Annotated in this window: 110 protein-coding genes (2 of these 110 cut by a window edge); 59 read left to right on the top strand and 51 right to left on the bottom strand. The window is 70.2% G+C overall.

Going from position 1 to position 110,494, the window contains the following annotated elements; translation table 11 throughout:
* From proC to ACO2Q3_RS14135, 3 genes are all read right to left on the bottom strand, one after another.
* Positions 1-95, bottom strand: partial view of a pyrroline-5-carboxylate reductase gene (gene proC / locus ACO2Q3_RS14145; RefSeq protein WP_423307529.1) — the beginning only. The gene continues 700 nt to the left of window position 1, outside the view; only the first 95 of its 795 coding nucleotides appear in the window; the start codon lies at positions 93-95; the stop codon falls past the left edge of the window.
* Between the two features lie 198 nt (positions 96-293).
* A complete protein-coding gene (locus ACO2Q3_RS14140) occupies positions 294-803 on the bottom strand; it encodes a YbjN domain-containing protein (protein WP_423307527.1) in 510 nt (169 codons plus the stop codon).
* Positions 804-993: 190 nt separating this feature from the next.
* Positions 994-1,221, bottom strand: a complete 228-nt coding sequence (locus tag ACO2Q3_RS14135; RefSeq protein WP_423307525.1) for an accessory factor UbiK family protein — start codon at positions 1,219-1,221, stop codon at positions 994-996.
* Between the two features lie 111 nt (positions 1,222-1,332).
* Here ACO2Q3_RS14135 and ACO2Q3_RS14130 point away from each other — a divergent pair, with 111 nt between their 5' ends.
* From ACO2Q3_RS14130 to ACO2Q3_RS14110, 5 genes are all read left to right on the top strand, one after another.
* Entirely contained in the window at positions 1,333-1,716 is a 384-nt protein-coding gene (locus ACO2Q3_RS14130) for a VOC family protein (RefSeq protein WP_423307523.1), read from the top strand.
* Positions 1,713-2,444 carry a type I pantothenate kinase gene (locus ACO2Q3_RS14125; RefSeq protein ID WP_423307521.1) on the top strand — a complete coding sequence of 244 codons (732 nt, stop codon included), beginning with the start codon at positions 1,713-1,715 and terminating at the stop codon, positions 2,442-2,444. The genes ACO2Q3_RS14130 and ACO2Q3_RS14125 overlap by 4 nt, the downstream gene beginning before the upstream one ends.
* Positions 2,445-2,537: 93 nt before the next feature.
* A complete protein-coding gene (locus tag ACO2Q3_RS14120) occupies positions 2,538-3,191 on the top strand; it encodes a superoxide dismutase (RefSeq protein WP_423307519.1) in 654 nt (217 codons plus the stop codon).
* 82 nt (positions 3,192-3,273) lie between these two features.
* Positions 3,274-4,341, top strand: a complete 1,068-nt coding sequence (locus ACO2Q3_RS14115; protein WP_423307517.1) for an alpha/beta hydrolase — start codon at positions 3,274-3,276, stop codon at positions 4,339-4,341.
* A gap of 57 nt (positions 4,342-4,398) precedes the next feature.
* Positions 4,399-5,364 carry an ROK family protein gene (locus ACO2Q3_RS14110; RefSeq protein WP_423307515.1) on the top strand — a complete coding sequence of 322 codons (966 nt, stop codon included), beginning with the start codon at positions 4,399-4,401 and terminating at the stop codon, positions 5,362-5,364.
* 206 nt (positions 5,365-5,570) lie between these two features.
* On the opposite strand, the gene ACO2Q3_RS14105 is transcribed toward ACO2Q3_RS14110, so the two are convergent.
* On the bottom strand, positions 5,571-6,914 hold the full coding sequence (locus ACO2Q3_RS14105) for an ATP-binding protein (protein ID WP_423307513.1): 1,344 nt from the start codon (positions 6,912-6,914) through the stop codon (positions 5,571-5,573).
* Positions 6,914-7,606, bottom strand: coding sequence for a response regulator (locus ACO2Q3_RS14100; protein ID WP_423308005.1), 693 nt, complete (start codon positions 7,604-7,606; stop codon positions 6,914-6,916). The genes ACO2Q3_RS14105 and ACO2Q3_RS14100 overlap by 1 nt, the downstream gene beginning before the upstream one ends.
* 69 nt (positions 7,607-7,675) lie before the next feature.
* Between ACO2Q3_RS14100 and nhaA the strand changes: the two genes are divergently transcribed.
* From nhaA to ACO2Q3_RS14085, 3 genes are read left to right on the top strand one after another with little or no spacing between them, the layout of a single operon-like run.
* Entirely contained in the window at positions 7,676-8,869 is a 1,194-nt protein-coding gene (nhaA, locus tag ACO2Q3_RS14095) for a Na+/H+ antiporter NhaA (protein WP_423307511.1), read from the top strand.
* Positions 8,870-8,880: 11 nt separating this feature from the next.
* A complete protein-coding gene (locus ACO2Q3_RS14090) occupies positions 8,881-9,423 on the top strand; it encodes a TetR family transcriptional regulator (RefSeq protein WP_423307509.1) in 543 nt (180 codons plus the stop codon).
* A gap of 19 nt (positions 9,424-9,442) precedes the next feature.
* Positions 9,443-10,372, top strand: coding sequence for a crotonase/enoyl-CoA hydratase family protein (locus ACO2Q3_RS14085; RefSeq protein WP_423307507.1), 930 nt, complete (start codon positions 9,443-9,445; stop codon positions 10,370-10,372).
* On the opposite strand, the gene ACO2Q3_RS14080 is transcribed toward ACO2Q3_RS14085, so the two are convergent.
* Complete coding sequence (locus ACO2Q3_RS14080) at positions 10,296-11,135, bottom strand: alpha/beta fold hydrolase (protein WP_423307505.1); 840 nt, start codon at positions 11,133-11,135, stop codon at positions 10,296-10,298. The two genes, ACO2Q3_RS14085 and ACO2Q3_RS14080, sit on opposite strands and share 77 nt — an antisense overlap.
* A gap of 95 nt (positions 11,136-11,230) precedes the next feature.
* On the opposite strand from ACO2Q3_RS14080, the gene ACO2Q3_RS14075 reads away from it, so the two are divergent.
* Entirely contained in the window at positions 11,231-12,133 is a 903-nt protein-coding gene (locus tag ACO2Q3_RS14075; RefSeq protein ID WP_423307503.1) for an alpha/beta fold hydrolase, read from the top strand.
* Between the two features lie 242 nt (positions 12,134-12,375).
* Here the strand turns inward: ACO2Q3_RS14075 and ACO2Q3_RS14070 are convergent, their stop codons facing one another.
* Positions 12,376-13,806: a DEAD/DEAH box helicase gene (locus tag ACO2Q3_RS14070; RefSeq protein WP_423307501.1), complete on the bottom strand. Its 1,431-nt coding sequence runs from the start codon at positions 13,804-13,806 to the stop codon at positions 12,376-12,378.
* Positions 13,807-14,119: 313 nt separating this feature from the next.
* On the opposite strand from ACO2Q3_RS14070, the gene ACO2Q3_RS14065 reads away from it, so the two are divergent.
* Positions 14,120-14,518: a (deoxy)nucleoside triphosphate pyrophosphohydrolase gene (locus ACO2Q3_RS14065; protein WP_423307499.1), complete on the top strand. Its 399-nt coding sequence runs from the start codon at positions 14,120-14,122 to the stop codon at positions 14,516-14,518.
* Positions 14,503-14,676, top strand: coding sequence for a Flp family type IVb pilin (locus tag ACO2Q3_RS14060; protein ID WP_423307497.1), 174 nt, complete (start codon positions 14,503-14,505; stop codon positions 14,674-14,676). Before ACO2Q3_RS14065 ends, ACO2Q3_RS14060 begins: the two co-directional genes overlap by 16 nt.
* Positions 14,677-14,697: 21 nt before the next feature.
* Here the strand turns inward: ACO2Q3_RS14060 and ACO2Q3_RS14055 are convergent, their stop codons facing one another.
* On the bottom strand, positions 14,698-15,603 hold the full coding sequence (locus ACO2Q3_RS14055) for a methyltransferase domain-containing protein (protein ID WP_423307495.1): 906 nt from the start codon (positions 15,601-15,603) through the stop codon (positions 14,698-14,700).
* A gap of 74 nt (positions 15,604-15,677) precedes the next feature.
* Here ACO2Q3_RS14055 and ACO2Q3_RS14050 point away from each other — a divergent pair, with 74 nt between their 5' ends.
* The 4 genes from ACO2Q3_RS14050 to ACO2Q3_RS14035 all read left to right on the top strand — a co-directional run bounded on the left by ACO2Q3_RS14050 (position 15,678) and on the right by ACO2Q3_RS14035 (position 18,066).
* Positions 15,678-16,463, top strand: coding sequence for a ComF family protein (locus ACO2Q3_RS14050; protein WP_423307493.1), 786 nt, complete (start codon positions 15,678-15,680; stop codon positions 16,461-16,463).
* 99 nt (positions 16,464-16,562) lie between these two features.
* Positions 16,563-16,817, top strand: a complete 255-nt coding sequence (grxC, locus tag ACO2Q3_RS14045; protein ID WP_423307491.1) for a glutaredoxin 3 — start codon at positions 16,563-16,565, stop codon at positions 16,815-16,817.
* Positions 16,817-17,632: a carbon-nitrogen hydrolase family protein gene (locus ACO2Q3_RS14040; protein ID WP_423307489.1), complete on the top strand. Its 816-nt coding sequence runs from the start codon at positions 16,817-16,819 to the stop codon at positions 17,630-17,632. The genes grxC and ACO2Q3_RS14040 overlap by 1 nt, the downstream gene beginning before the upstream one ends.
* A complete protein-coding gene (locus ACO2Q3_RS14035; RefSeq protein WP_423307487.1) occupies positions 17,629-18,066 on the top strand; it encodes a DUF1178 family protein in 438 nt (145 codons plus the stop codon). Before ACO2Q3_RS14040 ends, ACO2Q3_RS14035 begins: the two co-directional genes overlap by 4 nt.
* 11 nt (positions 18,067-18,077) lie before the next feature.
* Here ACO2Q3_RS14035 and ACO2Q3_RS14030 read toward each other — a convergent pair whose 3' ends face one another.
* Both ACO2Q3_RS14030 and ACO2Q3_RS14025 read right to left on the bottom strand, forming a co-directional pair.
* Positions 18,078-18,428, bottom strand: a complete 351-nt coding sequence (locus ACO2Q3_RS14030) for a hypothetical protein (RefSeq protein WP_423307485.1) — start codon at positions 18,426-18,428, stop codon at positions 18,078-18,080.
* Between the two features lie 7 nt (positions 18,429-18,435).
* Positions 18,436-21,771: a YadA-like family protein gene (locus ACO2Q3_RS14025; RefSeq protein WP_423307483.1), complete on the bottom strand. Its 3,336-nt coding sequence runs from the start codon at positions 21,769-21,771 to the stop codon at positions 18,436-18,438.
* A 200-nt stretch (positions 21,772-21,971) separates the two neighbouring features.
* On the opposite strand from ACO2Q3_RS14025, the gene ACO2Q3_RS14020 reads away from it, so the two are divergent.
* Positions 21,972-22,967 carry a helix-turn-helix domain-containing protein gene (locus tag ACO2Q3_RS14020; protein WP_423307481.1) on the top strand — a complete coding sequence of 332 codons (996 nt, stop codon included), beginning with the start codon at positions 21,972-21,974 and terminating at the stop codon, positions 22,965-22,967.
* Between the two features lie 13 nt (positions 22,968-22,980).
* Here ACO2Q3_RS14020 and ubiG read toward each other — a convergent pair whose 3' ends face one another.
* Genes ubiG through ACO2Q3_RS14005 form a run of 3 tightly spaced genes read right to left on the bottom strand, consistent with a single transcriptional unit; the run spans position 22,981 to position 24,701 of the window.
* Positions 22,981-23,745: a bifunctional 2-polyprenyl-6-hydroxyphenol methylase/3-demethylubiquinol 3-O-methyltransferase UbiG gene (ubiG, locus tag ACO2Q3_RS14015; protein WP_423307479.1), complete on the bottom strand. Its 765-nt coding sequence runs from the start codon at positions 23,743-23,745 to the stop codon at positions 22,981-22,983.
* Between the two features lie 31 nt (positions 23,746-23,776).
* A complete protein-coding gene (locus tag ACO2Q3_RS14010; protein ID WP_423307477.1) occupies positions 23,777-24,169 on the bottom strand; it encodes a type II toxin-antitoxin system VapC family toxin in 393 nt (130 codons plus the stop codon).
* Positions 24,159-24,701, bottom strand: coding sequence for an AbrB/MazE/SpoVT family DNA-binding domain-containing protein (locus tag ACO2Q3_RS14005; protein WP_423307475.1), 543 nt, complete (start codon positions 24,699-24,701; stop codon positions 24,159-24,161). Before ACO2Q3_RS14005 ends, ACO2Q3_RS14010 begins: the two co-directional genes overlap by 11 nt.
* A gap of 124 nt (positions 24,702-24,825) precedes the next feature.
* Here ACO2Q3_RS14005 and ACO2Q3_RS14000 point away from each other — a divergent pair, with 124 nt between their 5' ends.
* Entirely contained in the window at positions 24,826-26,073 is a 1,248-nt protein-coding gene (locus tag ACO2Q3_RS14000; protein WP_423307473.1) for an aspartate kinase, read from the top strand.
* Positions 26,070-26,513: a hypothetical protein gene (locus ACO2Q3_RS13995; RefSeq protein ID WP_423307471.1), complete on the top strand. Its 444-nt coding sequence runs from the start codon at positions 26,070-26,072 to the stop codon at positions 26,511-26,513. Before ACO2Q3_RS14000 ends, ACO2Q3_RS13995 begins: the two co-directional genes overlap by 4 nt.
* Before the next feature lie 9 nt (positions 26,514-26,522).
* Here the strand turns inward: ACO2Q3_RS13995 and ACO2Q3_RS13990 are convergent, their stop codons facing one another.
* Both ACO2Q3_RS13990 and ACO2Q3_RS13985 read right to left on the bottom strand, forming a co-directional pair.
* Positions 26,523-27,935: an MFS transporter gene (locus ACO2Q3_RS13990; protein ID WP_423307469.1), complete on the bottom strand. Its 1,413-nt coding sequence runs from the start codon at positions 27,933-27,935 to the stop codon at positions 26,523-26,525.
* Positions 27,936-28,018: 83 nt separating this feature from the next.
* Positions 28,019-30,367 (bottom strand): heavy metal translocating P-type ATPase, encoded by a 2,349-nt coding sequence (locus tag ACO2Q3_RS13985; protein WP_423307467.1) that lies wholly within the window; start codon positions 30,365-30,367, stop codon positions 28,019-28,021.
* Between the two features lie 64 nt (positions 30,368-30,431).
* Between ACO2Q3_RS13985 and ACO2Q3_RS13980 the strand changes: the two genes are divergently transcribed.
* Entirely contained in the window at positions 30,432-30,707 is a 276-nt protein-coding gene (locus tag ACO2Q3_RS13980) for a metal-sensitive transcriptional regulator (RefSeq protein ID WP_423307465.1), read from the top strand.
* Here ACO2Q3_RS13980 and ACO2Q3_RS13975 read toward each other — a convergent pair.
* The gene (locus ACO2Q3_RS13975; RefSeq protein ID WP_423307463.1) at positions 30,676-32,445 is read right to left on the bottom strand and encodes an alpha/beta hydrolase family protein; all 1,770 of its coding nucleotides are present in this window, start codon (positions 32,443-32,445) and stop codon (positions 30,676-30,678) included. The two genes, ACO2Q3_RS13980 and ACO2Q3_RS13975, sit on opposite strands and share 32 nt — an antisense overlap.
* Positions 32,446-32,672: 227 nt before the next feature.
* On the opposite strand from ACO2Q3_RS13975, the gene ptsP reads away from it, so the two are divergent.
* The 9 genes from ptsP (at position 32,673) to ACO2Q3_RS13930 (ending at position 42,889) form a co-directional block, all read left to right on the top strand.
* Complete coding sequence (gene ptsP / locus ACO2Q3_RS13970; RefSeq protein WP_423307461.1) at positions 32,673-34,937, top strand: phosphoenolpyruvate--protein phosphotransferase; 2,265 nt, start codon at positions 32,673-32,675, stop codon at positions 34,935-34,937.
* 114 nt (positions 34,938-35,051) lie between these two features.
* Positions 35,052-36,035, top strand: coding sequence for a helix-turn-helix domain-containing protein (locus ACO2Q3_RS13965; protein ID WP_423307459.1), 984 nt, complete (start codon positions 35,052-35,054; stop codon positions 36,033-36,035).
* A 72-nt stretch (positions 36,036-36,107) separates the two neighbouring features.
* Positions 36,108-37,247, top strand: a complete 1,140-nt coding sequence (gene ispG, locus ACO2Q3_RS13960; RefSeq protein WP_423307457.1) for a flavodoxin-dependent (E)-4-hydroxy-3-methylbut-2-enyl-diphosphate synthase — start codon at positions 36,108-36,110, stop codon at positions 37,245-37,247.
* Positions 37,248-37,416: 169 nt separating this feature from the next.
* Positions 37,417-37,710, top strand: a complete 294-nt coding sequence (locus tag ACO2Q3_RS13955; protein WP_423307455.1) for a hypothetical protein — start codon at positions 37,417-37,419, stop codon at positions 37,708-37,710.
* A 164-nt stretch (positions 37,711-37,874) separates the two neighbouring features.
* Positions 37,875-38,366, top strand: a complete 492-nt coding sequence (locus ACO2Q3_RS13950) for a hypothetical protein (protein WP_423307452.1) — start codon at positions 37,875-37,877, stop codon at positions 38,364-38,366.
* A gap of 100 nt (positions 38,367-38,466) precedes the next feature.
* Complete coding sequence (prmC, locus tag ACO2Q3_RS13945; protein ID WP_423307448.1) at positions 38,467-39,330, top strand: peptide chain release factor N(5)-glutamine methyltransferase; 864 nt, start codon at positions 38,467-38,469, stop codon at positions 39,328-39,330.
* Positions 39,331-39,602: 272 nt separating this feature from the next.
* The gene (locus tag ACO2Q3_RS13940) at positions 39,603-40,715 is read left to right on the top strand and encodes a DUF4167 domain-containing protein (RefSeq protein WP_423307446.1); all 1,113 of its coding nucleotides are present in this window, start codon (positions 39,603-39,605) and stop codon (positions 40,713-40,715) included.
* 23 nt (positions 40,716-40,738) lie between these two features.
* On the top strand, positions 40,739-41,761 hold the full coding sequence (locus ACO2Q3_RS13935) for a sulfotransferase family protein (protein WP_423307444.1): 1,023 nt from the start codon (positions 40,739-40,741) through the stop codon (positions 41,759-41,761).
* 57 nt (positions 41,762-41,818) lie between these two features.
* Positions 41,819-42,889, top strand: coding sequence for a hypothetical protein (locus ACO2Q3_RS13930; RefSeq protein WP_423307442.1), 1,071 nt, complete (start codon positions 41,819-41,821; stop codon positions 42,887-42,889).
* A 10-nt stretch (positions 42,890-42,899) separates the two neighbouring features.
* On the opposite strand, the gene ACO2Q3_RS13925 is transcribed toward ACO2Q3_RS13930, so the two are convergent.
* Positions 42,900-43,892 carry an alpha/beta fold hydrolase gene (locus ACO2Q3_RS13925; RefSeq protein WP_423307440.1) on the bottom strand — a complete coding sequence of 331 codons (993 nt, stop codon included), beginning with the start codon at positions 43,890-43,892 and terminating at the stop codon, positions 42,900-42,902.
* Between the two features lie 342 nt (positions 43,893-44,234).
* On the opposite strand from ACO2Q3_RS13925, the gene ACO2Q3_RS13920 reads away from it, so the two are divergent.
* From ACO2Q3_RS13920 to ACO2Q3_RS13890, 7 genes are all read left to right on the top strand, one after another.
* A complete protein-coding gene (locus ACO2Q3_RS13920; protein ID WP_423307438.1) occupies positions 44,235-45,254 on the top strand; it encodes a sensor histidine kinase in 1,020 nt (339 codons plus the stop codon).
* On the top strand, positions 45,247-45,594 hold the full coding sequence (locus ACO2Q3_RS13915; RefSeq protein WP_423307436.1) for a response regulator: 348 nt from the start codon (positions 45,247-45,249) through the stop codon (positions 45,592-45,594). The genes ACO2Q3_RS13920 and ACO2Q3_RS13915 overlap by 8 nt, the downstream gene beginning before the upstream one ends.
* Positions 45,595-45,727: 133 nt before the next feature.
* On the top strand, positions 45,728-48,316 hold the full coding sequence (gene clpB / locus ACO2Q3_RS13910) for an ATP-dependent chaperone ClpB (RefSeq protein WP_423307434.1): 2,589 nt from the start codon (positions 45,728-45,730) through the stop codon (positions 48,314-48,316).
* A 75-nt stretch (positions 48,317-48,391) separates the two neighbouring features.
* Positions 48,392-48,643, top strand: coding sequence for a type II toxin-antitoxin system ParD family antitoxin (locus tag ACO2Q3_RS13905; protein WP_423307432.1), 252 nt, complete (start codon positions 48,392-48,394; stop codon positions 48,641-48,643).
* Entirely contained in the window at positions 48,640-48,966 is a 327-nt protein-coding gene (locus tag ACO2Q3_RS13900) for a type II toxin-antitoxin system RelE/ParE family toxin (protein WP_423307430.1), read from the top strand. Before ACO2Q3_RS13905 ends, ACO2Q3_RS13900 begins: the two co-directional genes overlap by 4 nt.
* A gap of 99 nt (positions 48,967-49,065) precedes the next feature.
* Positions 49,066-49,527, top strand: a complete 462-nt coding sequence (locus tag ACO2Q3_RS13895) for a hypothetical protein (protein WP_423307428.1) — start codon at positions 49,066-49,068, stop codon at positions 49,525-49,527.
* 46 nt (positions 49,528-49,573) lie between these two features.
* Positions 49,574-50,158, top strand: coding sequence for a GNAT family N-acetyltransferase (locus ACO2Q3_RS13890; protein WP_423307426.1), 585 nt, complete (start codon positions 49,574-49,576; stop codon positions 50,156-50,158).
* A gap of 7 nt (positions 50,159-50,165) precedes the next feature.
* Here ACO2Q3_RS13890 and ACO2Q3_RS13885 read toward each other — a convergent pair whose 3' ends face one another.
* The 9 genes from ACO2Q3_RS13885 to ACO2Q3_RS13845 form a co-directional block, all read right to left on the bottom strand.
* Positions 50,166-50,696 carry a GNAT family N-acetyltransferase gene (locus tag ACO2Q3_RS13885; protein ID WP_423307424.1) on the bottom strand — a complete coding sequence of 177 codons (531 nt, stop codon included), beginning with the start codon at positions 50,694-50,696 and terminating at the stop codon, positions 50,166-50,168.
* A gap of 92 nt (positions 50,697-50,788) precedes the next feature.
* Positions 50,789-51,154: a hypothetical protein gene (locus ACO2Q3_RS13880; protein ID WP_423307422.1), complete on the bottom strand. Its 366-nt coding sequence runs from the start codon at positions 51,152-51,154 to the stop codon at positions 50,789-50,791.
* A 275-nt stretch (positions 51,155-51,429) separates the two neighbouring features.
* Positions 51,430-51,567 carry a hypothetical protein gene (locus ACO2Q3_RS13875; RefSeq protein ID WP_423307420.1) on the bottom strand — a complete coding sequence of 46 codons (138 nt, stop codon included), beginning with the start codon at positions 51,565-51,567 and terminating at the stop codon, positions 51,430-51,432.
* Between the two features lie 124 nt (positions 51,568-51,691).
* Positions 51,692-52,687 (bottom strand): NADPH:quinone reductase, encoded by a 996-nt coding sequence (locus tag ACO2Q3_RS13870; RefSeq protein ID WP_423307418.1) that lies wholly within the window; start codon positions 52,685-52,687, stop codon positions 51,692-51,694.
* Positions 52,688-52,786: 99 nt separating this feature from the next.
* A complete protein-coding gene (locus ACO2Q3_RS13865; protein WP_423307416.1) occupies positions 52,787-53,167 on the bottom strand; it encodes a hypothetical protein in 381 nt (126 codons plus the stop codon).
* Between the two features lie 157 nt (positions 53,168-53,324).
* Positions 53,325-54,320 (bottom strand): MDR family oxidoreductase, encoded by a 996-nt coding sequence (locus ACO2Q3_RS13860; protein WP_423307414.1) that lies wholly within the window; start codon positions 54,318-54,320, stop codon positions 53,325-53,327.
* Positions 54,321-54,377: 57 nt separating this feature from the next.
* On the bottom strand, positions 54,378-55,202 hold the full coding sequence (locus tag ACO2Q3_RS13855) for an enoyl-CoA hydratase-related protein (protein ID WP_423307412.1): 825 nt from the start codon (positions 55,200-55,202) through the stop codon (positions 54,378-54,380).
* Between the two features lie 387 nt (positions 55,203-55,589).
* On the bottom strand, positions 55,590-57,347 hold the full coding sequence (locus ACO2Q3_RS13850; RefSeq protein ID WP_423307410.1) for an ATP-binding protein: 1,758 nt from the start codon (positions 57,345-57,347) through the stop codon (positions 55,590-55,592).
* Between the two features lie 70 nt (positions 57,348-57,417).
* Positions 57,418-57,966, bottom strand: coding sequence for a hypothetical protein (locus ACO2Q3_RS13845; RefSeq protein WP_423307408.1), 549 nt, complete (start codon positions 57,964-57,966; stop codon positions 57,418-57,420).
* A gap of 175 nt (positions 57,967-58,141) precedes the next feature.
* Here ACO2Q3_RS13845 and ACO2Q3_RS13840 point away from each other — a divergent pair, with 175 nt between their 5' ends.
* Together ACO2Q3_RS13840 and ACO2Q3_RS13835 are read left to right on the top strand one after the other, a co-directional pair.
* A complete protein-coding gene (locus ACO2Q3_RS13840; protein WP_423307406.1) occupies positions 58,142-59,227 on the top strand; it encodes a Zn-dependent alcohol dehydrogenase in 1,086 nt (361 codons plus the stop codon).
* 186 nt (positions 59,228-59,413) lie between these two features.
* A complete protein-coding gene (locus ACO2Q3_RS13835; protein WP_423307404.1) occupies positions 59,414-59,590 on the top strand; it encodes a hypothetical protein in 177 nt (58 codons plus the stop codon).
* Here ACO2Q3_RS13835 and ACO2Q3_RS13830 read toward each other — a convergent pair.
* The 4 genes from ACO2Q3_RS13830 to arsC all read right to left on the bottom strand — a co-directional run bounded on the left by ACO2Q3_RS13830 (position 59,571) and on the right by arsC (position 64,729).
* Positions 59,571-61,181, bottom strand: a complete 1,611-nt coding sequence (locus ACO2Q3_RS13830; protein ID WP_423307402.1) for a carboxylesterase/lipase family protein — start codon at positions 61,179-61,181, stop codon at positions 59,571-59,573. The two genes, ACO2Q3_RS13835 and ACO2Q3_RS13830, sit on opposite strands and share 20 nt — an antisense overlap.
* Positions 61,182-61,214: 33 nt before the next feature.
* A complete protein-coding gene (locus ACO2Q3_RS13825) occupies positions 61,215-62,747 on the bottom strand; it encodes a carboxylesterase/lipase family protein (RefSeq protein ID WP_423307400.1) in 1,533 nt (510 codons plus the stop codon).
* 128 nt (positions 62,748-62,875) lie between these two features.
* Positions 62,876-64,297: a M23 family metallopeptidase gene (locus tag ACO2Q3_RS13820; protein ID WP_423307398.1), complete on the bottom strand. Its 1,422-nt coding sequence runs from the start codon at positions 64,295-64,297 to the stop codon at positions 62,876-62,878.
* A 54-nt stretch (positions 64,298-64,351) separates the two neighbouring features.
* The gene (arsC, locus tag ACO2Q3_RS13815; protein ID WP_423307396.1) at positions 64,352-64,729 is read right to left on the bottom strand and encodes an arsenate reductase (glutaredoxin); all 378 of its coding nucleotides are present in this window, start codon (positions 64,727-64,729) and stop codon (positions 64,352-64,354) included.
* Between the two features lie 135 nt (positions 64,730-64,864).
* On the opposite strand from arsC, the gene ACO2Q3_RS13810 reads away from it, so the two are divergent.
* The 10 genes from ACO2Q3_RS13810 (at position 64,865) to ACO2Q3_RS13765 (ending at position 77,955) form a co-directional block, all read left to right on the top strand.
* Entirely contained in the window at positions 64,865-66,211 is a 1,347-nt protein-coding gene (locus tag ACO2Q3_RS13810; RefSeq protein ID WP_423307394.1) for a tyrosine-type recombinase/integrase, read from the top strand.
* 117 nt (positions 66,212-66,328) lie between these two features.
* Positions 66,329-66,532 carry a helix-turn-helix transcriptional regulator gene (locus ACO2Q3_RS13805; protein ID WP_423307392.1) on the top strand — a complete coding sequence of 68 codons (204 nt, stop codon included), beginning with the start codon at positions 66,329-66,331 and terminating at the stop codon, positions 66,530-66,532.
* A gap of 193 nt (positions 66,533-66,725) precedes the next feature.
* Positions 66,726-67,001 (top strand): hypothetical protein, encoded by a 276-nt coding sequence (locus ACO2Q3_RS13800; RefSeq protein ID WP_423307390.1) that lies wholly within the window; start codon positions 66,726-66,728, stop codon positions 66,999-67,001.
* On the top strand, positions 67,001-67,432 hold the full coding sequence (locus tag ACO2Q3_RS13795; protein WP_423307388.1) for a hypothetical protein: 432 nt from the start codon (positions 67,001-67,003) through the stop codon (positions 67,430-67,432). Before ACO2Q3_RS13800 ends, ACO2Q3_RS13795 begins: the two co-directional genes overlap by 1 nt.
* Entirely contained in the window at positions 67,429-67,758 is a 330-nt protein-coding gene (locus ACO2Q3_RS13790; RefSeq protein ID WP_423307386.1) for a hypothetical protein, read from the top strand. The genes ACO2Q3_RS13795 and ACO2Q3_RS13790 overlap by 4 nt, the downstream gene beginning before the upstream one ends.
* Positions 67,755-70,661, top strand: a complete 2,907-nt coding sequence (locus tag ACO2Q3_RS13785) for a DUF3987 domain-containing protein (protein WP_423307384.1) — start codon at positions 67,755-67,757, stop codon at positions 70,659-70,661. Before ACO2Q3_RS13790 ends, ACO2Q3_RS13785 begins: the two co-directional genes overlap by 4 nt.
* Before the next feature lie 1,173 nt (positions 70,662-71,834).
* The gene (locus ACO2Q3_RS13780) at positions 71,835-72,038 is read left to right on the top strand and encodes a hypothetical protein (protein ID WP_423307382.1); all 204 of its coding nucleotides are present in this window, start codon (positions 71,835-71,837) and stop codon (positions 72,036-72,038) included.
* Between the two features lie 11 nt (positions 72,039-72,049).
* Positions 72,050-72,727 (top strand): hypothetical protein, encoded by a 678-nt coding sequence (locus ACO2Q3_RS13775; protein WP_423307380.1) that lies wholly within the window; start codon positions 72,050-72,052, stop codon positions 72,725-72,727.
* A complete protein-coding gene (locus ACO2Q3_RS13770) occupies positions 72,727-74,919 on the top strand; it encodes a hypothetical protein (protein WP_423307378.1) in 2,193 nt (730 codons plus the stop codon). The genes ACO2Q3_RS13775 and ACO2Q3_RS13770 overlap by 1 nt, the downstream gene beginning before the upstream one ends.
* Before the next feature lie 9 nt (positions 74,920-74,928).
* The gene (locus tag ACO2Q3_RS13765; protein ID WP_423307376.1) at positions 74,929-77,955 is read left to right on the top strand and encodes a hypothetical protein; all 3,027 of its coding nucleotides are present in this window, start codon (positions 74,929-74,931) and stop codon (positions 77,953-77,955) included.
* Here ACO2Q3_RS13765 and ACO2Q3_RS13760 read toward each other — a convergent pair.
* The 3 genes from ACO2Q3_RS13760 to ACO2Q3_RS13750 all read right to left on the bottom strand — a co-directional run bounded on the left by ACO2Q3_RS13760 (position 77,930) and on the right by ACO2Q3_RS13750 (position 78,866).
* On the bottom strand, positions 77,930-78,304 hold the full coding sequence (locus tag ACO2Q3_RS13760; protein WP_423307374.1) for a hypothetical protein: 375 nt from the start codon (positions 78,302-78,304) through the stop codon (positions 77,930-77,932). The two genes, ACO2Q3_RS13765 and ACO2Q3_RS13760, sit on opposite strands and share 26 nt — an antisense overlap.
* Positions 78,305-78,310: 6 nt before the next feature.
* On the bottom strand, positions 78,311-78,523 hold the full coding sequence (locus ACO2Q3_RS13755; protein ID WP_423307372.1) for a hypothetical protein: 213 nt from the start codon (positions 78,521-78,523) through the stop codon (positions 78,311-78,313).
* Positions 78,524-78,623: 100 nt separating this feature from the next.
* Positions 78,624-78,866 (bottom strand): helix-turn-helix domain-containing protein, encoded by a 243-nt coding sequence (locus ACO2Q3_RS13750; protein WP_423307370.1) that lies wholly within the window; start codon positions 78,864-78,866, stop codon positions 78,624-78,626.
* A 404-nt stretch (positions 78,867-79,270) separates the two neighbouring features.
* Here ACO2Q3_RS13750 and ACO2Q3_RS13745 point away from each other — a divergent pair, with 404 nt between their 5' ends.
* Complete coding sequence (locus ACO2Q3_RS13745) at positions 79,271-79,723, top strand: hypothetical protein (protein WP_423307368.1); 453 nt, start codon at positions 79,271-79,273, stop codon at positions 79,721-79,723.
* A 19-nt stretch (positions 79,724-79,742) separates the two neighbouring features.
* Here the strand turns inward: ACO2Q3_RS13745 and ACO2Q3_RS13740 are convergent, their stop codons facing one another.
* Positions 79,743-79,943, bottom strand: a complete 201-nt coding sequence (locus ACO2Q3_RS13740; RefSeq protein ID WP_423307366.1) for a hypothetical protein — start codon at positions 79,941-79,943, stop codon at positions 79,743-79,745.
* Between the two features lie 183 nt (positions 79,944-80,126).
* Between ACO2Q3_RS13740 and ACO2Q3_RS13735 the strand changes: the two genes are divergently transcribed.
* A complete protein-coding gene (locus ACO2Q3_RS13735; protein ID WP_423307364.1) occupies positions 80,127-80,714 on the top strand; it encodes a hypothetical protein in 588 nt (195 codons plus the stop codon).
* A gap of 70 nt (positions 80,715-80,784) precedes the next feature.
* On the opposite strand, the gene ACO2Q3_RS13730 is transcribed toward ACO2Q3_RS13735, so the two are convergent.
* A complete protein-coding gene (locus ACO2Q3_RS13730) occupies positions 80,785-81,576 on the bottom strand; it encodes a hypothetical protein (RefSeq protein WP_423307362.1) in 792 nt (263 codons plus the stop codon).
* Between the two features lie 150 nt (positions 81,577-81,726).
* Between ACO2Q3_RS13730 and ACO2Q3_RS13725 the strand changes: the two genes are divergently transcribed.
* The 3 genes from ACO2Q3_RS13725 (at position 81,727) to ACO2Q3_RS13715 (ending at position 84,261) form a co-directional block, all read left to right on the top strand.
* Positions 81,727-81,960: a DUF3761 domain-containing protein gene (locus ACO2Q3_RS13725; protein WP_423307360.1), complete on the top strand. Its 234-nt coding sequence runs from the start codon at positions 81,727-81,729 to the stop codon at positions 81,958-81,960.
* A gap of 7 nt (positions 81,961-81,967) precedes the next feature.
* Positions 81,968-82,336, top strand: coding sequence for a helix-turn-helix domain-containing protein (locus tag ACO2Q3_RS13720; RefSeq protein WP_423307358.1), 369 nt, complete (start codon positions 81,968-81,970; stop codon positions 82,334-82,336).
* Positions 82,337-82,566: 230 nt separating this feature from the next.
* A complete protein-coding gene (locus ACO2Q3_RS13715) occupies positions 82,567-84,261 on the top strand; it encodes a site-specific DNA-methyltransferase (protein ID WP_423307356.1) in 1,695 nt (564 codons plus the stop codon).
* A 120-nt stretch (positions 84,262-84,381) separates the two neighbouring features.
* Here the strand turns inward: ACO2Q3_RS13715 and ACO2Q3_RS13710 are convergent, their stop codons facing one another.
* Both ACO2Q3_RS13710 and ACO2Q3_RS13705 read right to left on the bottom strand, forming a co-directional pair.
* Positions 84,382-84,633, bottom strand: coding sequence for a hypothetical protein (locus ACO2Q3_RS13710; RefSeq protein ID WP_423307354.1), 252 nt, complete (start codon positions 84,631-84,633; stop codon positions 84,382-84,384).
* 85 nt (positions 84,634-84,718) lie between these two features.
* Positions 84,719-85,057: a hypothetical protein gene (locus ACO2Q3_RS13705; protein ID WP_423307352.1), complete on the bottom strand. Its 339-nt coding sequence runs from the start codon at positions 85,055-85,057 to the stop codon at positions 84,719-84,721.
* 377 nt (positions 85,058-85,434) lie between these two features.
* On the opposite strand from ACO2Q3_RS13705, the gene ACO2Q3_RS13700 reads away from it, so the two are divergent.
* The gene (locus ACO2Q3_RS13700; protein WP_423307350.1) at positions 85,435-91,008 is read left to right on the top strand and encodes a hypothetical protein; all 5,574 of its coding nucleotides are present in this window, start codon (positions 85,435-85,437) and stop codon (positions 91,006-91,008) included.
* A 63-nt stretch (positions 91,009-91,071) separates the two neighbouring features.
* Here ACO2Q3_RS13700 and ACO2Q3_RS13695 read toward each other — a convergent pair whose 3' ends face one another.
* The 3 genes from ACO2Q3_RS13695 to ctrA form a co-directional block, all read right to left on the bottom strand.
* The gene (locus tag ACO2Q3_RS13695; RefSeq protein ID WP_423307348.1) at positions 91,072-91,512 is read right to left on the bottom strand and encodes a hypothetical protein; all 441 of its coding nucleotides are present in this window, start codon (positions 91,510-91,512) and stop codon (positions 91,072-91,074) included.
* 125 nt (positions 91,513-91,637) lie between these two features.
* Positions 91,638-94,034, bottom strand: coding sequence for a M20/M25/M40 family metallo-hydrolase (locus ACO2Q3_RS13690; protein ID WP_423307346.1), 2,397 nt, complete (start codon positions 94,032-94,034; stop codon positions 91,638-91,640).
* A 145-nt stretch (positions 94,035-94,179) separates the two neighbouring features.
* On the bottom strand, positions 94,180-94,875 hold the full coding sequence (gene ctrA, locus ACO2Q3_RS13685; protein WP_423307344.1) for a response regulator transcription factor CtrA: 696 nt from the start codon (positions 94,873-94,875) through the stop codon (positions 94,180-94,182).
* Between the two features lie 475 nt (positions 94,876-95,350).
* On the opposite strand from ctrA, the gene ACO2Q3_RS13680 reads away from it, so the two are divergent.
* The gene (locus ACO2Q3_RS13680; RefSeq protein WP_423307342.1) at positions 95,351-96,016 is read left to right on the top strand and encodes a methyltransferase family protein; all 666 of its coding nucleotides are present in this window, start codon (positions 95,351-95,353) and stop codon (positions 96,014-96,016) included.
* A 177-nt stretch (positions 96,017-96,193) separates the two neighbouring features.
* Here ACO2Q3_RS13680 and cysK read toward each other — a convergent pair whose 3' ends face one another.
* Complete coding sequence (cysK, locus tag ACO2Q3_RS13675) at positions 96,194-97,237, bottom strand: cysteine synthase A (protein WP_423307340.1); 1,044 nt, start codon at positions 97,235-97,237, stop codon at positions 96,194-96,196.
* 160 nt (positions 97,238-97,397) lie between these two features.
* On the opposite strand from cysK, the gene ACO2Q3_RS13670 reads away from it, so the two are divergent.
* Both ACO2Q3_RS13670 and ACO2Q3_RS13665 read left to right on the top strand, forming a co-directional pair.
* A complete protein-coding gene (locus tag ACO2Q3_RS13670; protein WP_423307338.1) occupies positions 97,398-97,922 on the top strand; it encodes a GNAT family N-acetyltransferase in 525 nt (174 codons plus the stop codon).
* 69 nt (positions 97,923-97,991) lie between these two features.
* A complete protein-coding gene (locus ACO2Q3_RS13665; protein WP_423307336.1) occupies positions 97,992-98,798 on the top strand; it encodes an acyl-CoA thioesterase domain-containing protein in 807 nt (268 codons plus the stop codon).
* Between the two features lie 179 nt (positions 98,799-98,977).
* Here ACO2Q3_RS13665 and ACO2Q3_RS13660 read toward each other — a convergent pair whose 3' ends face one another.
* Positions 98,978-99,727, bottom strand: a complete 750-nt coding sequence (locus ACO2Q3_RS13660) for an SDR family NAD(P)-dependent oxidoreductase (protein WP_423307334.1) — start codon at positions 99,725-99,727, stop codon at positions 98,978-98,980.
* 201 nt (positions 99,728-99,928) lie between these two features.
* Here ACO2Q3_RS13660 and fliI point away from each other — a divergent pair, with 201 nt between their 5' ends.
* Genes fliI through ACO2Q3_RS13645 form a run of 3 tightly spaced genes read left to right on the top strand, consistent with a single transcriptional unit; the run spans position 99,929 to position 102,743 of the window.
* Positions 99,929-101,263 carry a flagellar protein export ATPase FliI gene (fliI, locus tag ACO2Q3_RS13655; RefSeq protein ID WP_423307332.1) on the top strand — a complete coding sequence of 445 codons (1,335 nt, stop codon included), beginning with the start codon at positions 99,929-99,931 and terminating at the stop codon, positions 101,261-101,263.
* Positions 101,260-101,676 (top strand): flagellar export protein FliJ, encoded by a 417-nt coding sequence (locus tag ACO2Q3_RS13650; RefSeq protein WP_423307330.1) that lies wholly within the window; start codon positions 101,260-101,262, stop codon positions 101,674-101,676. Before fliI ends, ACO2Q3_RS13650 begins: the two co-directional genes overlap by 4 nt.
* On the top strand, positions 101,676-102,743 hold the full coding sequence (locus ACO2Q3_RS13645; RefSeq protein ID WP_423307328.1) for an endo-1,4-beta-xylanase: 1,068 nt from the start codon (positions 101,676-101,678) through the stop codon (positions 102,741-102,743). Before ACO2Q3_RS13650 ends, ACO2Q3_RS13645 begins: the two co-directional genes overlap by 1 nt.
* Positions 102,744-102,959: 216 nt before the next feature.
* Here ACO2Q3_RS13645 and ACO2Q3_RS13640 read toward each other — a convergent pair whose 3' ends face one another.
* The 9 genes from ACO2Q3_RS13640 to fliF form a co-directional block, all read right to left on the bottom strand.
* Positions 102,960-103,310 (bottom strand): DUF4282 domain-containing protein, encoded by a 351-nt coding sequence (locus ACO2Q3_RS13640; RefSeq protein ID WP_423307326.1) that lies wholly within the window; start codon positions 103,308-103,310, stop codon positions 102,960-102,962.
* Between the two features lie 109 nt (positions 103,311-103,419).
* Complete coding sequence (locus ACO2Q3_RS13635) at positions 103,420-103,755, bottom strand: hypothetical protein (RefSeq protein ID WP_423307324.1); 336 nt, start codon at positions 103,753-103,755, stop codon at positions 103,420-103,422.
* Between the two features lie 81 nt (positions 103,756-103,836).
* Positions 103,837-104,382, bottom strand: coding sequence for a hypothetical protein (locus ACO2Q3_RS13630; RefSeq protein WP_423307323.1), 546 nt, complete (start codon positions 104,380-104,382; stop codon positions 103,837-103,839).
* 138 nt (positions 104,383-104,520) lie between these two features.
* Entirely contained in the window at positions 104,521-106,542 is a 2,022-nt protein-coding gene (flhA, locus tag ACO2Q3_RS13625; protein ID WP_423308003.1) for a flagellar biosynthesis protein FlhA, read from the bottom strand.
* 335 nt (positions 106,543-106,877) lie between these two features.
* The gene (locus ACO2Q3_RS13620) at positions 106,878-108,248 is read right to left on the bottom strand and encodes a sigma-54 interaction domain-containing protein (RefSeq protein ID WP_423307321.1); all 1,371 of its coding nucleotides are present in this window, start codon (positions 108,246-108,248) and stop codon (positions 106,878-106,880) included.
* A gap of 27 nt (positions 108,249-108,275) precedes the next feature.
* Positions 108,276-108,620, bottom strand: a complete 345-nt coding sequence (gene fliN / locus ACO2Q3_RS13615; RefSeq protein WP_423307319.1) for a flagellar motor switch protein FliN — start codon at positions 108,618-108,620, stop codon at positions 108,276-108,278.
* A 5-nt stretch (positions 108,621-108,625) separates the two neighbouring features.
* Positions 108,626-109,285, bottom strand: a complete 660-nt coding sequence (locus tag ACO2Q3_RS13610) for a flagellar assembly protein FliH (protein ID WP_423307317.1) — start codon at positions 109,283-109,285, stop codon at positions 108,626-108,628.
* Positions 109,285-110,310, bottom strand: a complete 1,026-nt coding sequence (gene fliG, locus ACO2Q3_RS13605; protein ID WP_423307315.1) for a flagellar motor switch protein FliG — start codon at positions 110,308-110,310, stop codon at positions 109,285-109,287. The genes ACO2Q3_RS13610 and fliG overlap by 1 nt, the downstream gene beginning before the upstream one ends.
* A 4-nt stretch (positions 110,311-110,314) precedes the next feature.
* Positions 110,315-110,494 carry the final stretch of a flagellar basal-body MS-ring/collar protein FliF gene (fliF, locus tag ACO2Q3_RS13600; RefSeq protein ID WP_423307313.1) on the bottom strand. It continues 1,404 nt past the right edge of the window, so only the last 180 of its 1,584 coding nucleotides appear in the window; its start codon lies beyond the right edge, outside the window; its stop codon occupies positions 110,315-110,317.

Genomic DNA, 110,494 nt, shown 5'->3' with positions numbered 1-110,494 from the left:
ATCAGGTCGGAGGGCGTGAACGCGCCCGCCTTGGTCCAGCCGGAGATCAGGGCGCCGCCCATGCGGCCAGCGCCGAGGAGAAGGATCGGTGTCATGCGCCCGGCGATACGCCGCCGGGGTCGCGGAGGGAAGGGGGCGAGACCCGCCCTCCCGGCCTGTCATCCCGGAAAGCCGCGCAAGCGGCTTATCCGGACCGCCGGAAGCGCGGAAATGTCGTTGCGGCTGACGTCGGCGTCTGCCGCGGTCCCGGATATCCGCCAAGCGGATTTCGGGATGACAGACGCAAGTTTGGCTCAGGCCCGGCCGACGGTCTCGAACATGCAGGCGGCCATGGCGTCCTCGGGGGACCGGCCGCCGGCGATCAGGAAGTCGAACGCCGGGTAGAAGCGGTCGGCCGCCTCCATCGCCGCGTCGATCATCGAGGCGGTCTGCGCCATCGTCGGGCGCTCGCCCTCGGGCAGGGCCAGGGAGTGGCGGAACACGACCTCGCCGTCGTCGGCCCAGATCTCGAAGTGCCCCAGCCAGACACGCTGGTTGATCAGGTTGATCAGTTCGAACGCCGCGGCCCGGCGCGCCTTGCCGGCGCGCAGATCCACCGAGCAGCACAGCTGCAGGCAGTCGGCGTCCGGCCGCCAGGCGAACCACAGCTCGTAGTCCTTCCAGTCGCCGGTGAGGGCGAAGGCCAGGTCACCGTCTTCGGTGCGGTCGAAGGTCAGGTTCTCCGCAGCCAGAACGCGCTCGACAACTTCGAGCGGATCCATGGCCACCAGCACGTCGTCTTCTTCCGGGCGGGGTATGTCCATGAGACTCTTCGCGTCCTTCAGCTTCGATGGCGGCCCATTGATCGGCCCTGGCCGCACGCCGGTGAATCGCTAACGGACGTTCACCCTAGTCTGCTTCGCCCCCTCCGTAAGGGGCTTCTTGTCTCGGGCGAGCAGCGCTCGCCCGGTCCGGGTCCGACGAGGGGGTCAGCGCCCCCCACGGACCCCGACTTCACCCGTCCTTAGAGGATTTCAGCGCGGCGATCTCTGCGCGCAGTGTCGCAACCTCCGCCTTCAGCACCTCGAATTCCTCGCGGCGGATCAGGTCGAGGTCGGCGGCCCAGCGGTCGGACTGGGCGCGGAAGGCGGTCTTGGCCTCTTCGCCCGCCGCCTGGGCGAGGCCCACGGCGGCCTGGGTGAGCTTGGCCATCTCGTCGAGAAAGGGGTTCTGGGATTGCATGTCCCCTTATATGGCAAACCAAGTGTGAATTGCGAAGAGGCGCAGCGCCTCGCCATGGGCCTGTGCGGGCGCTATGGGGCTGAAAGATACGAATCGGGAGCCGCGGCGGCGATGATCATCGACCTCAACCACGTCAACATCCTCACCGACCAGGTCGAGGAGACCGCCGCCTTCTTCGAGCGGGTGCTGGGTCTGAAGGCCGGCTACCGGCCAGACTTCGACTTCCACGGCGCCTGGCTCTATGCCGGCGAACGGCCGCTGATCCACCTGCAGACGCCCGGGTCGTCGAAGAACCGGGCCACGGACGCGCCGGTCGGCCAGGGGGCGCTGGACCACGCCTCGTTCGAGGTGGCCGACATCGCCGTCGCGCGTGAGCGGCTCAAGGCCAACGCCGTGACCTTCCGCGAGACGCGCTCGCCGGACGGCCGCAACGACCAGATCTTCTTCCGCGATCCCAACGGCGTGGTGATCGAACTGATCGCGAAGGTGGCGTGAGCGCCCTGGCTGTGGCGAGCGATCCGCGACTGACCGCGGTGGCCGGCCGGCTGCGCGACCGCCGGCCGGCGGCGGGTCCGCTGGTGGTGGGCCTGACCGGCAGCGTCGCCTCCGGCAAGAGCACCTTCGCCGCCTCGCTGCAGCAGGCCGTCGCGGCCTGGCCCGAGCGTCCGCGGGTGGAGCTGGTCTGCACCGACGGCTTCCTGCGGCCCAATGCGGAACTCGATGCCGCCGGACTGACCAACCGCAAGGGTTTCCCCGAGAGCTACGACGTCGAGGCGCTGCGGGGCGCGCTGGCGGCGGTGCGCGCCGGCCCGGCGGTGTTTCCGGCCTATTCGCACGTCACCTACGACATCGACCCCGCCCTGGCCCGCACCGTGGACAGCCCCGACGTACTGATCGTCGAAGGCCTGTCGCTGCAGATCGACCCGCCGCCCGTGGACGTGCTGATCTATCTGCAGGCCGAAGAGGCCCTGCTGGAGACCTGGTTCGCCGACCGCTTCATCGGCCTGTGGCGCGCGGCCGAGCACGACCCGGCCAGCTTCTACGCCCGCTTTCGAAACATGGACGAGGCGGGCGCGCGCGCCTTCGCGGGCATGGTGTGGGCAGGCATCAACCTGCCGAACCTGCGCGAGCATATTTCTCGCGCCAGGGCGCTGGCGCAGCTTGTGGTGACCAAGGGACCGGGCCATGTCATCGCCGCGGTCGAGGAACGGTTCGGCGCCTAGCGGCCGTCTCGAACGCATCGCGACCTTTTCGTCCAAGTCGGCAACCCAGGCCCCTCCTAGAGGGTTCCCCTGCCGACCCCTTAGGAGTGCCCCATGTTCAAGCTGCCCGACCTCCCCTACGCCTACGACGCCCTGCAGCCGACCCTGTCGGACAAGACCCTGCACTTCCACCACGACAAGCACCACGCGACCTACGTCAACACGCTCAACGATCTGCTGCAGAAGGCCGGCAAGAGCCCGTCCTCGCTGGAAGAGGTGATCATCGAGTCCGCGCGTGGCGGCGAGAAGAAGGTGTTCAACAACGCCGCCCAGATCTGGAACCACACCTTCTTCTGGACCTGCATGACCCCGCGCATGGCGGCGCCCACCGGCGATCTTTCGGACGCCATCACCCAGGCCTTCGGCGGCGTCGAGCAGCTGAAGACCGCGTTCGTCGCCGAGGGCGTCGGCCACTTCGGTTCCGGCTGGGTGTGGCTGCTGGCCGAAAAGGGCGGCGCGCTGTCGATCAAGTCGACGCACGACGCAGAGGACCTGGTCACCCAGGCCGACGTGACCCCGCTCTTGGTCTGCGACCTGTGGGAACACGCCTATTACCTGGACCATCAGAACAACCGGAAGGGCTTCCTGGAGGCCTGGTTCGACGCCCTGCCGAACTGGGAATTCGCCGCCGCCCAGCTGGCCGCCGCCAAGGGCCAGGGCGCGGCCTGGCGCCACCCCGCGCCGGTTCCGGCCGAACAGGTCGCCTAGATCGCTTCCGCGGGCGCCTTGCGCCCCGGATGACGGCTTGATCCTATCGCTCCCGGCGCGACCCCGCGCCGGGAGCTTTCGCATGGGCGACCCCCGCTTCGTCGGCCTCACCTCGCGCGGGGCGCCGCGCGCGGGCGCGGGCGGCCACCCCTGCCAGGGCCTCTACTGGACCGGCGATCAGCCGCGCCCGGCGGTGGCGGTGATCGCCAGCCACTACAACGTCGACTTCGCCGAGCATTACATCGCCCCCTATTTCGCCGAGCGCGGCTTCGGGTTCCTGGGCTGGAACACGCGCTACCGCGGGGCCGAGGACCTGTTCATGCTGGACCAGGCCCTGGCCGACATCGGCGCCGGCGTGCGCTGGCTGCGCGAGGTCGCCGGCGCGCGCACGGTCGTGCTGCTCGGCAATTCCGGCGGCGGCTCGCTGATGGCGGCCTACCAGGCGGCGAGTCTGGGCGACGACGCGCTGCCCGGCGGCGATCTCTACATCTCGCTGAACGCCCATCCCGGCCGGCCCGAGGTGCTGACCGCGTGGCTCGATCCGTCGGTCACCGACGAGACGGACCCCCTGGCCACGGACCCGGCCCTGGACGCCTTCGACCCGCGCAACGGGCCGCCCTACGCGCCGGACTTCATCGCCCGCTACCGCGCCGCCCAGGTGGCGCGCAATCACCGGATCAGCGCCTGGGCCCGCGCCGAGCTCGCCCGGCTGAACGCGGCGGGCGTTCCCGACCGCATCTTTCCCCTGTTCCGCACCTGGGCGGACCTGCGGTTCATGGACCCGGCCATCGATCCGTCCGAGCGGCCGTGCCCGGCCTGCTACGCCGGCCCGCCTGCCCGGGCCAACCGCCAGCCGGTGGGGCTGGGGCGCAGCAACACCCTGAAGACCTGGCTGTCGATGTGGAGCCTGGAGGCGTCCGCGTGCCGCGGCGCCGAGCAGCTGGCCAAGCTGCAGCTGCCGGCCCTGGTGGTGCAGAGCCTGGCCGACACGGGGGTGTTTCCGTCCGACGCCCAGGCGGTGTTCGAGGCCGTCGCAGCCGCGGACAAGACGCTGAAGCTGGTCCCCGGCGCGCACTATTTCGAGGATGCGCCCGACCGGCGGGCGGCGGTCGCCGACCTGATGGCCGGCTGGATCCGCGAGCGGCTCTAGCGCTCGGCGCCGCCGGGCGGCTAAGAGGCGCTGTTTCGGGGCGGTGCGGACGGTTTCGTGAGCATTCTGGTTTTCGATCTCGGCGGCACCCACCTGCGCGCCGGCGCCTGGGTCGACGGGCGGCTGCAGGCGATCGCGCGCCTGCGCAGCGACACCGTGCGCGGCGCGGGCGACTTCATGCCCCGCCTGGAGCGCGCGGTCTCCGACCTGGCTGCGCAGGTGATGCAGGGCGCGGCCCCCGAGGCGGTGTCCATGGCGGTGCCGGGTCCGGTGCACGACGGGATGGTCGAGCGGCTGCCGTCGCTGGTCGGGCCTTCCTACGAGGGCGGCGTCGACTTCGCGGCCCTGGCGCGTCGGCTCTGGCCGGGCGCCCCGGTGTCGGTGTGCAACGACCTCACCGCGGCGGGTCACCTCTATGTCAGTCGCGGCCACCCGGATTTCGGGGTGCTGACCCTGGGCTCCGGCGTCGGCGGCAAGCTGTTCATCGATGGCCGCCCGCTGCTGGGCCGGCTGGGCTTCGGCGGCGAGATCGGCCACTGGCGGGTGCCGGGCGCCCCGCCGACGGCCTGCGACTGCGGCGGCAAGGGGCACCTGTCGGGGCTGTCGTCGGGCCGCGGCGCCCTGCGCCTGGCGCAATGGCGCGCCGCGCACGACCCGGACGGCTTCCTGGCCAGCGCCCTGGCCGGTCCCTGCCGGGGGGATGCGAGGGCCCTGACGCCGGAGGACCTGGTCACGGCCTTCCACGCCGGCGACGCCTGGGCCGCCGCCAGCCTCGCCGAGTCCGCCGAGCACCTGGGCGCGGCCATCGCCGCCCTGGGACTGGCGGCCGGACTGGAGGTGTTCTTCCTCACCGGCGGCTTCGCCGTGGCCGCGGGCGAGCCCTTCCGCGCCCAGGTCGCCGCCGCGGCGGAGACCTACGCCTGGCGCACCGGCCAGGACTGGAACGAGGGCGTCCGCCTGGCGGCGGCGGACGAGGAGCCGGGGCTGCTGGGCGCCGGCTGGTTCGCCCGGGCGATGGCGTAGGCAGTCAGCCGTCTCGTCGTGGCCATGCGCCCCCTCCGTCGCTCAGCCCTTTCGGGCTGAGCGCCACCTCCCCCGCTGCGCCTTCGGCTCCGCATGGGAGGAGGAACCGCGCCTGACCTTCTCCTCCCCTGCGTAGCGCAGCGAAGCGGGGGAGGTGGCAGACCGCGAAGCGGGCTGACGGAGGGGGCGCAAGGCCGGCGACGGAACTACCCCGGCAGCCGCACCACCGCGCGAAGGCCGCCCAGCGGGGACTGGCCGAGGGTGACTTCGCCGCCGTGGCCGCGGGCGACGTCGCGGGCGATGGCCAGGCCCAGGCCGACGCCCTTGGCGTTCTGGTTGCGCGCCTCGTCCAGCCGGCCGAACGGGGTAAAGGCCTCCTCGAAGCGGTCCGGCGGGATGCCGGGGCCGTCGTCGTCCACCAGGATCTCGACCCCGCCGGACGGGGTGGCGTGGGCGGCGACCTCCACGTGCTCGCCATGCACGGCGGCGTTCATCACCAGGTTGACCAGGGCGCGCTTCAGGGCGTTGGGGCGGACGCTCGCGGTCAGGCCGGACTGGGCCGCCACCCGCACCTGGGCGCCGGCGCGGATCGCGCCCTCTGAGACCTCCAGGATCAACCGCTTCAGGTCGATGCTCTCGACGTGCTCGCCGCCCTCGCCGCGGGCGAAGGCGAGATACTCGTCGATCATGTGCTCCATCTCGGCCAGGTCGGCCTTCATCGCCGCGGTGCGCTTGGTGGGCGTGGCCAGGGCCAGCTCCAGCTTCAGCCGCGTGAGCGGCGTGCGCAGGTCGTGACTGACCGAGGCCAGCAGGGCGGTGCGCTGGTCGACATAGCGCTGGATGCGCAGCTTCATGGCGATGAACGCCTGGGCGGCGCGGCGCACCTCCCGCGCGCCGTGCGGGCGGAACGAGGAGTCGGCGCCCTTGCCGAACGCCTCCGCGGCGTCGGCGAGCCGCTCGATGGAGCGCACCTGGTTGCGGATGAACAGGATCGAGACGCTGGTCAGCAGCACCGTGGCCACGGTCAGCCACAGGATGAAGATATGCCCCTGGGTGGCGAACACCCGGTCCTTGGGCGCGATGATCCGCAGCGTTCCGCCCTTCACCTTCACCCGCACATCGACGTAGTGCGGGAAGCGCTCGGCGTCGAACCAGAAGGGGGCGTCCAGCCGCTCGGCCAGCGCCTTCTGCAACGATCGATCGACGGCGACGAACAGGCTCGGCCGCTTGCCTCCCGGCAGCTCGGCGCCGTCCTGGAAGGCGATCGACAGGTCGGCGCTCTGCTGGAAGCGTCCGGAGAGCCGGGCGAGGCCGGCCGGGGTCGGGTCGTCGTCGTAGGCGCGCACCGCCATGGCCACGTCGCCCGCCAGCCCCTCGGTCAGGCGGCTGTTCACCGTCTGCCAGTGGGCGTCGAAGAAGGCCCAGGTGACGCCGATCTGCATGATCGCCACCGGCAGCACGATGATCATCAGGCTGCGGGCGAACAGCGTCGCCGGCGCGCGCCGCTTGAGCATGCGCCAGAACCAGCGGGGCCAGGGCGTCAGGCGCATCAGTCCGGCGCCAGGCGGTAGCCGACGCCGCGCACCGTCTGCAGGTAGCGGGGGTTCTTGGGATCGGCCTCGATCTTGCGGCGCAGGCGGGTGACCTGGATGTCCACGGCCCGGCCGGTGGGATCGGCGCTTTCGCGCGCCAGCTCCAGCCGGTCGACGGCCGCGCCGTGCGCCCGCGCCAGCTGGCGCAGCAGCTGGGTCTCGGCCTCGGTCAGCCGCACCGGCGCATCGCCGCGATAGAGCTCGCCGCGGCCGGGATCGAAGGCGCAGACGCCCAGGCTCAGCGGCCGGCCCACCGGCGCGACCGCCCGGCGCAGGATCGCCTCGATGCGCAGCAGCAGCTCCTCCGGCTCAAAGGGCTTGGGCAGATAGTCGTCGGCCCCCTGACGCAGGCCCTCGATGCGGTCGTCCGGGTGGCCGCGAGCGGTCAGGATCAGCACCGGCGTCAGGCCGGAGGCGCCGGGCCGCCCGCGCAGCCAGCGGGTGAAGGCCAGGCCGTCCTCGCCGGGCATCATCACGTCCACCACCAGCAGGTCGAAATCCAGGGTCTCCAGGAACCGTCGAGCCATGGCGGCGTCCTGCGCCGCGGCCACGCGGAAGCCGGAGCGGGCCAGGTATTCCTTCAAGAGGTCGCGGATGCGGTCGTCGTCATCGACCACCAGGATGTGTCTGTCCGCCGCGTCGGCCGTCATCGCCATGTCCGACCTTATAGGCCGACTTTTGGGGCGGCGCGACGGCCGCGCGCGTGCTACCGGCAGGGCATGGCGCGCCGTCTGACCCTGGACTTCGTGAGGACCGCTTCGGGCTCCGGCCTGCTGCTGGCGGCGGCCGCGCTGCTGGCGGTGATCTGGGCCAATTCCCCGTTCGCGCCCCGCTATTTCGGCTTCATCCAAGCCGAGATCCCGGTGCGCGTCGGCAGCTTCGCCCTGACCAAGTCCGTGGGCCACTGGGTCAGCGACGCCCTGATGCCGGTGTTCTTCCTGGTGCTGGGCATGCAGGCCAAGTTCGAGGTGCTGCGCGGCGAGCTGTCCAGCCCGCGCCGCCTGGCCCTGCCGCTGGCGGCGGCGCTGGGCGGGCTGCTGGTTCCGGCGCTGACTTTCCTGGCGCTGAATCTCGGCGTGCCGCGCACGGCCGGCGGCTGGGCGACGCCGATGGCCACCGACATGGGCGTGGCCATGGCCGTGCTGAGCGTGGCCGCGCCGCGCCTGCCGCCGCCGCTGCGCATCTTCCTGCTGACCGTCTCCCTGGCCGACACCCTGGTGGCGGTGGTGGTCAACGGCGCCCTGTTCGCCGGCGACGTGCACTGGAAGGCCCTGGCCGGGGCAGGGCTGGCGCTCGGGCTGCTGGCGGTGATGGGCTGGTGGCGGCGCGCGCCGTTCCTGTTCTACGCGGCCGGCTTCGTGGTGGTGTGGGCCTTCACGATCGACAGCGGCGTCTCCACGGCCCTCGCCGGCGTCGCCTGCGGCCTGACCGTGCCGATCGGCGCCCGCCGCCCTGGCCAGGACAGCATGCTGACCTACTTCATGGACAGCATGCACCCCTACGTCGCCTACGCGGTGCTGCCGCTGTTCGCCTTCACCTCGGCCGGCTTCGCCTTCCGCGGCCATTCGCCCGACCAGCTGCTGGCCCCGGCCCCGCTGGGGGTGGGCCTCGGCCTGCTGCTCGGCAAGCCGCTGGGCGTGTTCGGCTTCTCGCTGCTGGCCGCGGTGCTGCGCATCGGCCGACGGCCGACCGGGGTGACCTGGCTGGAGCTGCTCGGCGTGGGCTTTCTCAGCGGCATCGGCTTCACCATGAGCCTGTTCGTCGGCTTCCTGGCGTTCGGCGACGACCCCCTGGCCCGCACCCAGGTGCGCCTGGCGGTGATCGCCGCCTCCGTGGTCGCGGCGGGTCTCGGCGGCGCCCTGCTGGCCATGGCCGAGCGGCGACGCGCCGATCTCGGCGACGACGCCTTCTGAGGATCAAGATGATGACCGACAACGACGACATCCTCGACCGGGCGGCGGACGCAGCCCTGGCGCTGGCGGCGGAGCGGCCGTGGCGCGAGGTCTCCCTGCGCGACATCGCCGAGCGGGCGGGAACGCCGCTGCCCGAGCTCTACGCCCGCGCCGCCAGCAAGTGGCGCCTGGCGCAGCGCATCTCCGACCGCTTCGACCGCGCGGCGCTGGAGACCGCGGCAACGCCTTCAGACGACCTGCACGACCGGCTGTTCGATGCGGCGATGGCGCGGATCGAGGCGATGGAGCCGCACCGCGCGGCGCTCACCGCCATGGTCCAGGCCGACACCCCGGTGATGCTGCTGCCGCATCTGCCGCGCACCGCCCGGGCGATCCTTGAGGCGGCGGGCATCGACGCGACCCCGCCGCGGCTGCTGGCCATGACCGCCGTCTGGGCGCGCGTGGTGCAGGTCTGGCGCGACGACGAGGGCGCGCTGAACCGGACCATGGCCGAGATCGACAAGCGCCTGAAGCAGATGCGCAGCCAGCTGTCGCGCATCCGGCAGGGATTCTAGGTTCCGAGGGGACGACGCCATGGACTACCGCTCGATCGCCTACGCCGTGGACGGCCGGGTGGCCACGATCACCCTCAACCGGCCTCACCGGATGAACGCCATCGACGGCGCCATGCCGCGCGAGATCGCCGCCGCCGTGAGCCAGGCCAACGCCGACGACGGCGTGCACGTGATCGTGCTGACCGGCGCCGGGGAGGGGTTCTGCGGAGGCTACGACCTGGTCGAGTACGCCCAGACGCCGGGCGCGCGCCCGGGCTCGCAGCTGGGCGGCCGCCAGGGCGGAGCCGGCCCGGCGGCCGAGGGCAATGCGCCCGCCGACCTGCCGTGGGACCCGATGGCGGATTTCTACGGCATGTACCGCAACACCCAGGACTTCATGAGCCTGTGGCGCTCGTACAAGCCGACCATCGCCAAGGTGAACGGCCCGGCGGTGGCCGGCGGCAGCGACATCGCCCTGTGCTGCGACCTGGTGGTGATGGCCGACGAGGCCCGCATCGGCTACCCGCCGGCCCGCGTCTGGGGCTGCCCGACCACCGCGATGTGGATCTACCGGCTGGGGGCCGAGAAGGCCAAGCGGATGCTGTTCACCGGCGACCTGATCTACGGCCCGGAGGCGGCGGAGATGGGCCTGGTGCTGGAGAGCGTGCCGCGCGCCCGGCTGGACGCCCGGGTCGCCGAACTGGCCGCCCGCATGGCGGGCGTGCCGCGCAACCAGCTGATGATGCAGAAGCTGATGATCAACCAGGCCTACGAGAACATGGGCCTGGCCTCCACCCAGATGACCGCCACCCTGTTCGACGGCGTCACCCGCCACTCGCCGGAGGGCGTCTGGTTCAAGCAGCGCGCCGAGGACGCCGGCTTCAAGCAGGCGATCAAGGAGCGTGACGGCGGCGACCCGATCGCCGAGGGCTGGAGCCGGCCGTTCTCGCGGGGCGGGGGGACTGTCTAGCACTCACAGCGGAAGCCCCCTCCGCCACCTCCTCCACCGCTGCGATCAGCCGCGCGATGTCCTGCGGCCGGGACAGGCGGTGGTCGCCGTCGCGGATCAGGGTGAAGATCACGTCGGGGCCCTTCAGGGCGTTGGCCAGTTCCAGGGCGTGGGGCCAGGGCACGTCGGGGTCGGCGCCGCCCTGCAGGATGCGCACCGGCGCTGTGATGGGAATCTCGGAGTCCAGGATCGACCAGCGGGCGCCGTCCTCCAGCAGGGCGCGGGTGATCGGATAGCCGTCGGGGTCGTAGGCCGAAGGTCGGGTCCAGCGGCCGTCGCGGGCGATCGCCTCGTGCGCCTCGGGCGGCAGGCCGGGGCCCAGCAGGCGGCTGGTGAAGTCGGCGGCCGGCGCGACCAGCACCAGCGCCTTCACGCGCTCGGGCCGGACCATGGCCGCCAGCAGGGCGATCCAGCCGCCCATCGACGAGCCGACCAGCACCAGCGGCCCTTCGGTCAGGCGGTCGATCACCGCCAGGGCGTCGCCGCGCCAGCGGGTGATGGTCCCGTCCTCGAAGCGGCCGCCGGAGGCGCCGTGGCCCAGGTAGTCGAAGCGCAGGTAGCCGCGCCCGCCCGCCGCGGCCCAGTCGGCCAGGGCCGAGGCCTTGGTGGCGGTCATCTCGGAGTGGAAGCCGCCCAGCCAGACCACCGCCGGGCCGGCGCCGTCCTGGCGCCGCCAGGCGATCTCGACCCCGTCGTGCTCCAGCCTGCCCGCGGATTCGCTCATCCGGCCTCCTGCGACGCTTGCCCGGCCGCGTTCCGCCGTCTCATAGTCGATCCGAAGGCCGCATGGAAAACAGGCCTGCGCCAAGGGAGACGGTGATGCCGCACGTCAAGGCCAACGGCCTGGAACTCTACTACGAAAGCCACGGGCCGGACGACGCCGAGCCGATCCTGCTGATCATGGGCCTGGGGGCGCAGATGACCACCTGGCCGCCGGAGCTGATCGCCCGGCTGACCGACCAGGGCTATCGTGTGATCGCCTTCGACAACCGCGACGTGGGCCTGTCCGAGAAGCTCGACGCCGCCGGCGCGCCCGACCTGGCGGCGATCGTCGCCTCGCTGCGCGAGGGGCATGCGCCGCGCGTGGCCTATACCCTGGACGACATGGCCGACGACGCCGCCGGACTGCTGTCGGCGCTGGGCGTCGAGCGGGCGCACATTGTCGGGGCGTCGATGGGCGGCATGATCGCCCAGCTGGTGGCGGCCAATCACCCCGACCGGACCCTGTCGCTGACCTCGATCATGTCCACCACCGGCAATCCCGACCTGCCCCGCGCCAAGCCCGAGGCGATCGCCTTCCTCAACAACCGCGGCCCCGACCCGCGCGAGGACCTGGAGGGCTTCCTCGACAACGCCGTGGCCTCGAACAAGGTGATGGGCTCGCCGGCGCATCCGGCCGATCCGGCCGTGGTGCGGGCCAACGCCAGGCGCACCTTCGAGCGCAGCTTCTATCCGGTGGGGTTCCAGCGCCACTATGCGGCGATCACCGCCTCGCCGGACCGGAGGGCGAAGCTCGCCCGCGTGACCGCCCCGACCGTGGTGATCCACGGCGAGGCCGATCCGCTGGTGCCGGTGGAAGGCGGCCATGACACCGCTGCGGCGACGCCGGGGGCGGAGCTGGTGCTGATCCCGGGCATGGGCCACGACCTGCCGGCCGGCGTGCACGAGACCGTGGTGGCGGGCATCCTGCGCGCCGTGGAGCGCTCGAAGGCCGAGGCGTGAAAGGGGACGGGCGCTCAATCGCCCTGTTCGTCATCCCCGGGCGTCAGTCCCGGGGATCCATGAACGCGTGAGTGGCAGTCGCGAGCGGCAGCGGAGCGTTGCCGGATGCCGCTGCCGCCCCGTTGTGGCGCGCCCTTCGAAGCGCGCCAATCGTTCTCATGTGATCATGGACCCTCGGGACTAACGCCCGAGGGTGACGATCCAGAGTACGATGGGAAGGCGGTCCCGCCGCTCCTGGGTGATCAGTCCAGCGGCGACCAGGTCGCCGCGCCGGCGCCGGCGGGCTTGCCGCCGCTGCGGCGGTTGCGGCCGCTGCCCTGGCCTTGTCCGCCCTGACCACCCTGGCCCTGGGCGCGTTGCGGGGCCTGGCCGCTCTGACCCTGACCCTGGCCCTGACCGCCGCCGCGACGGCGATTGCGGCGCTTGCGCAGGGCGGGCGGCAGGTCGCGGGCGTCGGCCACCGGGGCCTTGGCCTGGGCCGGACGCTCGGGCTTGCGCTCGCCTTCCAGCTTCCGCTCGACGGCGGCGACCTGGCCGAGGGCCCGGTCGTTGCGTCGGTCGAACGACGGAATGGTCTGGCGGGTGGTCTTCTGGATGTCCTTCAGCAGCCCGCGCTCGTCATCGGCCACCAGGCTGATGGCGATGCCGTCGCGGCCCTTGCGCGCCGTACGGCCGATGCGGTGCACATAGGCGTCCGGCACGTTGGGCAGCTCGAAGTTGACCACGTGGGTCACCGACTCGATGTCGATGCCGCGCGCGGCGATGTCGGTGGCCACCAGGGCCGACACCTGGCCGGCCTTGAACGCCGCCAGGGCGCGCTCGCGCTGGCCCTGGGTCTTGTCGCCGTGGATCGAGGCGGCGCCGACGCCGGCGCCCTCGAGGTACTTGGCCACCCGGTCGGCGCCGCGCTTGGTGCGGGTGAACACCAGGGTGCGCTTCATGTCGCCGTCGGCGAACAGCTCGGCCAGCAGCTGGCGCTTGCGGTCGGTCTCGACGAACAGCACGCGCTGGTCGATGCGCTCGACCGTCGTGGCCGCCGGGGTGACCGACACCTGGGCGGGGTTCTTCAGCAGTTCGCCGGCCAGCTTGCCGATCTCGGCCGGCATGGTGGCGGAGAAGAACAGGTTCTGGCGCTCCTTCGGCAGGCCGGCGACGATCTTGCGGATCGGCTGCAGGAAGCCGAGGTCCAGCATCTGGTCGGCCTCGTCGAGCACGAACACCTCGACCTCGCGCAGGGAGGCGTGCTTCTCCTGCAGGTGGTCGATCAGGCGGCCGGGGGTGGCCACCAGGATGTCGATGCCGCCGGTCAGGGCCTTGATCTGGGCGCCGTACTTCACGCCGCCGAAAATCACCGCGACCGACATGCCCATGTGCTTGCCGTAAGCCTTGAAGCTGTCGGCGATCTGGGTGGCGAGCTCACGGGTGGGGGAGAGGATCAGGGCGCGGCAGCCGCGCTTGGGCGCGGGCTTCCGGTCCTGCGCCAGGCGGTGCAGGATCGGCAGGGCGAAGGCGGCGGTCTTGCCGGTGCCGGTCTGGGCGATGCCCAGCAGGTCGCGGCCGGTCATTACCGTGGGGATGGCCTGAGCCTGGATCGGGGTGGGGGTGGTGTAGCCCTTTTCGGTCAGCGCACGCGCCAGCGGCGGCGCAAGGCCGAAGTCTTGGAAGGTCGTCATATTGGATGGAAATCCCGGAATGGTCGCCACGCATACGGCAGGGCCCGCTTCTCGGGCGCCGTGGTGGCGGTCTTTATGGGGAGCGCCCCGCGTGTCCGGGCGATCTATCGACAGTCGACGGGCTCAACAGGCTCGGTCCGCAGTTTACGCAGACCCCACGCGGCTGGAGCGCCAGTCCGGCTCCGGCAAGCGAAGCACGCCGCTCACATCGTCTGCCAAGCCTTGAAAGTCAAGCCTTGGCGCTATGACGGGCGATAGTCGCGCTGTATTTGCCGCACCTGTTCCCTGATCGCTGGAGAGGCTCCGTTCGCCGATGAAGACCGTCCTGGTGGCCGCCGCGGCCCTGATCGACACCGACGGCCGGGTGCTGATCTGCAAGCGCCCGAAGGGTAAACACCTGGAAGGCATGTGGGAGTTTCCAGGCGGTAAGGTTGAGGAGGGGGAAACCTTAGAGTCATGTCTTATCCGTGAATTGGACGAAGAACTGGGCATAAAAGTCGCGAAAAACTGCCTCGCGCCCTTTGTTTTCGCCAGTCACGCTTACGATTCATTTTCCCTGATCATGCCATTGTTCCTGTGCCGGCGCTGGGAGGGCGTTGTCACCGCGCGCGAACACGAGGCGATCGCATGGGTAAAGCCGACCAGACTTTCCGACTATCCGATGCCGCCAGCCGACGCCCCGCTGGTGGCGTGGCTGTGCGATCTCATCTGAAGCGGTTCTGGGCCGACGAATCGGGCGCCACCGCCATCGAGTACGGCCTGATCATCTCGTGCATCTTCCTGGCCGTGGTCACGGCGATCAGCCTGTTCGCCGGCAACACCACCGCCATGTACGGCAAGATCAGCACCGCCGTGGGCAACGTGCGCTAGGCCCCGGGGCCGCGCCGTCGCCTAGCGCTTCGCCTTGTGCTCCACGACGCCCAGGGCGTCGGCCAGCCGCATCTTCGCTGACCCGGGCTTCAGCGGCTGCTGCTGGTCGGGATGCGGCGCCCAGCCGGTCAGGGTGATGATCTCGAAGGTCGCCGGGACGCGGCCGTCGGCTTCGGCGAAGCGCTGGACGTAGAGTTCGACCGCCCGGCCAAGGATCGCCCGGGTCAACGGCCCGCGCGGGCGCTCCACCAGCACGTTGGTCTCGCCCATCGCCCGCAGGTCCGCCAGCAGCCGCAGCGGGTGGGCGTAGCGCACCGTCACCCGGTCGACGTCCGACACCGGCAGGGCAAAGCCGGCTCGCTGCAGCAGGGCGGCGCCGTCGTAGGCGTCGGCGAAGGGCGAGACGCGCGGGCCGACGCCGGGCGCCAGCTCCGATTCCGCCTGCAGCAGCACCTGGCGCAGCTCGGTGAGGGTGGCGCCGCCCAGGATCGCGCCGATGAACAGGCCGTCCGGCTTCAGCGTCCGGCGGACCTGGATCAGCGTTCCCACCAGATCGTTCGCCCAGTGCAGGGCCAGGGACGACACCGCCAGGTCCAGCGAGGCCTCGGCGAACGGCAGGCGCTCCTCGTCCAGGACCAGCCGCAGGCCGGCGCGGCCCGCCAGCATCGCCGGGGCGAGATCGGTCTCGATCAGGGTGTCTATCTTGCCGGCGACATCGGGCTGCCCGGCCAGCGCCCGGGCGAACACGCCGCTGCGGGCGCCCAGATCCGCGGCCAGAGGGAACTGTCGCTGGATCGCGCCCAGGCGGTCGACGATGTCCTCGGCCGCCCGGCGCTTGAGGAAGTCGGCGCCGGCATAGCCGCGGGCGGCCCGCGCCAGGCGGCGGCGGTGCAGATCGCGGTCGAACAGGCGGGGCGGGGCGCTCACGCCGAAGGCCTACTGCAACCGCCCGGTCCGTGCCAAGCTGCGCCGGTCGGATGCAGCCCTTGACGGAGAGGCGGGTGGCGGACGCGCCGAGAGTGTTCAGGCCGGGACCGCGGGTGGGCGCCGCCCTGCGCGGCCTGCTCGACATCGCCCTGCCGCCCCGGGCGCTGGACGAGGGAACCGAGCTGCGGCCGGTGACCAGCCCCGGCCTCAGCGCCGCCGCCTGGAGCCGCATCACCTTCATCGCCGACCCGGTCTGCGACGCCTGCGGCGCGCCCTTCGACTACCAGCGCGGGCCCGGCGCGCTGTGCGCGGCCTGCCTCGGGCGGCGGCCCGCTTTCGACCGCGCCCGCGCGGCCTGCCTGTACGACGAGCACTCGCGCGACCTGATCCTGAAGCTGAAGCACGCCGACCGCACCGACCTGACCGGCCTCCTGGCGCGCTGGGTGGCGCGGGGGGCGGCCGAGGTGCTGGCCGAGGCGGACGCCGTGCTGCCCGTGCCGCTGCATCGCTGGCGGCTGCTGCGGCGGCGCTACAACCAGGCCGCGGAGATCGCCCGGCCGATGGCGCGCCTGGCGGGGCTGGCCTATTGGCCGGACGCGCTGGTGCGCCGCCGGGCGACCGCCAGCCAGGCCGGCCGGTCCGGCGACGCGCGCCGGCGCAACGTGGCCGCCGCCTTCGTAGTCTCGCCCGCCTGGCGGCGGCGCATCGCCGGCCAGCGGCTGGTGCTGGTGGACGACGTGCTGACCACCGGGGCCACGGCGGAAGGCTGCGCGCGGGCGCTAAAGGCGGCCGGCGCCGCCCAGGTGGACGTGGCGGTGGTCGCCCGCGTGCCCCAGACCACGCCCAGGATCGCCGTCTGAGACCGCATCCGCGCCGGCGGTGCGGCAAAACGGGTTCACCCTGTTGGCCGTCGCGGCGCGCGCTTATATGACGGGGTCACGATCCGTCACGAGACCGTCATGGCTGAAGTCACCATCTACACCCGTCCGTTCTGCGGCTACTGCGCCCGCGCCGTCTCCCTGCTCAACGAGAAGGGCGTGGCGTTCAACGAGATCGAGGCCGGCTTCGATCCCGCCAAGCGCCAGGAGATGGTCGACCGTTCGGGGCGCAACACCTTCCCGCAGATCTTCATCAACGGCCAGCACATCGGCGGCTGCGACGACATGATGGCCCTGGAGCGGCAGGGCAAGCTCGACCCGCTGCTCGCCGCCTGATGCGCGTCGCGCTGATCCAGATGCGCACCCCGGCCGACCAGGCCGCGGCGCTGGCGCAGGTCGAGCCGATGGTGCGCGACGCCGTCGCCCGGGGCGCCGAACTGGTGGTGACGCCCGAGGGCACCAACATCCTGCAGCGCGACCGCGCCAGGCTGTTCGACAAGCTGACCAGCCTGGAGGACGATCCCTGCGTCCAGGGCCTCGTCGCCCTCGCCGCGGAGCTCGATGTCTGGATCCTGATCGGTTCGGCCCTGGTGCGCCGGCCGGACGGCCTGTGCGCCAACCGCTCGGTGCTGATCTCGCCGCAAGGGGCGATCACCGCCACCTACGACAAGCTGCACATGTTCGACGTCGACCTGCCGACCGGCGATCGCATCCGCGAGTCCGAGAGTTATACGCCCGGCAAGCGGGCCGTCGTCGCCGAGGCGGCGGGCGGCAGGCTGGGCCTGACGATCTGCTACGACGTGCGCTTCCCCAAGCTGCACAACGCCCTGGCGCACGCCGGCGCACAGATCATCACCGTGCCGGCGGCGTTCACCCGCCCCACCGGCGCGGCGCACTGGGAGGTGCTGCTGCGCGCGCGGGCGATCGAGACCGGCGCCTTCGTCCTGGCGGCCGCCCAGGGCGGCTTGCACGAGGACGGCCGGGCGACCTACGGCAACTCCCTGGCCATCGCGCCGTGGGGCGAGGTGCTGGCGCGCGCCGAGGGCGAGGCGCCGGCGGTGCTGATGGCTGATCTCGACCTGGGTGAGGTGGCGAAGGCCCGCCAGGCCATCCCGGCGCTGAAGAACGAGCGGGCGTTCGCCGGTCCATGATCAAGTACGCCTTGGCCTGCGATGGCGGGCACGCGTTCGAGGGCTGGTTCGGCGCCTCGAGCGACTTCGACGACCAGGCGGCGCGGGGGCTGCTGGAGTGCCCGGTGTGCTCCAGCCACGCCGTCTCCAAGCAGATCATGGCCCCGGCCGTGGCCGGCACGAAGGCGCAGAAGACCGCCCAGGAGCCCGGCCCGGCCGCCACCCGGGCGATGATGATGCAGGCCATCGGCCAGATCCGTCGCCACGTGGAGGAGAACTTCGACTACGTCGGCGACAGCTTCGCCCGCGAGGCGCGCGCCATCCACGAGGGCAAGTCCGAGGAGCGCGGCATCTATGGCGAGGCCTCGCCGTCCGAGGTCAAGGCGCTGGTGGAGGACGGGGTCCCGGTGGCCGCCCTGCCGCCGGAACCGCCGAAGAAGACCGAGGTCAACTAGCCCGGGGCCGGCTAGCGCCCCGGCGGCCGCGTCCCCTCAACCGCACAGCTGATCGAGCCGATGGCGTTGGGCCCGTACTGCACGAAGCCGTTGGCCAGCGGCGCGGAGTGCTGGGCGGTGATGGGCAGGTACAGGTAGCAGACGACGCCGCTTTCCGGATCGCGCCAGCGCTGGATGACGGTGTCCTGCAGCGGGCCGGCGAAGGTCCGCTCCAGCTGCAGGCGCGGGTACTGGCTCCACGCCGAGGACGGGCGGGCGGCCGGCGCCGGGCCGGCGGGTCTCGCCGGCGCGGGCTGGGCGAAGGCCGCCGGGGCCGCGAGCGCGGCCGGCAGCAGCAGGGCGGCGAGGATGACCTTGCGCATCGCCGCCTCAGAACTCGAAGCCCACGCCCACCCCGCCGCCGGCCTGGCCGTGGCTGGTGACGTTGAACCCGGCCTTCACCGTGGTGCGGTCGTCGTCGAAGCGCTTGGAGAGGCCGGCGGCGAAGCCCACCTGGTCGCCCCACACGCCTATGCCGAAGCCGACCAGACCCTTGCCCGGCTTGACCGGCTGGGGGATGTAGCCACTGGCCAGGGCCGCGGCCACCGCCGCGTCGGCCCGCTGCCGGTCGTGCTGCACCACCCCGTTCAGCGCCGACACCTGGGCGTCGGTATAGCTCTTGGCCTGGCTGACCGCCGCGGCCTGCGCCGCCTGCACCTGGCCGACGTCGGCCGCATCGGTGCTGGCCACGCCCGCCGCCACGTTGTGGATCGTCGCCGCCGCGCCGCCGGGGTTCAGGGTGACGCCGGTCTTGCCGCTGGCATCGTACTGCACGGAATTCTGGCCGAGGGCGAGGGCGGTGTTGGCCGTGCCCTGCGCCGTCGCGGCATTGCCGAGGGCCGTGTTCGCCGTGGTCTGGGCCGTGGCGGCGTTGGCCACCGCGGTATTGGCGGTAGTCTGGGCGGCGCCGGCGTTGGCCAGCGCCGTATCGGCCGTTCCCTGGGCGGCGTTCGCCGCCGTCTGGGCCGCGGCGGCGTTGGCGAGGGCGGTGTTGGCCGTGGTCTGGGCGCCGCCGGCGCTGGCGAGGGCGGTATTGGCCGTGGCCTGGGCCGCGGCCGCGTCGCCCAGCGCCGTGTTCGCCGTGGTCTGGGCCGTGGCGGCGTTGGCCAGCGCGGTGTTGGCCGTGGTCTGGGCGCTCGCCGCGTTGCTGAGGGCGGTGTTGGCGGTGGTCTGAGCCGTCGCCGCATTGGCCAGGGCCGTGTTGGCCGTGCCCTGCGCGGCCGCCAGCGCCTGGTTGGTCTGATACAACTGGTCGCCCGTCACCGCCTCGGTGCTGCCCGCGGCGATGCTGCCGGCGGCGATATTGGTCAGCTTGCGCTCCGCCCCCGGCGCTCCAAACGACACGGTGTTGGCCGTGGTCGCCACCGAGCCCGAACCGATGGCCACCGCGTTCGCGCCGGTCGCGGAGGCGCCGGGGCCGACGGCCGTGGCCAGTGCCCCCGTGGCGGTCGCGTTGTCGCCGTAGGCGGCGGCGCCGTTGGCCGCGACGGCGTTGAGGCCCACGGCGACGGAACCGGTCGCGCTGGCGCCATGGCCGATGGCGATGGCGTTGGTCCCGGTGGCGGCCGCGTTCTGGCCCACAGCGACCGCGCCCGCCTTGCTGGCGTCGGCGCCGGCGCCGAGCGCGGTGGCGTTGTCTCCGGCCGCCTGGCTGTTCGCGCCCAGGGCGACCGCCGCGGCGCCCGCCGCGGTCGCGCCATGGATCACGACCCCATCGCCGCCGCCGATAGCCACGCTGTTCACCCCCGCCGCCGAGCTGGAGGCGCCGATGCCGGCGCCGTAGTCACCCTGGGCGACGGCGCCGAACCCCTGGGCGATCGCCGCCTTGCCGCCCGCTGAGGCCTGGGAGCCGATCGCCACGCTGACGAAGCCGTCCGCCATGGCCGTCACGCCCAGCGCCGTGGCGCCCACGCCGGAGGCCTCCGCCCCATAGCCGAACGCCGAGCCGCCCGCCCCGGTGACCGTCGCCCCCGCCCCGAACGCCGAACCCTGGGTGACGCTGACGAGGCTTTCGCTGCCGACCGCCGTGGTGAAGTCGCCGTTGGTGGTCGCGCCCGTGATCGCCATGCCGTCGCCGGAGCCGATGGCGATGCTGCCCGTACCGCGGGCCTGGGACGAAGCGCCGATCGCGTCCGAATAGTCGCCCTGCGCATAGGCGTCGAAGCCCATCGCCACGGCCGCCTTCCCCGCGCCGTCGGCCTGGGAGCCCACGGCGACGCTGACATAGCCGTCGGCCTGGGCGGTGATCCCCAAGGCCGTGCCGGCGATCCCGGAGGCCTCCGCCCCGAAGCCGAACGCAGATCCGCCATCGGCGCTGACGACGGCGCCGTTGCCGAAGGCGGAGCCTTGAATGGCGGTCACCTGGCTCTGGTCGCCCACCGTGGTGGCGTCCGCCAGGGCGGCGATCGAGCCTTGGCCGATGGCCACGGCGTGATCGCCAGCGGCGCTGGCGCCATGAACCGTCGCGCCGTCGCCGGCGCCGAGGGCCACCGCGCCGAGCCCCGAAGCGCTGCTGTCCGCGCCAAGCGCCGCCGTGTTGTCGCCCGACGCCTTGGCCCCCAGGCCGACGGCGGTGGATTCGCTTCCCGACGCGTGGGCGCCGCCGCCCAGCGCCGTCGCCGCCAGGCCGCTCGCCTGCGCCAGCGGGCCTACGGCTGCGGCGCCGAGCTGGTCGGCGACCGCCCCCTCGCCAAGGGCCACGGCGCTGCTCGCCTGGGCCCGGGCGTTGAAGCCGATGGCGACGCCGGCTGCGCCGCTGGCCTGCGTGCTCACGCCGATCGCGACGGCGTTGGCGCTGCTTGCCTGCGCGCCCACGGCGGCGCCGCCGCCGATGGCGATGGCGCCGCTGTCGGAGGCCACGGCGTTGCTGCCCTCGGCCAGGCCGAAGGCGCCGCTGGCCTGCGCGCCATGGCCCAGGGCCATACTGTCACCGCCGGAGGCGCCGGCGGCCGTGCCGAAGGCCAGGTCGTTCTGCAGCATGGCCTTGGCGGTCTGGCCCATCGCCAGCGTGTTGTTGCCGGCGGCGCTGCTGTTGGGACCGATGGCGACGCCGGAGACGCCCGCCGCCGTGCTTCGGAAGCCGATGGCCACGCTGGCGCCTCCGCCGGCGTCCGCGAGCGTGCCCATGGCGATGCTTTCCTGCGCCTCAGCCGTCGCTTCGCCAAGGGCGAGGCTGTTGTCGCCCTTCGCCGTACCGTGACCGAATGCGCCGGAGGCATAGCCATCCGCATGCGAGCCGAAGCCCACGGCGGTGGCGTAGCTGTTCGTGGCCGACGCCTCGTAGCCGAGCGCCGTGGATGAGTCGCCGCTGGCGGTGGCGCTGTCGCCGAACGCCGCGGCCGACACATTGTTGGCGGTCGCGCGAACGCCCACCGCGGTGGCGTCCTTCGCGCTGGCGACCACGTCGGGCCCGACGGCGGTCGCACTCTGGCCGTCGGCCGCCGTCCCAAGGCCGATGGCAATGGCCGCGTCGCCGTTCGCCGTGGCGGGAGAGCCCCCGGCATCGCTGATCGCGACGTGGTCGGCGCCCCCGCCCGCGCCGTTGCCGACGTCCAGCGCGACGGCCGGTTGCGCCATGGCCAGGACGGCCAGGCCGGAGGTGGTCAGAAAGAGGCGGCGCAGGGCTGCGCCCCGCCGCAGGCGGCGGCGGTTGGATGGTTGAGACACAGGATCGCTCCCCACAAAGCTGATCGTCCGCGGGCTTGCGGACATGGCCGGGGACCCTAGAGCTGCGGGCCCGGCCGCTCTTGGAGTCGGCGGAACCGGCCTTCGGACTATGCGGACCTGCGGGCAGGCTTGCGCTCGCCCGCGGAAGCGAGGTAGTCGCGTAACGATGTTCTACCCGGTGCGCGTGTTGGGGGTGCGCCTTGATCGACGATGCGCCGCCGGATTTCCGACTGCTCCGCTTTTCCACTGACCGCCTCGACCGCCCGGACCGGTTCGAGATGTGGCGCGAGGTGTTGACGCGAAAACTGCTTCGGGTGGCGATCGATCCTCTGACCCACGAGCCGTTCACCGCCAGGGTGATGATGCGGGCGCAGCACGGCTTCCGCCTGGGGCTCGGCGAGACGGGACCGACCATCAGCCGGCGCACCCGCGCCGTCGTCTCGGCCGACAACGACGACCTGGCCCTGCTGGTCAACCTGGGCGGTCCCTTCACCCTGCTGCGGCCGGCGGGTGACCTGGCGCTCAGCGAGGGGGAGGGGGCGCTGGTCAGCTGTGCCGAACTGGGCGACATCGCCCGCCCCGGCCGCGGACGGCAGCTGTGCGTGCGCATGCCGCGGGCGGCCATCGCCCAGCACGCGCCGGACGTCGAGGCGATGACCGGTCGGCTGATCCACCGCACCGTGGACCCGCTCAGGATGCTGATCCACTACGTCGCCTATCTGTATGAGGACGACGACATCGCCATGTCGCCGGGCGCCAGCGAACTGGTGGTCAAGCACATCGCCGACCTCGTGGCCCTGATCATCGGCGTCGAGCGCGAGGCGGCGATCGAGGCCGCCTCCGGCGGCCTGCGGGCGGCGCGGCTGACCGCGGTGAAGGCGCTGATCGCCGCCAACCTCGGGCGCGAGGATCTGAACGCCGAAAGGGTCGCCGAGGCGGTGGGCGTCTCCCCGCGCTACGTCCGCCGCCTGTTCGAGGGCGAGGGCGACAGCTTCTCCAACTACCTGGCCGGCCAGCGTCTGCAACGCGCGCACGACCTGCTGGCCAGCCCGGCGGCGGCCGGCATGAGCATCGCGCAGATCGCCTATGACGTCGGCTTCGGCGACCTGTCGTACTTCAACCGGCGGTTCCGCCAGGTTTTCGGCGCCCGGCCCTCTGACGTGCGGGCGCAGGCGCGCGAGGCGACCCGGCATTGAGCGCGCCCGTGGCTCAGGCCTGCGGCGTGACGGTCATCATGTAGTTGATGTCGGCGTCGGCCGAGCGGCCCCAGCGGCCGGTCAGCGGGTCGAGCGCCAGGCCGAACGGGCCCTCGACGCGATAGGGCTCGCCCGCCAGGAACCCGCGCAGCTGGTCGGGCGTGAGGAACTTCTTCCAGTCGTGCGTGCCGGCGGGCACCCAGCGCAGCAGGTATTCGGCGGCGATCTTGGCCAGCCCCAGCGCCTTCAGCGTGCGGTTCAGCGTGGCGACGATCATCAGTCCGCCGGGCGCGATCAGGCCGGCGCAGTCGCGCAGGAAGGCCCCGGGATCGGCGACGTGCTCGATCACCTCCATGTTCAGCACCACGTCGAACCGCTCGCCGGCCGCCAGCAGCGCCTCGGCGGTGGAGGCGCGGTAGTCGATGGCCAGGCCCATCTGCGCCGCGTGGGCGCCGGCCACGCCGATGTTCTCCGCCGAGGCGTCGACCCCGGTGACCGCGAAGCCCAGGCGCGCCATCGGCTCGCACAGCAGGCCGCCGCCGCAGCCGATGTCCAGCAGCCTGAGGCCCTCGAACGGCCGCCGCGCCCGTGCGTCCCGGCCGAAGTGCGCCACCGCCTCGTCGCGGATGAAGGCCAACCGCGCCGGGTTGAAAGTGTGCAGCGGGGCGAACTTGCCCTTCGGGTCCCACCACTCGGCGGCGATGGCCGAGAAGCGGGCCACCTCTGCGGCGTCGATGCTGGAGATACCCGAATGGGGCGAGTGGGCGGCCGCGGTCATGGCGCACGACTGGACCAGCCGGGCCGGCGGGTCAACGGATCAGGATGACCTCGACGCCGAGCACGCCTTCCAGATCCTTCCACTTGCGATCGGCGGTGAGAATGGGGCGGCCGGTCTCCTGAGCCAGGGCCAGGCAGAAGCGGTCACCGAGCGAAACACCAAGGCGGCGGATGCGTGGATACATGCGAGCGACCGATATCGCCTGACTTCGGTCGGCCGACGCCACCCGGTAGGGGGTCCGGAACGTGGTAAACTCTGCCTCGCGTTCGTCCATGCCCAGATCGATCAGCTTGACGACCACCTCCGCGAGATTGACGGCAGACACCACCGCCTGGGAAGCCGCCTCCCGCACCACCTCGGCCCCCGGCTCCCGAAGAATGTTGGCCAGGATGGCGGAGGCGTCGAGGACGACTTCAGTCGTCATCGGCTTCCTCGGCCTCCGCCTCCCGGCGACGGTCGGCGATCAGCGACTCCGACGCCATGGTGCCCTCAGGGATATAGCGGCGGACCATTTCCTGAACCTGGCGCATCGCGGTGTCGGCGCTGATCAGCTTGAACTCGTCGCCTTCCAGGAAGCCGAGCACGATCTTGTCGCGATCGGTGTTGAAGGCGTCGCGCACCTCGCGTGGCAGCACCACCGACCCGTCCGGACGCACCACCAGCCGGTAGGCGCCGCCGCCACGCGCCTCGATGAAGCGGGGGTCGTTCATCGGCCCGTCGAACGCCGCGCCGCCCTCCTCCACGCCTTGCTGTACGCCGCTGAGATCGGCGTGGCCGAGGACATAGCCGCCCTTCTGCTGGTCTCCCTCCAGCACGTTGCGCACGTGCTGGTAGCGCTTGCCGAGGAAGCGCGCGATGTCGGCGCGGGCCACGCCGGCGGCGTCGAGCGCGCGGATCCGGTCGGAGACGGTGGCGTAGGGCTGGACGATCTGGGCCAGCCGTTCGGGCGGCAGCATGGCGCGTCTCCCTGGATTTGATAGTTACTTTGATAGGTTGTTGATAGGTTGTCGTCAAGCGCTTGTCCCGCCCGCACAGCGTCGCTAGAAGGGCGCCCTTCGTGCGGAGGAGGGCGGCGCGGCTTTGTCCCGTCTGGTGATGAAATTCGGCGGCACCTCGGTGGCCGACCTGGAGCGGATCCGGCGCGTGGCCCGGCTGGTGGCGGCCGAGGTCGCGACCGGCAAACAGGTGGCCGTCGTCGTCTCCGCCATGTCCGGCAAGACCAACGAGCTGGTGGCCTGGACCGACGGCGCCGGCGCGGCCGCCCAGGGCATCGATGCGTCCGACGACGAATACGACGTCGTCGTGGCTTCCGGCGAACAGGTGACCGCGGGCCTGCTGGCCATGACCCTGCGCAACATGGGGCTGCGCGCGCGCTCGTGGATGGGCTGGCAGGTGCCGATCATCACCGACGACGCCCACGGCAAGGCGCGCATCGACGAGATTCCGCCGGAAAAGCTGACGGCCGCGCTCGAGGCGGGCGAGGTGGCGGTGATCGCCGGCTTCCAGGGCGTCGACCGGCAGGGCCGCATCGCCACCCTGGGCCGCGGCGGCTCCGACACCAGCGCGGTGGCCATCGCCGCGGCGGTCAAGGGCGACTGCGACATCTATACGGACGTGGACGGGGTCTACACCACCGACCCCCGGATCGAGGCCAAGGCCCGGCGCCTGGCCAAGGTCAGCTACGAAGAAATGCTGGAGATGGCCTCCCTGGGGGCCAAGGTGCTGCAGACCCGCTCGGTGGAGCTCGCCATGGCGCACAATGTGCCGGTGCGCGTGCTGTCGAGCTTCGTCGAACCCGGCGAAGCGCCGGGACAGGGCACCATCGTCTGCGACGAGGAGGAAATCGTGGAAAAGCGTATCGTCAGCGGCGTGGCCTATAGCCGCGACGAGGCCAAGATCAGCCTCTTCGGCCTGCCCGACCACCCCGGCGTGTCGTCCGAGATCTTCGGCCGCCTGGCCGACGCCAACGTCAACGTCGACATGATCGTCCAGAGCCACGCCCGCACCGAGGGCGCGGCCAACATGGAGTTCACCGTCGGCAAGCGCGACGCCGCCCGGGCTGTGGACATCGTCCGCGCCGCCCAGAAGGAGATCGGCTTCGAGGACGTGGCGGTGGACGAGGACGTCGCCAAGGTGTCGGTGATCGGCGTCGGCATGCGCAGCCACACCGGCGTGGCCAAGACCATGTTCCAGGCCCTGGCCGACAAGGGCGTCAACATCCAGGTGATCTCCACCTCGGAGATCAAGATCAGCGTGCTGATCGAGGCGGCCTATACCGAACTGGCCGTCCGCGCCCTGCACGCGGCCTACGGGCTGGACCAGCTGTGAATCTGATCTCCGGCGTCGACTTCGATCCGGAGAGCAAGACGGCCACCTTCAGTGGCGACGGCGGGCTGATGCTCCTCATGCACTTGCTGCTGAAGGCCAAGTTCGGCGAGCCGTTTCACGGCGACATCTTCCTCAATCCGTGGGTGAACGCCCTGGTCCGCGGTGTGGATTCGGTCTCCGACAAGCCTCAGCCGGTGAGGGCGGCGGCAGCAGGGTGGGCCCTGGAGTTTCTCCATGCCATGGGCAGGGAGATCGCCCTTCAGGGCGAGCGTGCCGGCTTCTGGGCCATGACCGCGGACGAGCGGAAGGCCTTCATCCGCGACGTAGCGGCGGCTCCCCATCGGCTGAGCGACGCCGAGGTCGAGACCGTCCTGGACTCGATTGACTCCACTGTCTGGAACGCTGATCGGCTCGTCCGGGCGTCGCGCCAGGAACCCTGAACCGCGGCTTCAGACGGCCGCCGCGGCGCGCGTTCCCTTCCCGCCGCCGATCCGCAGCAGGCTGAACCCCGCGGCGACGATCGCGAACACCGCGGCGCAGGCCAGGGCGGCGAACTCGCCGCGGGCGCCCAGCAGGTGCAGCAGGATGGCGGTCAGCACCGCGCCGGTGGTCTGGCCGGTGAGGCGGGCGGTGGCCAGCATGCCGCCGGCGGCGCCGGCCCGCTCGCGCGGGGCGCTGGTCAGCATCATCCGGTTGTTGGGCGCCTGGAACAGGCCGAAGCCGAACCCGCACATCGCCATGCGCCAGCCGATCTCCAGGCCGGTCGCGTCCGTCGGCATGAAGGCCAGGGCGGCCAGCCCCGCCGAGAAGATCGCCAGGCCGCCACCGCACAGCACCGCCGTCGACATGCGGTCGGCCAGCCAGCCCGCCAGGGGCGCGGTGACGGCCACCGCCGCGGGCCACGGGGTCATCAGCAGGCCGGTCTCCACCTGGCTGCGGCCGAGCGCGTTCTCGAAGTGGAAGGGCAGGGAGACGAAGGCCAGCATCTGGGCGCCGAACGAGGCGATCGAGGTGGCGATCGACAGGGCGAAGGTGCGGTTGCGCAACAGGTCGATCGGCACCAGCGGCCGGGGGCGGGGCCACTCGCGCATCACCAGCAACGCGCCCACCAGCAGGCCGCCCGCCAGTTCCATCGCGCCCAGCAGCTTCGAACGCGTGCGGCTGAGCACATCGACGCCGCTGATCACCAGGCCGAAGGTGGCGGCGTTCAGCGCGGCGCTGAGCCAGTCGAACCTGCGGTCGGCCAGCGGATTGGACGGCAGCGACAGCCGCGCCAGCACCAGGGCGGCCAGGCCGATCGGAATGTTCACCGCGAACAGCCATGGCCAGGGCGCCACCGCCAGGATCGCCGAGGCCACGGACGGTCCCACCGCCGAGGCGGCGGAGACCACCATGGCGTTCAGGCCGATGCCGCGGCCCAGCAGCCGGTGCGGATAGATGAACCGCACCAAGGCCCCGTTGACGCTCATCACCCCCGCCGCGCCGAAGCCCTGCAGGGTGCGCGCAGCGCTGAGGGTCACCAGGTCGTGCGACAGGGCGCAGGTGAGCGAGGCCAGGGTGAAGACCGCCAGGCCGCCTTGGTAGATGCGCCGATAGCCGATGATCTCGCCCAGGCTGGCCAGCGGCAGCAGCGAGACGACGATCGCCAGCTGGTAGGCGTTGACGATCCAGATGCTCTCGGCCGGCTGGGCGCCGAAGTCGCGGGCGATCGCCGGCAGGGCGACGTTGGCGATCGAGGAGTCGAGCACCGTCATGGTGATGGCCATGGCGACCGACAGCACGGCCCAGTAGAGCGGGGCGCCGGTCAGGCCGTCCGGCTCGGCAAGCGTCTGGGCGGAGGGGGCGGGAAGGGTCTGCTGCACGGTTTCAGAATGGGCGGGCGACGCTGGCGTTCAATGGCCTGGCCTTGAACGGCGCCCGCGTTGCAGCCTGATGTCCGCGCCGCTCAGAGTTTCGCCGCGTTCAGGCGCAGCGCGTTGCTGACCACGCTCACCGACGACAGCGACATGGCCGCCGCGGCGATCGCGGGCGACAGCAGCCAGCCGAACGCCGGATACAGAGCCCCCGCCGCCAGCGGCACGCCGGCCAGGTTGTAGACGAAGGCGAAGGCCAGGTTCTGGCGGATGTTGCGCATCACCGCCCGCGACAGTCGCCGCGCCCGCACAAGCGCCGACAGGTCGCCGCCCAGCAGGGTCAGGCCGGCGCTCTCCTTGGCCACGTCGGCGCCGCCACCCATGGCCACACCCACGTCGGCCGCCGCCAGGGCGGGGGCGTCGTTGACCCCGTCGCCGGCCATCGCCACCACCTTGCCGGCCTTGCGCAGGGCCTGCACGGCCTGCGCCTTGCCGGCCGGCGAGACCTCCGCGCGGACCTCGTCGATCCCGAGGCGGTCCGCCACGGCCCTGGCGGTCACCGCGTTGTCGCCGGTCAGCATGACCAGCTTCAGCCCCGCCGCGTGCAGGGCCTCGACCGCGGCCCTGGCCCCCTCGCGCACCGGGTCGGCGACGGCGAGCGCGCCGGCGACGGCCCCATCCACCGCGACGAACACCACCGTGGCCCCCTCTGAGCGCTTCGCCTGCGCCCAGTCCGAGAGCGCCGCGGCATCCGCGCCCTGTTCGGCCAGGAAGCCGGCGCTGCCGATGGCCAGGCGCCGGCCTTCCACCGTGCCGGTCACGCCGCGGCCGGCGGGGGCGTCGAAGTCCGTCGCCTCGGCCAGGGCGTAGCCGCGCGCCGCCGCGGCCTCGACGATGGCGCGGGCGATCGGATGTTCGCTGGACCGCTCCAGGCTGGCGGCGAGGCGCAGCAGCACCGCGCCGTCGAAGTCGCCCACCGGTTCGATGCCGGCATAGGCCGGGTGGCCCTCGGTCAGGGTGCCGGTCTTGTCCACGGCCAGGGTGTCGACGGCGGCGAAGCGCTCCAGCGCCTCGGCGTTCCTGACCAGCACGCCCGCGTGGGCGCCGCGTCCGACCCCGACCATGATCGAGATCGGCGTCGCCAGGCCCAGGGCGCAGGGGCAGGCGATGATCAGCACCGAGACGGCGGCGACCAGGGCGTGCGCCAGGCGTGGCTGCGGCCCGACCAGCGCCCAGACGGCGAAGGCGGCGACGGCGGCGGCCACCACCGCGGGCACGAACCAGCCGGCGACCCGGTCGGCCAGCCCCTGGATCGGCGCGCGCGAGCGCTGCGCCTGCGCCACCAGCTGGACGATCTGTGACAGCAGGGTGTCGGCGCCCACCTTGTCGGCGCGCATCACCACGGCGCCGGAGGTGTTCAGCGAGCCGGCGGCCAGGCTGTCGCCGGGCCCCTTGCCCACCGGCATGGATTCGCCGGTGATCAGGGCCTCGTCCACCGCCGTGCGGCCCTCGAGCACCTCGCCGTCGACGGGGATCTTCTCGCCCGGGCGCACCCGCAGCCGGTCGCCAGGCCTGACCACCTCTACCGCGACGTCCTCGTCGGTCCCGTCGGCGCGCACGCGCAGCGCCCGGGCCGGGGCGAGGTCCAGCAGGGCGCGCAGGGCGTGGGAGGTGCGTTCGCGGGCGTTCAATTCCAGCAGCTGGCCGACCAGCACCAGCACCACGATCACCGCGGCGGCCTCGAAGTACAGTGGCGGGCCGCCGTCCATGCCGCGGAACTCGGCGGGGATCACGCCGGGCGCCAGCACGGCCACCGTCGAGAACAGCCACGCGGCCATCACCCCCAGGGCGATCAGGGTGAACATGTTCAGGTGGCCGCTCTTCAGCGAAGCCGCCCCGCGCTCCAGGAAGGGCCAGCCGGCCCACCACACCACCGGCGTCGCCAGCGCCAGCTCGCCCCAGCCCTGGACGCTGGCGCTCAACGGCAGGCGCAGCCCGAACAGGTGCGCGCCCATCTCGGCCACCAGCAGCGGGGCGGTGAGGACGGCGCCGATCCACAGCCGGCGGGTGAAGTCGGCGATCTCGGGGTTCGGTGGCTGGTCGGCGGAGAACGCCTCCGGCTCCAGCGCCATGCCGCACTTCGGGCAGGCCCCGGGCCCCACCTGGCGGACCTCCGGATGCATCGGGCAGGTGTAGATCGTGCCGGCGGGCGGAGGCGGCTCGGGGGCGCGCGGCGAGAGATAGCGATCGGGATCGGCCGTGAACTTGGTCCGGCAGCCCTCGCAGCAGAAATGGAACGTGCGGCCGTCGTGCTCGGCGCTCGGCTTGCCGGCGTCCAGGCGCACGGTCATGCCGCAGACCGGATCCCTGGCTGTCGCGACTTCGGCGGTCGCACCCTCGGCGGACGAGGCGTGGGCGTGGGCGGCGTGGTCATGGCTCATACCCCCGCAGATATACCCCCATGGGGCATGTTGCAATTACCCTGGCGGGGTATATCCTCAGGCCATGCACCGCAGCAACAAGCCACAGCTCGTCAACCGCCTGAACCGCATCGAAGGCCAGGTGCGCGGGATCAACCGGATGGTCGAGGAAGACCGCTACTGCATCGACGTGCTGACGCAGATCCGTGCCGTGCGGGCGGCTCTGGCCAAGGTGGAGAGCGAGCTGCTGAAGACGCACCTCGACCATTGTATCGAGGGCGCCATCGTCAGCGGCGACGCCGCCGAGCAGCGCAAGAAGGCGGCGGAGCTCATCGAGCTGCTGGAGCGGTCGGCGCGCTAGAGGCCGCTGGGGCGGGCTTCGCGGCTGGCGGCGGCGCCATGCCGGGGGCCCAGTGGGTGGCCGTGCCCGCGACCATGTACCAGGTGACCACCAGGGCGCAGACCAGGGCGCCGGGGAGCGCGCTGCCCGTGCGCCGCCAGGCGAAGGCGCTGACCAGGCCGACGGCGGCCATCAGCGGCAGAAACTGGATGGCGATCACGGTGTTCAGCGGCTGGTCGGGGGTGAGCAGCTGGCCGTCGAGGAACAGCGGCAGGTATTCGGCCGCCAGGAACACGAGGAAGCCCCCGGCCATCGCAGCGATCGCCGTGGCGCCCGTCGCGACCGCGCCTTCGCCGGCCACCGCCAGGTTGCGGTGCAGCGCCGAAAGGGCGACGACGAAGAACAGGGTGAAGGGCGCCAGGTAGAGGGCGAAGGCCGTCCACTGCCACGGCGCCATCAGCTTCAGCGCCACCACCCACAGTCGGAAGTCGGTCTTGAACAGGACGTCCGTGAGCCAGAGCGCGCCATAGCCGATGGCCGCGGTGGCCAGGGCCAGCCCCAGGCTGGGCAGCCACCGCGCGGGGACGCCGGTCCTCGGCGACCGCAGCAGCAGACCCAGCACCGCGATGATCGCCGCGTTGAGGACCGCCCACGCCATGATCTGGCTGGTGATGCTCTGGGGGAACAGGGCCGAGGGCGGGGCGGCCAGGGCGCCCAGTCCCATGAACGGGTAGAAGGTCAGCACCGGGATCACGGCCCCCAGCGCCAGGGCCGCCCACCAGCGCAAGTCGCGTCGCGTGCGCTGCGGCGAGGGCGCGGCGCGCAGGCCTGCGAAGGGCGGCAGGCCGAGCAGCAGGTCGAAGGCCCCCAGGACCAGCGCCAGGAAGCCGAAGAGCGCGACGCCCGTGCCGGCTTCCTTCCACATCCAGACCTGGTCGGCGGGATCGCGCGGGCTGGGCGCGCCGAGGGTGCGATCGAACCAGGCGAGGGCGTCGCCGATCGCCTCCGGCGATACGTGGTCGCCCGGATGCGTGGTCGTCGGCGTGAACAGCATCCGCCCGGTCCCGGCGGCGAGGTCGCCGTACAGCCGGCCGGGAACCAGCGGCGCCGGCGCGCCGAACACGCGGGCCAGTTTGGCGCTGGTGGTCACGTCCCGGGCACGGGCCACGCCCCACATCAGCTGCGAGAACTCGTCGTAGCGGCTGTAGACCACGGCCAGGTTGCGCGGCCAGGCGGCGTCGCCTTCGGCGGCGAAGCCGGAGCCGGTCGATGAGCCCTCGAGCACCATGGCCCTGTAGGCGTCGGGCATGGCCTTCGCCGCCGCGAGCACCGTCCAGCCGCCCATGCTGTGTCCCTCCAGGCCGATCCGCGTGGGATCGACCATCGGCAAGTGTCGCAGGTAGGCAAGGCCGGCTGGGCCACCGAAGCCTCCCGCGAAGGCCGGCGGGCTGGAGTAGCCGTGGCCCGCCTGGTCCAGCGCCAGCACAACATAGCCGCGGCGCGCCAGCTCGATGGCGAAGCCGTCCTGGGTCTCGCGGGAATTGATGTAGCCGTGCACCGCCAGCACGCCGGGCGCCGGGCTCCTGGCGAGGGCATTGGGGGGCACATAGAGCAGGGCGCTCAGGGTGGCGCCGCCGGCGCCCGGAAAGCGCACATCCTCGACGCGAACGCCCCCGCCGGTCTGGATCTTGCGGGCGACCGCGCCGCCGCCAAGGATCAGCGCCCAGCCCAGGATGAACAGCCACCAGCCCTTGCGCATGCCGCCCCCTTGGGCGGCTTTGTCCGGTGATCGCCGTGCGCGCCCTTGTCGCCAGCTTCCGACACACCACCTGCGGGGGCAAGGGTGGCGACGGGGCTGTCCGGCGGCGGCGTCCAAGAAATGGGCGGCGTGGCGAAATCGCGCGGCGCCTCTCGCAACCACGCGGCTGTTCGCGCCGGAAAACCTGCTATAGGCGCCCTAAGGACAGGGAGGGGGCTGGGACCCGCATGCCGACACCGGGACTCGCCGTACGGGGGCCGCGCAGTCTGCTTCGGCAGATTCGCGAAGCCATGGCCGGCGCGGGTCCGACGCAGGCCAAGTTCGACATGGTGGTGCGCACCATCGCCATCTCGATGGTGGCCGAGGTGTGCTCGATCTACCTGCGCCGCGGCTCCGGCGAAATGGAACTGTTCGCCACCGAGGGCCTGGACCCCAACGCGGTCCACGTCACCCGCCTGAAGCCGGGCGAGGGCCTCGTCGGCGAGATCATGCGCATGGGCCGGCCGCTGAACCTCAGCGACGCCCCGGCCCATCCGGCCTTCTCCTACCGTCCGGAGACGGGCGAAGACCCGTTCCACGCCTTCCTCGGCGTGCCCCTGCTGCGCGGCGGTCGCGCCATCGGCGTCCTGGTGGTGCAGAACCGGACCAGCCGCGTCTATGGCGAGGAAGAGGTCGAGGACCTGCAGATCATCGCCATGGTGCTGGCCGAGATGGTCGCCCAGGGCGGGCCTGGCGGCCAGGACGTTCTGAAGGACGTCGAGATCGCGCCGCACCGCGCCGAGCGGATGAAGGGCGCGCGCTTCGCCGACGGCCTGGCCTACGGCGTGGCCGTGCTGCACGAGGCGCCCGTGGCCGCCAGCCAGCTGCTGTCCGACGATCCGGTGGCGGAAGAGGCCCGGCTGGCGACGGCGATCCACGACCTGCGCACTCAGATCGACGCCATGCTGGATGGCCACCAGGGCATCCTCGGCGCCTCGTACGACGTGCTCGAGGCCTACAAGATGCTGGCCCACTCCTCGAGCTGGAATCATGACCTCGAGGAGGCCGTGCACTCGGGCCTGACTGCGGAGGCGGCGGTCGAGCGGGTGCGCTCCGAGCACCGCGCGCGCATCGGCCAGGCGCGCGACCCCTATCTTCGCGAGCGCCTGCACGACCTGGAAGATCTCAACGACCGGCTGCTGCGCCACCTGTCCGGCGACGGCGGCGCGGCCAGGGTGCTGCCCGAGAACGCCATTCTGATCGCCCGCAACCTGGGGCCTGCCGACCTCCTGGAATACGATCGCGACAAGCTGCGGGGCCTGTTGCTGGAGGAAGGCTCCTCGGCCAGCCACGCCGCCATTGTCGCGCGCGCCCTGGACATCCCCTGCGTCGGTCGCCTGGCGGGGCTGCGCGATCGGGTGAACCAGGGCGACCCGGTGATCGTCGACGCCGAGACCGGCGAGGCCTATCTGCGGCCCCGGCAGGATGTGGTCGCGGCTATCCGCACCCGCATGGACGTGCGCGCCCAGCGGCGGGCGGAGTTCGCCAAGCTGCGCGAGACGCCGGCCTTCACCCGCGACGGCGCCAAGGTCACCCTGCTGATGAACGCCGGCCTGGCGGTGGACCTGGACATCCTGGGCGACACCGGCGCCGAGGGCATCGGCCTGTTCCGCACCGAGTTCCAGTTCATGGTCTCCGAGGACCTGCCCCGGCTGAACGCCCAGACGGCGCTGTACGCCCGGGTGCTGGACGTGGCCGGGGACATGCCGGTGACCTTCCGCACCCTCGACCTCGGCGGCGACAAGGTGCTGCCGTATCTGGAAGCCGAGCGGGAGGACAACCCCGCGCTGGGCTGGCGCGCCGTGCGCATGGGCCTCGACCGGCCGGCGCTGCTGCGCATGCAGCTGCGCGCCCTGATCGCCGCGGCCAACGGCCGGGCGCTGAAGGTGATGTTCCCCCTGGTGGCCTCGGTGGAGGAGTTCCGCGCCGCCCGCGCCCTGGTGGACCACGAGGTGGCCTGGGCCCAGCGCCGCGGCCGCGCGGCGCCCTCGCGCCTCGACGTCGGGGCGATGATCGAGGCGCCGTCGCTGATCTGGCACCTGGACGCCCTGCTGCCGATGACCGACTTCGTCTCGGTGGGCACCAACGACCTGATGCAGTACCTGTTCGCCGCCGACCGGGGAAATCCAAGGGTTTCAGATCGTTACGACCCGCTTTCGCCACCCGCTCTGAGGGCGCTGAAGGCGATCCGCGAGGCGTGCGCCGAGACCGGCACGCCGGTTTCCGTCTGTGGCGAGATGGCCGGACGTCCGCTCGAGGCCTTCGCCCTGGTGGGGCTGGGCTTCGAAGCCCTGTCCATGCCGCCGGCCGGCATCGGGCCGGTCAAGCAGATGGTGCTGTCGTGCGACCGCGAGGCCGCGCGGCGGGGCGTGGAAGCGTTGCTGAAGGGAACCGGCGGATCCGTGCGCAACGAGATCGAGACCCTCGCAAGGAAGCTTTATGTCGCGGTCTAGGCCATTGGATTCACGCGGTTTCGCTGATATTCACAACACATCGTTAACGAAGCATCGTTAGTGCGTCTTAGGTGGCCCTCCAACCATGGCGGGCGAGTCGGGGATTTAGTAGCCATGCCGCTGGACACGGGCGCGGTTACCGATTTCGCCACAGCCGGCGGCAGTCCCGGATTTGGATCGGGCGCCCACGCCAGGCGTTCCCAGCGGGTGGTCCTCGAGGGTGACACCATCGGCCAGTCCCTGCGCATGATCCGCGAGGCGCGGGGCCTCTCCGTCGACGCCGTCGCGGAGATGACGAGGATTCGTCCCAGCTACATCGACGCCATCGAGCAGTCCGACATGTCCGCCCTGCCGTCGCGGCCGTTCGCCATCGGCTACGTGCGCGCCTACGCCCAGGCGCTGGGGCTGGACGGCGACGCCGTGGTGGCGCGCTTCAAGTCCGAGGCGCCGGATCACGACGCCACCCTTCGCAACCCCATTGGCGTGCGCCACAACAAGCCGCCGCGCTTCGGCCCCCTGGCCGGCGTCGCCGGGGCGCTGCTGCTGGGGCTGATCGGCTGGAACGTGGCGCGCCACGCCATGGCCGCCAACGAGGCCGCCCAGCCGCGGGCCGTCCGCCAGGTGCCGGTGTCGCAGATCAAGCCGGCCACAGGGGTGGTGTCGCTGGGCGCGCCGCTGCCGCCGCCGCCGGAAGCCACCACGCCCAAGCCCTATGTGCCGCCGGGCATGATCGACAACGGCGCGGCCAGCCCCGCCGACGCCGCCAAGGCTGCGGCCGAGCGGGCCGCCGCAGACGCCGACGCTCCGCCGATCGGCTCGGCGTTCGTACAGAACGGCAAGATCTACGGCGATCCTGCCCCGGGCGTCGGCCTGATCCTGCAGGCCACCAAGGGCACCACCCTGACGGTGCACGGCGCGGCCGGGGCGATCTACTTCACCGCCTTCCTCAAGGCCGGCGAGGCCTGGCGCGCGCCTGCGGGGCTGAAGGGCCTGGCGGTGGACGCCGGCAACCCGGCGGCGGTGTCGGCCTATGTGGCCGGCGTGTCGCGCGGTCCGCTGAAGGATCCCACCACCTCGCTGGCGCAATACGGCTCCTGAACGCTAATAGTGCGCCCCGCGGCGAGCCGACCCCTTGGGCTGGCGCACGTTTGACCCTATCCTTGGCAAATCATGGCGATTGAAGATCACACCCACGTGCGCCCCTGGCGCCAGATCGACCGGCGCCAATCGCGCCAGATCCGTGTCGGCAATGTCCTGGTGGGGGGCGGCGCGCCCATCACCGTACAGTCGATGACCAACACCCTGACGGCGGACGCCAAGGCCACCCTGGGCCAGATCCGCCAGCTGGAGGAGGCCGGCGCCGACATCGTGCGCGTGTCCTGCCCGGACGAGGAATCCACGGCGGCGATGCCGGTGATCACCCGCGAGTCCAACGTGCCGATCGTCGCGGACATCCATTTCCACTACAAGCGCGGCATCGAGGCGGCCAAGGCGGGCGCGGCCTGCCTGCGCATCAATCCCGGCAACATCGGCGGCAAGGCCCGCGTGAAAGAGGTGGTCCAGGCCGCCCGCGACCACGGCTGTTCCATGCGCATCGGCGTCAACGCCGGCTCGCTGGAGCGGGAGCTGCTGGAGAAGTACGGCGAGCCCTGTCCGGACGCGATGGTGGAAAGCGCGCTTTTCCACGCCCGCATGCTGCAGGACGAGGACTTCCACGAGTTCAAGATCAGCGTGAAGGCGTCGGACCTGTTCATGACCGTCGCCGCCTACCAGCAGCTGGCCGACCAGATCGACTGCCCGCTGCACGTGGGCGTCACCGAGGCCGGCGGCCTGCGCTCGGGCACCATCAAGTCGGCGATCGGCATGGGCAGCCTGCTGTGGGCCGGCATCGGCGACACCATCCGCGTGTCGCTCGCCGCCGACCCGGTGGAAGAGATCAAGGCCGGCTTCGACATCCTCAAGTCGCTGGGCCTGCGCCACCGCGGCGTGAACATCATCGCCTGCCCGTCCTGCGCCCGGCAGGGCTTCAACGTCATCGACACCGTGGGCAAGCTGGAGCAGCGCCTGGCGCACATCTCCACCTCCATGAGCTTGTCGATCATCGGCTGCGTTGTGAACGGCCCCGGCGAGGCCCTGATGACCGACGTCGGTTTCACCGGCGGCGGCAAGGGCTCGGGCATGGTCTACATGGCCGGCAAGCCGGACCATAAGATGGACAACGAGAAGATGGTCGACCACATCGTCGAGCTGGTCGAGGCCAAGGCCAAGGAAATCGAGGCCGGCAACGCCCGGGCGATGGCTGCGGAGTAGCTGCGCCGGACGGCGAGGGGGGCTTCCTCTCGCCAGCAATCGTCCGCCTACCGCCGGAATTGCGGCGCGTGTCACGCCAAATCCACAAAAGTGAACGTGGCGTCACGCTTGCGCCGCGCGGCAAGCGCTGATTAGCTCCGCCTCCCAACCATAACGGGAGACGACGTCCATGTCCGTCGACGGCACCTGGAACACCACTGTCAATTCGCCCATGGGCGTCCAGAAGGGCGTGCTGAGCGTCAAGAGCGACGGCGCCAGCTTCTCGGGCACCATGCAATCGCCGCAGGGCTCCAACGACATCTCCGGCAAGGTGGACGGCAACACGCTCACCTGGAGCAGCCAGCTGACCCAGCCCTTCCCGATCACCCTGGAATTCACCGTCACGGTGGACGGCGACAAGATGAGCGGCAGCGTCAAGGCCGGCGCCTTCGGCTCCTCGCCGCTCAGCGGCGAGCGGGCCTAGGAGACAGCGCTCAGGCCCCCGCGGCCGGCAAAGCGCAGACTTGCAGGGGGCGCGGACCGAAGGGGCCGCGCCCTTCTTGCTTGGGATTTGCATTCTCGCTGTGCGACTCCTGGTCGCGGAACGCTGTTCATTCCTGTTGACGATGACCGGCTAGGATGGGGCCCATGAAGAACGCCCTCGCCCTGAAGCCGGAGCCGACGACCAAGGCGTCGCGCCATGAGCGCGCCGCCGTGCGGGTCACCGGCCAGTTCTTTCTGCGCCAGGCGGCGCTGCTGATCGATTCCGCCGGCGGCGACCTGCTGCTGGGCCTGGTCTACGCCGCCATCACGGCGGCGAACACCGAGCACATGGATGAAGAGGTCAAGGCCCGCTACGCCGAGCTCGACGAGGCGCCGCCGGACGAGCTTCGCCGTCCGATCTCGGTGCTGGCCCTGTCGGCGTCGCTGCAGCTGCCCTACGAGACCACCCGCCGCTATGTGGCCCGCCTCGAAGAGATGGGGCTCGCCAGGCGCCTCGGCCGCGCCGGGGTGATCATTCCCAAGGCGGTGCACGAGAGCCCGCGCTCGATCGAGAACATCCGCCGCAGCTACGCCGACGTGCACCGCTTCGTCGCCGGCCTGCGCAAGGCCGGCGTCGACGTGGACGCCATGCGCTGAGCGCGGTGGCGGCTGGGCGCTGCTGGCTCGACGATCCGTCCCGGGGACCCTATTGAGGGGCCAGCCGTTGCACCGGCCGGAAGAAGGAGTCCCCCGCGCGATGGCGCTCAGCCTCGTCAAAGCCTGGGCCATGGCCCGCCGTCGCCTGGAAGGGGCCGACATCGACGGGCCGGTGATCGACGCGCGCCTGCTGCTGGAGGCCGCCGCCGGCGCCAGCCGCACGGAGATCGTCACCGATCCGCATCGCCCGCTCACCGACGACCAGGAGGCCACCCTCGAGTCCTTCCTGGCCCGGCGCGAGGCGCGCGAGCCGGTGAGCCACATCCTGGGCCGCCGGGGCTTCTGGAAGATCATGCTGAAGGTCACGCCGGACGTGCTGACACCCCGGCCGGACACCGAATCGATCCTGGACGTGGTGCTGGGCGAGTTCGCCGAGGACGAGGCCTTCGAAATGCTGGACCTGGGCGTGGGATCGGGCGCCATCCTGCTGGCGGTGCTGGCCGAGCGGCCCAGCGCGCGCGGCCTGGGGGTCGACGTCTCGCCGGCGGCGCTGGAGGTGGCGCGCGAAAACGCCGCCGTCCTGGGCCTTGCCGGTCGGGCGAGCCTGGAGCACGGGGTCTGGGCCGAGGGTCTGCCGGACGCCCACTATGACCTGGTGGTGTCCAATCCGCCGTACATCGCCAGCGCCGAGATCGAGACCCTGGCGCCGGAGGTGCGCGATCACGAGCCGCGCCTGGCGCTCGATGGCGGGGCCGATGGCCTTGACGCCTACCGCCTGCTGGCGCCGGAGATCCTTCGGGTCCTGAAGCCGGGCGGCCGCTTCGCTGTGGAGATCGGCGCAAGCCAGAAGGCGCCGGTGGAAAGCCTGTTCCGGGCGGCCGGCGCGCAGGGTGTTCGGACCACCCAGGACCTGGCGGCGCGGGACCGGGTTGTCGCAGGTTTCAAGAAACCCCTTGGAAAATAGTCCAACGATCGCTAGATCATGGGTGTCTCCACCCAAATCGCCGGAGCATCAGGACCAGGCGCAGGGCCGCGTAAGGCTTGGCGCACAGTCCCTCCGGGAGCGCGATCGACGAATCCCTCGAGACGGCGCGCTTGAAGCCTGACGGCGGAGATGGGGAACCAAGCGTTTTCGAACACCAATCCGGGCGATCGGGCCCGCATCCATAAGAGCCGCACACCGCAGGACGGGAGGACCGTCCGGCCGGATAAGGTCTGCAGCAGGTCGCCAAGAGCATGAGAGATTTCAAGGGTATGAAGCGTCAACGGGGCCGCAATCGCGGCGGCGGCGGCGGCGGCGGTGGTAAGCCGCAGCACAACGCCAACCGGGCCTTCGATTCCAATGGGCCGGACGGCGTGAAGATCCGCGGCGCCGCCCAGCACGTGTACGAGAAGTACCAGCAGCTGGCGCGAGACGCCGGCTCGGCCGGCGACCGGGTGCTCGCCGAGAACTACCTTCAGCACGCCGAGCACTATTTCCGGGTGTTGCGCGCCATGCAGCCGCAGCGTCCGGTGGCCGAGATCGTCGGCCGTGACCAGTTCGTCTCCGGCTACGACATCGACTTCGAGGACGAGGCCGGCGGCGGCGAATCGTCGGAAGGCGACGGCGAGGGCGAGGCCGCCGAGGGCGGCGAGGCTCCCCGCGGCGAACGTCAGGACCGATTCGAGGGACGTGACCGCAACTTCCGCGACCGCGAGTTCCGCGACCGTGACGACCGGCAACGCGACGATCGCCAGCGCGACGACCGGCAGCGGGATGAGCGTCCCCGCGATGACCGCCCCCGCGATGACCGCCCGAGGGGTGATCGCCAGCGCGACGACCGGCAACGTGATGACCGTCCGCGTGACGAGCGTCCCCGGGAAGATCGCCAGCGCGACGACCGTCCCCGCGATGACCGTCCCCGCGATGACCGTCCCCGCGATGACCGTCCCCGCGATGACCGTCCCAGGGACGAGCGCCCGCGCGAGGATCGCTTCCGCGAGCGCAACTTCCGTGACCGGGATCGTGACTCCCGTGATCGCGACCGGCAGGAGCCGCGCGGCGACCGCGAGTCGCCGGCGCGCGATCCGTTGGGCGTCGTCGAACCGGAAGCCACGCCTCTGACGCAGCCTCGGGAATCCCAGCCGCGCGAATCCCAACCCCGGGAAGCCCGTGAGCCGGCTCCGGCGCGGATGCTGCGCGCCGACGACGGCGATGTCAGCCACGCCCCCGCCTTCCTGCAGGCCCGCCCGGCCGAAGCCGCCGAGGAACCTGCCGCCGAAGCCAAGCGTCCCCGTCGTCGCCGCGCCCCGCGCAGCTTCGAGGCCGGTGAAGGCGCTCCGGCGCCGGCCGAGGCCGACGAGGGCTGATCCCTCTTCGGGCCGGGGGCGCGATGGACCTCGACACGATCGTCGCCGCAGCGCTCGGGACCCGCGATCTGGCTTCGGCTCAGGTGGTGTGGACCGAGGGCGAAGCGCCGACACCGGCCACCGCCCGAGCCTTCCTGTACTTCGAGGCCGGCGCCCGGCTGGAGGCCCAGGGTCGCCATGACGAGGCCTTCGCGGCCTATGCCGAGGGCGGCCGCATCAAGCGCGCCGAACTCAACGTCGACGCCAGCCTGGCGATCCACGCCGCCGCGCTGCAGGAAATCCGGCGGGTGTTCTCCCCTGCCTTCCTGGCGCGCCACGCCTGGGCCAATCCCGACGAGTCGCCGATCTTCATCGTCGGCCTGCCGCGCTCCGGATCGAGCCTGATCGAGCAGATCCTGGCCACCCATCCTCTGGTCCAGGGCATGGGCGAGAGCGACGCCATGGGCCGGATCGTGCGCCAGAGCTATCCGGCCGATCCGGTGGGCCGCTTCGATCCGCCCGGCATGGCGGGCGACTACCTGGCCGGCATCCGGGCCGAGGGCTGGGATGGCCGCCGCCGGTTCACCGACAAGCGGCTGCCCAGCTTCACGATGATCGGCCTGTTGCACCTGCTGTTTCCCAAGGCGGTGATCATCCACGCCCAGCGGGACGCCGCCGACCTCTGCCTGGCCGAGTTCCGTCTGCTGTTCCGCAACGACGAGGACGGCCGGTTCACCTACGACCTGAAGGACCTTGGCCGGCGCTATGTGCTGTATCGCCAGCACATGGACTATTGGTCAGGCGTGCTGATGGGCCGCGTGGTCACGGTGCGCAACGAGGCGCTCGTGGCCGATCCGGAGGGGCAGATCCGGGCGCTGCTCCAGGCCTGCCGCCTGCCCTGGCACGAAGGCTGCCTGCGCTTTCACGAGACGGAGCGCGAGGTGAAGACCATGAGCGCCGAACAGGTGCGGCGGCCGATCTTTCATGAGTCCGTCGGCCGCTGGCGCCGTTTCGAGAAGCACCTCGGGCCGCTGTTCGAGGCGCTGGGGCCCTACGCCCCGAAGTGAAGGTGCTTGGCGTACCGGTGTTCTGCCGCCATGCTTGGCCGCGAACCGGGGACTCTCATGAACGCCAGCACCGCCTCCGCCCTGATCCTCCTGCTGGTCGCCGCCGGCGCCGCGCGGGCCGACGAGTCCGCCGATCGCCCGCTGCGGCTGATCGGAAGCCTGCAGGGCAAGGGCGCTGTGGCCAGGTCGTTCGTCATCGACGGCTGGGTCAAGCCCGGCGACGGCGACAACCAGACCAGCGTCGAGGGCTGGTTCTCGGGTCTTGAGGATGATCCGCCGCACGGGGCGGTTCAGGGCTCCTGCGTCGAAAGCCATTGCGCCCTGACGGTCTCGACCTCGGATGGCAAGCTGAGTTTCACCGGCGAACTTCTGGACCCCAAGGCGCCGGCGCCGGCGCGCTTCACCGCCAAGGACGAGGACGACAAGGTGGTCGCCCAGGGAACGGCGACCATCGGCCCGCTGACCGGCCCCGTGCCAGGGCTTGGCGCGCTGGCGGCGCCGGACGCCGTGCGGGCGCCGGAATTCGACCAGCTGCTGGTGTGGAACCACCTCAGCGCGCCCAGCGGCTCGGTGAGCGACGAGCCGATCGGCGACAGCGAGCGCGACAGCCTGGCCGACTGGCAGAAGACCCAGAACCGCCCGGGGACGGGGCTGCTGTTCGCCGCGGACCTCGCCGGATTGCGCGCCGGGGCGGCGGCGGCGCGCAAGGCTGCCGGCTGGACCGATCTCGGCGACAAGGCGCACGGCTGGGCAGGGGGCTATCCCGCCGCCCTGCTGCCCCGCGCCGAGCGGCGGGCAGGCGAGCAACGCTTCGCCAGCGCCGACGGCAAGGCCACCCTGGCCTACGCGGTGGGCGCGCCGATGACCGACGCGGCGTTCGACGCCCTGGTCGAGCGCGAGACGGGCGACCACCCGGAGCGCAGCGATGTCGGCTACAACCGGGTCAACGGCGACATGGACCTGCACTACCAACAAGCGGGCGTGGTGCACGTGCAGGCGTGGCACAACCATGAAGGCGGGCTGGCGCGGATGGAGTTCCTCTATCCGGCGGCGGCCGCGGACACCTACGACCAGATCGGCGCGATCATCGCCTCCACCTTCGTCGTGTCGGACGATGTGAAGCCCTAGGCGAGGCGGCCTAGGCTGCCGCCAGTTCCGGCTTGCCGGCGCCCTGGCCGGCCAGGGCGGGGGCCGGGAGGTGTTGCGGCTGGGCCGGAGCCGGCGAGGCGACAGGCGCTGCGGCTCGGACCGCCGGCGACCAGGCGGGCCACTTGAACTGGAACGGGGCCTTGGCCTTGGGCAGGCAGCCTTCCAGGCAGGCGATCAGCGCCTCGGCGGGACCGTCGTTGAGGAAGTGGTTGGCGCCGGGCACCAGCTCGAAGCGGATCGGCGCCCGGGTGCGGGTGTCCTTGACCAGGGCCTCGGCCAGCGTGGCCGGTGCGAAGTCGTCCTGGTCGCCGTGGATCACGTGCACCGGGACCTTCAGCCGGGCCAGGGTCTGGCGCATGTGCGTCAGCTGGGCGGACTGGCCTGAGACCTCCATCACCGCATGGCGAAGGTCGCGCGGGATCAGGTTCAGCACCTTGCCCCCCAGATCCACCAGCCACTTCGCCGTGGGGCCGAACTCGCCCAGGAAGCTGGACAGCAGCACGACGCCGCCCAGCGGCCTGGGGGCCATGCCCGCCATCAGGGTGGCGATCGCCGCGCCGTAGGACTGGCCCACCAGCAGGATCTTCTGACCGGGCGCCGCGGCGATGGCCGGCATCAGCGCCTGGGCCTGCAGGCGGATGTCGGGCACGCAGGTGGCCGGCTCGCTGGCGGCGAAGCCGGGACGGTCGATCACCAGCATCTCGCGATCCTGGGGCAGGGCCGCCATCGCCGGGGCCCAGTACTCGGCCCAGGACGGCGCGCCGGTGATCACCACGATCTTCCAGGGGGCGGGCCGCTCGCGCGGCGTCTCCAGGGCGCTGATCCTCCACCCCAGTCCGGCGCCGGCGGTGAAGCTGGTGCGGCGCACGACGCTTTCCGGGTAGTCGGCCGAGGTCGGACGATGTTCGGTCCGACCGGTCGCCGCGCTCTCGAAGCAGGCCCAGCCCAGGGCAAGCACCCCCGTCGCCCTCTTCGTAGACACCTTGCGAACTCCTGCAGTCTTGTTCCTGGTCTTCATGATCCCAACGCGGATCGACCCCTTGGGTTCGGTCTTGAAGCGTCTCCCTAAGCGTCTCCCTGATTTAGGGATCAGGGTGCGCGCGCGCATCTGAAGCGGAGATGAAGATCGACGCCTCCCGGCGTTCATCCACGCGCCGCCCCGGCCCGGTGAAATTTCCTCAAGTATTTGAAAAATAGGTGCTAACGTACCTCGGGGCCGCCGGGGGCTGACGAAATGTCGCGCAGGGATGGCGACAAGCGGCGTGTCGGTTGTTAATCCTGTCGAATGCTTCCTCGGCGAGCGTGATGCGTCTGGCGGAGTGCGATGTTGGACGAAACTGAGTCAGTGACAGGGGCCGGCGGCGAAGGCGAGGAGGCCCGCTATCGCGCCATCGTCGACACGGCCGTGGACGCCATCGCGGTGATCGACGAGGACGGCTGTCTGACGGCGTTCAATCCAGCGGCGGAACGGCTGTTCGGCTACGCCGCCGATGAGGTGCTCGGGCGCAATGTCCTGATGCTGATGCCCGAACCGCATCACACTGCGCATGACGGCTATCTTGCCCGCTACCGAGAGACCGGCGAGCGGCGGATCATCGGCATCGGCCGGCAGGTGGAAGGGCTGCGCAAGGACGGCGCCACCTTCCCCCTGGAGCTGTCGGTGGCCGAGTGGCGCGCGGGCGGACGCCGCTTCTTCACCGGCATCATGCGCGACATTACCGAGCGCACCCAGGCGGAGCAGCGCCAGCGGCTGATGGTCAATGAGCTGAACCATCGGGTGAAGAACACCCTGGCCACGGTGCAGGCCGTCGCCAGCCAGACCCTGCGCACCTCCGGCAGCATGGATCAGGCGCGCCAGGCGTTGGCCAGCCGGCTGCTGGCGCTGGCCAAGGCGCACGACGTGCTGACCCACGAGAGCTGGGAAGGCGCGGAAATCGCCGACATCGTCCGCCAGGCCCTGTTCGCCGGCGACCAGGCTCGCGTCTCGGCCGGTGGCGACAGCGCGCGCCTGACCCCCAAGGCGGCGCTCGCCTTGTCGATGATCCTGCACGAGCTGTTCACCAACGCGGCCAAGTACGGCGCCCTGTCCGGCGAGAGCGGACGTGTCGAGATCAGCTGGCGAAGGCTGGACGAGGGGCTGACCGTCGCGTGGCGGGAACGGGATGGGCCGCCGGTCTCGGCTCCGGACCATCGCGGCTTCGGTTCTCGGATGATCGAGGCGTTGGCCCGCGACCTCGACGGCGTCGCTCGACTGAACTTTCCGGCGGATGGCCTGGTCTGCGAGGTCGAGGCCGGGGCGCTCAGCCTGTCCGGCGGCGGGGCCAGGAGGCGCGCGCATGGCTAGGCGGGTGCTGGTGGTCGAGGACGAGGCGATGGTGGCGATCCTGATCGAGGATCTGCTCGCCGACCTGGGCTGCGAGCTGGCCGGCTCGGCGGCCAACGCCCGTGAGGCGATGAGCATGGCCGCGTCCGGCGAATTCGACGTCGCCCTGCTGGACGTGAACCTCGGTGAGGGCGAGACGTCGTTCGACGTGGCCGATCTGCTGCGTCGCAACGGCGCCCGATTCGCCTTCCTGACCGGCTACGGGGCGGCTGGGGTGCGGCTCGATCTGCGGGACGCCCCGATCCTGGGCAAGCCGGTGGACGCCGCCGACCTGAAGCGCTTTCTCGAGGCCGTGGACTGAGCCGACCGACGGGTCGCCGAAAATCCCGGCAGACGGGCATTGTGTTGCCCTGGCGCCACACCTACATCGCGGACAAGGCGGGTTGCGCTTGCTCAAGGCGACCGGCCTGAAGTCCGCCTAGGTAGGGGAAGCCATGAACATCGATCTCTATTCCGACCGCGCCAAGCAGGCGATCCAGTCGGCCCAGTCGCTGGCGCTCGCGCGCCGTCACCAGCAGCTCGCGCCGGAGCATCTGCTGAAGGTTCTCCTGGAGGAGAAGGACGGCCTGTCGCGCGCCCTGATCCAGAGCGCCGGCGGGCGGCCCGACGCCGCCGACCAGGCGGTGGACGCCCTGCTGGGCAAGCTGCCCAAGGTCGAGGGCGGCACGGGCCAGCTGTATCTGAAGCCCGAGACCGCCTCGGTGTTCGCCAAGGCCGAGGCCGACGCCAAGGCCGCGGGCGACGCCTTCATCACCACCGAACGCCTGCTGCTCGCCATCGCCAAGGAAGGCGGCGAGGCGGCCAAGGCGCTGAGCCAGGCCGGGGCTGCCACCAAGGGCCTGGAGGACGCCGCAAGCGCCGTGCGCAAGGGCAAGACCGCCGACAGCGCCAATGCCGAGGAAGGCTACGACGCGCTGAAGCGCTACGCCCGCGACCTGACCCAGGCCGCGCGCGACCAGAAGCTCGACCCGGTGATCGGCCGTGACGAGGAGATCCGCCGCACCATCCAGGTGCTGGCTCGCCGCACCAAGAACAACCCCGTCCTGATCGGCGAACCTGGCGTGGGCAAGACCGCCATCGTCGAGGGCCTCGCGCTGCGCATCGTCAGCGGCGACGTGCCGGAATCGCTGAAGGACAAGAAGCTGCTGTCGCTCGACATGGGCTCGCTGATCGCCGGCGCGAAGTATCGTGGCGAGTTCGAGGAGCGGCTGAAGGCGGTGCTGAACGAGGTGACCGCGGCCGAGGGCTCGATCATCCTGTTCATCGACGAGATGCACACCCTGGTCGGCGCCGGCAAGAGCGACGGGGCGATGGACGCCTCCAACCTGCTCAAGCCGGCCCTGGCGCGAGGCGAACTGCACTGCGTGGGCGCCACCACCCTCGACGAGTACCGCAAGCACGTCGAGAAGGACGCGGCCCTGGCCCGTCGCTTCCAGCCGGTGTTCGTCGGCGAGCCGACGGTGGAGGACACCGTCTCGATCCTGCGCGGCCTGAAGGAGAAGTACGAGGTGCACCACGGGGTGCGCATCTCCGACAGCGCCATCGTCGCGGCCGCGACCCTGTCGAACCGCTACATCACCGACCGCTTCCTGCCCGACAAGGCCATCGACCTGGTGGACGAGGCGGCCAGCCGCGTGCGCATGGCGGTGGACTCCAAGCCGGAGGAACTGGACGAGATCGACCGGCGCGTCGTGCAGCTGAAGATCGAGCGCGAGGCGCTGACCAAGGAAACCGACAGCGCTTCCCGCCAGCGGCTGGAGAAGCTCGAGGATGAGCTGGACGATCTGGAAGCCCAGTCCGCCGAGATGACCGCCCGCTGGAAGGCGGAGAAGGAAAAGGTCGGGCAGGGCGCCCAGACCCGCGAGGCCCTGGACCGGCTGCGCGCCGAACTGGCCGCCGCTCAGCGCCGCGGCGACCTGCAGCGCGCCTCCGAGATCGCCTACGGCGAGATCCCGGCCCTGGAAAAGCGCCTGGCGGAAGCTGACGCCGCCGAGGACGCCGACAAGAACCCGCTCACCCCCGAGGTGGTCGACGCCGAGCAGATCGCCGCCGTGGTCAGCCGCTGGACCGGCGTGCCGGTCGAGAAGATGCTGGAGGGCGAGCGCGACAAGCTGCTGCGCATGGAAGACAGCCTGCGCAACCGCGTGGTCGGCCAGGAGGAAGCGCTCGAGGCTGTCTCCGACTCCGTGCGCCGCGCCCGCGCCGGCCTGCAGGATCCCAACCGGCCGATCGGCTCGTTCCTGTTCCTGGGCCCCACGGGCGTGGGCAAGACCGAGCTCACCAAGGCCCTGGCGGAGTTCCTGTTCGACGACGAGAGCGCCATCACCCGCATGGACATGTCGGAGTACATGGAGAAGCACTCGGTCAGCCGCATGATCGGCGCGCCTCCCGGCTACGTCGGCTACGACGAAGGCGGCTCGCTGACCGAGGCGGTGCGCCGGCGGCCGTACCAGGTGGTGCTGTTCGACGAGGTCGAGAAGGCCCACCCGGACGTGTTCAATGTGCTGCTGCAGGTGCTGGACGATGGCCGCCTGACCGACGGCCAGGGCCGCACGGTCGACTTCCGCAATACCCTGATCGTCATGACCAGCAACCTCGGCTCGGAGTATTTGGCCAGCCAGGGCGAGGGCGATGACGTGGAGGCCGTGCGGCCGCAGGTGATGGACGTGGTGCGCCGCCACTTCCGGCCAGAGTTCCTGAACCGGATCGACGAGATCATCCTGTTCAAGCGGCTGGGTCGCGCGCAGATGGACTCCATCGTGAAGATCCAGCTGCAGCGCCTGGAAAAGCTGCTGGCCGACCGCCGCATGACCCTGTCACTGGAGCCGGAAGCCCTGCACTGGCTGGGCGACAAGGGCTACGACCCGGTCTATGGCGCGCGCCCGCTGAAGCGGGTGATCCAGAAGGACCTCGTCGACCCCGTGGCCCGCAAGCTGCTGGCCGGCGACCTCACCGACGGCGCGGTGATCCACGTCTCCGTCGGCCCCGACGGCCTGGCGATCGGCAAGCCGACGGTGAACTGACGACGGCTCCAAGGCGTGGGCGGGGAAGGGCGCGGCGCATCCTTCCCCACTTCGCCGTCTTGCCAAAAATTGCCAATGCGGCATCCTCCCGGCATGAGCACGATGAACATCTCGCTGCCGGAGAGTCTCAAGGCCTTCGTCGACGAGCAGGTGGCGGGCGGCGGCTACGGGACCAGCAGCGAATACGTGCGCGAGCTGATCCGTCACGACCAGGCGCGCAAGGCCCTGCGGGCGATGTTGCTCGACGGCGCCGCCTCGCCGCCGACCGAGCCGGTGGATGACCGGCTGTTCGAGGCGCTGCGCCAGCGCGTGAGACGCGGTGGATGAGCCTCAAGCCCGTCATTCCGCGGGAGCGCGCAAGACGGGACATGGAAGACGCCGCTGATCGCTACGGCTCCGAGGCAGGTGAGGCGGTCGCGCTGGGCTTCATCCGCGCCCTGCAATCAGCGCTCCAGTTCATCGCCCGCCGACCCCAGGTCAGATCTCCCGGCTGGGCCCATGAACTCGATCTGCCGGGACTGCGCGCCAAGCGCGTAGGCCGGTATCCCTACCTCATCTTCTATGTCGAGCGCGAAGACCACGTCGACGTCTGGCGCGTGCTGCACGAGCGTCGCGACATCGCCGGGCAGGTGCGACGCCCGTCGATTTAGGCCGTCCTTTGCACGCATGGTCCGCCGAGGCGGCCGGCGCCTTGCGTCAGGCGCGAAGTCGGGGACTCTCCATGCCGAGCACTTAACAGGGAGCGGCCCATGACTTCCGAAATGACGTCCGCCTTCGCCGCCCTGGTCGGCGCCACGATCGGCGGGACGACGTCGTTCGCCAGTTCGTGGATGACCCAGTGGATCCAGCTGAAGGACAAGAACCTCGAGGCTGAGCGCGGGCGGCGCGAGGTGCTGTTCGCGGAGTTCATCGACGAGGCCTCGCGGCTGTATGGCGATGCGCTGAGCCACGAGAAGGACGAGGTGGGCGACCTGGTGCGGTTGTACGCCATCGTCGCGCGTATCCGGCTGGTGGCCTCGGCGCCGGTGTTGGCGGCCGCGGAGGCGACCATGGACCGGATCATCGCCACCTACCTCGCCCCCAACCGCAGCCTGCACGAGCTGCGCGACCTGGCGGCCGAGGGGCAGATGAACTTCCTGCATGACTTCGGCCAGGCCTGCCGCCTGGAGCTGGTCGCCTTCGGCCACCGGCACGCGGCGATCGGGGGCTGATGTCCCGGGCCTGTCGGGCCAGCCGGGGTCGGACTATGCTGTGGCCATGCCATCGAGCTCTCCGCCGATCACCATCGACCCCCTGGTCCCGGGCAGCGCCGCCGCCTTTTTCCGCTTTTTCGATGGTGAGGCGTTCGCCGACAATCCGGCATGGGCCAGCTGCTATTGCCGCTTCCCGTTCTTCGACCACGCCCGCGCCAGTTGGGACGAACAGTCGCCCGCCGACAACCGGTCCGGGACGGCGGCGCGCATCGCGCGGCGCAACATGCAGGGCTATCTGGCCCGGGCCGGGGGGCAGGTGGTGGGCTGGGTCAACGCCGGGCCGAGCCGGCTCTATCCGCCGGACAACCTAGGCGGGCCCGAGCTCACGGGCGACCGGATCGGCCATATCGTCTGCTTCGTGGTCGCGCCGTCATGGCGCCGCCGCGGCGTGGCGCGGGCGCTACTGGACGCCGCCTGCCAGGGGCTGAAGATCCAGGGCATGACTCATGCGCAGGCCAATCCGCGCCGAGGGACCAAGGGCGATGGCGCCAACCATCACGGCCCGCTCGCGCTGTATCTCGAGGCGGGGTTCGATCTCCTGGGGGAGGATCCGCAGGACGGCAGCCTGTACGTGCGAAAGGCGCTGTGAGGGGCGATCAGCCGATCGACTTGCCCATGCGCGACAGCGGCACGGGCACGCCGCCGCGGTCGTCCTCGAAGGCCTCGATCACTTCGTAGCCGCAGGCGCGGTACAGCGGCTGGCCCGAGAGGGTGCCGGCCAGCTCCACCCGCCGAAAGCCCTCGGCGGCCGCGGCGGCCTCGCACAGCGACAGGATCAGCCGGCCGACGCCGCGGCGGGCGAAGGCGGGGCTGGTGTACATGGCGCGCACCCGGGCGGCCTCCGTGGCCGGATCCAGCAGGGCGGCGTTGCGGCCGGCGGTATGGTCGCCGCCGTAGAGGGTGTTGCGCCGGCTCCAGCCGCCGCAGCCGGCCAGCTGGCCGTCTTCCTCGACCAGGAAATAGGTGCCGTCGTCGATCAGCTGGGTGTCGAGGCCCATGATCGCGCGGCTGGCGGTGATCTGGTCGGGGGTCAGGAAGCCCTTCTGCAACTCGCCGATGGCCTGGTCCATCAGGGCTGTGAGGGCCGGAAGGTCGGCGCGGGTGGCGAGGCGATGCGTCAGGGCCATGCCTTCGCTGTAGCACCCGCGGGCCGGGGCGCAAGGGACGCCCTCCCCAGCATCGGGAAAGACGTCCCTCGCGGCCGGGGCAGGGCCCCGGATCAGGGCGAGGTGGGATGCGGCCGGCAGCGGTGGTCGTCGCCGTCGTGGTCGCCGTCGCCGCCCCAGCCGTCATCGGACGCCGCGCCGAAGCCGCCATGGCCCCAGCCGTGCCCATGGTGGCGGCAGCGGTTGTCGATCTTGTGCTTCAGCCAATCCCAGTCGTGGCCCCGCCAGTCGTCGTGGTGCGCGGCCGGCGATGCGTGGGCGGTCGATGAGGCCTGTGCGGCCGTCCCGCCGTGGCTGGATGATCCGTTCAGCGTTGGCAGGCTGGGCAGGCCGCTGGCGTGGCTGCTGGCGGCCAGGGCCGAGCCGGCGGGGATGGCGAGCAGGCATACGCTCGCCCCGAGGGCGGCGAAGACTTTCATGGTTAGATCCCGTCTTGTCCGTGCGGGCGCGCGACAGGGCCAGAGCGCGCTCGCTCGTCGTCGTCTGGACCCGGCGCTGGCGTGCCGGTCACCCCCTTCAGCCAACCCGTCAACCCATGTCGGGCAGCCGACGTTCCGAGCGTTGCAGCGGTGAAACGCGGAAAGGCCCGAAAAAATTGCGCCGCCTGGCGACAGACCAGACGGCGCTCAACCGTTCGTATCGTTCCGAGGGGGGGGCGCCCGGGCGACTTGCGCCGGGCCGTCCCCGCCCGCGCCTAGTGGTGCATGTGGTGGTGATGCCAGTGGTGACGCATCATCATGTGATGGTGATGCCAGTGGTGCGGGTGCGCCGAGGCGACCACGGGGACCAGCAGGGCGGCGGCGCCGACCGCGGCGATCAGGATGGATTTCATAGGCAGGGGTCTCCTCCGGGATGTCGAAATCCGGCGCGCGCCGCACGAATCGGCCGCCAGTTCATGTGACGATGTTCGACGAAGACTGTTGCCGGGATGTTTCCGGACTGCGGCGCTTTGCAGTTCAGGGCTCCACCACCACGGTGCCCACCTTGTCGCCGCGCTCCACCGCCTCGTGTGCGGCCCAGGTCTCGGCCAGCGGATGGCGCGAGGCGACGGACAGCTGACGCTGGCCGGTGGAGATCCAGCGGGTGATGTCCGCCTGGGCGCGGCGGCGCGCCTCGTGCGGCGAGACCGGCAGCAGCACCCCCTGGAGTCGGATGTTGCGGCGCATCAGCTCGCCCGCCGGCAGGCTGGGCGCGGGATCGCCACGGGTGGCGTAGAAGGCGATCGAGCCGTTCAGCTTCACGGTCGGCAGCACAGACGCAAGGTTGCCGCCGAAGTCCACGTCGACCACATGGTCGATCCCCTCGGCGCCGAGGCCGGCGGTGATCTCGCGCAGCCGGCGCGCGACATCCTCGGTGCGATAGTCGATGACGAAGTCCGCGCCGGCGCCGCGGGCGCGCGCGGCCTTGTCGGCGGAGGAGACGGTGGCGATCACCGTGGCCCCGGCCCACTTGGCCAGCTGCACCGCATAGTGTCCGACCGCCCCGGCGCCGCCGGTGACCAGCACCGTGCGGCCCTGCACCGGCCCGGCCAGGAACAGGGCCACGTGGGCGGTCATCGCCGGGATGCCCAGCGTCGCGCCCTCCGCGAAGCTGACCTCGTCCGGCAGGGGGCTGATCAGGTCGACGTCCAGGGCGATGTGCTCGGCCGCCGTGCCGAACGCGCGGCCGTTGCGCTGGCCGTTGTAGAACCACACCCGCCGCCCGATCAGCCCGGCGGCGACGCCTGGCCCTACGGCCTCGACGACGCCGGCCCCGTCACTGTTGGGCACGATGCGCGGATAGGCCATCGCCGCGCCGGGCCCGCCCCGCCGCATGCCGGCGTCCGACGGGTTCACGCCGGAGGCGCGGATGCGGATCAGCGCCTCGCCGCGGCCAGGCTGCGGGTCTGGAAAGTCGCCGTACTGCAGCACCTCACGCGCCGGCCCCTGCCGGTCGTACCAAACCGCCTTCATGGCGCTCTCCCTGTTCGCCCTGGGCGGCACCATCGGCCAAACGAAAGCCCCGCGCCAGGAGGCGCGGGGCTCGATAGGTCAGGCCTTCGGCGGCCTGGATCAGCAGGCGTAGTTGTAGCTGCGGATCACCCAGCGGCCGATGTAGGGGTCCCAGATCCGGCGTTCGCTCGTGCAGACGCCGCCGCCGTAGTAGCCGTCATAGTAGCCCGGGCCGTAGTACGGGCCGCCGTAGTAGCCGCCGTAATAGTGCGGGTGGTTGCTGGACGCGATCGCCGCGCCGAGCGCCAGGCCGGCGATGCCGCCCGCCAGGGCCGCTCCGCCGTAGCCGCCGCCATGGTAGTAGTGGCCGCCGTAGCCGCCGTGCCAGCCGCCGTGATAGCCGCCGCCGTGCCAGCCCTCAGCAGCTGCCGGGGTGGCGGTCGTGGCCACCGCTCCGGCCATCGTCAGGGCGGCCATGGCCGTGGTGAGAAACTTGCGCATAGGAACCTCCAACCGTTTGTTCCATCCGAAGAATTAACGCTCACGGGTGGGATCGGCTCCCTTCGCGAGGCATGGGATGGACAATGGTCCCGGCTGGCTGAACCCAGGCTGAACGGAATTAACCTGTTCCGTTCAGGCTCCGCACGCGGCGGAGATCTCAGCGATCGACGTCGATCACTACCCGCCCGCGGACCTTGCCTTCCACGATGTCGGCGCCAAGGCGTGGCAGGTCGGACAGCCCGGCCGTGCTGGTCATCGCGTCCAGCCTGGCCAGGTCGAGATCGCGCGCCAGGCGCCGCCAGGCCTCCTCGCGGTCGGCCTTGGGGCGCATCACGCTGTCGATCCCCGCCAGGGTCACGCCGCGCAGGATGAAGGGCGCCACCGACGCCGGCAGGTCCATGCCCTGGGCGAGGCCGCACGCCGCCACGGTCCCGCCATAGCGCATCTGCGAGAGGACGTTGGCCAGGGTGTGGCTGCCGACGCTGTCGACGGCGCCGGCCCAGCGTTCCTTGGCCAGCGGCCGGCCCGGGGCCGACAGGGTGTTCGCGTCGATCACCTCCTGCGCGCCCAGGCCGGTCAGATAGGCGCTCTCGCTGTCCTTGCGACGCGAGGAGGCGACCACCGGGTAGCCCAGCCGGGAGAGAAGGGCGATCGCCACGCTGCCCACGCCGCCGGCCGCGCCGGTGACCAGCACCTCGCCCTTGTCGGGGGTGACGCCGTGCTTCTCCAGCGCCAGCACGCAGAGCATGGCGGTGTATCCGGCGGTGCCGATGGCCATGGCGCGGGCGTTGGACAGAGCCTCGGGCAGCTTCACCAGCCAGTCGCCCCTGACCCGGGCCTTCTGGGCGTAGCCGCCGTGGTGCGTCTCGCCGACGCCCCAGCCGTTCAGCACCACCCGCTCGCCGGGGGCGAAGCCGGGGTTGTCCGAGCTTTCCACCACCCCGGCGAAGTCGATGCCGGGGATCAGCGGCCACACCCGCACCACCGGCGAGCGGCCGGTCAGCGCCAGGCCGTCCTTGAAGTTCACCGTCGAGTGATCGACCCGCACGGTGACGTCGCCGTCCATCAGGTCCGCGTCGGTGAGGTCCAGGAGCTGGGTTTCCTGACCGGCCTCGGTCTTGGACACGCGCAGGGCGCGGAAGGTGGCGGACATGGTGGGGCTCCCCGGCTGGCTTGTTGCGGCGCTTGTGGCGCGGGCGGCGGGTGAAAGCTAGTCAGAAGCCTTCAAGCCGTAGCGCTCGCCCTTGCGATATCGGACGGCCAGATCGACCGTGGCGAGGCGGTTGTGGCCGGGCGTGCGCATGTCGAAGCCGGGCATCGACTTCATCGCCACATAGTCCCCGAGGCTGTCCTCGACGGCGTTGGTGAAGCCCTGGGCGTCCTGCGCCTTGTTCATCTGGATCTTGGCGAAGCGCAGCGCCTCGGGGCTGTTCTCCGCCACCCGGCGCGCCCAGGCGTAGGTCTCGCGCTCGAGGTCGGCCGGGGCCAGCACGTGGTTGACGAAGCCGTAGTCGGCCGCCTCGCGCGCGCTGATGAAGCGGCTCTCGAACAGCAGCTCCTTGGCCCGGCGCACGCCGATGTCCCAGGGGATGGAGTTGTACTCGACGAAGCCGCCCAGGAACTGGGCGTCCTCGGCGGCGAACACCACGTCCATCGCTGCCGCCAGCATCCAGCCGGCATAGATGCAGTAGCCCTCGACCATGGCCACGGTGGGCTTGGGGAAGTTGCGCCACTTCACCAGCAGGTCGAGGTTGTAGTGCTTGAACTGGTCGTAGATCTGGATGCCGGGCTTGGCGTCCAGCGTCTTGCGATAGTCCAGCCCTTCCTCGGTGCCCAGGTCATGGCCGGTGGAGAAGGTCCCGCCGGAGCCGCGCACGATCACCACCTGCACCCCGTGGTCGGCCCGCGCCAGGTCGAAGGCGGCGTCGATCTCGTCCAGCATGCGATAGCTCTGGGCGTTGCGGTAGGCCGGGCGGTTCAGGGTGATCGTCGCCAGCGCGCCATCGCGCGCATAGAGGATGTCGTGGAAGTCCATGGCCGTCCCGTCCCGCAAGGTTTTGCCGTGACGATAGGGGCGGCGGGCTGAGCCTCGCAAGGGCGTACCCCATCCCGGCCGGCTTCGGTCCTGGACCCGCCCGCGAGCGGCGGGGGAGGGAGCGTCCGTCCTTGTTGACCACGAACCACACGAACCACACGAACAATTGGCCGCAACCTTGCCCTCGTCCCGACGAAGGTCGGGACCAAGGCAGGACTCGCCGCCGGCAGGCTGGCTGCGGAGGCAGGCTGGCTTCAGAGTCGGCGGGTTGAAGCTTGTGCCTGGGTCCAGCTTTCGCGGGAAATGGGGTTAGCTGGAACCCGTTCGTGTGGTTCGTGTGGTTCGTGGTCAAAGGAGCCGCGACCGCGCGCACCCTGTTGTGGGGCGTCAGGCGTGCCGCGCGTTATTCGCCGTCGGTTCCTGGGCGGCCTCGTCCGGTTCGACCGCCCGGGCGATGGCGGCGAACAGGGCCTGGGCTTCGATCGGCTTGGCCACGTGGCCGTCCATGCCGGCGGCCAGGTAGCTGGCGATCTGATGGGCCATGGCGTTGGCGGTCAGGGCCAGGATCGGCGTGCGGCCGCGGCCGTCGCGCGCCTCGGCGGCGCGGATCGCGCGGGCGGCGTCGGGACCGTCCATCACTGGCATCTGCACGTCCATCAGGATCAGGTCCCAGGGCTCGGTCTCCCAGGCGGCCAGCGCCAGGGCGCCGTTCTCCACCGTCACCGCCTCCAGGCCGACCTGTTCCAGCAGCGTCTTCAGCACCAGCCGGTTCACCGCGTTGTCCTCGGCCGCCAGGATGCGCAGCGGCCGGCCGGGATCCTGGACCGGCGCGGCCTCCGCCATCTCCGCCGGGGCCGGCGCGTCGCCGGCGCGCGGCAGGGCCAGGGTGACGATGAACCGCGAGCCCTCCCCCTCGCGACTCTCGACACGGATCGAGCCGCCCATCATCTCCGCCAGCTGGCGGCAGATCGACAGGCCCAGGCCCGTGCCGCCGTAGCGGCGGGTGGTGGAGACGTCGGCCTGGGTGAATTTCAGGAACAGGTCCGGCAGGGCGTCCGGCGCGATGCCGACCCCCGTGTCCGCCACTTCCAGCATCACCCCGACCGACAGCCGACGGGCGCTGACGGTGATGGCCCCGCTCTCCGTGAACTTCAGCGCGTTGGAGATCAGATTGTAGAGGATCTGGCGCACGCGGGTCGGATCGCCCAGGTAGACGCCCTCGGCCGTCTCGGTGCGCAGCTCGAAGCTGAGGCCCTTGCCGGCGGCCAGTGCGCCGTAGGCGGTGTGGGCGTCGCGCATCACCGCGCCGAGGTCGAAGGCGATGGTCTCCAGCGACAGCTTGCCGGCCTCGATCTTCGACAGGTCCAGCACGTCGTTGACGATCGCCGACAGGGCCTCGCCGGACTGGCGCACCACCTCCAGGCGCGCGCGCTGGGTGGGGTTCAGCTCGTCGAAGGCCATGGCCTGGGTCATGCCCAGCACCCCGTTCAGCGGCGTGCGGATCTCGTGGCTCATGATGGCGAGGAAGTCGCTCTTGGCGCGGCTGGCGGCCTCGGCCTGCTCCTTGGCCTCGGTCAGCCGGGTCTGCGCCGCCTCCAGCGCCCGGGCGCTGCGGATGTTCATGATCGCCCCGTTCACCGCGTGGCCGACGCAGAGCAGCAGCACGCTCATCAGGATCAGCTGGTCGCCGCCCTGGAAGCGGGGGACCAGCAAGGGCAGGGCGATGGGCATCACGCCGGTGATCAGCGCGGTCTGCACCAGGGAGGCGCGCGACTTCAGGTAGAAGTACTGGGCGTAGATCATGTGGCCCGCCCAGAAGGCGATCGCCGCCATGTGGCAGGCAGGCCGGTCGGACAGCCACAGCAGCACGCCGACGCCGGACCACAGCAGGCTCATGCCCATGTTGGCCCAGAAGAAGCTGACCAGCCAGCCGCGGCCGGCATCCGGCCGCCGATCCAGCGGCCGGCTGGAGATCAGGCCCCAGATCTCGAAGGCGCCCAGCAGGCCGGCCCAGGTCGCCGCCTGGCGCCAGCCCACGGCCGCGCAGAGCACCACCGCTGCGGCCGCGGCGGTGCACAGGCGCAGCGGCGCCATGCGATAGCTCTCCGCGCCCACGGCGCGATAGCGGCTGTCCAGCAGCGCCATGTCCCGACCTTCCCTGAACACGGGTATCTAGGGACCGGCTGCTCAAGAAATCACTAAGGCGTCGCCACGCCTAGTTGAGCAATACAGCCTTGGGTCCGCCGTGGGTCTCCACCCGGCGCATCACGGCGACGGCCTCGCCGGCCGGCCCCATCGGCTTGGCCAGGGTGATCACGTACCAGGCGCCGTCCGGCAGGCCGCCGAAGCTGAACCGGCTGGAGGCGTCACACGAGGCCTTGCGCACGAACGTCTGGTAGTCGCCGCTGGGCGCCGAGGGGGTGCGCGCGCGGACCGTAGAGACCGGCACCGCCGCCGACACCGCCGACCCGTAGAGGATGGTCATCCGCCGGCGGCTCCAGGGCGTCTCCGGCGTCAGGATCACGTCGCTGCCCTGGCAGGTGTAGCGCACCGCGCCGGCCTTGTAGGCCATGACACCCTGGATCGACGCGCGCCCGGGCACGGTCGACCAGGCGAAGTCCTGCGGCCGGAAGGCGTTCGGGTTCGCCGGCGGCTGCTCCGATGGCGGCGGCGGGGGCGGCGGCGGCACCGGACCGCTGGGACCTTCGGTGGCGCAGCTGGCGAGGCCGGCGCCGGCGAGCACGATAAGCAGGGCGCGTTTCATGGGGTCAGACCCTAAGTCGTCGGCGGCCCAGGTTCAACGGCGTCGCGGAAGCTTCGTGTCGCGGTCGCGCCCGGGGCGCTTGCGAAAAGCCCTTGGCGGCCCTTGCATGAACAGCGATAAGCCTTGGCGAAGGCCGCCCGACGGCCACGCAATCATTTTGAGATGGGAGATTCGCATGAAGGCCGCCGTATTGCGTCAGGTCCGCACCCCGCTGCAGATCGAGGATGTCCAGATCAACAAGCCCGGCCCGCACGAGGTGCTGATCCGCACCGCCGCCGCCGGCGTCTGCCACTCGGACCTGCACTTCATCGAAGGCTCCTATCCGCACCCGCTGCCGGCGGTGCTGGGCCATGAGAGCGCCGGGATCGTCGAGATGGTGGGCTCGGAAGTGCGCACCGTGAAGCCGGGCGACCACGTGATCACCTGCCTGTCGGCCTATTGCGGCCACTGCGACCAGTGCCTGACCGGCCACCTCAGCCTCTGCACCAGCCCGGAAACCAAGCGCGACGCCTCCGACGAGCCGCGCCTGACCGTGCCCGGCGGCAACATGAACCAGTATCTGAACCTGTCCTCGTTCGCCGAGCAGATGCTGATCCACGAGCACGCCTGCGTGGCCATCCGTCCGGACATGCCGCTCGACCGCGCCGCCCTGATCGGCTGCGGGGTGATGACCGGGGTCGGCGCGGCGATCCACACCTCCTCGGTGCGCCCGGGCGAGACCGTGGCCGTGATCGGCTGCGGCGGCGTCGGCCTGGCGGCGATCAACGGCGCGGCGATCGCCGGCGCCGGCCGGATCATCGCCATCGACACCTCGGCGGCCAAGGACAACATCTCCAAGGCCTTCGGCGCCACCGACTTCATCAATGCCACCGAGACCGATGCGGTGAAGGAAGTGCTGGAGATGACCAAGGGCGGGGTGCATCACTCGTTCGAAGCCATCGGCCTTAGCAAGACCGCCGAGCAGGCGTTCAACATGCTGCGCCGCGGCGGCACCGCCAACGTCATCGGCATGATCCCGGTGGGCCAGACCATCACCCTGATGGGCGCGGCGTTCCTCGGCGAGAAGCGCATCCAGGGCTCGCTGATGGGCTCCAACCGCTTCCCGGTCGACATGCCCCGCCTGGTCGACATGTACCTGGCCGGCAAGCTGAAGCTGGACGAGATGATCTCGCGCCGCATCAAGCTGGAAGACGTCAACTCGGCCTTCGAGGAAATGAAGACCGGCGCTGTCGCCCGCTCGGTGATCGTGTTCGACGCCTGATCCGGCCCTTATGATCGAAATCGAGACGCCCCGCCGGTGACGGCGGGGCGTTTTGCTTTGCGGGCCCGTCACCCGGGGGCGGGGTTAAATCACTGTTAAGGCTAGATTTTCTCGCGTTGACCGGAACCCATCCGGCGCCCTCATGTTAGGGTCATGGCGGGGGCGTCGGGCCAGAGCGAGTGTTGCATGTCGCGCCGTAACCGTATGATCCGTCGCCTCGAAGCCCGCTGGATCGCGTGCTGCGGCGAGCCGCCGCCGATCCGCACCGACCCGGACCTGATGCTGGCCATTCTCGAGGAAGCCGAGGCGCGCCAGCGCGACGCCGCGCCGGCGGGCAAGGGCCTCACGCCGCTGGGTGCGTAGCCGGCAACGCGGCGACCAGCCGCCGTTCCTCCGAATACGGATCGTTCACCGCCCGGCTCACCCCATTGAACAGCATGGTCGACCGCGCCCGCGGGTCGTAGCGCGGCCAGGACGCCAGGCCCACGCCGTTGGGGCTGCCGGTGTGGGCGAAGGCGATCCAGGCTGCGGACATCTGGTCGGCGACATGCTGCGCCTGATCGGCCACAGGCCCGAGCAGCGAACCGGACTTGCCGACGTTGTCGAACACCAGCGGCAGGTCCAGGGCGTGCGGGCTGCGCAGCCTGTCCACCGGGGTCTCGAACTCCAGCCGGTAGACGTAGGCGCCGGCCGCCGCCAGGGCGGCCTTGCGCTCGGCCAGGGTGATGGCGCTGGCGCCCATGCCCTTCAGTGTGGTGATGCGGAACCAGAGGTCCGACGGGCTGGCGCTCGGGTGAAGGCGCTTGAAGCTGTCGATCAGGCTGCCCGCGTCGTCGCCGGCGACGTGCGCCAGCCGGTCTTTCAGCCCGCCCCAGTCCAGGTCGAACAGCGCCGGCTCGGCGCCCAGGACGGTGGTCTCGGTGGCGTTGTAGCCGACGATCACCGGGACGTCGGCGGTGAGCGTGGGCGCGCCGGGGCTGAACGGGTCGGTGGGCAGGGTGTGGCCGTCGACCACGGGTCCGAAGTTCGCCTTGCCCGCCTTGGTCAGCGCCTCGACGGCGTCGACCAACCGGTTGGTGGGCGCGCGCTGCAGGTCGCCTGCGTTCTTCGGGTTCACATGCAGATAGTCGCAGATCGCCGCGGTGGTCTCGGCGGCCTGGTCGGGCGTCAGGGCGGTAAGCTTGGCGCCGCTCTGGATCGCCGCGCGGTGGAACAGGCCCTTGGCCGCGGGCATGGCCATCAGGGTGGAGATCTTGGCGCCCCCGCCGTCCTCGCCGAACAGCATCACCCGGCCAGGGTCGCCGCCGAAGCCGGCGATGTTGTCGCGCACCCACTGCAGCGCCATGACCAGGTCGAGCTGGCCGATGTTGCCGCTGTCGGCGAACCGCTCGCCGGCTAGGCCGAGATAGAGGTAGCCGAAGGCGTTCAGCCGGTGGTTCACGCTCACCACCACCACGTCGCCCTTCTGCGCCAGGCGCACGCCGTCGTAGACCGGGGACGAGCCGTTGTAGATGCTGAAGCCGCCGCCGTGGATCCAGACCATCACCGGCCGCTTGCCTTCGCCCACGGCCGGGGTGGTGACGTTCAGCGACAGGCAGTCCTCGGTCTCGCCGACGTTCACCGCCCAGCTGGCCCAGGCCGCCGGGCCCTTGCTGGCCGCCTGCGGGCACTGGTCGCCGAACTTGCGGCACTCGCGCACGGCCCAGCTCTTCGGCGGATCGGCGGCGACGAAGCGGCTGCCGCCGCCGGTGGGCGCGCCATAGGGGATGCCGCGGAACACGGCCATGCCGCCGTCGACGAAGCCGCGCACCCGGCCGTACTGGGTCGCCGCCTCTGGCGCATCGTCCGCGGCGTAGGCGTGGGAGGCCAACACCAGCCCGGTCGCCGCCGCTCCGCCCAGCAGCATCCTGCGGTCCAGCCGGAAGCTGTCGACCGCACGCCCACCCTCACGCATCACCCACTCCCGAACGAACCCGCGTTACGCGGGTCAGCTTTGCAGGATTTTTCGCACCTCGGCCATGGGGTCGTTCTCGACCCGGCTGGTCAGATCGAACAGCATCACCGCGCGGCGGTCGGCGTCATAGGCCGGCCAGTCCGGCAGGGCGGCGGTGTTCGGGTCGCCGGTGCGCGCGAAGGCCAGCCAGGCTTCGGACATCTGCTCGGCCAGCACCTGCGGGTCGTCACCGCGGCCGACGAAGTTGCGCGCCGCCTCGACGTTGTCGAACACCAGCGGGATCTCCAGGGCGTGCGGACAGCGCAGCGAGCCGCGCGCCACCGGCGTCTCCCACGTCAGGGTGTACATGTAGACCGGCGCGGCCTTCTGCGCCGCCTTGCGCTCGGCGAGGTTCACCGAGCCGATCCACATGCCCGTGGCGGTCTGGATCGCCGCCGCCAGGTGCGAGGGCGAATAGTCCGGGAACTGCGCGCGCAGGGCGGCGGTGAGCGCCTCGGCCTTGTCGCCGGCATGGCGCCGCGCGTGCTTGGCCACGTCCTCCTCGGTGTATTCGCCGAAGCGCGGGTCGGCGCGCAGGAACAGGGTGGCTTCGTCCTTGTTGACCCCGATCAGCACCGGCACGTCGGCCGACTGCGGCGGGGCGTCCGGGGTGAACGGATGGCGCGGCAGGGCGGTCCCGTCGACACAGGGGTTGAACAGGCCAAGGCCGGCGCCTCCCGGAACCTTGCTCGCGGCGTCCTGGATCTCGGCTGCGCTCAGGGTCTCCAGCTTCGAGAGGTCGCCCGGCGTCACGCCCAGGATGTCCAGCAGCGCCCGGGCGTTCTTCGTCGCCTGGTCGGCCGGCGTGGCGGTGAGGCCCGGCCCGCTCTGGATGATCGCCTTGTGGAACAGCCCCCTGGCCGCCGGCATGGCCTGCAGGATCGACACCTTCCAGCCGCCGCCGCTCTCGCCGAAGATGGTGACGTTGCCGGGATCGCCGCCGAAGCGGGCGATGTTGTCGCGCACCCATTCCAGCACCATGACGATGTCGAGCATCCCGGCCTCGCCGGAGGACGGATGCCCGCCAAGTTCGCCCAGGTGCAGGTAGCCGAACACGTTCAGGCGATGGTTGACGGTCACCGTGACCACGTCGCCGCGCCGGGCCAGCGCCGCGCCGTCGTACATCGCCGCGCCGCCCGAGCCGTTGGCGAAGCCGCCGCCGTGCAGCCAGACCATCACCGGCCGGGCGCCGGAGAGAGCCGGGGTCCAGACGTTGAGGAACAGGCAGTCCTCGTCGGTGGCCGGCTGGCCCGGCGCGGGCGGATCGCCGGCGCTGCGACCGCCGGTGGTCTCGCCCACCGGCACGCCCACCTGCACCGCCGGGGCGCCCAGGGCCACCGTGTCGGCGGGCTGGGTCCATGGCGTCGGTCGTTCGGGTGGCCGGAAGCGCCGCGCCCCGGTCGGCGGGGCGGCGTAGCGCACGCCCTTGAAGATCGACAGGCCACCCTCCTGGTAGCCGCGGATCGGGCCGTTGGAGGTGGTGACAACGTCGGTGCGCGCCAGGGGCGCGTCCAGCACGTCGGACATGCTCGTCTCCCATCATCGCCCGCGCCCTCTTGGGGCCCTCCTTGGGGGAGCGTCAGGCCGGAAAAGTCTCGATTGAAATCGTCGGACATTCCGCCACCGAAGGCGGCGGCCGGCAAGCGCCGATTGGCTCAGACGCCGCCGCGCAGGTGAGGACCGGCTGGACCGACCTGGCCGCCGTCGAGGGCCACCGTGGTCCCCGCAGGGCCGGCGGCCTTGCGCATGGCGTCGATCTGGGCACGCTGCACGCGGAAATCGGTGAGCGCGGCGCCGTGCAGCGCCACGCCCTGGCGGGCCGCGGCGCCGATCGGATTGACCCGCACCCCGCCTCGCCAGACCTCGTAGTGCAGGTGTGGGCCGGTCGCCAGGCCGGTCTCGCCCACATAGGCCACCACCTGGCCCTGGCTGACGTGCATGCCGGGATAGAGGCCGGCGGCATAGGCCGACAGGTGGCCATAGCCGGTCTCCCAGCCGTCGGCGTGGCGGATCTTCAGCCAGTTGCCGTAGCCGCCCCAGACCCGGCGCTCGACGACGATCCCGTCGCCGGCGGCCAGCACCGGGGTGCCGGTCTCGGCGCCGAAGTCGATGCCCTGGTGCATCCGCGTATAGCCCAGCACCGGGTGCTCGCGCATGCCGAAGGTCGAGGTGATGTGCGCCCCGTCGACGGGGGTCTTCAGCAGGAAGCCCTTGATGGCCACGCCGCGCTCGTCGAAGAACTCGGTCTGGCCGTCGTGGCTGAAGGCGTAGAACCGCAAGGTGCGCCCGCGCGAGGCCATCTCGGCATAGCGCAGGTCGCCGGTCTCCACCGTCGCGCCGCTGGTCGACACCTTGCGGTCGAACACCAGGGTGAATCGGTCGCCGCCGTGGATGTCGCGCACGAAGTCCAGCCGGTTGGAGAACAGCTTCACCAGCTTGGCGATCAGGGTCAGGTCGGCGCCCACCTTCTCGGCGCTCTCGTACAGCGAGCCGCGCATCACGCCGCTGGCCACCGTGGTGACGCTGGTGGCGGGGGTGGCCGAGGGCTGCAGCCGCAGCACGCCGTCGAAGCCGCGGGCCGCGATCACGCTCTCGCCGCCCAGCGTGTGGGCCGAGACGCCGATCAGCCGCGGGCGTCCGAACAGGAACTTCGGCCGGGCGATCGAGGCGATGGTCTCGTCGGGGGCCAGGCTGGCGGCGTCGCGACCCTGCAGCAGGGCGCTGGCCGCCTGGGCGGCCTCGGCCGGGGCGGCGCCGGCGCGTTCGAGGCCGTGCTCCAGATCCTCGCCGGCCTTGAGTTCGATCGGGATGTCCCGCGGCGCGCGATAGCCGTCGGGCACGGCTCCCAGGCCGGTCGCCCCGAGGCTGGTCGTCCCGGGGCCGGTCATGGCGCGCGCCGCCGCCTCGTCGTCGGCCCGGGCGGGGCCGGAGGTCAGCCGCCAGCCGACGCCGAGCGCCAGGCATGCGGCGCCAGCGACGAGGGCGCGATGGCGCCACCGCCGGCTGGGCCGGTCAGGCTGGAAAGCTTCGGGGACGGTGACGGACGAGATGGGACGCGGCTCCGGATGGCCCGCCATCCTCGCGGCTTAACGTTAACGCCGGGTGGAGCGCGGGTCGGCGGCGCCTGCGACTCACAGCAGCGGCTGGATCGCCTCAACCGGCCGGCCCAGGGCGACGCCCTTGGCGCTGGCCACGATCGGCCGCTCCACAAGGACCGGATGCTGCGTCATGGCGTCGAGAATCTCGTCGTCGGACGCGTCCGGCCGGGTCAGGCCCAGCTCTTCGGCGGGCGTGCCCCGAACGCGCAGGATGTCGCGCGGACGCTTGCCCATCCGCGCCAGCAGCCCTTCCAGCTGCGGCCGGGTCCAGCCGGTCTTCAGGTACTCCACCACCTTCGGCTCGGCGCCCGCGTCGCGGATCATCTGCAGCGCCTTGCGCGAGGTGCTGCAGTTGGGATTGTGGAAAATGGTGATCTCGCGATTTCCACCCGTTTCGTCGGATTTCGCCATGCTCTCTAACTCCTTTAGCCAGCGGGCCTTATCGCTTCCGTCCGTTTCAGGAAGCTGCACCGAGTTACGTTCTGCCGTGACCTATTCGCGACCTGATTTCTAGCTAGGTCACAGCGCATCTGATAGCTTCATGCCATGCCAGCTAGAAATCTCACCGCGCGCTTTTGTGAGGCCGCAAAGCCCGTCGATGGCAAGCAGGTTTCTTACCCCGACACGCAGGCGCCGGGGCTTGAACTGCGGGTCTCGCCTGGTGGCCGCAAGACCTGGACCTTTCGCTACCGCACCCGCGATGACCAGCGCCAAGCCCGGATCACGCTCGGCGTCTTTTCCGACGAGTTTGATCTTGAGCGGGCGCGAAGGGAGGCCCGAAAGGCTAGGGTCACAGTCGATGACGGAGGGGACCCCGCAGAGACGCGGCGCCAGGAGAAGCACCGCGCGAGAACGCAGCCCATTCGGACGTTCGACGATCTGGCGCAGGCCTATTTTCGAGCGTGCGAACGTGGGGAATATCGCCCGCGCAAACGGAAGAAGCGGCAATCAAGCCTCGACCATGAGCGCGCCGTCTATGACCGCTACCTGAAAGACAGCGTTGGCCGCTGGCGGCTTGAGAAGGTCACAAAGGCGACGTTTCGGAACTTCATTCGCGGCTTGATCGATGCTGGCGCTACCACGCGCGCCAACCGCGCCCATGCAATCGCGCGGCAGATGCTCAATTTCGCCGTCGACCACGAGGAGCGCCTCCCGGCGAACCCGATCGCCAAGCTGGCGATGCTGGTCCCAGAGGCAGCGCGCAAGCGTGTCTACAACGATCAGGAATTGGCGCGGCTTTGGCAGGGGATCACATCGCCGGAAGGCCTGAGGCTGCCTGCTGAGCGCAGGCGTAACCGTGGCGACAAGGTCTACGTTGGCCCGGCGATGAAAATCGCGCTGAAGCTGACGCTCATGCTCATGGTGCGACGGAGCGAGGTTGCCGGCATGGCTCTCGCCGAGCTGAACGACGACAGGTCGGTTTGGCTGATCCCTGGGGAGCGAACCAAAAGCGGCAGGCCGCACGCTGTCCCGATCTCGCCCACCGCTCGGGCGATGATCAAGGAGGCGCTGGAGCTTCACGAGGGCCGGAAGACGCGATTCGTGTTCCCGCACCCGCGGGCCGATCGGTCAATGAGCCCCAACGCGATGAACCATGCCCTGAAAGGCGTACTCTACGCGCAGGGCATCGACGACGCGACCTTGCATGACTTCCGTCGCACGGCGTCGACGCTGATGACCAGCGAACGACTCAGGATCTCGCCCTTTATCCGGTCTCTCCTGCTGGAACATGCCGACACGGGTGGAGGCGCACGCGTGTCCTCCAGCGTTTACGATGCTAACGACTATCTGCCGGAGAAGAGGGCGGCACTCCTCCAATGGGAGGGCTTGTTGCTTGAAATCGTTGGTGTTCGTGAGCGTCCCTCGAATGTGCACGCGCTGTCGCGGGCATAAAAAGAAAGTCTGGCTCAGGCGGTTTCACCCGCTTTGACGTCGTAAACCTCTGGTTCTAACTGAGAGGGCTGCAGGGCGAGACCGACATGGTCATGCCCATTTCATGGGGCTATCCCGGTGCAGCTGAATCCATCCGACGACCGCTATCTTTCGACCAGCGCCATCGTGGCTAAGACGAGCCTTTCCAGGATCACAATCTGGCGGCTCGTGAAGGCCGGCGACTTCCCCCCGCCCATCAAGCTGAGCAGTGGTCGAGTTGCCTATTCGGAAGCAGAAGTGAACGCTTGGCTTTCCGGCAAACGCTCCCCCGTGGCCGCGTGATCCGATGGAACATCGCAAGGGGACGCCGTCCCTAGACGGCGAAAGGGCCGCGCCAGGCACGGCGCGACCCTCTCAAGACACAGTCCAATCGGGCGGATCGAACAAGTCCACGAATAGGACAAAAGCGCGGTCGAGGCAACGATATCCCGACGCACCCGGCTTCAAAGACGAGGGCACGGGCCGAGCCGCAGCGTTGGCCTATGCTCCCCAGGTCGGGCGGCGTCGTGCGCAAGTGCTGGCCGGGCTCGAAGCCGGCCCTGCGACCGCCGAGGAAATCGGCGAGCGGATCGGACTGCACTGGTACCTCACGCGGCCTCGCCTCAGCGAGCTGCTCGCCCTCGGGCTGGTCGCCAAGACCGGCGCCCACGGCCGCGGCGCGCTCGGCGGCTCCGTCAACGTCTGGCGTCTGACGACGGACGCGGAGCGCGAGGCGTTCCAGGCCGCCAAGGATGCGGGGGGCGGCGAATGATGACGCCGGCCCTGATCATCCCGCCCCGCGAGCGGATCACCTACGCGATGCAGGGGGCGCCCCTGCACCTTCGCCCGATCTGGGCGGCGGTGCGCGACCACGGCGTTGACCACATCCTGGTCATACAGGGGTGCGAGCCCTTCAGGCTTCCGAACCGCCGTCACCCGCTGGTGATGCTGATCGGCGACGACTTGCAGGCGTCTCGCGGCCCCGCTGGCTTTCCCCGCAAGGCACTTGGTCGAGCCGTGTCGGGCTGCGACGCGGCCCTGATCGTCGCCGGGAAGCCCGATCCGGAGGAGTACGCAGGTGCAGCCTCGTTTGCCGCCTTTGGCCGTCTCTCGGTCGCGATCGTAGAGACCCGGCCGCAGCACGCCAACGAATGGGCGACGTTCCTCCGCACCGCCAACCCGCACATTGCGGTGCGCCGATGAACGCCCCGTTCGTCCCTGGCGAGACGGCACATACGGTGCGCCTGATCCCCGTGCGCAGCCGGTTCGTCCGCGTCGCCACGGTCAAGGCCTACGGGACGCCGATTGTGAAGGTCTCAGCCTGTGCGAGGGACCCGCAGGGCAACCTGAGGCAATTGCGGGTGGGCCTGAATATCCCCCTGGAGGCGATCGACGACGTCGTGGACGCCTTGCGGGCCGCTCAGCGCCAGCACATCGCCAAAATCAACGGACGCGCCGTCTGTGCGCGCTGGGGCCTGAGCGGCTCCGATCTGGAGGCGTCGCCCGTAGGGGCCGACGAGGAATTTTGACCGCAACCGAGACGTACACCGGCCGGCGCCGCGCTACGGACCTGAGCCCACTCACCGCCGCCACTATCGCGGCTTTCGAACAGAAGGTGCAGGAGGCCAAGGCCGCGGGCGTGACGCCTGCGGAGATCGCTGCGCACTTCGACAAGCACGGTGTCGATCAGGCGACGCGCCAGGCGGCCCGCGAGGGTCGGAGCGTGCCAAGCGAGGTCCACTCGCTGTTCGAGACGCTCGCCCTTGAGGGCCTTCCCGTGAGGGCGCCGCAACCGAACCTCGCCGCGGTCCGCCAGCATCTGGATTGGCTGACGGAGCCAGCTCGCGGGGCCTACGACGACGCCCTTGTTGAGATCGCCCACGACGGCGCGGGCCGCGGTCCGACCGCCGCGAGACTGTTCGGGCTGGACGAGTTGGACGAGGCAGCGGCGTTCGCCGTGGCCCGCAACGCTAGCGGCTGCAACGTCTATGTGGGGGCGGCGCTCAGGTCGCCAGACGCCCCGCGGGGATCTAGAGCGACAGGCGAGTACTTCTATGCGGCGACTGCCGTTCCGATCGACATAGACCGCGACGCGGAGGCCACGACGGCGGCGTTTGAAGCTGTCTGCGAGGCGTCCGCCACGGTGACGACGGGGACAACGCCGGAGCCGCGCAAACAGCATTGGGTGCGCCTGACGGAGCCGTGCGACGACGCCGGGGATTTCGCGCACGCGTTCGAGGCTTTGGTTCGGCATACAGGGGCCGACCACAAGGTTCACGACGCCGCCCGCATCATGCGGCTTGCCGGTACGGTCAATTGGCCCGATCAGCGCAAGCGAGACGCCGGCTACGTGCCTGAGCTGACGCGGCTCGACCTTTTCCCCAACGCCAAGCCAGCCGCGGTTTCCTATCTCCAGCAGCTCGCGCCCGTGGAGCCCCGATCCGTGCCCGGCGCGTTCTCGGATCGCACGAGGTCCAAGAGCGGGATCGTGCGCGCTGATCTGCTGGGGATGCCTGGCGCTGGCCCCGTCATCAACGGCCGCGAAGAACACTTCATCAGCGTCGTCCTTCGCCAGCTGCGCCAGTATCAGGACATGGTCGGCGGCGACCCGGAGTTTGATGACCTCTGGGCGGCTTGCTGGGAAGAGTTCTCAAACCCTGCCAACGTCGACAACAGCGACGGCCGTTGGACGACCGGGGCGGGCCTCGACGGGCTGCGCTACCGGGTGCGAAACACGTTGCGCCGGCTGCGCGCCGGCTACCTCGCTCGCCACGGTCTCTATTCGATCCTTACGGGGGTCGGCGAGGCGGAAGCCTTGGCCGTCCGCGCCGAACGGGAAGCCAAATTCCGCGGCCCGGCCGAGCCGAAGCCGGAGAAGTGCGAGCCGCTGCCGGCTGACCCTGCCGACGCATCATCAGATGACGCCGAGGCGAGCGCCGAGGAGACTGGGGACGACGACAAGGGCGACGACGCCAGCGGCACCGACGATCACGCCACAGCTGGCCCCTCGATGGACGCGCCAACGTTTTTCGACCCCTGGCAGACCTTCGCGGTCCCCACGTTCCCGTTGGACACGTTGCCGCCTGTGGTGAGGGACTTCGTCAGCTACCAGGCCACGGCGATCGGCGTCGATCCCGGCGCGCTCGCTATGGCCGCCCTGGCGACCATTTCCGGCGCCCTGGATCACCAGTTCGCGGTCAAGATGCAGGTGCACGCCGAATGGTGGACGCATCCGCGCTTGTGGGTGCTTCTCGTTGGCGCGCCGTCCACGAAGAAGACGCCCGCCATGTCGGCGTGCCTTCGGCCGCTGGCCGCCGCTGAGCGCCGCGTGGAAGAGGCCCACCGGAAGGAACAGGCGAGGCTCAACGACTTGAAGGCGGCCGGCGAGAAGCCGGACCCCCTCCCCCCGCGCATCCGCTACAAGGCGAACGACGTCACCAGCGAAAAGCTGGGTGAGATCCTCTCCCAACAGGACCGCGGGTTGCTGGTCGTGCAGGACGAGCTCGCCTCCTGGCTGGGCGCCATGGACAAGTACAGCGGCGGCAAGGGTGCGTCCGCAGACCGCGGCTTCTGGCTGACCGCCTACAACGGCGGCCCCTACCACATCGACCGCATTGGCCGCGGGTCGATCTACGTCGCCAACGCGAGCGTTTCCATGCTGGGCGGCACGCAGCCGAAGCGGCTGGAGGAGTTGGGCAAGCTGACGTCTGACGGCCTGCTGCAACGCTTCCTGCCGGTGATGATGCGCAACGCGCGCCTCCCCCAAGACTTGCCCCCGGGCGATGTCGTGGAGCGCTACGACACGTTGATTTCCTATCTCCTGGGAATGCGCGGCGCCGCGCTCCTGATGACCCCCGAGGCGATGATCGCCGCGAAGGGGCTGCAGCAGTACCTGTTCGATCTGGAGAACGCGGACGGGCTCGGCGACAACTTCACCTCGTTCGTTGGCAAGCTGGCCGGCGTGCACGGCTCCCTGACGCTGATCCTGCACCTTGTGTCCGACCCCCAGCGCGCGCCCTACGAGCCCGTCACAGAGGCGGCAGCGGCCGGCGCAGCCAGGATCATCAAAGAGTTCGTTCTACCCCACGCCCTCGCGCTCTACAGGGCCGCAGGGGATCGGGGCGATTGGGAGGACTTGCGGGCCGTCGCCTCTTTCGTGCTGACCGCCGACAAGGACCGTCTTGTCCCCTCAGACTTCACCACGAACGTGCGATCCATGCGCGGCTGCAGCGTGCAGGAAGTCGCACAGAGGGTCTCGCCTCTCGTGGCCGGCGGCTGGCTCGCCGAGGCGACCAACACGGTTCCTGTGCGCGCCTGGTGCGTCGTGCCTGGCCTGAGAGACGCCTTGCAGGCGCGCCGAGCCGCAGAGAGCGAGCGCAAGGCCGCCGCCCTGAGGGCGCTCCGGTCCGTTCAAGAAGGGGGCGCAGCGTGAAAGGGCGTTTCCGTCAGGATTGTCAGGATTTGGCCGATTTCCTGACAATCCTGATTGCGCGCGCAGAGCATAAAAGGTTTCCCCCCTCTCTCTGCGTTTTCGGGCCTCCGAACGCCTAGAGGCGTTTTTCGTCAGGATTGTCAGGCTCGCCGCTCTCGCGCCGAAGTGCCCAAGAACGCGCAGCCAGGCGTCTCAGGAATTTTGCGAGACCAGTACGCGCGTGCGCGCGTGAGGCTCCTGCGGCGCGTGAGGGTGAGAGCGCCGCCCCAGAGACCGCTGCGATGATCGGCGAGGAATAAATAAACGTCGGAAATTCTCGACGCCCGAGCCCAAGCTTCCCGTCGGCAAAGTGCCCGAAAGTGCCGAAACGGTTGCGTGCCCAGATCAGCACTTTGCTGTCGTCTAGTGAGAGCCTGCCGGCGTCGCGCTGGAGTTTTCGGAGCCCATAAAAAGGAGCGTTCACCTTCACCGTCGAATTTTGTCAGCCCACACGCGCGAGATGCCGGCGGAATTTCGGAACGCATCGCGCGCGTGCGTGCGTCGTTCCGGAACAGAGTAGTGCAAAGGTAGGCGGGCAGAGCAGCGGAGCACCGACTGGGGTGGGAGCAATACGCGCGCGCGAGCCGGCAACCGCAAGCAGCTAATTATGACCTAAGGCGTTCTTGCTTTCAGGCGGGGCGTCCCAGCAAACTCGGGGTCCCAAGCACCTTCCTACGGGCCAGGCGCCCCGTATGGGCAACGACCCCGCCATCCACCGTTCGCGAGACAAGGATCAGCACCGCTGCTAGCGTTCTGCTCGTATGAGCTGGGAACACGACCGCTACCACACGACATGCCGGGCCTGCGGGGCAACCGGCGAGCTGGTCCTGTCGTCTGACGATTGGAATAGATTCCGGTCATCTTGGACCGGCTTCCGCACTGTGCGAGCCTCCCATTTCACCCCATTGGAATCGATCGGCGAGTGCGAGGCGTGCGGCGTGCAGGACGTTGAAGTGCAGCCTCGTTCTAGCACGACCTGAGGCCTAGTTGGCAGATCGCGGCCGGCCTTTGACGGCGTAACGCTTCGACCATACCCCCGTAGATGACGGGGGATTGGTCGTGACAAAACTTAAGCACATCCAACTCGGCGAACCGGCCTCTGCGCCGCACAACGTGCGTAGCGGAGTTTGATCGATGCCGCTTATCGATCGAGTCCTGTGGGAAATCTTCGCCCCTCATCTTGAGGCTATCCGCAAGGAACACGCCGCCGCTGCCGACCACAGCGCCGGTGCGGCGTCCGCGACTGAAGCCCCCCTTCCAGCCGCGGACGCCACCCCCTCTCACCCGACCATGACCACCGATCCGGCGGACCTGTCGCCGGATCGGACGCTGAACTGAGGCAACCACCCATGGGCTTCCTGTCCGACATCGCGAACGTCTTCGGCTCAATTGCAAAGGGCAACGCCGCGAAGGACGCGGCCCAGCAGCAGGTCAACGGCTACAATCAGGGAATAGACACCCTGAACAACGAGTCCGACCGGATCAATGGGCTGCTGAGCCCGTACATCACCAGCGGCACGAACGCGACGAACGCCGAAGGCGCCCTCTTAGGGCTCGGCGGCAACAACGCGCAAACGGCGGCGATCAACAACCTTCAGGCCTCGCCGCTCTTCCAGTCACTGATGCGCAACGGCCAAGAGGCGATCCTCCAGAATGGCAGTGCGACCGGCGGCTTGCGCGGCGGCAACATTCAGTCGTCGCTCGCCAACTTCGGCTCCGACACGCTCGCCAAAGTGATCCAGCAGCAGCTCGCCAATCTCGGGGGGCTGTCTGGACAGGGTCTCAGCGCCGTCGGATCCAGCGGCCAGTTCGGAGCCAACGCCGCGGGTTCCATTGCTGCGCTGGACCAGGCGGCGGGCCGCGCCCGCGCGGCCGGCATCCTCGACAAGGCGCAAGCTGATCAAGGCCTTTACGCCTCGGGTGGCGACATCCTGAGCCAGATCCTTAGCGCCATCCCCGGCGGCAATGGCAGCTTTGGCAACAAGTTCGGCAGCACGCTGAGCAACCTCGCGTCGAGCTTCATCTGATGGGCTTTGAACTCCTCCCCCCGCTGGACCCTTCCGCGTTCGCCGGCCTGATGGCCCAGGACCCCGGCGCCTACATCGACGCCCAGGCCCAGGCGAGGCAGCAACAACAGCAGGCGATCACGACCCAGGCGCAGGCTGACGAAGATCGAACCAAACAGCAGCAGGCCGCGCAGGCCAGCGCCGCGGCGATCCACGCCGTTCTGACCAACCCGACGCCCCAAAACGTCGCGGCGGCGATCACCCTGAACCCGGCCATCGCAACGCAGCTGAAGCAGGCGCACGATGTCCTTGACGCCGAGCAGCAGAAGCTTGCGCTCAATGACTACGCGGCCGTTCACGGCAACCTTGCCGCGGGTCGCATCGACGCCGCCAAAGCGGTCCTGCAGCGTCGCATCGACGCCGACAAGGCGCGTGGTACCGACACAACCGACGAGGAGGAGATGCTTGCGGGGCTCGGCGAGCCCGGCGGAGTTCAGGCCGCCCAAGGCATGCTAGGCGTCAAGCTGGCTTCAGTGATCGGAACGGACGCTTACGGAAAGCTTCTGGAGCCAGAGCAGAAGGCCGCCACGCAGGCGGAGACCGGGCGACACAACCTCGAAACTGAGGCGGCCGAGCGCGACAAGATCGCAGCCAGCGCCGCGAAAGAGGGCACGCTTCCAGCCGGCGGCGTCGGTGCCGCCCAGGGCGCGCCAGCGTCTCCTGCACCCACTGGCGGGACGTATGATCAGGTCGCGCAGATCGCGCAGCAGGCCGGCGCTTCGCCTGACGAGCAGGACTACCTGCGTCGCCTCGCCTACACGGAAAGCCGCGGACAGCCGAATGCGCGCAACGGCTCTTCGACGGGCATCTTCCAGTTTCACCCGTCCACGTTCGCGGCGGCTGGCGGTGGCAACATCAACGACGTGGGCGACCAGACGAAGGCGGCGCTGAACCTAGCGCGCGCCGATGCTGCGGGCCTACAGCGCGTGGGCATCGCGCCGACTGGGGCCAACCTCTACCTGATGCACCAACAGGGCCAGGGCGGCGGCATGGCGCTACTCTCGGCCGATCCCAACGCGAACGCCGTGGACGCCCTGACGCCGGTCTATCGTCACAAGGACACCGCTCTGGCGGCGATCGCCGGCAACATCGGCATGCCCTACAAAACGCCCGCGCAGCGTCAGGCGGCGCAGGCCAAGGCCGCGCAGATGACGGCCGGCGACTTCGTAAACTTCTGGCAGAACCGTTGGAACGGCGCCCCAGCGGCGCAGGGGCAGACGCAAGGCGCGACGCAGCCCCAGGGCCAGCCCTATTCGCGGATCGCCTTTCAGAACTCGCCGGGTGACGGCGACCTTGGGAGCAACCCGCCGGACCCCGACTCCGTGACCATGCAGGCCGGACTGTACCTCCAGAACGGCAAACTCCCGCAGCTCGCCGGAAAGTACGGCACGGCGTGGAAGACGGCTATCCTGACCGAGGCGACGAAGCAGGCGAAGGCGCTTGGACTGAGCCCGGCCGACATCATCGCGGGCACGGCCAGCATCAAGGCGTCCGGCGCAGCGCTCCAGCAGGCGGAAAAGACCCTTGACGCCGTGAAGGGCAGCGAAGGCGCGGTGAATGCCAACGCGGACCTCGCGCTGAGGCTGATGCCGCAGGGCGCAGGTACGACTGGCGTCCCGATCTTCAACCGCTGGCAGCAGCACGTCCGCGATCAGGTGTTCGGGGACCCGAACGTCTCTCGCTTTAACCTGGCGCTCAAGACCGTCGCCGACGAGTACGCCAAGGTGATGTCCACGACCACGGGCGCCGGCGGCGCGCCCACGTCAGACAGCGCCCGGAACGAGGCCTACAGCCGCCTCGCCAATTCCGCGACGCCCGAGCAGCTTCAGGCCAACATCGCCACCATGAAGCAGGAGATGGCGAACCGCATCAACAGCCTGACGGCGGTGCGCGATGGCATCCAGACGCGCCTGCGGGGCGGCTACGGCGCCGGCGGCGCTGCGGGAGCGCCGGGAGCTGGTCCGGGTCAAGGTTCGCCTCCTGCCCCCGCTCCTGGCGGCCAACGCAGCTTGCCCGGTTGGAACAGCGGTGTCGGCGCCAACGGCCATGACCCCATTTTCACGCCCGAGCAGGCTGCCGCCGCCTCCAAGTTCCCGAGCAACCGCGGCAAGTGGTTCTATGGGACGGACGGCGTTCGGCGGCAGTTCCACTAGGGCCGGGCGATGAGCGATCCGTACAGCGCCTTCTCGACCGCAGCGCCAGCAGCCGATCCATACGGCGCCTATTCGACGCCGCAGACGCCCACTAACGCCCCCGTCACGGCGACAGGCCTGGCAAAGGCGGCCGGCTCAGGCGCGGCGCACACCGTGCTTCAGGGGGCGGGCGGCGGCGCTGGCGATCTGCGCGACAAGGCGCGCAGTGCAGTCGACGCCACGCTCGGCTTTCTGGTGAACCAGGGCGTCATCTCTCAGGACCAGGCGCATCAAGCGCATCAGTTCGCCGCCGGCACCTACCGGATGGTCTCGCCATTCGAGCAGGTCAACCGCGTCACGGACAATATCGCCGGCCTTATCGATGCCGCCACCGCGACCAACCCTCACGATGCGGCCCCAGCCGGGCAAACCGTGCGCAGCACCGCCACGCCCGATGCCATCGCGAGCGGATCATACAGCCGGACCCTCAACACAGAGGATCTCCAGGCCGCCACGCACACGGGCTATCAACCGCGGAACATGCCGGAGCGCTATGCGGCAGCGGTCGGCGGCGCACTGCCCCTGGCCCCGTTGGCTGGCGAGACGATCCCTGCAAAAATCGTCGGCACACTCGCGCCATCGGTCACCGGGCAGACGGCATCCGAAGCGGCGCGAGCGGCCGGCGCTACGCCGGAAGAGCAGGAGCTAGCTGGCCAGGTCGGCGCTCTGGTCGGCGGCGTTGCGGTTCCAGGCGCTGCGGACGCGGCTGGAGCCAGGTCGACGCCCAAGCCCGAAGGCCCGGTGAAGGCGGCCGAAGTGAAGGGGGTGCGCCAGTTTCGCGCCGCTGCCACCGATCCGCAGGCCGTCGAGGACACTCTGAACGCGGGTGGACAGGAGCTCGTGCCGGGATCGCAACCGACGACCTTCCAGGTGACAGGTGACACCGGCGTTGGTTCGCTAGAGCGCGCGGACCGCACCAGCAACCCCGGCGTCTACCAGCAGCTTGCAGCCGATCAGAACGCCGCGCGTGTCCAGGCCATGCCCAACCCGCAAGGTGACCCTGCCGACGTCGGCGCGGCAATCAGGGCGAAGCAGGACGCCATCGACGCCGAGACAGAAGCGCAGGTCAACGCCGCTGCGGCAAAGGCCTCGCAGGCGACGGACGCACTTGGCGGCACATCCACGCCCGAGGACGTAGGCGCGAGCATTCGTCAGGCCATCAGTGACGCGGAGAAGGCTGGCCGGGCTCGCACCTCGGCGATGTACACCGAGCTTGGGCTTGATGACCCGGGCGTCACGGCCAATGTGGGCGCGACGCGCGGCGCGGCGAGCGACATTCTGGCGAGCCAGCGTCCCACGGCCAAGCCAATGGGACCGGAAGAGGCGGCCATCTTCTCAGCGGCTGGCTCAATGAAGCCGGTTGCGCCCATGGTGGACCTGTTGGAACTGCGTAGCCGTGTGGGGGCGGAACTGCGGGGCCAACGTGCCCCGGGCGGCGACCCGTCCGCCGTACGCCGGCTGACGCGGCTGCAGCAGGCCATAGACACGAACCTTGATAGTTCGATTGCCGACACGGTAGAAAATCATCAGGCGGCTGTTTCCGCCGGCCAGATGGCCCCTGAGCAGGCCATCCTCGCGAGGATGCAGGCTGACGTTGCCGCCTTCAGAGTCCGACAAGCCGAAGCCCGGAATGCTATTGGCAGTGGCGATCCAGGAATTGCCGGAAGCGGATCGGCCGGCGTTCCTAGCTCTGATAGAGCAACAGTATCGACGGGAGGGGCGCCTGGATCTACTGCGGGAGGTGCGGGAGTACCGCAAGCTGGTGGGGTCCAACCCACCGTCTCCCCCGACGCGATCCCAGGACTGAGGGCGGCCAACGCCGAGTACAAGGCGCAGCGCCGGACGTTCGGCGCCGATCCCGTCGACGACATCCTCGCGCAGGACAAGAGCGGCGGCTACTCCGTCCTCAACGGCGAAGTGCCGGGAAAGATTTTCAAGCCCGGGCCTGATGGCTTTGAGCGCGTGCAGAACGCCATCGCTGCCGGCGGCGATCGCGCTCAGCAGCTCATTGAGGACTACGCCGCACAGAGCCTGCGCCGTGCCGCTGTGAAGGCTGACGGCTCGATTGACGCTGCGGCGCATGCCCGCTGGATGAAGGCAAATCAGGACGCCCTGCGCGCCCTGCCAGACGACGCGCGCGCGCGTCTAGCTGACGTTGGCGAGGCGCAAGGTGCTCTGGGGGAGGCCACCGCGAACCGCGACGCCGCAGTGAAGGCGGCCAACGCCGATAAGCTTGGCGTTCTGCTGCGCGCCGCCGACCCGCAGGACGTTCAGCGCATCGTTGGCGCCCTGTTCAACAAGGCCGACGCTGTCACCCAGATGAAGGCGCTTGTGGCGCGGCTGAAGGGCGACCCGGCCGCGATTGCCGGCTTGAAGCAGGCCGTTGCCGACCACATCACCACCAATTTCATCGGCAACACCGAGGCGGCGACGTCAGGCGACGCCCTGATCAAGGCCGATGCGTTCCAGACGTTCGTCCGCAAGAACAGCGGCGCCCTGCGCGTCGTGTTCGATCAAGACGAACTGGCGAACCTCCATGCTATCGCCGCGGACCTTCAGCGCTCAGCACGGTCGATCAACGCACTGAAGCTGCCGAACCAATCGAACACGGCGCAGGACATCGCTCCGCTGCTTAAAGCCCATGCTGGAAAGCTGGCCGCGCGCTCCGTCTTGGACATGTTTGGCTTCGCGCTCGGGTATGGCGCTGGCGCCCATGCGGGCCTGCCGCCGGAGTTCGGCGCAGCCGCCGGCGCTGCGCTATCGGAGGCGCTCCAAGCCATCCGCGACCGCGGGATGCAGAGCACCCAGGACGTCGTAAACCGCATGGTGCGTGATCCGGCGTTCGCCAAGACGATGCTGGCAAAAGTGCCGGCTTCCGACGCTTCGACGACGGCGTTTCAGACTGGCGTGATCATGCGGGCCAGGGCGATCCAGCGGGCGCTGGCGGCATCAGCCGCCGGCCAAGGACCCGCTACCGATGAACGAAAATCCCAATGACAGTCACGGCGATCGAGATCACCGCCACTATCATGGCGAGCGTCGCTATCGTGTTGGCGTTCTTGGCCTGTCGTGCCTGTTCAAGAGTCGCGTCTGCGGCCTCTCGAGCAGCCGCGGCCGCAGCCCATGCGGCATCCTTGGCTGAACGCGCAAGCTCTGTCTGCTCGGCCTGGGAAGCCTCATTGCGAGCTTGACGCGCGGCCTCTTTCCGGCCGAGCCACGCGCGTGCAGACGCCGCGTTGCCACCCTTGTAGTGCCCGCTATCGAGGGCGTGGCGAACGGCGAACTCACCCGCTTTGACGAAGTCGCTGAAGGGCGGAAACCGCTCTGTCGGATCATCCTCAACCACGGCGGATTAGCCCGGCTTGTGGCGCCCGTAGACGTGCGCACCGGTCGGCGAGGTGTAGTGGCCGCCCTTGTGCGACGATCCGCCAGAGCCGCCGGTGTAATGGCCGCCATGACTTTCGGTGTGGTGTCCGCCCCCGTAGTAAGGCCGGCCGCCGCCACCTCGCGCATCAGCCGCTCCGCCGATCATCACGATCGCCGCCACCGCCAGGAGCACCCTCATTGCATTTCCCCCAAGGTTTCACCCTATCCAATAGGGGTGACTCCAATGCACCCAAGAGTCGAGTCATCCACGCAATTTGAGGAGGCCGGATAGAGTGGGCTCAGCCCTGACTCTTCCGAAGTCGAACACCCGGCCCTTCGCCGTTCTCATCAATGAGGATGACCCCGGCCCCTGAGAGCGCTTTGCGGATTGCCGCCTCGGTCGCGGTATTGGCGCCGATCGGCCCTTTGATGCGTTCCAGGCGCTTGATAGTCGCCAGTGAAAGTTCAGCTCTCTCGGCTAAGTCCGTTTGCTCCAGCCGCGCCAGTGCGCGCGCCGCTCTGATCTGCTCACCGGTCAGCATTTTGATACCTCACGGCTAACTTTCTAGCCTCAGGGGATTTACAGTCGCCTCCAGGGCGACTAACTTAGACCTCAAGGCTAATTCATCAGTCGCGAGGGTGCAATGTCCGACAGAGAGCAAAGCCGCCGCGATGCCGCAAAGGCCGCAATGCTGACGGCTTGGAAGTTACGCCGCCTTGATAGCGCGCGCGACTTCGCTGACTGCCTTCGTGCCGCTTGGCGCTGGGTGAAGGCCGGGTGCCCAGGCTCTCGTCTGTCGCGCACACTGGCCCGCGGCGGCCGCGTCGCCCTGCACTCCACCGTCACAACCTCCACGGGCCGCGCTGCGATCTCCGCTCGCTACATCCGCAACGCTGATTGGCAGGCCGCCGGCCTGACCGGCCGGCTGAGCTGGTGAGCCTCGCTATGAGCCACATTCCCCCTGCCTCCCGCGTCGTCGCCATCCCTACGGCTGCGACCGACGCTTTCCTGCGCTGGCCACGCCTGTTCGTTGGCCGCAGCGCCAACCAGATCCTGCGCATCGGCGAAGCGGCCAAAGCGAACGCCACGCTTGCGCGCCGACGCCACCTTGAAGCGGCCCTTGAGCGTCTAGAAGACCTGCGCGAAAGCCTGATCGCCAAGCTGGACGCGATCGACGGCGAGCCCGACTTTGAGGACGAGGGGTTGCTTGAGGAGTGCGCCGACGCTGAGCCCACGCTTGGCTCGATTGGCCGCCTGGATCAACGCTTTTGGGCACTCGGCGACCGCACCGACCTAGAGGTGGAGTGCGACGACGAAGGGGCGCCCGAGTTCGAGCTCGTCCCGGGCTACGCGGACCCGATCGACCAGACGTCGCGGATGGTCTTCGACGCGCGCTGACCTGCGACTCAGGTCAACTCTAGCCGCCGATTTGCCCACCATTTTCTAGATACTCGGCCTTGGTCGGGAGCGCGTCATAGGCGGGAAGATACTCCCGAAGCCGATAGGTTGCTTCGTCGATATCGAATGCCATCGAGCCGTCAGACACGTTTGCGTAGGTCGCACCCGACGCGGGGTTCGTCTCGCGGTAACGGCCATGTGGGCGCTTGAGTTCGGTCATGGGCAACACAATAGCAACGCTAAAGGCCCGCGCCACCGATCTTGGAGCCTGCGCCCTCCCGTCCACAAGCGGGCGCTAACCGCCCACAGGGAGGCGCGTGTCGCAGGCTGTCCGCGCCGAAGGACTGGCTTCAGCATGTTGACCAGGCGGCCGACGCCTTCACGACAAGCTTGGGCGACATCCATGCAGCTTTCGCGTTCTCAGCGGGCGGGACTTGCGGCGGGAGACAGGGCGCGTGCCTGTATCGCTGCGACAGGCAAGACCCTCTTTGGCGAAATCGCTTGGACCCCGCGGGAGCGAGATATCATCAGAGAGCACTATCCGAACTACCGGCGGATTTACGAGCTCCTGCCGCACCGCACTCCCAAAGCTATCAGGGTCCGCGCCCACGAAATGGGGGTCGTGAGGCGGCGACACATCTGGACCAACCTGGAGGTTCTCAAACTCCGTAGCCTCTACGCGCGCAAGGCCTCGGACAAGGAGCTGAAGGCGGCTTTTCCCAACCTTCGCCTCCGTCAGATTCACGGCAAGGCCTGGCATATCCGCGCGCCCAGCCGCCTCGGGCGCCCCTTCAAGGTGCTCGGCGTGCCTGCTTTAGATTCGGTGCGCGCCAAGGCCCGTGAGCACGGCTTGACCCTGGTCGATCTCGATCTCCTGGCGAAGACGAAGCACTACTTCCGCCGGTGCTGTAGGCGCCCGAACTGGAAGTACATCAACCGTGCCGCTCAGCTGTTCGAAGGGACGCTCGTCGTGGAATGGGACCAGCGCTGAACTTGCGCTTCGCCGTCGCGGTGCTGAGCGCGCCCAAAGGCCGCATCGCCGAGGCGTGGGAGCCCTTCCCTTAGCCATGAACACCCAATTGGCCCGGTGGCGGAGGCTCGAAGGCCTTACCCGCGATCGCCTCACCGAGCCGCTGAATGAGGGCGCTGTGGATGCAACTTTGGTACTCGCTCTGCTCGTCTGTCCACCAGTGGCCTGGCGCGAGGTTAGCGCAGCGCTCGTATTGAAAGTCGCGCGCCTCCGCATACTCTACCAAGTATGTGACCTCGGCCTCGATCACGCCGGCGAATGAGGTTGCCGAGATCGCGCCGCGATGCGTCCATTGGCCTGTGTTGTCGATCATGTCCGGCATTTGAATGTCGTTGACGTATAGTTCAACATAGCTCATGGCGTTCAGCGTCGTTGCTCCCCCGTGAGTGTCCCACTCAACGGTCCTAAGGTAGTCACCGAATAGGACATCCTCATTTTGTAGTAAACCGGACAAGTCTCGCTGCTCGAAATCCTTTGACGAAGGATGATATACGCCGCGCCCATTGAGGACATCGTCTATTTCCTGACAGTCCCTCTTCACAGATTCAACACTGGGTGGCGTGGCGGAGGCCTTCTCCGTCCGGAGCCGCGCCGCTATGACCTCAAGCTGGCGCGCTCGCTTTTGAATCTCGATCGTGAGCGGTCCAGTCGCGGCCATGCGCGCATGGTGATCCTTCAGTCGCTCCTGATACCCGCTGTAGAGCGTACCAGCCCCCCCGAGCAGCACGCCAGAAAGCAGAAACAGGCCGAAAGAACTGTTCGCCAGTTCCCACCAGTTTGGCCGGCGCTTCGGCGTCGCGGGCTGCTTAGGTGCCCGCCTCACCTGCGGTCTCCACGTCATCGGATCCCCCCGTCCCTGACCGCCCGAGGGTGAGGGAAAGGGCAGGCGGCGCCAAGCTCCCGCTTCCTTCCGCCCCCCCCTCTTGTACGTCCCGCCCGGATCGCATCAACTCCTCTGCAACGGGGGGAAGGCATGCGTTCCGTCATACTCGCACTCGCCTTAGCGATCGCCGCGTCACCGGCAGAGGCCCGCGGCCACCGGGGCGACACCTACGTCAACAGCGACGGGGTGACGGTCCACCGGCCGGTCCAAGCTACGCAGCCGCCGCCGGGCGCGACCGCCCAATGTCGTGATGGCTCCTACAGTTTCAGCCTCCATCATCGCGGAACGTGCTCGTACCACGGCGGCGTCATGCGGTGGCTCTGACCTCGCCTTGAGCGCTGATCCGATCGACGCTGCCATCGGCGCCCGCCTGAGGGTGCAGCGCCTGCACCTAGGCCTTACGCTCCAGGATGTGGCTGCGGCGGCCGGCTGTTCCTACCAGCAGCTCCAGCGCTATGAGCAGGGCCAGAACAGGATCACCGTCAGCGCCCTCGCCGGCCTGGCCGGGGCGCTGGGCGTCTCCGTCACCACTCTCATTGGCGACGACGCGACGGCCGCCCAAGTTCACGCCGCGCTTATGCAGCCCGGTGCGCCGGAGATGCTCGCCGCCTTCTCAGCGCTCGAGCGCGCAGACGACCGGGCGCTGTTGCTGCGCCTGGTCGACGCCCTCTCGCGGGACGAGCCGCCGTGGCCGACGTAGAAGCGTGATGCACGCCAGCACCCGTGAAATTCGCGCGGGGCGCCCGGCATCAAGGCACACAAGGCCTGCACAACAGACCAGCCTGCAGCCGACTTGATCAGCTGCCGCCGGGCAGCCTTTCCATGCAACGCTGGCGCGCTTGTAAGAAACAGTCAACCTTTCGTGAATCACTCCTTAACCACCGGCAAGGATTATCCACAAGCTGTGGATAACGCTGGCGGGGCGTTCCAATGAATAAGCTGTATTTTGGGGACAACCTCGATGTGCTTCGAGAGTACGTCGCGGATCAGTCGGCTGACCTGATTTATCTCGACCCTCCTTTCAACTCCAAGGCTGACTATAACCTGTTGTTTCGCTCGCCCGAGGGCGCCGCGTCGGGTGCCCAGGCCCTCGCCTTTGAGGACACCTGGAAGTGGGGGGAGGCCGCCGACAGGGCATTTCGGGAGGTCGTGGAGGCCGGCGGCACCCCCGCACGACTTCTCGGATCGCTACGCACTTGGCTGCGCGAGAGCGATACCATGGCGTACTTGGCGATGATGACCGCGCGCCTGACGGAACTACATCGCGTCTTGAAGGATACGGGAAGCCTGTACCTCCACTGTGACCCGAGTGCGAGCCATTACCTGAAGCTCATGCTCGACGCGATCTTTGGTGCAACCGGCTTTAAGGGCGAATTGATCTGGAAGAGGACTAACGCTCGCGGGACGCGGGGAAAGTGGCCCGCGCTGCATGACGTGCTGTTGTTCTACACCAAGAGCAGCACTTTCACGTTCAATCCGCAGACCGGACCGGCGGACCCCAATAAGTTGCCCCACACGTTGATCACTGGCTTCGACGGGAAGAAGTACCAAACGTTCGAACTTACTGGCCCCGGCGTAACCAGGGATGGCGACAGTGGACTCCCGTGGCGCGGCTTTAATCCAGGCTCTTTCGGGCGCCACTGGGGCCAGTCGGAGCGGCAGCGTGAGGCTCTGGACATGGCGGGCCTCATACATTGGCCAGCGGACGGCGGCTTTCCCCGCCGACGCGCCGACGAACCCTTTGACCCAAGCAACCGCACCGTGACGATCGGCGATGTCTGGACAGACATCGATCGCCTGAATCAGACAGCAAAGGAACGGCTTGGGTACCCGACGCAAAAGCCGCTCGCGCTACTGGAACGCATTATCCGCGCATCATCGACGCCGGACAGCCTCGTCCTAGATCCGTTTTGCGGATGCGGGACGACGGTGCACGCGGCGCAGTCGCTTGGCCGCAACTGGTTGGGAATCGACGTCACACACTACGCGGTCACCCTCATTCAGACCCGTCTAGGCAAGGCCTTCCCGGACCTGATCATTGATATTGACGGCCGCCCCCAGGACTTTGAAAGCGCCCAGGCGCTCGCGGAACGCAACAAGTATCAATTCCAATGGTGGGCGTGCGACCTTATCGGCGCTCAGAGGTTCCGCGACCGAAAAAAGGGTGCCGACGGCGGCGTAGACGGTGAAATCCTCTTTCTCAATGGGCCCCGGGGTGTGGGGCGTATCATCATTTCAGTGAAGGGCGGGAGAACCGTGGGAGTCGATGCGGTCCGCGAATTGCGTGCCGTTGTCGACCAGCAGGGCGCGGACATGGGCGTCCTTATCTGTCTGGCCGATCCGACAGGCCCGATGCGGACGGCGGCGTTGTCAGCGGGCCAGGTAAAGACCGCGCACGGAGAGTTCCAGCGCCTACAAATCGCGCCTCTGCGTGATCTGTTCGAGGGGCGTCGCCCTCGATTGCCGGTTTCCGCGCCAGCAGACCTTTTGCGGCCACCGCCCAAGCGCAAGACTACTGGCGGCGACAAGCAATTGCGCTTCAAGTTCACCTTCGAGGGTCAAAGTTACGCGCCTCCGCCGGTAGAAGACGGAGTCGTTGTAGATCCCAAACTTGCGATCGGCTAGCATTCTCGGTGCGCTGCCCGCAGCCTCGCGACACCGCGCGACCTTGACCGTCCGCCGCGGAGTATGGTCCGTCAGCCTGACGATCCCCCGCACCAAGCCAGCCCTGGAGCGGACGCTACATCATGCCGGCACCGCCCCGGGCGTGGTGCACTTCGTGAACTTCTTAGTCTTCGGATCCTTGCACTTCGCCGGCTTGGCCGCCGCCGGCGGCGCCGAGGTCTTGCAGAGGTCCGCCTTCGCGAACTGGCCGTTCGCGCCGATGCACTTGCCGGCAGAGTTGAGCTTGTAGGGCGCGGTCGCGGCGGCCTGGCTGGTCCCGGCGGGGATCGCCAGCAGTCCGACGGCGGCGATCATCATCAAGGCTTGGCGCATTCTGGGCCTCCCATGGCTCGTTGACTGCGGCGAAGCTCGCACCGACCCGGCCAGACTACAAGCTGTAGACGTGCTCACCGCGCGGCTAACGCAGCGCCCGATTGAGCACGACCGCGATCCGGACGGCCGCCCGGCGCAACTGCAGGTCTGCGTCCTGGTGGGCCTGCGCCTGATAGGCATCGGACAGGGTGACGGAGCCCTTGTCGGCGCACGCCGGCCGGCTGGGCGCCGCTGGAGATCGACGAACGGGCGCCACGATCGCGCGGGCGCTGTGGCAATTAACGTCAACGCGCTCGCCCGATGTCCACTTGGCCGCCGCCGGTGACCTATCTGTGACCTTTCGCGCTTCGTCGCGTCCGGGGCGCTGACAAACAGCACGCAAAATCAACATCATGGGCGCATGGCGGGCCTGTTCCATTTTCATCTGTGGAACAGGGTGATCTCGCCGGCGGCAGGCATGGGCGGCTCCTTGATTGGCGAGGCGTTGCAGCCCGTTTGCGCTGTATACGTCAAGCCGGGGATTGCGATGGCCCGGACCGCAAAGCCGTCCTTCGCCGGACGAATGACGGGGCCGGCGGCGTTGATTATGTCCGGTTTGCTACAATTAGGCCGGGCTTAGGTAAGCATGATACGCCCTTGACGTGCAGGCCCCGAGACGGCCAGATCACGTCGTTCAATCAAGCTTCACCCTGACGTTGGCGCGCATCGTCGCCTGGCGAGCGCCTCCGTGCGCCGCCAGCGGACCTGCGGCCGCGCGCCGGGGCGGCGCCGGGAACGCGGCCGGTCAGACCGGCGCAACAAATGAACCTTGGGCTGGAGGACATCATGCGGTCGGGCAGGACTCTATGGCTGGCGGGCGTCGGGGCGGGGGCGCTGATCACGGCGCTGGCGTCCAGCGCGAACGCCGCGGACGTCAACATCACCAACACCTCGACGATCACCGGCGAACTTTCGGCGACCACCACCGGCGCCGACCGGATCACCATCATCAACGATGGCGCGGTCGACAACGCGGCCGGCCCCGCCATCGTCGCCATCGCCGATCAGGGCGCCGTGGCGGTGACCAACAATGGTGTCATCACCGCCAGCCAGGACGGCATCCTGGCCACCACCAATTCCAAGGACGGCGTCTCCATCACCCTGAACGCCGGCCTGACGGCCGGGACCGGCGAAGGCGCCGAGGCGACCGACAAGGGCTCTGGCGCCGCCACCGTGACCGTGGCGTCCGGAACCAGCAAGGCGCCGCTGATGATCGCCGCCGGGGCGGGCGCCGCCACGGCCGGCGTCGTGTCGGTGAGCTATTTCGGCGCGGCCACCACCACGCTCGGCGACCACGTGAGCATCAGCAACGGTGGTCCCGGTGTCGGCGGCAGCGCCGACGCGGCGGCGGTCGCGGTGCTGACCGCCGCCGACACCGCAGGCCCTTCGGCCAGCGTGGTGGCCGGCAAGTCCGACAGCTTCGTGCTGCAGGGCAACGCCAGCGCGGCGATCGCCGCGCACGTCGGCATTGGCGGCAGTGTCGGCCCCAACGGAACGGCCAGCGCCTCGGCGACCGTTGGCGACAATGTCTCGATCCACGTCTCCGGCTACACCGACGCCGGGGTCTACGTCACGACCACGGACACCACGGGCGCCGGCAAGTTCGCCGGCGCCGGCGCGGCCACGGCGATTGTCGGGACCGGGACGATCCTGGTTGACGAGGTCGGCGCCGTCGGCGGGCCGAGCAACAGCAAGACCAGCGTCGGCGTCGGGGCCTTCAGTTCGGGCGGCGCGGTGGTGGTCGACGACGCGGCGCAGGTGACCGTCACCGGCGGAGCAGAAACCTCCATCGGCCTGGACGCCTCCACCACCGGCGCGGGCTCGAGCAAGATCACGGCCCGCGCCTCGGTGACTTCGGGGACGGGCGACGGCATCGCCTCGACGACCGTGAACGGCGCCAACACGGTCAACGTGCTGGGCGGTGCGGTGCTGGCCAAGGGCGGCCACGGCGTCGACGCCCGCGCCACGGGAACCGGCGCGGTGACCGTCACCACGGCCGCCAAGAGCAGCGTCGGAACCACGACACCCGGCGGCTTCTCCGGCATCTTCGCCACCAGCGCCGGCGGCGCGGTGAGCATCGACGCCGAGGGGGCTGTGAGCGACGGCGGCATCGCCGCCGCGACCATCGGCGGTGGCGCCGTCGACGTCACCACGGGGGGCAAGGGCCTGACCAACAGCGCCGGCGTCGGCATCAAGGCCACGGCGGCGCAGGGCGCCATCACCGTCACCACGGGCGGCCCGGTGACCGCATCCGGCCAAGGGATCCTGGCCTCCAGCAGCGGGCTCGGCGCGATCACCGTCGATGTCGGCGGTTCGGTGACGTCCGGCGGGGCGGCCGCGGTCGAGGGGATCAGCAACGATGTCGCGGTGGGGGTCGGCCCGGTAACCGTCAGCACCGGCTCCGGCACGGGCGCACATCCCATCGCCATCACCAACCCGCAGGGCTCCGGCGTCGAGGCGATCACCATCCTGGGGGCGGCCTCGACCACCCTCGGCGACCACAACGTGATCACCGTCGGCCAGTCCGGGCTGTCGGGCGTGGCCGGCGCCGACGCCATCGCCGTGGTCACCCCCCTCGACTTCACCGGGTCACCCTCAGCCCGCACGGTCGTCGGCGCCCACGACACCTTCGTGGTGCAGGGCAACCGCGGCTCGGCGGTGGTGGCGCAGACCGGCCTCGCCGGTCAGCTCGGCCCCAGCGGCACGGCCAGCGTCGCGGTCACCGTCGGCGACGATGTCGACATCCACATGTCGGGCTACAGCGACGGCGGGGTCACCGGCTTCACCTTCGATCCCAGCGGCGCCAACAAGTACGCCAGCAAGGGGGCTGTCAGCATCGTCGTCGGCACGGGGACGATCGTCGTCGACGAGGCGGGGGCCAGCAATCCGTCCGGCGGCGCGATGATCAACTACGGCGTCGCCGGCGGCAGCGCCGGCGGCAACGTCCTGGTGGACAACGCCGCGGTGGTGACCGTGAGCGGCGGCTTCGACGCCAGCGTGGGCCTGTCGGCGCTGACCACTGCCGTCGGATCGGCGACCATCGGCTCGCATGCCTCGGTGACCTCGGCCAATGGCGATGCGATCCATGCGGCGAGCGATAGCGGCGCGGTGACCGTGAAGGTCACGGCCGGCAAGGTGACCGCCACGGGCGGCGACGGCATCGACGCGGTTGCGAACACGTCGGGCGACGTGACCGTCAGCACGTCGGCCGGCAGCACGGTGCGCACCCTCACGCCCGGCCTCTTCTCCGGCATCCTGGCGCGAAGCGGCAGCGGCTCGGTGAACGTGGACGCCGAAGGGGTGGTCGCCGACGGCGGCATCCTCGCCAAGACCGGTGGCCTCGGCAACGTGGGCGTCACCGCTGCCGACAACGTCACCAACAGCAACGGAGACGGCGTCGACGCCTTCGCCGCCGGCGGGTCCGCGACGGTGAGCGTCGCCGGCCCGATCAAGGCGTCCGGTTCCGGCGTGGTGGCCCAGGCCGCCGGTGCGGCCACGCTCCAGGCGTCGGCATCGGTCACCGCGGGCGGGCTCTACGCCCTGGCGGCCTCCTCGCTCGGCTCGGGCGATGCGACGGTGACCACCGCCAACGGCGCCGACACGGCGCGGATCAACCTGAAGGGCGCGACCCTGGCCGGCGTCGCCGCCTACAGCGCCGGCGGCCAGGCGACGGCCAGCATCGGCGACGACAACACCATCGTCGCCGGCGCGCCGGGCGTGGCGCGTGGCGCGGGCGTTTCGGCCCAGAGCCTGGCGACCAGCGGCCCCTACAGCGCCCAGGTCCACCTCGGCGCGGGCGACGTGGTCATCTTCCAAGGCAACCAGTCGGCGGGCGCCTCCGCGATCAACCAGGCGCCGACGCCGCTGCAGACCGGCGGCGCCCTGGTGTCCGCCGGAACCGGGTTCAGGATCCACGTCTCGGGCTACGATTCGGCGGGGGTCTACGCCAGCACCGTCGATACCTCCGGCGCCAATGCCTATTTCGGCGCGGGCGACGTCACCGTCACCCTGGCCTCCGGGCAGATCACCGTCGACGAGGCCGGCGCGACCGGGACGGCTGCGGGGGCTGCGACCAATGTCGGCGTCGGCGCCTTCACCCTGGGCGGCAACGTCTATGTGAACAGCGCGGCGGACGTGACCGTCTCCGGCGGCGCCGACAGCACGGTCGGCCTGTCGACCTACACCCAGGGCCCCGGCTCCAGCACCCTGATCAGCACAGGCAACGTCGTCTCCCGCCAGGGGGATGGCCTGTTGGCGCGCACGGGCGATGGCCCGGACGAGATCGAGGTCAACGGCGGCTCGGTCTCCGCCCCGCAGGGCGCCGCCGTCGACGCGGTGGCCACGGGTCTGGGCGGCATCAACATCTCGATCAGCGGCGGGGCGACGGTCAGCGGCCAGACCGGGATCAGCGCTACGACCGCAGGTTCGGTGGGGATCGACAACGGCTCCTTCGTCAAGGGCGGCGCCGGCGGCGGGATCGTGCTCAACACGCCCGCCTCGGCCATCGTCGGCAACCTTTCCGGAGCGGTGCTCACCGCGCCGGGCAGCGACACCGCGCCGACCATCGCCATGCGGGGCGCCGGGTCGCTGATCGTCGCCAACTTCGGGACCGTGACCAGCAACCGGTCCGGACACGATGGTCTTGTGGTGGTCGCCGGGACCGGCGGGCTGACCATCGACAACACGCCCTCCGGGGTGTTCGACGGCCGGTTCACGGCGGCGGACAACGCCTATGTGCAGAACGACGGCCTGTGGCTGACCCGCGGAACCAGCAACTTCGGGACCACCGCCGGCGGGGCGAGCAACACCTTCGTCAACTTCAACACCCTGCAGGTGGGGCTGACCGGACCGGCCGCCGCGGCCAGCACCACCTCGTTCGTCAACGTCGGCCACTTCAACAACGGCGGCTTCGGGTCCACCGGCGTCGTCTCCATGGTCAACGGCAAGGAAGGCGATGTGTTCAACGTCTCCGGCCTGTTCACCGGGGCGCCGGGAGAATCGGTTCTGGCGCTGGACGCCTTCCTTGGCGGACCGGGGTCGAAGGCCGACCAGTTGCGGCTGTCGTCGGGCAGCGCCGGCCAGACGCTGATCCGCATCAACGACACCAACACCGGCGACGGGGCGCTGAACGCCAAGGGCATCGTGCTGGTGCAGGGGGCCACCGCCGCCGGCGACTTCATCCTGGACCCCAGCCAGCCGAACTACGATCCCGCGCTGCATGGCATCCAGCACGGCCTGTTCGTCTATCCGCTGACCTTCTCCGGTGGCAACGAGCAGCTGATCGGCGTGCCGGGCCTGCCGGCGGCGCAGTTCGCCACCATGGCTTCGGCGGCCGAGCAGGTCTGGTCGTCCACCAGCCCGGGCGCGGACGCCGCGGACAATCTGCGGTTCAGCCTGTCCGGTTCGGCCGAGGCGCCGCGGGTGTGGGGCAAGGCGCTCAACTGGGGGGCCAGCCGCCTGGCCGCCGGCCAGCTCTCGCTGGGCGCGGACGGCGCCTGGAACAGCCTGCAGGCGGGCGGAGACCGGCCGATGAGCACTTCGGTCAGCCAGTCGGCCAGCGTCAACGCCTTCGGCCAGACCTTCGGCTTCAACACCAGCTACAGCCAGAGCACCTCAGCCCTGGTCACCGGCTTCGACCTGGGCCGGCGGGTGGGCCAGGACAGCGCCTGGTCGTGGGGACTGACCACCGGCTATGTCGAGTCGCAGCAGAGCTTCGCCCAGGGCTCGTCGGCGGCGCTCTACGGTGGGGCCATGGTGGCGGCGCACGGGGCCTATGTGACCCGCGGCGGATTCTACCTGTCCGGCGACGTGAAGATGACCGCCCTGAAGGTCACCTACCTGACGGCCTGGGCCGGCATGGGCCGGCAGACCGGCGCCATCACCACCTTCGGCGGCGAGGCGCAGGCCGGCTGGCGGCGGGCGCTGACCGGGACCTGGACGGTGCAGCCCGAGGCGTCGCTGGCCGTGCAGAGCTCGCGGCTCGGGACGCTGGTGGTCTCCGACACGCCGCTGGCCTTCGGCCAGGCGTCCAGCGCCCGGGTCAGCGTCGGCGCGCGGCTCGACGGCGCCTGGACGCTCGGTGGCTGGTCGCTGAAGAGCAGCACCAGCCTGAAGGGCGTCGACGAACTGCAGGACGCCAACACCCTGCGCCTGCAGGCCGTCGACACCGGCTATGTGCTGCCTGACCAGATCGGCGGGGCCTTCGCCGACCTCGGCCAGTCGCTGAGCCTGGACAGCCGGGACGGTAAGGTCTCGGCGTTCGTCAGCGGCGCCTACCGCGTGCGGCCCGGCTATCAGGCCGCGCAGGGGGCGGTGGGGCTGAGGCTGCGCTGGTAGGCGCCTGAGCGAGGCGGGGACGCCGACGCCCCGGCGTCCCCGAGCGTTCACGAACCGGCCGCCTCAGGCGGTGATGTCGACGCCATTCGATACGTCGATCGGCCCGGAAGTCGCGGTCGTCACGGTCGAGTTCGCCGCGGCGGCGTCGCCGTCGGAGTCCGGCGTCGAGGTCGCATCCTGCGCCGGCTTGTGGTGATGGCCGCGGTGCGCCTGCATGTCGGTCTTCATCTGCGCGAAGGCCTTCTGCGCGCCGGCGAGGTCGCCGGACTGCAGGGCCGAGCTGACCGCCGCCATGTCCTTGGACATCGGGTCGCTGCCGCCGCCGGGCGGCGCCTTGCCGCCCTGGGGCCCAAGCGACTGCAGGGTCGAGAACGCCGACTGCGCGCTCGACAGGTCGCCGCTGCTGAGCGCCTGATCCAGAGAGTTGAACGCGTCGGCCCCTCGCTGGAACGCCGAGTTCTGTGTCGTTTGTGTCGTGATCTGCGACACTCCCGTAATTGACATGACTTGTTCTCCACTTTTGCTACATGAGTGTAGCGATGTTTAGGTTTAACACGCGTGGAGCGTCGTCGATTCCCTATAATGGAATCCTAATTACAGTATTGGTGTAGCGGCGCCCGGGTTGGGCGTCACCAGGCGAAGCTGCGCTGGCCGACGACCAGGGTCGATCCGGAGCGGTTGAAGCCCATGGCGTCCGCGGGCATCGGCGGCAGCGGCCGGGCGCCGGCGGGCCAGCCGGCCATATCGTCGCGATAGCCCAGGGTCAGCGCGCCGGGGCCCGACGGGAGGAAGCTGAGCGTGAGGGTGTCGCCGCCGCGCCAGGACAGCATCGCGCTGCGTCCCTGCAGGATTTCCGTCGGCTGGCCGTTCAGGGTGACCTGGCTGACCGGGACGTTCACCGACAGCCGAAGCTCCTGGTCGGTTACGCCGGCAGGAGGGGCGAATCGCAGGGTGACGAGGCCGTCCGGCGTCTTGTCGAGGCTGATCACCGGCGCGGCCACGGCCACGGCCCGGGCCGGCGCGGCGGCGACCGGCCGCCAGAATCCGGGCAGGTCGAGGGCGGCGACGGCGCCGCCATCGGCGGTGAGCACGGCGCGGGTCCAGGCGTCCGGCGGTTCGGTGCTGGCGCGCCAGGCCTTTCCGGCGGCCGGGTCGACCACGTAGTAGACTTCCTCCGCCCGAGGGTGGCGGGCGTCCCAGGGGGAGGTGAAGCGCAGGAAGAGGGCGATGGCGGCGGCCAGCGCCAGCACGCCCGCCGGCGCGGCGAAGGCCAGGCGGCTGTTCGGCGCCGACGGCCACAGCAGCGGCCAGGCGACCATGGCGCCGGTCCAGATCGACAGCGCCGGCGCGGCCGGCAGGTCCAGCCCCTGCATCAGCTGGTGGGCGTAGCCCAGGATCCACGCCAGCGACGCCGCGGTCGCCAGCCAGGCGAGGGCGGCGACCACCGGGCCGCGCTGCCGCCCGCCGGCCATCAGGGCGCTCAGCGCGGCGCCGACCAGCAGGGGCCAGGCGACGATGAACGCCGCCGTCGGCAGGGCGATCTGCAAGGCCAGGGCCACGCCCAGGCCAGTGAGCAGCAGGCCGGTCCAGGTTCCGCAGAGGCTGGCGTCCCGGCCGAACACCAGGAAGGCCAGCACCGCCGCCGCAGCCGCCACGCCCAGGGTCACCGGCCACGTGGCGAACCCGGTCAGGGCGGCGGCGACCAGCCCGGCGACCAGGAAGAAGCCGGCGCCGAACAGCCGCCGGCGGCCGCGCGCCATCGCCGCCGGAACCAGCATCGCCACGCCGGCCAGCGTCAGTCCCATCGCCGCCTCGAACAACGGGAAGCGCGCCAGCAGCGGGCGGTACGCCATCCAGTCATCGCCGACCCCGGTCAATCGCCGGGTCAGCTCCAGCGCCGTCATGCCGCCGAGCAGCAGCAACAGGCCCGCGCCGAGGCCGCGCCAGAGGTCGCGCCAGGCCAGCGCCTTGCCTTGCCGCGCGCGCCAGGCGCCCAGGGCGGTCAGGCCGGCGGCCAGGACCAGCACGATCCAGCCGCCCCACGCCGGATAGGCCAGCACCACGCCGCCGGGAACTTCGCTATAGACGAGGTCCGGTCCCGGCTTCGGCAGCGCCGGATCGAAGGCGACCGCCATCGCCGGCCCGAAGGCCTGCTCGCCCAGGCTCTGCAGCGCGCCCTGGTCGAGGTTGGCCACCGTCGAACTGGGCGAGTGATAGTCGAACTGCCGGCCGAGGAAGGCCAGGTTGAGGCCGGGGATGGCGCGCCCGTTCGACACCGTGAAGTCGGTGTCGTTGGGCATCATCTTGTAGACCTGCACGGTCAGGCTGTTGCTGTCCGGCCGGCGGGCGCTGGCGGCGAACAGGCGGACGGACCCGGCGTTGTCGCGCCCGGTCTGGAACATGGTGGCGCGCCCGCCGCCGCCGCGGGTCTCCAGGTTGATGACGAAGCCGATGTGGGCCCAGAGCGGGTTTTCGCCATAGAAGGCGCGCGCGCCCAGCAGGCCGGCCTCCTCGCCGTCGGTGAACACCAGCATCACGTCCCGCGCCGGGGTTCCGCGCGCCTTGATGCCGCGCAGCGTCTCCAGCGCCGAGGCGACGCCGGCGGTGTCGTCCGCCGCGCCGGGCGAGCCGGGAACGCTGTCGTAGTGGGCCATCAGCGCCAGGGCGGGGAGGGTGCGGTCCTTGCCCGGGAGCACGCCGATGATGTTCTCCACGGTGGCGCCGAAGACCTGTCCGTCCTTGTGGATGTGGCGCGGCCAGACCCAGTGGCTTTCCGCGCGCTGCACCTGCGGCGAGAGGCCGAGCGCCGTCATCCGTCCGACCAGATGGTCGCGCACGCGGGCGTTGGCGGCCGAGCCGGTAGGGTGGGGGACCGGCGCCATGGCGGCCACATCGGCCATGGCCCGTCCCGCCGAGAAGATCGCGGGGGAGGCGTCCGCGCGTTCGGGCCTCGGGCTGGCCGCCTGGACGTAGAACAGGCCGAAGGCCGCGGCGAGACACGCCAGCAGCAGTCCCAGTCGCCCCATCGCACGCTCCCCCTTCGACCGAACGGGGAGCCTCACGCGATTTCGGGCGGGGCGCAATCCGCGCCGCCGCCCGAAAAAGTTAAGGATCGAAGCTGTTTGGGCCCGAAAGTCTTAAGCCGGGCCCGCCTTGGTTAAGCCGTCAGGGTCAGGCGGCGAGGACGCCTTCCGACGGATCGCGCAGCACGTAGCCGCGGCCCCAGACGGTTTCGATGTGGTGCTTGCCGTTGGCGGCGGCCGCCAGCTTCTTGCGCAGCTTGCAGATGAAGACGTCGATGATCTTCAGCTCGGGCTCGTCCATGCCGCCGTACAGGTGGTTAAGGAACATTTCCTTGGTCAGGGTGGTGCCCTTGCGCAGCGAGAGCAGCTCCAGCATCTGGTATTCCTTGCCGGTCAGGTGAACGCGGATGCCGTTCACTTCCACCGTCTTGGCGTCCAGATTGACCGTGATGTCGCCGGTGCGGATCACCGACTGGGCGTGGCCCTTGGAGCGGCGGACCACGGCGTGGATGCGCGCCACCAGCTCTTCCTTGTGGAAGGGCTTGGTCATGTAGTCGTCGGCGCCCCCGCCCAACGTCTTGACCTTGGTGTCGATCTCGGAGGTGCCCGACAGGATCATGATCGGCGTGTTAACCTTGCCGACCCGCAGCGTGCGCAGCACGTCCATGCCGCTCATGTCCGGCAGATTCAGGTCCAGAAGGATCAGGTCGTAGTCATAGATCTTTCCCAGATCTATGCCTTCCTCACCCAAATCCGTCGTGTAGACGTTGAAGCCTTCCGACTTGAGCATCAATTCGATGCCCTGCGCCGTAGCGCTGTCGTCCTCGATCAACAGTACACGCATCAGCCCCTCCCCGCCCCTAGGCGGTCTCGCTCAACGGGTTGTCCGAACTTACGCACCGAACTCGTCTGCCACATTGCCAACGAGTTAATTTAAGACTGGTTAATGGTGAAAGCTCACGAGCCGAATCGTTAAGCCGATTTGCGATTCGGGCACAAGCGAGGCCGGCGCGCCGGATGTCGCAGGCAAGGGCCCCGAAGCGGGGAATTTCTGGGAAAACCGTTGCCAGCGCGGGCTGCGCGCGAAGGTAGAGCATTAACGTCGCAGGCTGCGGCGGATTGTCCGGCGGCGGCTTTTTCCAATCCCAGGCCCTGTCGGCAGCCTGGCGGCGCCGAAACGAGCGCTGCCAGAATCACAAAAGCTTGTCTCCCCCAACCGGCCGGGGTGGTGATCAATGCCCCTCTCGCTTCACGCCGGAGGGATGCGTCCGTCTCGGCACGCGGTCCGGGAGCCATCGCGCGTCTTGAAGTACGGTCCTTTGGTTCTGCAGCTCCTCGCCTGGCTGGCGGTGATGGCGGTGCTGCTGTTCGTTCCTGCCGGCGACTGGGTGTGGCCGGCCGGCTGGGTCTACCTTGCCACCATGATGGTCAGCGCGGTGCTGCTCACCGTCTGGCTGGCGCGCCACGATCCGGGCCTGCTGGCCGAGCGGATGAAGTTTCCCGTGCGCCGCGAACAGAAGGGCTGGGACCGCATCCTCACCGCCCTGATCCTGCTGGGCTTCGTCGGCTGGACCGCGCTGGCGGGGATCGACGCCGTGCGCTTCTACTGGTCGGAGATGCCGGTGATCCTGCAGGGCCTGGGCTGGGCGCTGATCGTGGCGTGCATGGCGATCGCCTGGCTGACCTTTCGCGAGAACAGCTTCGCGGCGCCGGTGGTGCGCATCCAGACCGAGCGAAATCAGACGGTGGTCTCCTCTGGCCCCTACGCCCTGGTGCGGCACCCGCTCTACGCCGGGGCGCTGCTGTTCATGATCGGCCAGCCGCTGCTGCTGGGCTCCTGGCTGGCGCTTGCCGCTTCGCCGCTGCTGGTGCTGCTGATGGCGGTGCGGGCCGTCGGCGAGGAGCGCGAGCTGAAGGCGGCCCTGCGGGGGTACGGCGACTACATGCAGACGGTGAAGTTCCGTCTGATCCCCGGCGTGTGGTGAGGGGTACGCGCCCACTCTCCCAATTCTGTCATCCCGGAATCCGCGCAGCGGATATCCGGGACCGCGGCAGGCGCCGGCGCCCGCTACGGCCTGCAAGCTTCGGCGTCTCGGGCGGTCCCGGATGAGCCGCTGGCGCGGCTCTCCGGGATGACAGTGAAGGGGAGCCGAGGCTGACGCTCAGCTCCTGAACAGTGGCGTCGACTGCACGATCGCCAGCTCCTCCTCGGTCATCTCCGTGGGGATGTCGGCGAACAGCGGGGTGGAGAGGTAGCGCTCGCCGGTGTCGGGCAGCATGGCCAGGATCGTCGAGCCCTTCGGCGCCTCCGCCGCCACCTTCAGGGCGCCGGCAAACGTCGCGCCGGCGGTGATGCCGACGAAGATGCCTTCCTGGCGGGCCAGGTTCAGGCTAGTGCGCATGGCTTCCGCGCCGTTGATCGCCAGCACCTGGTCGACGTTGTGCGCGGCGACGGCGTCGCCGGTCAGCTTGGGGATGAAGTCGGGAGTCCAACCCTGCATCGGGTGCGGCTTCCACGCCGGGTGGCCCGCGGCGGGCGAGCCGTCGGCGTTGCGCGCCTGAGCCTCGCCGCTGCCCAGCAGCTGAGCGTCCTCGGGTTCGCAGACGATGATCTTGGTCTCCGGCCGCTTCTCGGCCAGCACCCGGGCCACGCCCTTCAACGTGCCGCCGGTGCCGTAGCCGGTGACCCAGTAGTCCAGCGCCTCGCCCTCGAAGTCGGCCAGGATCTCCTGCGCCGTGGTGCGCGAGTGCATGTCGGGGTTGGCTTCGTTCTCGAACTGCCGGGTCAGGAACCAGCCATGCGTCTGGGCCAGCTCCACGGCCTTCTGCACCATGCCGGTGGCGCGCTGCGCGGCCGGGGTCAGCACCACCTTGGCGCCCAGGAAGCGCATCAGCTTGCGCCGTTCGATGGAGAAGCTCTCTGGCATGGTCACCACCAGCGGATAGCCTTTCTGGGCGCAGACCATGGCCAGGCCGATGCCGGTGTTGCCGCTGGTGGCCTCGATCACCGTCTGGCCGGGCTTCAGGGCGCCGCTCTGCTCGGCCGCCTCGATCACCCCCAGGGCCAGCCGGTCCTTCACCGAGCCCAGCGGGTTGAAGGCCTCGATCTTGACGAACAGGTTCACGCCCTCGGGCGCGAGCTTGTTGATCCGCACCACTGGGGTGTTGCCGACCGTCTCGAGGATGTTCTGGTACTTGCGGCCCATGGAGGCCTCCCTGTGCTGGCGCGCGGCCGGCCGCGCGAGGCCCTCTTCGGGGGCCATATAGGGCCGCCGCCCCATCGGCCGCAACGGGCGGCGAGCCCGCCCTGGCGCGGACGGCGCGACCATGCGAAGCCAGGGCGACATCCCCGCGCCAAGGCCGCCCATGCCAGACGTTCCCGTGCTCGACACCCCGCGCCTGATCCTGCGGGCGCACCGCCTGGACGACTTCGCCGACCTGGCGGCCATGTGGGGCGATCCCGCCGTGACCCGCCACATCGGCGGCAAGCCGTCAGCCCCGGCAGAGTCCTGGAGCCGGCTGCACCGCTATCGCGGCCACTGGGCGCTGCTGGGATACGGCTTCTGGGCGGTGGAGGAGCGTGAGACGGGGCGCTACGTCGGCGACCTGGGGTTGGCCGACTTCCACCGCGGGCTGGACCATCCATTCAACGACGCGCCCGAGGCCGGCTGGGCCCTGGCCCCCTGGTCGCACGGCCGCGGCTACGCCAGCGAGGCCCTGGCCGCCGTCCTGGCCTGGGGCGAGGCGCGGTTCGGCTCGCCGAAGGTCTGGTGCATCATCGATCCGGACAACGCGCCCTCGATCCGCGTGGCGGAGAAGGCCGGCTTCGTGCTGCACGGCCGCACGGCGCTGCAGGGCGAGCCGACCCTGCTGCTGGCGCGCGGCGCCTGAAACGCGGCTGCACAAGCCTGGCCGCAACCCACTCGCCCTGCGGACGGGAATCCGCCATGGTCCCGCGCCATGGAAAACCAAGCCTTCTTCAAACGTGACGGCGGCGGTTACGTCGCAAACCCGGTCAGCCGGGGCCCCTGGAACCCGCAGTCCCTGCACGGACGGGTGATCATCGGCCTGCTGGCCTTCGAGCTCGAGCAGCGCCACGGCAATCCGGACTTCGTGCCGGCGCGGCTGACGGTGGACATGTACCGGCTGCCCGACTTCTCGCCGATCGAGATCGCCACCCGGGTGGTGCGCGACGGCAACCGCATCAAGGTGATCGACGCCGAGTTCCTGTCCGGCGGGGTCAGCGTGGCGCGCGCCACCAGCCAGTTCCTGCGCCGCTCGCAGCGGCCGGAAGGCAATGTCTGGACCCGCCCGACCTGGGACGCGCCGCCACCGGAACAGGTCGACGATCCGCCCCCGCGGCAGAACGGGCTGGGAGGGATGTGGGCGATGAAGCCGATCAGCGGCGGCGTCGGCTCGGCCGGCCCGCGCCGCACCTGGATGAGCGAGGTGCGCGAGATGGTCGAGGGAACCCCCCTGACCCCGTTCCAGCGCGTCGCCCTGTGCGCCGACTTCGCCAGCCCCTTCGCCAATGCTGGCGACCAGGGCCTCAGCTACATCAACTCCGACGCCACCCTGTACATCCACCGCGAGCCGGTGGGCGAGTGGATCGGCCTGGAGGTCTGCGACCACGGCGCCACCGACGGCGTGGCCGTCGGCGAATGCTGGCTGTACGACACCCAGGGCCCGATCGGCTCGGCCACCGTGGCCGCCCTGGCGCAGCAGCGGCGCATGCAGCTGCCGCCGGCGGACGCGTCGAAGGCCTAGGGGGGTTGGCGTCCCTCCCCCGAAGTGGGGAGGGACAGATCGCGCAGCGATCAGGGTGGGGAAGTGAGATGGCGGGCGTCGGCTGAAGAAGGTCAAGCGCGCGTCGCGAAGTTCCCCACCCTGGCGCGCTTCGCCGCCTGTCCCTGCCCATGAAGGGGAGGGCGATGATCAGGCGGGCCTCAGAACTTCTCGGCCCAGGGGCGCAGGTCCAGTTCCAGGGTCCAGGCGCTGCGGTGCTGGTGGTGCAGCATCCAGTAGGCCTCGGCGATGGCGTCGATCTTCAGCAGGCCGTCGGGGCCGCGCTGTTCGGCCAGTTGTGGCAGGCGGCTGAGCAGGCGCTCGCCCTCGATGCCGCCGTCGACGATCACGTGGCCGACGTGGATGTTCTGCGGCCCGAACTCGCGGGCGATGCTCTGGGCCAGGCCGCGCAGGGCCGCCTTGGCCGAGCCGAACGGCGCGAAATTGGCCGACCCGCGCAGGCTGCCCGAGGCGCCGGTGAAGATCAGGCTGCCGCCGCCGTGGCCCAGCAGTACCGGCAGCGCCGCCTGGCCCAGCTGGAAGCCGCCCAGGACGTGCTCGCGCCAATGCTGGGTGAAGGTCTCCTCGCTGACCTTCAGGAACGGGGCGGGATTGTTGGAGCCGGCGTTCTGCACCGCCACCGCCAGCGGGGCCAAGGACTCCGCCGCCGCCACGAAGCGCGCCGCGTCCGCCGCCACCGAGGCGTCGCCGACCACGGCCTCGGCCGTCGCGCCGGACGCCTTCAGCTCGGCCAGGCTGGCCTCCAGCTTGGCGGCGTTGCGTCCGGCGATGGCGACCGGATAGCCCCCCGCGGCGAAGCGGCGGGCGATCGCCGCGCCGAGGCCCTGGGGCGAGCCGACGCCGACGACCAGGACGGCGCCCTGGCGGGGCTGGAAGGCGGTGTCGGGCATGGGCGTTTTCCTCGTGGAGTCGGTGAACTTTAAATGATGGGGATCATATTTCCGAACTCAAGGCGCCGCTTGGCGATTGCGCGCCTGCGACCGATGGTCTTGCGGGCGTGACGGGGCGCCGGGGGCGGCGAAAGTTAGTCATCGGTTAAGGCCTGGGGGCGACCCTCACGGGGTTCAGATTCCCCGGGGCTGCTTCGATCCTTGCGTAACCTCATCGCCGCCGTCGAGCGCATAGATCCGCTGACCGTTTCGGGCCGCGTCGCGGCGGTGAACGGCCTGCTGATCGAGGCGCGTGGCGGGCTGACCCGCCTGTCCGTCGGCGCCCGCGCCGAGGTCGAGCGCCGGGGCGAGAGCCCGCTGGCCGCCGAGGTGGTGGGTTTCCGCGAGACCCGCGCCCTGCTGATGCCCTTCGGACCCGTCGAGGGCGTCGCCCCCGGCGCCGAGATCCGCATCCGGCCTGAGGGCGCGGCCGTGCGCCCGACCAAGGCCTGGCTCGGCCGCATCGTCGACGCCTTCGGCGCCCCGATCGACGGCAAGGGGCCGCTGCCGCAGGGCCCCGCCCCCTATTCGCTGCGCGCGCCGCCGCCGCCGGCCCACGCCCGCGGGCGGGTGGGCGAGCGCCTGGACCTGGGCGTGCGGTCGATGAACGCCTTCACCACCACCTGTCGCGGCCAGCGCCTGGGCATCTTTGCCGGCTCGGGCGTCGGCAAGTCGGTGCTGCTGTCGATGCTGGCGCGCGAGGCCACCTGCGATGCGGTGGTCGTCGGCCTGATCGGCGAGCGGGGCCGCGAGGTGCGCGAATTCATCGAGGAGACCCTGGGCGAGGCCGGCCTGCGCCGGGCCATCGTCGTGGTCGCCACCTCGGACGAGCCGGCGCTGAAGCGCCGCCAGGCCGCCTACATGACCCTGGCCCTGGCCGAATACCTGCGCGACCAGGACCTGGAAGTGCTGTGCCTGATGGACTCGGTCACCCGCTTCGCCATGGCCCAGCGCGAGATCGGCCTGGCGGCGGGCGAGCCGCCGACCACCAAGGGCTACACCCCGACGGTGTTCACCGAGCTGCCCAAGCTGCTGGAGCGCGCCGGTCCCGGGCCGGTCCGCCCGGACGGCACCACGGCGGGCCCGATCACCGGCCTGTTCACAGTGCTGGTGGACGGCGACGATCACAACGAGCCGATCGCCGACGCCGTGCGCGGTATCCTGGACGGGCACATCGTCATGGAGCGGGCCATCGCCGAGCGCGGGCGCTTCCCGGCGATCAACGTGCTGAAGTCGATCAGCCGGACCCTGCCAGGGTGCCAGACGCCGATCGAGCGCGAGATCGTCAAGAACGCGCGCCAGACCCTAGCCGCTTACGCCAACATGGAAGAGCTGATCCGCATCGGCGCCTATCGCGCCGGCTCCGACCCGGCGCTCGACCGCGCCATCCAGCTGAACCCGGCCCTCGAACAGTTCCTGTCGCAGGACAAGGACGAGTTCACCAGCATGCAGGAAGGCTTCGATCGCCTGCAGGACATCGTGAGTAGCGCCGCATGAAGTGGGCCGACCAGCTGATCAAGCTCTCCAACTTCGAGGTGGAGCTGCTGCAGAAGCGCCTGGCCGAGATCGCCGAGCGCCGCGCCGTGGCCGAGATGAAGCTGGCGGTGCTGCACGCCGAGGGCGAGGCCGAGATCCAGCGGGCCCGCGAGGACGCCCAGGCCGGCTGGTATCACGCCGGCTTCGCCGCCGGACTGAAGCAGCGCAAGGCCGCGGTGCAGCTGATGATCGACCAGACCCTGGCCGAGGAGGCCGGCGCCCGCGACGCCCTGGCCGAGGCCTTCGAGACGCTGAAGAAGTACGAACAGGTGGCCGACAACGCCCGCTACGCGGCGATCAAGGAACAGAACAAGCGCGAGACCGCCGCCCTCGACGAGATCGGCCTGCGCCGCGTGGCCTCGGGCGGACGCTGATGGCGAGCGGCGCCGCGGACTGGAGCCGTCGCGGCGTCCTGGCTTCGGCCCTGGCGCTCGGCGCCTGCGACCGGGCCATCGCCTCCAAGCCCAAGCCCGAGCTGCCGATCGCGCCGCTACGGTCGGTGGCCCCGTTCCCGATCGGCACGGCGGTGATGGCCCAGCGGCTGCAGGACCCGGCCTTCGCCGGCCTGGTCGCGGCCCAGGCTTCGCAGGTCACGCCCGAGTTCGAGATGAAGATGGAGTACATCGTCCAGCCGGACGGTTCCTTCCGCTTCGACGCCCCCGACGCCATCGCCGCCTTCGCCCGCGACAACCGCATCCGCCTCTTCGGCCACTGCCTGGTCTGGTACGCCGAAAAGCCGCCGGCCTTCGAACAGCTGGACCAGAACCGGGTGTCGTTCCGCGACGCCTATGTGAACTACATCACCGCCGTGGTCGGCCGCTATCGGGGCCAGGCCGTCGGCTGGGACGTGGTCAACGAGGCGATCGCCGAGGACGGCGGCGAATGGCGCTCGAGCCTGTGGTCGCAGCGCCTGGGCGGGCTGGAGCACATGCGCCTGGCCTACGAGGTGGCGCATCAGGCCGACCCCGGCGCGCGCCTGTTCCTCAACGACTATTACCTGGAGAAGATTCCGGGCAAGCGCGCCTCGTTCATGCGCCTGGCCGAGGCCCTGCTGAAGGCCGGCGCGCCGCTCGGCGGCATCGGCACCCAGACGCACATCGACGCCGACCTGCCCGCGGGGGCGATCAGCGCGGCGATCAAGGAGCTGGCGACCCTGGGCCTGCCGATCCACCTGTCGGAGATGGACGTCTCCATCGCCCGGGTGCAGGGCTTCCACCGCCCGGACGTGCTGGAGCAGCGCCAGCGCGAACTCTATGCCGAGGCGGCGCACGCCTTCTGCGAACTGCCGCCACAGCAGCGCTTCGCCTTCAGCCTGTGGAGCCTGCGCGATTCGGACAGCTGGATCGTCCGCGACCTGCCCAGCGACACCCCCAACCTGTTCGACGCCAACGGCGCGCCGAAGCCGGCCCTGGGCGCCTTCGAGGCCGCGCTGCGGGGGTAGGGGACCTTCGCTCGCCCCCCTCTCCACCGTCATCCTCGGCCTTGTGCCGAGGATCCATGAACACGGCTCGACGGGTGGCGCGCTTCGAAGGGCGCGGCACGACGGGGCGCTTGCCGTCTTTACGACGCTCCGCTGCCGCTCGCGACGGCCCTTCACGTGTTCATGGATCCTCGGGACTGACGCCCGAGGATGACGGATAGGATTGGACGCCGGTCGCTACCGGGGCCCGGCGCCGCCGCGGCGCTGTTCGTCTTCCCAGGCGCGGCGCATGGCGGCCAGGTCGTCGCCGATGCGGAACACGACGACGTAGAACTCGCACATCGCCCGCCACAGCAGGCCGAGGGCGGCGACGATCATCAGGCCGACCACGAGTACGGGAATCACCAGCAGGAAGGCCCAGACGGTGCCTTCCTTGAAGGCGATGCCGGCCGAGGCGCCGATCACGGAAAAGGCGGCCACGACGATCACCGCCATGCCCAGCCAGTAGACCCAGTGGATGACCGGCCCCGTGATCATGCGATCGAAGACCAGGACCTCCCAAAGCCCGCCCCGTCGTCCGTTCGCCATGCTCGATACGTCCCCTGGCGGCCTCGCCGCTTGTCGCCGAATGGCTATCAGCGCGCGCGCCCGCCCGCAATGGCGGCGGAGTGACCCAGAGCGTCCGCCCGCTCGAAGTCTAGCGTTCGGGAAGCTCGCCCAGCGCCTTGATGCCGGCGCGGTCAAGGCTGGAGACCACCTCGCCGCCGCGCACGTGCAGGATGGCTTCCGGCACGGCGAAGCTGTCGACACCCTTGCGCAGCATCACCAGGGTGCGGCCATCCTTGCCGGTGGTCAGGCGCGAGACGCGGCCCAGGGTCTGGCCCGAAGGATCGCGCACCGTGGCGCCGACCGCCAGCGGCCCGGTCAGGGCCGAGGCGTTGTGCGCCGCGTCGTCCGCGGCGGGCGCGGCGGGCTGGGCCAGCGCAGGCCCGGCGGCCAGGATCAGGGTGAGGACGATGGCGGCCTTGGACACGGTGCGGCTCCCGCGCGGGTTTCAAACCCCCGCGGGAGCCAACGGCCTGTCCGTCGTGCAGTTCCGCTTGGAGGCGGAGCCTTACTTAGGCGCTGCCGGGTGCAATTTCGACTGCAGCTCGGCCTGGGTCATGTTGATCACCGCCGCGCCGTTCTGCATCGCCAGGCCGGTGGTCGCCACGGAGAAGCGATCCTGACCCATGGAGATGGTCGCCATCTGGGCGCCGGTGGACCCCGGCTTCAGCTCGCTGATCGAGCCGATGGTGGCGCCGGTGTTGTCCTTCACCGGGGTGCCGACGGCGAAGGCCGGGGCGGTGGCGTTGGCGTCCGCGCTGGTCCCGGTCGCCGCGCTGGCGCTGCTCCCAGGTGTCGCGGTCGAGGCCGGCGGGGTGGCGGCGGAGGGGGCGGTGGTCGTGGATCCGGCGCTCGGGGAACCGGCGGCGCTGGACGGCGCGGCGCTCTGCTCAGCCGGCGCGGTGGCGCTGGACGAACTGGATGAGGTGTCAGAGGTGCTGGAGGAGGAGGCCGGGGCGGCGCTGTCCGAGGACGAGGGCTTGCTCTTGGCTTGCGCCGCGAACGGCAGGGCGACGGCCAGGCTCACGGCCGCATAAAGCAGGGCTTTCGACATCTGAGGGGTCTCTCCCGAGTATTCTTTGCAACAGCCCCCTCACGGTGGTGACTAACCACGCTGGCCGGCCCCGGTTCCGCCCGGCCTGCGGATTCCGACAAAAGTGAAACACGCGCCAAGGGGCGGCGCAGGTCCGCCCTAGACCATTCCCACGGTCTTCAGCCGCGCCCGCGGATGGATTTCGCTCTGGCTCATCACCACGGTCTGGCCGCGGAAGCGTTCGATGATCGAGCGGACATAGGGGCGGATGGCTGGGCCGGTGAGCAGCACCGGCTGCTCGCCCGAGAGCGCGGCGCGTTCGAAGGCTTCGCGCACGCCGCGGATGAAGTCCTGCAGCCGCGAGGGGGCCAGCGCGAGCTGCTTCTCGTCGCCGTTGCCGATCAGGGCCTCGGCGAAGGCCTGCTCCCAGTCGGGCGACAGGGCGATGATCGGCAGGGCGCCGTCGTCGCCGCGGTTGGCCCAGCAGATCTGCCGCGCCAGGCGGGCCCGGACCTGTTCCACCAGGTTGGTGATCGAGGCGGTGTGCGGCGCGGCCTCGGCGATGCCTTCCAGGATGGCCGGCAGGTCGCGGATCGACACCTTCTCGCGCAGCAGCGCCTGCAGCACCCGCTGCACGGTGCTGGCGGTGGCCACCGAGGGGATCAGGTCCTCCACCAGCTTCTTCTGCTCCGCGGTCAGCTCCTTCAGCAGCTTCTGCACCTCGGCGTAGGAGAGCAGGTCCGCCATGTTCTCCTTCAGCAGCTCGGTCAGGTGCGTGGTCAGCACCGTGGCCGGGTCCACCGTGGTGTAGCCGCGGAAGGTGGCTTCCTCGCGCAGGGATTCCTCGATCCAGGTGGCCGGCAGGCCGAAGGCCGGCTCGCGCATGTGCTCGCCGGGCAGCTCCACCTGGCCGCCGCGCGGGTCCATGGCCATCAGGTGGCCCAGGCGCACCTCGCCGGTCCCGGCCTCCATCTCCTTGATGCGGATGGCGTAGCCCTGGTTGGGCAGGCGCATGTTGTCGAGGATCCGCACCGGCGGGATGATGAAGCCGTACTCGCCGGCCAGGGTCTTGCGCAGGGCCTTGATCTGGTCGGTGAGCCGGCGGCCCTCCAGGTCGTTGATCAGGTTCAGCAGGCCATAGCCCAGCTCGATCTTGACGTCGTCGATGGCCAGGCTGGCCGAGATCGGCTCCTCGGCCGGTTCGGCGGCGGGCTTGGGCGGGGCCGGCGGCGGCGCCTTGGCCGCCTGGGCCCGGCGCCAGGCCAGGTAGCCGGAGCCCATCGACACCGCCGCGAACGGGATGATCGGCATGCCAGGGATCAGGGCGATGACGCCGGCGGCGGCCGAGACCATGCCCAGGGCGATCGGATTGTTGGCCAGCTGGGTGACCAGGGCCTTGTCGGCCGAGCCCTCGACGCCCGACTTGGAGACCAGCATGCCGGCGGCGATCGAGATCACCAGGGCCGGGATCTGGCTGACCAGGCCGTCGCCGATGGTCATGATGGTGTAGGAGGAGGCGGCCTGCTGCAGCGGCAGGTGGTGCTGCACCACCCCGATCAGGATGCCGCCGATCACGTTGATGCCGGTGATCATCAGCCCGGCCATGGCGTCGCCGCGGACGAACTTCGAGGCGCCGTCCATGGCCCCGAAGAAGGTGCTCTCCAGCTCCACGTCCTTGCGCCGGCGCTTGGCCTCCTCCTGGTCGATCAGGCCCGACGACAGGTCGGCGTCGATCGCCATCTGCTTGCCGGGCATGGAATCCAGGGTGAAGCGGGCGGCCACCTCGGCGATCCGCCCGGAGCCCTTGGTGATCACCACGAAGTTCACCACCAGCAGGATGGCGAACACCACCAGGCCGATGACGAAGTTGCCGGACATCATCAGCGCGCCGAACGCCTGGATGATGTGGCCGGCGCCGTCGGTGCCCTCGTGGCCGTGGCCCAGGATCAGCCGCGTGGAGGCGATGTTCAGGCCCAGCCGGAACAGGGTCGCCATCAGCAGCACGGTGGGGAAGGAGGTGAATTCCAGCGGCTTCTTGATCAGCAGCGCCGTCATCAGGATCAGCACGGCGCTGGCGATCGACAGCGACAGGAGGGCGTCCAGCAGGAACGCCGGGATCGGCAGGATCAGCAGCACGATGATGCCGACGATGCCCACCGCCAGCGCCACCTCGCCCTTCATCACCCAGCCCAGCACCTCGCGCGGCGTGGGAGCGGAGCTGCCAGCGGGAATGCCGATGTTAGCCATGGGGCGCGTGCTCCAGAGCTGAGGCGGCCGTCAGAATCTCCCCTTCTCCCCTTGCGGGAGAAGGTGTCTGCGCAGCAGACGGATGAGGGGTGGACGGCGCCTCGCCGAGATGCGGTCGTGCTGCGCCAATCCGAGGCGATCCCCAACCCCTCATCCGTCCGCCTTCGGCGGCCACCTTCTCCCGCAAGGGGAGAAGGACGCGAACCGCGACGGATGCATGGCGCGGCAATGCCAGGGATGAGGACGGGGTTTGCACCGGCAGAACGCCTTTAAGCCGCGCTCGCGCCCTGTTGGGGCGGGGGCACGGAGACGCCGGCGTCGGAATATTCCTTCAGCTTGTTGCGCAGGGTGCGGATCGAGATGCCGAGGATGTTGGCCGCGTGCGTGCGGTTGCCCAGGCAGTGGCTCAGGGTGTCGATGATCAGCTGCTGCTCGACCGCGGCCACGGTCTGGCCGACGAAGCCGCGGGTCACCGCCTCGGCCGCCATCGAGGCCACGCGGGCGGTCTCCGCGCCGGGCGCCTGGGACGACGACATAGGCGCGCCGTCCGGCAGGCGGATGGCGAATTCCTCGATCTCCGGCCCGGTGGACAGCAGCACCGCCCGGTGCATGGCGTTCTCCAGCTCGCGCACGTTGCCGGGCCAGCGATGGCCCAGCAGACGCTGGCGCGCCTGGGCGGAGATGGCGCGGTTCGCCACGCCGTTGGCGGCGGCGTATTTCTTGGCGAAGAACTCGGCCATCGGGATGATGTCGCCCGGGCGCTCGCGCAGCGCCGGCAGGCGCAGGTTGATCACGTTCAGCCGGAACAGCAGGTCCTCGCGGAAGCTGCCCTCGCGCACGGCCTGGGCCAGGTCGCGGTTGGAGGTGGCCAGGATGCGGATGTCCACCTTGACCGGCTTGGAGCCGCCGACGCGGTCGATCTCGCGCTCCTGGATCGCGCGCAGCAACTTGGCCTGCAGCCGGGCGTCCATCTCCGAGATTTCGTCCAGCAGCAGGGTGCCGCCGCTGGCTTCCTCGAATTTGCCGATGCGGCGGGCCAGGGCGCCGGTGAAGGCCCCCTTCTCGTGGCCGAACAGCTCGCTTTCCAGCAGGTTCTCGGGGATGGCCGCGCAGTTGACCGAGATGAACGGCCGCGAGGCGCGCTTGGACTTGGCGTGCAGATAGCGGGCGACGACCTCCTTGCCGACGCCGCTTTCACCGGTGATCAGGATCGAGGCCTCGGACGGCGCCACCTGGTCGGCCATGCCGATCACCGCCTGCATGGCCGGGTCGCGCGCCACCATCGGCCGCTCGTCGTCGGCCACCGCGGCCAGCACCGCCGCGATCAGGTCGGCTTCCGGCGGCAGCGGGATGAATTCCTTGGCCCCGGCGCGGATCGCGTCGCCCGCGCGCTTGGGGTCGGAGCCGACGCCGCAGGCCACCACCGGCACGCGGATGCGCTCGCCCTCGTTGGCGGCGATCAGCCCGGCGATGTCCAGGTCGTAGTCGACCATCATCAGGTCGGCGCCCTGGCCCGCGCGCAGGGCGTGGGTCGCGGCCTCGCAGGTCTCCACGTGCGCCACCTTGGCGCCCGCATCCATCGCCATCTTCACGGCGGTGGCGAGCTGTCCGCTCAGTCGTCCGACGACCAGAAGCCGCATGATAGTTCTCCCTTACGCACCCGGCCTTCAGGCCGCGGCGTCGCCGTCCTTGATGATTTCCGTCATGGTCACGCCGAGACGGTCATCGACGATGACCACCTCGCCGCGGGCGACGAGCCGATTGTTCACATAGATGTCGATGGCCTCGCCGACCTTGCGGTCGAGTTCGAGGATGCTGCCCTGGCCCAGCTGCAGCAGCGCGGCCACGGAAAGGTTCGCGCGCCCCAGCACCGCGGAGATGCTGACCGGCACGTCGAACACCGGCGCCAGGTCCTGGGCGGTCTTATCCTCGTGCGCGATCTGCGCCATCAGCATCGACGCCATGTCCTGGGTCGGGAACTCCTCGAGCGGGAGCGGCGTGTCGTCAGACATGTTGGTCACCCATGATGGTCACTCGGGCCGGAAGTAAGAGCTTCGCCGTGCAGGCCCTCGGCGGCCAGGGCCGCTTCCAGGGCCTCGGCCACGCGGGCGGCGGCGGCGTTGGGGTCGAAGGCCGCGCGTCCGTCGCCCCAGTCCAGGACGAAGGCGGCGCGGGGCATGGCGGGGTCGGCGCGGGCGATGATCTGGCCGCCGTAGCCGATATTGCCGGCGGTCTCGTTCAGCGCCGCCTGCACCTCGTCCAGCCGGTCGGCCGGGGCGAACACCACCAGCTTCGGCGCCGCCTCGATCTCGCGCGCCAGGGCGGCCAGGGCCTCCTGGATCGGCGCGTCGGGAAAGCGGTCGCAGGCGGCGTCGGCGATCTTGCGCGCGGCCGCCAGGGCCAGGCCGGCGGAGCCGACGCGGTGCTCGTGCGCGGCGGCGGCCAGGGTCGGCAGCGCCATGCGCGCGGCCTCGGCCACCTGCATCAGCGCCTGGGCGGTCTGCGCCTGGGCGGTGGCCTGACCGGCGGCGAGCCCTTCGGCGCGCGCCTGGTTGCGGATCTTCTCCACCTCGTCGGCGGTGTAGACGCGTTTGTACGGCGCCGGCTGCGAGGCGATGTTGCCCGCGCCGTCGAACACGGTGTCGAAGGTGAACTTGCGGGGGGCGGCGTCGGACATCAGTAGATCAGCTCATCGTCGCCGCCGGCGCCGGCCAGCATGATCTCGCCCTTGGCGGCCAGGTCCTTGGCCACCTGCACCATCGACATCTGCGCCTGGTCGACGTCGCGCAGACGCACTGGACCCATGCTTTCCATGTCCTCGCGCATGATCTTGGCGGCGCGTTCCGACATGTTGGAGAAGAACATCTCGCGCAGGGCGTCGGAGGCGCCCTTCAGGCCCAGCGCCAGCTGGTCCTTCTCCACCGCCCGCAGCAGGGTCTGCACCCCGCCCGGATCCAGCTTCGACAGGTCCTCGAACACGAACATCAGGGCGCGGATGCGCTCGGCGCTCTCGCGGCTGCGCTCTTCGAGCGCGGCCAGGAAGCGCGCCTCGGTCTGGCGGTCGAACGAGTTGAAGATCTCGGCCATCGCCTCGTGGCTGTCGCGCTTGGAGGTGCGCGCCAGGTTGGACATGAACTCGGTGCGCAGGGTCTGCTCGATCTTGTCGAGAATCTCGCGCTGCACCGGCTCCATGCGCAGCATGCGGGTGACGCACTCCAGCGCGAAGTCTTCCGGCAGGGCCGCCAGCACGCGCGCGGCGTGGTCGGACTTCACCTTCGACAGCACCACGGCGACGGTCTGCGGGTATTCGTTCTTCAGGTAGTTGGCGAGCACCGCCTCGTTCACGTTGCCCAGCTTGTCCCACATGGTGCGACCCGCCGGACCGCGGATCTCCTCCATCAGGGTCTCGACCTTCTCCGGGGGCAGGAAGGCCCCCAGCAGGCGCTGGGTCTGCTCGAACGAGCCCATCAGGGCGCCGGCGGCGGACATGCCGGAGACGAACTCCACCAGCAGGTCTTCCACCACGCTGGACGAGACGGTGCCGAGGCCGGCCATCGCCTGGGAGATCTCCTTGATCTCCTCGTCGTCCAGGTTCTCCCAGATGGTGATGTGCTCTTCGCCCAGCGCCAGCAGCACCACCGCGGCCTTTTCCGGCCCGGTCAGCTTGTTGGCGTCGGTGACGGCTTTGCCCTTGCGGATCATGGCGTCACGCGGACTCGTGCAGCCAGCTGCGCAGGATCGACACCGACTCGTCCGGATGCTTGTCGACGAACTCGGCGACGCGCTTGACCGACGAGGCCTTCACCTGGCCCTCGATCTTGGCGATGTCGATCTTCTGGTCGATGTCCGGCGCGGCGAGCGCCAGCTGCCCGCCGCCGCCGGCGAT

The organism is Caulobacter sp. KR2-114, from assembly GCF_049446115.1.
Classification (GTDB): Bacteria; Pseudomonadota; Alphaproteobacteria; order Caulobacterales; family Caulobacteraceae; genus Acaudatibacter.
This window is presented reverse-complemented; position numbering and strand designations above follow the sequence as displayed.

Coding starts and splice junctions, on each gene's coding strand:
- ACO2Q3_RS13750 (WP_423307370.1), bottom strand. CDS start 78,866: ATGCTGACCGGTGAGCAGATCAGAGCGGCGCGCGCACTGGCGCGGCTG.
- ACO2Q3_RS13915 (WP_423307436.1), top strand. CDS start 45,247: ATGGCTAGGCGGGTGCTGGTGGTCGAGGACGAGGCGATGGTGGCGATC.
- ACO2Q3_RS14040 (WP_423307489.1), top strand. CDS start 16,817: ATGCGCGTCGCGCTGATCCAGATGCGCACCCCGGCCGACCAGGCCGCG.
- ACO2Q3_RS13840 (WP_423307406.1), top strand. CDS start 58,142: ATGAAGGCCGCCGTATTGCGTCAGGTCCGCACCCCGCTGCAGATCGAG.
- ACO2Q3_RS13920 (WP_423307438.1), top strand. CDS start 44,235: ATGTTGGACGAAACTGAGTCAGTGACAGGGGCCGGCGGCGAAGGCGAG.
- ACO2Q3_RS14005 (WP_423307475.1), bottom strand. CDS start 24,701: ATGCTGCCGCCCGAACGGCTGGCCCAGATCGTCCAGCCCTACGCCACC.
- ACO2Q3_RS13710 (WP_423307354.1), bottom strand. CDS start 84,633: ATGCGCCAAGCCTTGATGATGATCGCCGCCGTCGGACTGCTGGCGATC.
- ptsP (WP_423307461.1), top strand. CDS start 32,673: ATGCCGACACCGGGACTCGCCGTACGGGGGCCGCGCAGTCTGCTTCGG.
- ACO2Q3_RS14030 (WP_423307485.1), bottom strand. CDS start 18,428: ATGCGCAAGGTCATCCTCGCCGCCCTGCTGCTGCCGGCCGCGCTCGCG.
- ACO2Q3_RS13660 (WP_423307334.1), bottom strand. CDS start 99,727: ATGCCCGACACCGCCTTCCAGCCCCGCCAGGGCGCCGTCCTGGTCGTC.
- ACO2Q3_RS13650 (WP_423307330.1), top strand. CDS start 101,260: ATGAAGTGGGCCGACCAGCTGATCAAGCTCTCCAACTTCGAGGTGGAG.
- ACO2Q3_RS13630 (WP_423307323.1), bottom strand. CDS start 104,382: ATGTCGAAAGCCCTGCTTTATGCGGCCGTGAGCCTGGCCGTCGCCCTG.
- ACO2Q3_RS13870 (WP_423307418.1), bottom strand. CDS start 52,687: ATGAAGGCGGTTTGGTACGACCGGCAGGGGCCGGCGCGTGAGGTGCTG.
- ACO2Q3_RS13715 (WP_423307356.1), top strand. CDS start 82,567: ATGAATAAGCTGTATTTTGGGGACAACCTCGATGTGCTTCGAGAGTAC.
- ACO2Q3_RS14130 (WP_423307523.1), top strand. CDS start 1,333: ATGATCATCGACCTCAACCACGTCAACATCCTCACCGACCAGGTCGAG.
- ACO2Q3_RS14075 (WP_423307503.1), top strand. CDS start 11,231: ATGCCGCACGTCAAGGCCAACGGCCTGGAACTCTACTACGAAAGCCAC.
- nhaA (WP_423307511.1), top strand. CDS start 7,676: ATGGCGCGCCGTCTGACCCTGGACTTCGTGAGGACCGCTTCGGGCTCC.
- clpB (WP_423307434.1), top strand. CDS start 45,728: ATGAACATCGATCTCTATTCCGACCGCGCCAAGCAGGCGATCCAGTCG.
- ACO2Q3_RS14085 (WP_423307507.1), top strand. CDS start 9,443: ATGGACTACCGCTCGATCGCCTACGCCGTGGACGGCCGGGTGGCCACG.
- ACO2Q3_RS14135 (WP_423307525.1), bottom strand. CDS start 1,221: ATGCAATCCCAGAACCCCTTTCTCGACGAGATGGCCAAGCTCACCCAG.
- ACO2Q3_RS13620 (WP_423307321.1), bottom strand. CDS start 108,248: ATGCGGCTTCTGGTCGTCGGACGACTGAGCGGACAGCTCGCCACCGCC.
- ACO2Q3_RS13850 (WP_423307410.1), bottom strand. CDS start 57,347: ATGGCGCTGCTGGACAGCCGCTATCGCGCCGTGGGCGCGGAGAGCTAT.
- ACO2Q3_RS13735 (WP_423307364.1), top strand. CDS start 80,127: ATGCAGCTTTCGCGTTCTCAGCGGGCGGGACTTGCGGCGGGAGACAGG.
- ACO2Q3_RS13820 (WP_423307398.1), bottom strand. CDS start 64,297: ATGGCGGGCCATCCGGAGCCGCGTCCCATCTCGTCCGTCACCGTCCCC.
- ACO2Q3_RS14120 (WP_423307519.1), top strand. CDS start 2,538: ATGTTCAAGCTGCCCGACCTCCCCTACGCCTACGACGCCCTGCAGCCG.
- ACO2Q3_RS14115 (WP_423307517.1), top strand. CDS start 3,274: ATGGGCGACCCCCGCTTCGTCGGCCTCACCTCGCGCGGGGCGCCGCGC.
- ACO2Q3_RS13645 (WP_423307328.1), top strand. CDS start 101,676: ATGGCGAGCGGCGCCGCGGACTGGAGCCGTCGCGGCGTCCTGGCTTCG.
- ACO2Q3_RS13900 (WP_423307430.1), top strand. CDS start 48,640: ATGAGCCTCAAGCCCGTCATTCCGCGGGAGCGCGCAAGACGGGACATG.
- ACO2Q3_RS14010 (WP_423307477.1), bottom strand. CDS start 24,169: ATGACGACTGAAGTCGTCCTCGACGCCTCCGCCATCCTGGCCAACATT.
- ACO2Q3_RS13955 (WP_423307455.1), top strand. CDS start 37,417: ATGTCCGTCGACGGCACCTGGAACACCACTGTCAATTCGCCCATGGGC.
- ACO2Q3_RS13770 (WP_423307378.1), top strand. CDS start 72,727: ATGGGCTTTGAACTCCTCCCCCCGCTGGACCCTTCCGCGTTCGCCGGC.
- ACO2Q3_RS13705 (WP_423307352.1), bottom strand. CDS start 85,057: ATGAAAATGGAACAGGCCCGCCATGCGCCCATGATGTTGATTTTGCGT.
- ACO2Q3_RS13935 (WP_423307444.1), top strand. CDS start 40,739: ATGGACCTCGACACGATCGTCGCCGCAGCGCTCGGGACCCGCGATCTG.
- ACO2Q3_RS13975 (WP_423307463.1), bottom strand. CDS start 32,445: ATGCGCAAGGGCTGGTGGCTGTTCATCCTGGGCTGGGCGCTGATCCTT.
- ACO2Q3_RS13695 (WP_423307348.1), bottom strand. CDS start 91,512: ATGTCAATTACGGGAGTGTCGCAGATCACGACACAAACGACACAGAAC.
- ACO2Q3_RS14090 (WP_423307509.1), top strand. CDS start 8,881: ATGACCGACAACGACGACATCCTCGACCGGGCGGCGGACGCAGCCCTG.
- ACO2Q3_RS14035 (WP_423307487.1), top strand. CDS start 17,629: ATGATCAAGTACGCCTTGGCCTGCGATGGCGGGCACGCGTTCGAGGGC.
- ACO2Q3_RS13775 (WP_423307380.1), top strand. CDS start 72,050: ATGGGCTTCCTGTCCGACATCGCGAACGTCTTCGGCTCAATTGCAAAG.
- ACO2Q3_RS13795 (WP_423307388.1), top strand. CDS start 67,001: ATGACGCCGGCCCTGATCATCCCGCCCCGCGAGCGGATCACCTACGCG.
- ACO2Q3_RS13930 (WP_423307442.1), top strand. CDS start 41,819: ATGAACGCCAGCACCGCCTCCGCCCTGATCCTCCTGCTGGTCGCCGCC.
- ACO2Q3_RS13725 (WP_423307360.1), top strand. CDS start 81,727: ATGCGTTCCGTCATACTCGCACTCGCCTTAGCGATCGCCGCGTCACCG.
- ACO2Q3_RS13810 (WP_423307394.1), top strand. CDS start 64,865: ATGCCAGCTAGAAATCTCACCGCGCGCTTTTGTGAGGCCGCAAAGCCC.
- ACO2Q3_RS13700 (WP_423307350.1), top strand. CDS start 85,435: ATGAACCTTGGGCTGGAGGACATCATGCGGTCGGGCAGGACTCTATGG.
- ispG (WP_423307457.1), top strand. CDS start 36,108: ATGGCGATTGAAGATCACACCCACGTGCGCCCCTGGCGCCAGATCGAC.
- ACO2Q3_RS13830 (WP_423307402.1), bottom strand. CDS start 61,181: ATGCGTGAGGGTGGGCGTGCGGTCGACAGCTTCCGGCTGGACCGCAGG.
- ACO2Q3_RS14140 (WP_423307527.1), bottom strand. CDS start 803: ATGGACATACCCCGCCCGGAAGAAGACGACGTGCTGGTGGCCATGGAT.
- ctrA (WP_423307344.1), bottom strand. CDS start 94,875: ATGCGTGTACTGTTGATCGAGGACGACAGCGCTACGGCGCAGGGCATC.
- ACO2Q3_RS13860 (WP_423307414.1), bottom strand. CDS start 54,320: ATGTCCGCCACCTTCCGCGCCCTGCGCGTGTCCAAGACCGAGGCCGGT.
- arsC (WP_423307396.1), bottom strand. CDS start 64,729: ATGGCGAAATCCGACGAAACGGGTGGAAATCGCGAGATCACCATTTTC.
- ACO2Q3_RS14105 (WP_423307513.1), bottom strand. CDS start 6,914: ATGCGCCTGACGCCCTGGCCCCGCTGGTTCTGGCGCATGCTCAAGCGG.
- ACO2Q3_RS13825 (WP_423307400.1), bottom strand. CDS start 62,747: ATGTCCGACGTGCTGGACGCGCCCCTGGCGCGCACCGACGTTGTCACC.
- ACO2Q3_RS13965 (WP_423307459.1), top strand. CDS start 35,052: ATGCCGCTGGACACGGGCGCGGTTACCGATTTCGCCACAGCCGGCGGC.
- ACO2Q3_RS13980 (WP_423307465.1), top strand. CDS start 30,432: ATGCACCGCAGCAACAAGCCACAGCTCGTCAACCGCCTGAACCGCATC.
- ACO2Q3_RS13880 (WP_423307422.1), bottom strand. CDS start 51,154: ATGAAAGTCTTCGCCGCCCTCGGGGCGAGCGTATGCCTGCTCGCCATC.
- grxC (WP_423307491.1), top strand. CDS start 16,563: ATGGCTGAAGTCACCATCTACACCCGTCCGTTCTGCGGCTACTGCGCC.
- ACO2Q3_RS13865 (WP_423307416.1), bottom strand. CDS start 53,167: ATGCGCAAGTTTCTCACCACGGCCATGGCCGCCCTGACGATGGCCGGA.
- fliG (WP_423307315.1), bottom strand. CDS start 110,310: ATGATCCGCAAGGGCAAAGCCGTCACCGACGCCAACAAGCTGACCGGG.
- prmC (WP_423307448.1), top strand. CDS start 38,467: ATGGCGCTCAGCCTCGTCAAAGCCTGGGCCATGGCCCGCCGTCGCCTG.
- ACO2Q3_RS13895 (WP_423307428.1), top strand. CDS start 49,066: ATGACTTCCGAAATGACGTCCGCCTTCGCCGCCCTGGTCGGCGCCACG.
- ACO2Q3_RS13845 (WP_423307408.1), bottom strand. CDS start 57,966: ATGAAACGCGCCCTGCTTATCGTGCTCGCCGGCGCCGGCCTCGCCAGC.
- ACO2Q3_RS13610 (WP_423307317.1), bottom strand. CDS start 109,285: ATGTCCGACGCCGCCCCCCGCAAGTTCACCTTCGACACCGTGTTCGAC.
- cysK (WP_423307340.1), bottom strand. CDS start 97,237: ATGGGCCGCAAGTACCAGAACATCCTCGAGACGGTCGGCAACACCCCA.
- flhA (WP_423308003.1), bottom strand. CDS start 106,542: ATGAAGGGCGAGGTGGCGCTGGCGGTGGGCATCGTCGGCATCATCGTG.
- ACO2Q3_RS13790 (WP_423307386.1), top strand. CDS start 67,429: ATGAACGCCCCGTTCGTCCCTGGCGAGACGGCACATACGGTGCGCCTG.
- ACO2Q3_RS14070 (WP_423307501.1), bottom strand. CDS start 13,806: ATGACGACCTTCCAAGACTTCGGCCTTGCGCCGCCGCTGGCGCGTGCG.
- ACO2Q3_RS13670 (WP_423307338.1), top strand. CDS start 97,398: ATGCCAGACGTTCCCGTGCTCGACACCCCGCGCCTGATCCTGCGGGCG.
- ACO2Q3_RS13835 (WP_423307404.1), top strand. CDS start 59,414: ATGTCGCGCCGTAACCGTATGATCCGTCGCCTCGAAGCCCGCTGGATC.
- ACO2Q3_RS14065 (WP_423307499.1), top strand. CDS start 14,120: ATGAAGACCGTCCTGGTGGCCGCCGCGGCCCTGATCGACACCGACGGC.
- ACO2Q3_RS14100 (WP_423308005.1), bottom strand. CDS start 7,606: ATGACGGCCGACGCGGCGGACAGACACATCCTGGTGGTCGATGACGAC.
- ACO2Q3_RS13745 (WP_423307368.1), top strand. CDS start 79,271: ATGAGCCACATTCCCCCTGCCTCCCGCGTCGTCGCCATCCCTACGGCT.
- ACO2Q3_RS13780 (WP_423307382.1), top strand. CDS start 71,835: ATGCCGCTTATCGATCGAGTCCTGTGGGAAATCTTCGCCCCTCATCTT.
- ACO2Q3_RS13755 (WP_423307372.1), bottom strand. CDS start 78,523: ATGAGGGTGCTCCTGGCGGTGGCGGCGATCGTGATGATCGGCGGAGCG.
- ACO2Q3_RS14080 (WP_423307505.1), bottom strand. CDS start 11,135: ATGAGCGAATCCGCGGGCAGGCTGGAGCACGACGGGGTCGAGATCGCC.
- ACO2Q3_RS13640 (WP_423307326.1), bottom strand. CDS start 103,310: ATGGCGAACGGACGACGGGGCGGGCTTTGGGAGGTCCTGGTCTTCGAT.
- fliN (WP_423307319.1), bottom strand. CDS start 108,620: ATGTCTGACGACACGCCGCTCCCGCTCGAGGAGTTCCCGACCCAGGAC.
- ACO2Q3_RS13855 (WP_423307412.1), bottom strand. CDS start 55,202: ATGGACTTCCACGACATCCTCTATGCGCGCGATGGCGCGCTGGCGACG.
- ACO2Q3_RS13875 (WP_423307420.1), bottom strand. CDS start 51,567: ATGAAATCCATCCTGATCGCCGCGGTCGGCGCCGCCGCCCTGCTGGTC.
- ACO2Q3_RS13940 (WP_423307446.1), top strand. CDS start 39,603: ATGAGAGATTTCAAGGGTATGAAGCGTCAACGGGGCCGCAATCGCGGC.
- ACO2Q3_RS13950 (WP_423307452.1), top strand. CDS start 37,875: ATGAAGAACGCCCTCGCCCTGAAGCCGGAGCCGACGACCAAGGCGTCG.
- ACO2Q3_RS13985 (WP_423307467.1), bottom strand. CDS start 30,367: ATGAGCCATGACCACGCCGCCCACGCCCACGCCTCGTCCGCCGAGGGT.
- ACO2Q3_RS13665 (WP_423307336.1), top strand. CDS start 97,992: ATGGAAAACCAAGCCTTCTTCAAACGTGACGGCGGCGGTTACGTCGCA.
- ACO2Q3_RS13690 (WP_423307346.1), bottom strand. CDS start 94,034: ATGGGGCGACTGGGACTGCTGCTGGCGTGTCTCGCCGCGGCCTTCGGC.
- ACO2Q3_RS13765 (WP_423307376.1), top strand. CDS start 74,929: ATGAGCGATCCGTACAGCGCCTTCTCGACCGCAGCGCCAGCAGCCGAT.
- ACO2Q3_RS13905 (WP_423307432.1), top strand. CDS start 48,392: ATGCGGCATCCTCCCGGCATGAGCACGATGAACATCTCGCTGCCGGAG.
- ACO2Q3_RS13885 (WP_423307424.1), bottom strand. CDS start 50,696: ATGGCCCTGACGCATCGCCTCGCCACCCGCGCCGACCTTCCGGCCCTC.
- ACO2Q3_RS13740 (WP_423307366.1), bottom strand. CDS start 79,943: ATGACCGAACTCAAGCGCCCACATGGCCGTTACCGCGAGACGAACCCC.
- ubiG (WP_423307479.1), bottom strand. CDS start 23,745: ATGACCGCGGCCGCCCACTCGCCCCATTCGGGTATCTCCAGCATCGAC.
- ACO2Q3_RS13890 (WP_423307426.1), top strand. CDS start 49,574: ATGCCATCGAGCTCTCCGCCGATCACCATCGACCCCCTGGTCCCGGGC.